Origin of the sequence: Mesorhizobium sp. M1D.F.Ca.ET.043.01.1.1 (assembly GCF_003952385.1) — a bacterium.
GTDB lineage: Bacteria > Pseudomonadota > Alphaproteobacteria > Rhizobiales > Rhizobiaceae > Mesorhizobium.
In genome coordinates, this window is the sequence record NZ_CP034444.1 from 1,451,929 (window position 1) to 1,566,031 (window position 114,103).

Annotated in this window: 102 protein-coding genes, 3 pseudogenes and 1 riboswitch (2 of these 106 running past the window's edge); of the genes and pseudogenes, 53 read left to right on the plus strand and 52 right to left on the minus strand. The window is 65.1% G+C overall.

Annotation, left to right across the window (positions count from 1 at the left end):
- From EJ067_RS07345 to EJ067_RS07355, 3 genes are all read left to right on the plus strand, one after another.
- Positions 1–1,269, plus strand: partial view of a bifunctional aldolase/short-chain dehydrogenase gene (locus EJ067_RS07345; protein ID WP_126085360.1) — the 3' portion only. 786 nt of this gene lie to the left of the window's left edge; the window shows 1,269 of its 2,055 coding nt (coding positions 787–2,055); its start codon lies off the left edge, out of view; the stop codon is at positions 1,267–1,269.
- A gap of 181 nt (positions 1,270–1,450) precedes the next feature.
- Positions 1,451–2,071 carry a hypothetical protein gene (locus EJ067_RS07350; RefSeq protein WP_126085361.1) on the plus strand — a complete coding sequence of 207 codons (621 nt, stop codon included), beginning with the start codon at positions 1,451–1,453 and terminating at the stop codon, positions 2,069–2,071.
- 12 nt (positions 2,072–2,083) lie between these two features.
- Positions 2,084–3,160 carry a D-alanine--D-alanine ligase family protein gene (locus EJ067_RS07355; RefSeq protein WP_126085362.1) on the plus strand — a complete coding sequence of 359 codons (1,077 nt, stop codon included), beginning with the start codon at positions 2,084–2,086 and terminating at the stop codon, positions 3,158–3,160.
- 60 nt (positions 3,161–3,220) lie between these two features.
- On the opposite strand, the gene EJ067_RS07360 is transcribed toward EJ067_RS07355, so the two are convergent.
- The 3 genes from EJ067_RS07360 to EJ067_RS07370 all read right to left on the minus strand — a co-directional run bounded on the left by EJ067_RS07360 (position 3,221) and on the right by EJ067_RS07370 (position 6,892).
- The gene (locus EJ067_RS07360) at positions 3,221–4,273 is read right to left on the minus strand and encodes a substrate-binding domain-containing protein (RefSeq protein ID WP_126085363.1); all 1,053 of its coding nucleotides are present in this window, start codon (positions 4,271–4,273) and stop codon (positions 3,221–3,223) included.
- Positions 4,274–4,306: 33 nt separating this feature from the next.
- A complete protein-coding gene (locus EJ067_RS07365; RefSeq protein ID WP_126085364.1) occupies positions 4,307–5,302 on the minus strand; it encodes an ABC transporter permease in 996 nt (331 codons plus the stop codon).
- 78 nt (positions 5,303–5,380) lie between these two features.
- Positions 5,381–6,892, minus strand: a complete 1,512-nt coding sequence (locus EJ067_RS07370) for a sugar ABC transporter ATP-binding protein (protein WP_126085365.1) — start codon at positions 6,890–6,892, stop codon at positions 5,381–5,383.
- Between the two features lie 138 nt (positions 6,893–7,030).
- On the opposite strand from EJ067_RS07370, the gene mtnK reads away from it, so the two are divergent.
- The 5 genes from mtnK (at position 7,031) to EJ067_RS07395 (ending at position 11,747) form a co-directional block, all read left to right on the plus strand.
- Positions 7,031–8,293, plus strand: a complete 1,263-nt coding sequence (gene mtnK / locus EJ067_RS07375; RefSeq protein WP_126085366.1) for an S-methyl-5-thioribose kinase — start codon at positions 7,031–7,033, stop codon at positions 8,291–8,293.
- A gap of 2 nt (positions 8,294–8,295) precedes the next feature.
- Positions 8,296–9,393, plus strand: coding sequence for an S-methyl-5-thioribose-1-phosphate isomerase (gene mtnA, locus EJ067_RS07380; RefSeq protein WP_126085367.1), 1,098 nt, complete (start codon positions 8,296–8,298; stop codon positions 9,391–9,393).
- A 96-nt stretch (positions 9,394–9,489) separates the two neighbouring features.
- Positions 9,490–9,639, plus strand: a riboswitch (FMN riboswitch).
- A 76-nt stretch (positions 9,640–9,715) separates the two neighbouring features.
- Positions 9,716–10,183: a 6,7-dimethyl-8-ribityllumazine synthase gene (locus EJ067_RS07385; RefSeq protein WP_126085368.1), complete on the plus strand. Its 468-nt coding sequence runs from the start codon at positions 9,716–9,718 to the stop codon at positions 10,181–10,183.
- Between the two features lie 150 nt (positions 10,184–10,333).
- The gene (gene fba, locus EJ067_RS07390) at positions 10,334–11,398 is read left to right on the plus strand and encodes a class II fructose-bisphosphate aldolase (protein WP_059185845.1); all 1,065 of its coding nucleotides are present in this window, start codon (positions 10,334–10,336) and stop codon (positions 11,396–11,398) included.
- Between the two features lie 190 nt (positions 11,399–11,588).
- On the plus strand, positions 11,589–11,747 hold the full coding sequence (locus tag EJ067_RS07395) for a peptide ABC transporter permease (protein ID WP_126085369.1): 159 nt from the start codon (positions 11,589–11,591) through the stop codon (positions 11,745–11,747).
- Positions 11,748–11,780: 33 nt separating this feature from the next.
- Here EJ067_RS07395 and EJ067_RS34485 read toward each other — a convergent pair whose 3' ends face one another.
- A complete protein-coding gene (locus EJ067_RS34485; RefSeq protein ID WP_189510874.1) occupies positions 11,781–11,963 on the minus strand; it encodes a hypothetical protein in 183 nt (60 codons plus the stop codon).
- Here EJ067_RS34485 and EJ067_RS07400 point away from each other — a divergent pair.
- Positions 11,962–12,663 carry an MgtC/SapB family protein gene (locus tag EJ067_RS07400; RefSeq protein WP_245468192.1) on the plus strand — a complete coding sequence of 234 codons (702 nt, stop codon included), beginning with the start codon at positions 11,962–11,964 and terminating at the stop codon, positions 12,661–12,663. The genes EJ067_RS34485 and EJ067_RS07400 overlap by 2 nt on opposite strands.
- Positions 12,664–12,679: 16 nt before the next feature.
- Here the strand turns inward: EJ067_RS07400 and EJ067_RS07405 are convergent, their stop codons facing one another.
- The 14 genes from EJ067_RS07405 to EJ067_RS07470 form a co-directional block, all read right to left on the minus strand.
- A complete protein-coding gene (locus EJ067_RS07405; protein ID WP_126085371.1) occupies positions 12,680–13,915 on the minus strand; it encodes a VWA domain-containing protein in 1,236 nt (411 codons plus the stop codon).
- Positions 13,908–16,196, minus strand: a complete 2,289-nt coding sequence (locus EJ067_RS07410; RefSeq protein ID WP_126085372.1) for a DUF5682 family protein — start codon at positions 16,194–16,196, stop codon at positions 13,908–13,910. The genes EJ067_RS07405 and EJ067_RS07410 overlap by 8 nt, the downstream gene beginning before the upstream one ends.
- 3 nt (positions 16,197–16,199) lie before the next feature.
- Complete coding sequence (locus EJ067_RS07415; RefSeq protein WP_126085373.1) at positions 16,200–17,279, minus strand: AAA family ATPase; 1,080 nt, start codon at positions 17,277–17,279, stop codon at positions 16,200–16,202.
- 19 nt (positions 17,280–17,298) lie between these two features.
- A complete protein-coding gene (locus EJ067_RS07420; protein ID WP_245468193.1) occupies positions 17,299–18,525 on the minus strand; it encodes a DUF5691 domain-containing protein in 1,227 nt (408 codons plus the stop codon).
- 215 nt (positions 18,526–18,740) lie between these two features.
- On the minus strand, positions 18,741–20,138 hold the full coding sequence (locus tag EJ067_RS07425; protein ID WP_126085375.1) for an SWIM zinc finger family protein: 1,398 nt from the start codon (positions 20,136–20,138) through the stop codon (positions 18,741–18,743).
- 112 nt (positions 20,139–20,250) lie between these two features.
- Positions 20,251–21,528 carry a trehalase family glycosidase gene (locus tag EJ067_RS07430; protein WP_126085376.1) on the minus strand — a complete coding sequence of 426 codons (1,278 nt, stop codon included), beginning with the start codon at positions 21,526–21,528 and terminating at the stop codon, positions 20,251–20,253.
- Positions 21,529–21,544: 16 nt separating this feature from the next.
- Positions 21,545–22,585 (minus strand): ABC transporter ATP-binding protein, encoded by a 1,041-nt coding sequence (locus EJ067_RS07435; RefSeq protein ID WP_126085377.1) that lies wholly within the window; start codon positions 22,583–22,585, stop codon positions 21,545–21,547.
- A 21-nt stretch (positions 22,586–22,606) separates the two neighbouring features.
- Positions 22,607–23,452 carry a carbohydrate ABC transporter permease gene (locus tag EJ067_RS07440; RefSeq protein WP_126085378.1) on the minus strand — a complete coding sequence of 282 codons (846 nt, stop codon included), beginning with the start codon at positions 23,450–23,452 and terminating at the stop codon, positions 22,607–22,609.
- Between the two features lie 30 nt (positions 23,453–23,482).
- Positions 23,483–24,328, minus strand: a complete 846-nt coding sequence (locus tag EJ067_RS07445) for a sugar ABC transporter permease (RefSeq protein ID WP_126085379.1) — start codon at positions 24,326–24,328, stop codon at positions 23,483–23,485.
- Between the two features lie 72 nt (positions 24,329–24,400).
- Complete coding sequence (locus EJ067_RS07450; RefSeq protein ID WP_126085380.1) at positions 24,401–25,672, minus strand: ABC transporter substrate-binding protein; 1,272 nt, start codon at positions 25,670–25,672, stop codon at positions 24,401–24,403.
- A 37-nt stretch (positions 25,673–25,709) separates the two neighbouring features.
- Positions 25,710–26,753: a substrate-binding domain-containing protein gene (locus EJ067_RS07455; RefSeq protein WP_126085381.1), complete on the minus strand. Its 1,044-nt coding sequence runs from the start codon at positions 26,751–26,753 to the stop codon at positions 25,710–25,712.
- Positions 26,754–27,031: 278 nt separating this feature from the next.
- Positions 27,032–28,273 carry a transaminase gene (locus EJ067_RS07460; RefSeq protein WP_245468194.1) on the minus strand — a complete coding sequence of 414 codons (1,242 nt, stop codon included), beginning with the start codon at positions 28,271–28,273 and terminating at the stop codon, positions 27,032–27,034.
- A gap of 425 nt (positions 28,274–28,698) precedes the next feature.
- Entirely contained in the window at positions 28,699–29,352 is a 654-nt protein-coding gene (locus EJ067_RS07465; RefSeq protein WP_126085382.1) for a glutathione S-transferase family protein, read from the minus strand.
- Between the two features lie 88 nt (positions 29,353–29,440).
- Positions 29,441–30,427 (minus strand): zinc-dependent alcohol dehydrogenase family protein, encoded by a 987-nt coding sequence (locus EJ067_RS07470; RefSeq protein ID WP_126085383.1) that lies wholly within the window; start codon positions 30,425–30,427, stop codon positions 29,441–29,443.
- 101 nt (positions 30,428–30,528) lie between these two features.
- On the opposite strand from EJ067_RS07470, the gene EJ067_RS07475 reads away from it, so the two are divergent.
- A complete protein-coding gene (locus tag EJ067_RS07475) occupies positions 30,529–31,431 on the plus strand; it encodes a LysR family transcriptional regulator (RefSeq protein ID WP_126085384.1) in 903 nt (300 codons plus the stop codon).
- A 29-nt stretch (positions 31,432–31,460) separates the two neighbouring features.
- On the opposite strand, the gene EJ067_RS07480 is transcribed toward EJ067_RS07475, so the two are convergent.
- The 3 genes from EJ067_RS07480 to EJ067_RS07490 are packed head-to-tail and all read right to left on the minus strand — an operon-like array spanning position 31,461 to position 35,655.
- A complete protein-coding gene (locus EJ067_RS07480) occupies positions 31,461–32,951 on the minus strand; it encodes an aldehyde dehydrogenase (RefSeq protein WP_126085385.1) in 1,491 nt (496 codons plus the stop codon).
- Positions 32,952–32,953: 2 nt separating this feature from the next.
- Positions 32,954–34,141, minus strand: a complete 1,188-nt coding sequence (locus EJ067_RS07485; RefSeq protein WP_126085386.1) for a cytochrome P450 — start codon at positions 34,139–34,141, stop codon at positions 32,954–32,956.
- 56 nt (positions 34,142–34,197) lie between these two features.
- On the minus strand, positions 34,198–35,655 hold the full coding sequence (locus tag EJ067_RS07490; RefSeq protein ID WP_189510457.1) for an APC family permease: 1,458 nt from the start codon (positions 35,653–35,655) through the stop codon (positions 34,198–34,200).
- A gap of 167 nt (positions 35,656–35,822) precedes the next feature.
- Between EJ067_RS07490 and EJ067_RS07495 the strand changes: the two genes are divergently transcribed.
- Genes EJ067_RS07495 through EJ067_RS07510 form a run of 4 tightly spaced genes read left to right on the plus strand, consistent with a single transcriptional unit; the run spans position 35,823 to position 39,912 of the window.
- A complete protein-coding gene (locus EJ067_RS07495; RefSeq protein WP_126085388.1) occupies positions 35,823–36,590 on the plus strand; it encodes an IclR family transcriptional regulator in 768 nt (255 codons plus the stop codon).
- Positions 36,591–36,618: 28 nt separating this feature from the next.
- Positions 36,619–37,869: a Tm-1-like ATP-binding domain-containing protein gene (locus EJ067_RS07500; protein ID WP_126085389.1), complete on the plus strand. Its 1,251-nt coding sequence runs from the start codon at positions 36,619–36,621 to the stop codon at positions 37,867–37,869.
- Complete coding sequence (locus EJ067_RS07505; RefSeq protein WP_126085390.1) at positions 37,866–38,561, plus strand: HAD-IA family hydrolase; 696 nt, start codon at positions 37,866–37,868, stop codon at positions 38,559–38,561. The genes EJ067_RS07500 and EJ067_RS07505 overlap by 4 nt, the downstream gene beginning before the upstream one ends.
- Positions 38,554–39,912 (plus strand): aminotransferase class III-fold pyridoxal phosphate-dependent enzyme, encoded by a 1,359-nt coding sequence (locus EJ067_RS07510; RefSeq protein WP_126085391.1) that lies wholly within the window; start codon positions 38,554–38,556, stop codon positions 39,910–39,912. Before EJ067_RS07505 ends, EJ067_RS07510 begins: the two co-directional genes overlap by 8 nt.
- A 40-nt stretch (positions 39,913–39,952) precedes the next feature.
- Here EJ067_RS07510 and EJ067_RS07515 read toward each other — a convergent pair whose 3' ends face one another.
- Positions 39,953–40,825 carry a helix-turn-helix domain-containing protein gene (locus EJ067_RS07515; protein ID WP_126085392.1) on the minus strand — a complete coding sequence of 291 codons (873 nt, stop codon included), beginning with the start codon at positions 40,823–40,825 and terminating at the stop codon, positions 39,953–39,955.
- A 94-nt stretch (positions 40,826–40,919) separates the two neighbouring features.
- Here EJ067_RS07515 and EJ067_RS07520 point away from each other — a divergent pair, with 94 nt between their 5' ends.
- Together EJ067_RS07520 and EJ067_RS07525 are read left to right on the plus strand one after the other, a co-directional pair.
- On the plus strand, positions 40,920–42,464 hold the full coding sequence (locus EJ067_RS07520) for a 4-hydroxyphenylacetate 3-hydroxylase N-terminal domain-containing protein (RefSeq protein ID WP_126089527.1): 1,545 nt from the start codon (positions 40,920–40,922) through the stop codon (positions 42,462–42,464).
- 24 nt (positions 42,465–42,488) lie between these two features.
- Positions 42,489–42,998, plus strand: a complete 510-nt coding sequence (locus EJ067_RS07525) for a flavin reductase (protein WP_126085393.1) — start codon at positions 42,489–42,491, stop codon at positions 42,996–42,998.
- Positions 42,999–43,160: 162 nt separating this feature from the next.
- On the opposite strand, the gene hpaR is transcribed toward EJ067_RS07525, so the two are convergent.
- Positions 43,161–43,565, minus strand: coding sequence for a homoprotocatechuate degradation operon regulator HpaR (gene hpaR, locus EJ067_RS07535; protein WP_245468195.1), 405 nt, complete (start codon positions 43,563–43,565; stop codon positions 43,161–43,163).
- A 221-nt stretch (positions 43,566–43,786) separates the two neighbouring features.
- Between hpaR and EJ067_RS07540 the strand changes: the two genes are divergently transcribed.
- Genes EJ067_RS07540 through hpaH form a run of 5 tightly spaced genes read left to right on the plus strand, consistent with a single transcriptional unit; the run spans position 43,787 to position 48,399 of the window.
- The gene (locus EJ067_RS07540) at positions 43,787–44,173 is read left to right on the plus strand and encodes a 5-carboxymethyl-2-hydroxymuconate Delta-isomerase (protein WP_126085395.1); all 387 of its coding nucleotides are present in this window, start codon (positions 43,787–43,789) and stop codon (positions 44,171–44,173) included.
- Between the two features lie 20 nt (positions 44,174–44,193).
- Positions 44,194–45,711, plus strand: coding sequence for a 5-carboxymethyl-2-hydroxymuconate semialdehyde dehydrogenase (hpaE, locus tag EJ067_RS07545; RefSeq protein ID WP_126085396.1), 1,518 nt, complete (start codon positions 44,194–44,196; stop codon positions 45,709–45,711).
- Positions 45,712–45,725: 14 nt separating this feature from the next.
- Positions 45,726–46,706, plus strand: coding sequence for a 3,4-dihydroxyphenylacetate 2,3-dioxygenase (gene hpaD, locus EJ067_RS07550; protein ID WP_126085397.1), 981 nt, complete (start codon positions 45,726–45,728; stop codon positions 46,704–46,706).
- Between the two features lie 17 nt (positions 46,707–46,723).
- The gene (locus tag EJ067_RS07555; RefSeq protein ID WP_126085398.1) at positions 46,724–47,599 is read left to right on the plus strand and encodes a fumarylacetoacetate hydrolase family protein; all 876 of its coding nucleotides are present in this window, start codon (positions 46,724–46,726) and stop codon (positions 47,597–47,599) included.
- A complete protein-coding gene (gene hpaH / locus EJ067_RS07560; RefSeq protein ID WP_189510459.1) occupies positions 47,596–48,399 on the plus strand; it encodes a 2-oxo-hept-4-ene-1,7-dioate hydratase in 804 nt (267 codons plus the stop codon). The genes EJ067_RS07555 and hpaH overlap by 4 nt, the downstream gene beginning before the upstream one ends.
- A gap of 264 nt (positions 48,400–48,663) precedes the next feature.
- On the opposite strand, the gene EJ067_RS07565 is transcribed toward hpaH, so the two are convergent.
- The 6 genes from EJ067_RS07565 to EJ067_RS35115 form a co-directional block, all read right to left on the minus strand.
- Positions 48,664–49,683 carry an isopenicillin N synthase family oxygenase gene (locus tag EJ067_RS07565; protein WP_126085399.1) on the minus strand — a complete coding sequence of 340 codons (1,020 nt, stop codon included), beginning with the start codon at positions 49,681–49,683 and terminating at the stop codon, positions 48,664–48,666.
- A gap of 154 nt (positions 49,684–49,837) precedes the next feature.
- The gene (locus tag EJ067_RS07570; protein ID WP_126085400.1) at positions 49,838–50,494 is read right to left on the minus strand and encodes a methionine ABC transporter permease; all 657 of its coding nucleotides are present in this window, start codon (positions 50,492–50,494) and stop codon (positions 49,838–49,840) included.
- On the minus strand, positions 50,475–51,776 hold the full coding sequence (locus tag EJ067_RS35110; RefSeq protein ID WP_126085401.1) for a MetQ/NlpA family ABC transporter substrate-binding protein: 1,302 nt from the start codon (positions 51,774–51,776) through the stop codon (positions 50,475–50,477). Before EJ067_RS35110 ends, EJ067_RS07570 begins: the two co-directional genes overlap by 20 nt.
- 207 nt (positions 51,777–51,983) lie before the next feature.
- Entirely contained in the window at positions 51,984–52,781 is a 798-nt protein-coding gene (locus EJ067_RS07580) for an amino acid racemase (protein ID WP_126085402.1), read from the minus strand.
- Entirely contained in the window at positions 52,778–54,142 is a 1,365-nt protein-coding gene (locus EJ067_RS07585; protein ID WP_126085403.1) for a cation:dicarboxylase symporter family transporter, read from the minus strand. The genes EJ067_RS07580 and EJ067_RS07585 overlap by 4 nt, the downstream gene beginning before the upstream one ends.
- A 2-nt stretch (positions 54,143–54,144) precedes the next feature.
- The gene (locus EJ067_RS35115; protein ID WP_245468196.1) at positions 54,145–54,669 is read right to left on the minus strand and encodes a transporter substrate-binding domain-containing protein; all 525 of its coding nucleotides are present in this window, start codon (positions 54,667–54,669) and stop codon (positions 54,145–54,147) included.
- A gap of 17 nt (positions 54,670–54,686) precedes the next feature.
- On the opposite strand from EJ067_RS35115, the gene EJ067_RS35120 reads away from it, so the two are divergent.
- Complete coding sequence (locus EJ067_RS35120) at positions 54,687–55,070, plus strand: hypothetical protein (protein ID WP_245468197.1); 384 nt, start codon at positions 54,687–54,689, stop codon at positions 55,068–55,070.
- Between the two features lie 118 nt (positions 55,071–55,188).
- Here the strand turns inward: EJ067_RS35120 and EJ067_RS07595 are convergent, their stop codons facing one another.
- Positions 55,189–55,878: an SDR family NAD(P)-dependent oxidoreductase gene (locus EJ067_RS07595; RefSeq protein WP_126085404.1), complete on the minus strand. Its 690-nt coding sequence runs from the start codon at positions 55,876–55,878 to the stop codon at positions 55,189–55,191.
- A 218-nt stretch (positions 55,879–56,096) separates the two neighbouring features.
- Here EJ067_RS07595 and EJ067_RS07600 point away from each other — a divergent pair, with 218 nt between their 5' ends.
- Positions 56,097–57,212: an anhydro-N-acetylmuramic acid kinase gene (locus EJ067_RS07600; protein WP_126085405.1), complete on the plus strand. Its 1,116-nt coding sequence runs from the start codon at positions 56,097–56,099 to the stop codon at positions 57,210–57,212.
- Here EJ067_RS07600 and EJ067_RS07605 read toward each other — a convergent pair.
- Positions 57,209–57,631 (minus strand): GNAT family N-acetyltransferase, encoded by a 423-nt coding sequence (locus EJ067_RS07605; RefSeq protein ID WP_126085406.1) that lies wholly within the window; start codon positions 57,629–57,631, stop codon positions 57,209–57,211. The two genes, EJ067_RS07600 and EJ067_RS07605, sit on opposite strands and share 4 nt — an antisense overlap.
- Positions 57,632–57,788: 157 nt before the next feature.
- On the opposite strand from EJ067_RS07605, the gene EJ067_RS07610 reads away from it, so the two are divergent.
- The 3 genes from EJ067_RS07610 (at position 57,789) to EJ067_RS07620 (ending at position 59,856) form a co-directional block, all read left to right on the plus strand.
- The gene (locus EJ067_RS07610) at positions 57,789–58,328 is read left to right on the plus strand and encodes a dihydrofolate reductase family protein (RefSeq protein ID WP_126085407.1); all 540 of its coding nucleotides are present in this window, start codon (positions 57,789–57,791) and stop codon (positions 58,326–58,328) included.
- A gap of 139 nt (positions 58,329–58,467) precedes the next feature.
- On the plus strand, positions 58,468–58,887 hold the full coding sequence (locus EJ067_RS07615) for a GFA family protein (RefSeq protein ID WP_126085408.1): 420 nt from the start codon (positions 58,468–58,470) through the stop codon (positions 58,885–58,887).
- A gap of 51 nt (positions 58,888–58,938) precedes the next feature.
- Positions 58,939–59,856 carry a sigma-70 family RNA polymerase sigma factor gene (locus EJ067_RS07620; protein ID WP_126085409.1) on the plus strand — a complete coding sequence of 306 codons (918 nt, stop codon included), beginning with the start codon at positions 58,939–58,941 and terminating at the stop codon, positions 59,854–59,856.
- A gap of 68 nt (positions 59,857–59,924) precedes the next feature.
- Here EJ067_RS07620 and EJ067_RS07625 read toward each other — a convergent pair.
- Positions 59,925–61,015, minus strand: a pseudogene (locus EJ067_RS07625) (MFS transporter); the annotation flags it as partial.
- A 48-nt stretch (positions 61,016–61,063) separates the two neighbouring features.
- Here EJ067_RS07625 and EJ067_RS07630 point away from each other — a divergent pair.
- Complete coding sequence (locus EJ067_RS07630; protein WP_126085410.1) at positions 61,064–61,603, plus strand: Lrp/AsnC family transcriptional regulator; 540 nt, start codon at positions 61,064–61,066, stop codon at positions 61,601–61,603.
- A 58-nt stretch (positions 61,604–61,661) separates the two neighbouring features.
- Here EJ067_RS07630 and EJ067_RS07635 read toward each other — a convergent pair whose 3' ends face one another.
- The 4 genes from EJ067_RS07635 to EJ067_RS35130 form a co-directional block, all read right to left on the minus strand.
- Positions 61,662–61,976, minus strand: a complete 315-nt coding sequence (locus EJ067_RS07635; protein WP_126085411.1) for an EthD family reductase — start codon at positions 61,974–61,976, stop codon at positions 61,662–61,664.
- Positions 61,977–62,061: 85 nt separating this feature from the next.
- A complete protein-coding gene (locus EJ067_RS07640) occupies positions 62,062–62,619 on the minus strand; it encodes a hypothetical protein (RefSeq protein WP_126085412.1) in 558 nt (185 codons plus the stop codon).
- 13 nt (positions 62,620–62,632) lie between these two features.
- Entirely contained in the window at positions 62,633–62,989 is a 357-nt protein-coding gene (locus EJ067_RS35125) for a hypothetical protein (RefSeq protein ID WP_245468198.1), read from the minus strand.
- Positions 62,983–63,456, minus strand: coding sequence for a methyltransferase domain-containing protein (locus tag EJ067_RS35130; RefSeq protein WP_245468199.1), 474 nt, complete (start codon positions 63,454–63,456; stop codon positions 62,983–62,985). The genes EJ067_RS35125 and EJ067_RS35130 overlap by 7 nt, the downstream gene beginning before the upstream one ends.
- Positions 63,457–63,540: 84 nt before the next feature.
- On the opposite strand from EJ067_RS35130, the gene EJ067_RS07650 reads away from it, so the two are divergent.
- Positions 63,541–64,467 (plus strand): LysR family transcriptional regulator, encoded by a 927-nt coding sequence (locus EJ067_RS07650; RefSeq protein ID WP_126085413.1) that lies wholly within the window; start codon positions 63,541–63,543, stop codon positions 64,465–64,467.
- Positions 64,468–64,507: 40 nt separating this feature from the next.
- Here EJ067_RS07650 and EJ067_RS07655 read toward each other — a convergent pair whose 3' ends face one another.
- A complete protein-coding gene (locus tag EJ067_RS07655; protein WP_126085414.1) occupies positions 64,508–65,653 on the minus strand; it encodes a DJ-1/PfpI family protein in 1,146 nt (381 codons plus the stop codon).
- 97 nt (positions 65,654–65,750) lie between these two features.
- Here EJ067_RS07655 and EJ067_RS07660 point away from each other — a divergent pair, with 97 nt between their 5' ends.
- Positions 65,751–66,698, plus strand: a complete 948-nt coding sequence (locus EJ067_RS07660) for a GlxA family transcriptional regulator (RefSeq protein WP_210211705.1) — start codon at positions 65,751–65,753, stop codon at positions 66,696–66,698.
- On the opposite strand, the pseudogene EJ067_RS07665 reads toward EJ067_RS07660, so the two are convergent.
- A pseudogene (locus tag EJ067_RS07665) lies at positions 66,695–67,528 on the minus strand (helix-turn-helix transcriptional regulator). The gene EJ067_RS07660 and the pseudogene EJ067_RS07665 overlap by 4 nt on opposite strands.
- Positions 67,529–67,625: 97 nt before the next feature.
- On the opposite strand from EJ067_RS07665, the gene EJ067_RS07670 reads away from it, so the two are divergent.
- Entirely contained in the window at positions 67,626–68,528 is a 903-nt protein-coding gene (locus EJ067_RS07670) for an SDR family oxidoreductase (protein WP_126085416.1), read from the plus strand.
- A gap of 55 nt (positions 68,529–68,583) precedes the next feature.
- Here EJ067_RS07670 and EJ067_RS07675 read toward each other — a convergent pair whose 3' ends face one another.
- The 11 genes and pseudogenes from EJ067_RS07675 to EJ067_RS07725 all read right to left on the minus strand — a co-directional run bounded on the left by EJ067_RS07675 (position 68,584) and on the right by EJ067_RS07725 (position 79,923).
- Positions 68,584–69,291 carry a GntR family transcriptional regulator gene (locus tag EJ067_RS07675; protein WP_126085417.1) on the minus strand — a complete coding sequence of 236 codons (708 nt, stop codon included), beginning with the start codon at positions 69,289–69,291 and terminating at the stop codon, positions 68,584–68,586.
- 107 nt (positions 69,292–69,398) lie between these two features.
- Positions 69,399–70,145, minus strand: coding sequence for an aspartate/glutamate racemase family protein (locus tag EJ067_RS07680; RefSeq protein ID WP_126085418.1), 747 nt, complete (start codon positions 70,143–70,145; stop codon positions 69,399–69,401).
- A gap of 7 nt (positions 70,146–70,152) precedes the next feature.
- A complete protein-coding gene (locus EJ067_RS07685) occupies positions 70,153–70,875 on the minus strand; it encodes an ABC transporter ATP-binding protein (protein ID WP_126085419.1) in 723 nt (240 codons plus the stop codon).
- Entirely contained in the window at positions 70,872–71,651 is a 780-nt protein-coding gene (locus tag EJ067_RS07690) for an ABC transporter ATP-binding protein (RefSeq protein ID WP_126085420.1), read from the minus strand. Before EJ067_RS07690 ends, EJ067_RS07685 begins: the two co-directional genes overlap by 4 nt.
- 3 nt (positions 71,652–71,654) lie before the next feature.
- Entirely contained in the window at positions 71,655–72,635 is a 981-nt protein-coding gene (locus tag EJ067_RS07695) for a branched-chain amino acid ABC transporter permease (RefSeq protein ID WP_126085421.1), read from the minus strand.
- A 7-nt stretch (positions 72,636–72,642) separates the two neighbouring features.
- Positions 72,643–73,509, minus strand: a complete 867-nt coding sequence (locus EJ067_RS07700) for a branched-chain amino acid ABC transporter permease (RefSeq protein WP_126085422.1) — start codon at positions 73,507–73,509, stop codon at positions 72,643–72,645.
- 180 nt (positions 73,510–73,689) lie between these two features.
- Positions 73,690–74,892, minus strand: coding sequence for an ABC transporter substrate-binding protein (locus EJ067_RS07705; protein ID WP_126085423.1), 1,203 nt, complete (start codon positions 74,890–74,892; stop codon positions 73,690–73,692).
- Positions 74,893–75,177: 285 nt separating this feature from the next.
- The gene (locus tag EJ067_RS07710) at positions 75,178–75,453 is read right to left on the minus strand and encodes a hypothetical protein (RefSeq protein ID WP_126085424.1); all 276 of its coding nucleotides are present in this window, start codon (positions 75,451–75,453) and stop codon (positions 75,178–75,180) included.
- A 90-nt stretch (positions 75,454–75,543) separates the two neighbouring features.
- Positions 75,544–76,406, minus strand: a pseudogene (locus tag EJ067_RS07715) (sigma-70 family RNA polymerase sigma factor).
- On the minus strand, positions 76,406–76,894 hold the full coding sequence (locus EJ067_RS07720; protein ID WP_126085425.1) for a carboxymuconolactone decarboxylase family protein: 489 nt from the start codon (positions 76,892–76,894) through the stop codon (positions 76,406–76,408). Before EJ067_RS07720 ends, EJ067_RS07715 begins: the two are co-directional and overlap by 1 nt.
- Positions 76,895–77,082: 188 nt before the next feature.
- Positions 77,083–79,923 carry an ATP-dependent Clp protease ATP-binding subunit gene (locus EJ067_RS07725; protein WP_126085426.1) on the minus strand — a complete coding sequence of 947 codons (2,841 nt, stop codon included), beginning with the start codon at positions 79,921–79,923 and terminating at the stop codon, positions 77,083–77,085.
- Between the two features lie 346 nt (positions 79,924–80,269).
- Here EJ067_RS07725 and tssA point away from each other — a divergent pair, with 346 nt between their 5' ends.
- The 18 genes from tssA (at position 80,270) to EJ067_RS07815 (ending at position 101,273) form a co-directional block, all read left to right on the plus strand.
- On the plus strand, positions 80,270–81,466 hold the full coding sequence (gene tssA / locus EJ067_RS07730) for a type VI secretion system protein TssA (RefSeq protein WP_126085427.1): 1,197 nt from the start codon (positions 80,270–80,272) through the stop codon (positions 81,464–81,466).
- Positions 81,467–81,471: 5 nt separating this feature from the next.
- On the plus strand, positions 81,472–82,008 hold the full coding sequence (gene tssB / locus EJ067_RS07735; protein ID WP_126085428.1) for a type VI secretion system contractile sheath small subunit: 537 nt from the start codon (positions 81,472–81,474) through the stop codon (positions 82,006–82,008).
- 3 nt (positions 82,009–82,011) lie between these two features.
- On the plus strand, positions 82,012–83,517 hold the full coding sequence (tssC, locus tag EJ067_RS07740; protein WP_126085429.1) for a type VI secretion system contractile sheath large subunit: 1,506 nt from the start codon (positions 82,012–82,014) through the stop codon (positions 83,515–83,517).
- A 50-nt stretch (positions 83,518–83,567) separates the two neighbouring features.
- Positions 83,568–84,044, plus strand: coding sequence for an Hcp family type VI secretion system effector (locus EJ067_RS07745; RefSeq protein ID WP_126085430.1), 477 nt, complete (start codon positions 83,568–83,570; stop codon positions 84,042–84,044).
- Complete coding sequence (gene tssE / locus EJ067_RS07750) at positions 84,031–84,783, plus strand: type VI secretion system baseplate subunit TssE (RefSeq protein WP_126089529.1); 753 nt, start codon at positions 84,031–84,033, stop codon at positions 84,781–84,783. Before EJ067_RS07745 ends, tssE begins: the two co-directional genes overlap by 14 nt.
- Position 84,784: 1 nt before the next feature.
- A complete protein-coding gene (gene tssF / locus EJ067_RS07755) occupies positions 84,785–86,659 on the plus strand; it encodes a type VI secretion system baseplate subunit TssF (protein ID WP_126085431.1) in 1,875 nt (624 codons plus the stop codon).
- Complete coding sequence (gene tssG, locus EJ067_RS07760) at positions 86,623–87,702, plus strand: type VI secretion system baseplate subunit TssG (protein ID WP_126085432.1); 1,080 nt, start codon at positions 86,623–86,625, stop codon at positions 87,700–87,702. The genes tssF and tssG overlap by 37 nt, the downstream gene beginning before the upstream one ends.
- Positions 87,702–89,153 (plus strand): type VI secretion system-associated FHA domain protein TagH, encoded by a 1,452-nt coding sequence (tagH, locus tag EJ067_RS07765; protein WP_126085433.1) that lies wholly within the window; start codon positions 87,702–87,704, stop codon positions 89,151–89,153. The genes tssG and tagH (EJ067_RS07765) overlap by 1 nt, the downstream gene beginning before the upstream one ends.
- Before the next feature lie 3 nt (positions 89,154–89,156).
- Entirely contained in the window at positions 89,157–89,609 is a 453-nt protein-coding gene (gene tssJ, locus EJ067_RS07770; RefSeq protein ID WP_126085434.1) for a type VI secretion system lipoprotein TssJ, read from the plus strand.
- Positions 89,610–89,646: 37 nt separating this feature from the next.
- Positions 89,647–90,981, plus strand: a complete 1,335-nt coding sequence (gene tssK / locus EJ067_RS07775) for a type VI secretion system baseplate subunit TssK (RefSeq protein ID WP_126085435.1) — start codon at positions 89,647–89,649, stop codon at positions 90,979–90,981.
- Between the two features lie 4 nt (positions 90,982–90,985).
- Entirely contained in the window at positions 90,986–92,314 is a 1,329-nt protein-coding gene (tssL, locus tag EJ067_RS07780) for a type VI secretion system protein TssL, long form (protein ID WP_126085436.1), read from the plus strand.
- Positions 92,314–95,853, plus strand: coding sequence for a type VI secretion system membrane subunit TssM (tssM, locus tag EJ067_RS07785; RefSeq protein ID WP_126085437.1), 3,540 nt, complete (start codon positions 92,314–92,316; stop codon positions 95,851–95,853). Before tssL (EJ067_RS07780) ends, tssM (EJ067_RS07785) begins: the two co-directional genes overlap by 1 nt.
- A gap of 2 nt (positions 95,854–95,855) precedes the next feature.
- Positions 95,856–96,377, plus strand: a complete 522-nt coding sequence (tagF, locus tag EJ067_RS07790) for a type VI secretion system-associated protein TagF (protein WP_245468200.1) — start codon at positions 95,856–95,858, stop codon at positions 96,375–96,377.
- A 114-nt stretch (positions 96,378–96,491) separates the two neighbouring features.
- Entirely contained in the window at positions 96,492–97,550 is a 1,059-nt protein-coding gene (locus EJ067_RS07795) for a DUF2169 domain-containing protein (RefSeq protein WP_126085439.1), read from the plus strand.
- Entirely contained in the window at positions 97,547–98,602 is a 1,056-nt protein-coding gene (locus EJ067_RS07800) for a beta-ketoacyl synthase N-terminal-like domain-containing protein (RefSeq protein WP_245468201.1), read from the plus strand. Before EJ067_RS07795 ends, EJ067_RS07800 begins: the two co-directional genes overlap by 4 nt.
- Positions 98,602–99,591, plus strand: a complete 990-nt coding sequence (locus tag EJ067_RS35135; RefSeq protein ID WP_245468202.1) for a DUF4150 domain-containing protein — start codon at positions 98,602–98,604, stop codon at positions 99,589–99,591. The genes EJ067_RS07800 and EJ067_RS35135 overlap by 1 nt, the downstream gene beginning before the upstream one ends.
- Before the next feature lie 9 nt (positions 99,592–99,600).
- Positions 99,601–100,521 (plus strand): type VI immunity family protein, encoded by a 921-nt coding sequence (locus EJ067_RS07810; RefSeq protein WP_126085440.1) that lies wholly within the window; start codon positions 99,601–99,603, stop codon positions 100,519–100,521.
- Between the two features lie 11 nt (positions 100,522–100,532).
- The gene (locus tag EJ067_RS07815) at positions 100,533–101,273 is read left to right on the plus strand and encodes a hypothetical protein (RefSeq protein WP_126085441.1); all 741 of its coding nucleotides are present in this window, start codon (positions 100,533–100,535) and stop codon (positions 101,271–101,273) included.
- Between the two features lie 17 nt (positions 101,274–101,290).
- On the opposite strand, the gene EJ067_RS07820 is transcribed toward EJ067_RS07815, so the two are convergent.
- The 3 genes from EJ067_RS07820 to tssI are packed head-to-tail and all read right to left on the minus strand — an operon-like array spanning position 101,291 to position 105,141.
- Positions 101,291–102,376 (minus strand): hypothetical protein, encoded by a 1,086-nt coding sequence (locus EJ067_RS07820; protein ID WP_126085442.1) that lies wholly within the window; start codon positions 102,374–102,376, stop codon positions 101,291–101,293.
- Positions 102,376–102,804: a DUF6484 domain-containing protein gene (locus tag EJ067_RS07825; protein ID WP_126085443.1), complete on the minus strand. Its 429-nt coding sequence runs from the start codon at positions 102,802–102,804 to the stop codon at positions 102,376–102,378. Before EJ067_RS07825 ends, EJ067_RS07820 begins: the two co-directional genes overlap by 1 nt.
- 9 nt (positions 102,805–102,813) lie before the next feature.
- Positions 102,814–105,141, minus strand: coding sequence for a type VI secretion system tip protein TssI/VgrG (tssI, locus tag EJ067_RS07830; RefSeq protein ID WP_126085444.1), 2,328 nt, complete (start codon positions 105,139–105,141; stop codon positions 102,814–102,816).
- A 308-nt stretch (positions 105,142–105,449) separates the two neighbouring features.
- Here tssI and tagH (EJ067_RS07835) point away from each other — a divergent pair, with 308 nt between their 5' ends.
- From tagH (EJ067_RS07835) to EJ067_RS07855, 5 genes are all read left to right on the plus strand, one after another.
- Positions 105,450–106,532, plus strand: a complete 1,083-nt coding sequence (gene tagH, locus EJ067_RS07835; protein ID WP_126085445.1) for a type VI secretion system-associated FHA domain protein TagH — start codon at positions 105,450–105,452, stop codon at positions 106,530–106,532.
- A gap of 286 nt (positions 106,533–106,818) precedes the next feature.
- Positions 106,819–108,321, plus strand: coding sequence for a type VI secretion system protein TssL, long form (gene tssL, locus EJ067_RS07840; protein ID WP_126085446.1), 1,503 nt, complete (start codon positions 106,819–106,821; stop codon positions 108,319–108,321).
- A gap of 25 nt (positions 108,322–108,346) precedes the next feature.
- Complete coding sequence (tssM, locus tag EJ067_RS07845) at positions 108,347–111,877, plus strand: type VI secretion system membrane subunit TssM (protein ID WP_189510461.1); 3,531 nt, start codon at positions 108,347–108,349, stop codon at positions 111,875–111,877.
- 135 nt (positions 111,878–112,012) lie between these two features.
- Positions 112,013–112,786 carry a protein phosphatase 2C domain-containing protein gene (locus tag EJ067_RS07850; RefSeq protein ID WP_126085448.1) on the plus strand — a complete coding sequence of 258 codons (774 nt, stop codon included), beginning with the start codon at positions 112,013–112,015 and terminating at the stop codon, positions 112,784–112,786.
- A gap of 1 nt (position 112,787) precedes the next feature.
- Positions 112,788–114,103, plus strand: the 5' portion of a protein-coding gene (locus tag EJ067_RS07855; protein ID WP_126085449.1) for a serine/threonine-protein kinase. The gene runs 1,267 nt beyond the window's last position; 1,316 of the gene's 2,583 nt are visible here — the first part of the coding sequence; the start codon lies at positions 112,788–112,790; its stop codon lies off the right edge, out of view.

A 114,103-nucleotide genomic window follows, 5' to 3' on the forward strand; every position in this document is an offset into this window, starting at 1 on the left:
GGCGAAGGCCGCTTCGACCGCATGATCAGCGACTTCCGCACCTCGGACGCCATCGTCGATTTCATCAATTCGGCAAAGATCGCCGACCTGGCCGGCCAAGGCGTCTCGACGCCGGACCTGTCGATCCGCATCAAGACCGGGCCGATGGCGGTGCCGGCGCCAGACGCCGACAAGCTCGGCGACTACAAGGCGGTCATCCGCGGCCATGTCGAGGCGTTCTCGAAAGACTACCGCGCCTATTTCGAGACCAATGACGCGCTGGACGACGTCAAGCGCATCATGCTCGACCCGATGCCGCGGCTGACCCTGGTGCCGGGCCTCGGCATGTTCGGCCATGGCCGCACGCTGAAGGACGCCAAGATCGCCTCCGACGTCGGCGAGATGTGGATCGAGGCGGTGCGCGGCGCCGAAGCCATCGGCAACTTCCAGCCGCTTTCCAAGGCGGATCTGTTCCCGCTCGAATACTGGTCGCTGGAACAGGCCAAGCTCGCCTCCAACAAGCCGAAGCCGCTGACCGGCCAGGTGGTGCTCGTCACCGGCGGCGCCGGCGCGATCGGGGCAGCGACGGCAAGGCTGTTCGCCGCCAACGGCGCGCATGCCGTCATCGTCGACCTCGACCCGGCCAAGGCCGCGGAAGCGGCAAAGGCTGCCGGCAACAATTCGATCGGCGTCGGCGCCGACATCACCAATCCGGCCGAGATGCGCGCCGCCTTCGACAAGGCGGTCGCCGTCTATGGCGGCGTCGATATCCTGGTCTCGAATGCCGGGGCCGCCTGGGAAGGACGGATCGGCGAGATCGACGATGCGCTGCTGCGCAGGAGCTTCGAGCTCAACTTCTTCGCCCACCAATCGGCGGCGCAGAACGCGGTGCGCATCATGCTGGAACAGGGCACGGGCGGCGTACTGCTCTTCAACACCTCCAAGCAGGCGGTCAATCCCGGGCCGAAATTCGGCGCCTACGGTCTGCCCAAGGCGGCGACGCTGTTTTTGTCGAGGCAGTATGCGCTGGATTACGGCGCGCACGGCATCCGCTCCAACGCGGTGAACGCCGACCGCATCCGCTCTGGCCTTCTGACCGACGCCATGATCGCCAGCCGCTCCGGCGCGCGCGGCGTGTCGGAGAAGGAATACATGTCCGGCAATCTGCTTGGACAGGAAGTGACGGCCGACGATGTGGCGCAGGCTTTCCTGCACCAGGCGCTCGCCGAGCGCACCACCGCCGATGTGACGACTGTGGACGGCGGCAACATCGCCGCGGCACTGCGCTGACGACGTAAGGCCATCCCGGAGCGGTTCATCGTTTGACGAAAACGACGAACCGCTCGTTTCCCCACTTCTGCTGGAAAACTGCTCCAGCCGGTCAAAATCCGCTCAAATCCTTCGCTTATTGCTCGAACAGCTTTAAGGGGGTGCCTTGCCCTCCAATGCGAGATGTTGGGCTGGAGCCGGTATGCAATCCAGGGAAGTGCCTTATTTCAGCCAGTGGGAATCGCCCGGCATGACTTTGCCGCTCCTGGCGCAGGGACCATCGGTCCTGCATCGCGATCCGTTGTGGCGCAACTCCGGCGCCGAGACCGTCGAGGACTATGCGCGCTGGGCGGTCAATGTCTGCGGCATGGCCTGCCTGAAGATGATCCTTGCCGCGCGCGGTGAAATCCATCCGACGCTCGAGCTCGCCCGCGCCTGCACGGCCTATGGCGGCTATATCGTCAATGAAGTGGACGGTTCGATCAAGGGGCTGATCTACGAGCCCTTCGTCAGATTCGTCCGCGATCATTTCGGCCTCCCCGCCGAGACGATGACAAATGTCGATATGGCGATGGTGCCCGGGCTTTTTTCAAGGTGGCGCTACTTCATCGCCTCGGTGCATCCCGGAATCCGCTGGCCCGGGCGCGAGCCGCCGTCGAAGGGCGGGCACCTGGTGCTGGTGACGGCGGCCTCACCAGGCGAAATCCGCTTCCACAACCCGTCCGGCCACGACCGGCGGAGCCAGGCGAACGTCACGCTGCCGCTGGCCAGCTTCGACCGCTTTTTTGCCCGGCGCGGCATCGCGGTCGGTTTCCAACCCTGATCTTCGGTGGAGATGTCGATGGCCACGAAACGACTGCGCATCGGTGTGCTCTTCGGCGGACGTTCCGCCGAGCATGAGGTTTCGCTGCTTTCGGCGACTAATGTCATGCGCGCGCTCGACCCCAAGAAATACGATACCATCCCCATCTTCGTCACCCGCCAGGGGCAATGGCTGCTGAGCAGCTTCCAGCACGGCGCATTGGCGACACCTTCAGCCGGCATGGAGATCTGCCTGGTGCCGGGTGGGCATGGACGAATGCTGGCAGTCCCGGCCGATCGACCGCCGCACGAACTGCCGGCCATCGACATCCTGTTTCCCGTCCTGCACGGCCTGCATGGCGAGGACGGCGCCGTGCAGGGCCTGACCGAGGTGGCTCAAGTGCCGCTTGCCGGCTGCGGCATTCTTGGTTCCGCCACGGCGCTGGACAAGGATATCGCCAAGCGGCTGCTAAAGGCGGCGGGGCTGCCGGTGGCGCGCTCGGTGACGATCGACGAGGGCGCGGTGCCTTCCCTCGCCGTTCTGGAAGATCAGCTTGGCCTGCCGCTGTTCATCAAGCCGGCGCGGCAAGGCTCGTCGGTCGGCGTCGCAAAGGTCAACGCCAGCCAGGAATACGATCGGGCGCTTGCGGAGGCCTTCCGGTACGACCGCAAGCTGCTGGCGGAGGAGTTCGTTCGTGGCCGCGAGATCGAATACAGCGTGCTGGAGGATCCCACGGGCGAACTCTTCGTCTCGCGACCGGGCGAGATCGTGCCCGCGGAAAGTCACGGCTTCTACGACTACAATGCCAAGTACATCGACGAGAACGGCGCAGCACTAATCGTGCCGGCCGAACTGCCGCCGGAGGTCGAGCAGGGCATGCGCGACACGGCCGCAAAGGCCTTCAGAGCCATCGGTTGCGACGGAATGGCGCGTGTCGACTTCTTCCTGATGCCGGATATGACGTTCCTCATCAACGAGCTCAACACCATCCCCGGCTTCACCGACATCAGCATGTACGCCAAGGCGATGGCGGCGAGCGGCGTCAGCTATCCAGAGGTCATCGACCGGCTGGTGGCGCACGGGCTGGCGCGAGCGGCGCGCTCCGTCTGAAAGGCGCAACAAAAAGAGCGGCCCGAGAGCCGCTCTTTTCCTTGGCCATGACGCCCGAGCTTACTTGGCGTTCGGGTTCGGCATCCAGGCCGGCATCGCGACATCGGCATGGGCGAACTGCGGCAGCTTGGCCGACAGGTCCTCCATGTTCTTGATGTCCTTGTCGACGAGCTCTTTCTGGGTGATCAGCGTCGGCGGCACGATGACGTTGTGGCCGGGATCCTCGCCGGCAAGCAGCTGCGCCAGCGCGCGCACCGAGACCTGGCCGACGACGGCCGGGTTGGTGGCGGCGGTGGCGGCCCAGGCGCTGTCCGGCTCGCGCATCGCGGCGATGTCCGAGGTCGAGATATCGGCCGAGTAGATCTTGATGCCCTTGTTCAGCCCGGCCTCGTCGACGGCGATCTTCACGCCCTTGGCGAATTCGTCATAGGGCGCGAACATCACCTTGATGTCGGGATGCGCCTGCAGCACCGAGCGCGCCTGGTTGGCGACGGAGTTGGCGATTGGGTTGTCGAGCGTGCCGAACATGGCGACCTCGCTGATGCCCGAATATTTCTTCTTCACGTCGACCCACGTCTCGTTGCGGCGGTCGAGCGGCGCGATACCGGCGACATAGACGTAGCCGGCGTTCCAGGCCTCGCCATTGTCCTTCACCGCCTGCTCGAGCGCGAGCTTTGCGAGGTCGCGGTCGGATTGCTCGATCTGCGGGATCTTCGGGTTCTCGACATTGACGTCGAAGGCGACGACCTTGATGCCGGCATCGACCGCGCGCTGGGCCGCGTCCTTCATCGATTCCGTCAGGCCGTGCTGGATGATGATGCCCTGCACGCCGAGCGCGATCGCCTGGTCGACCATATCGGCCTGGAGTGCTGCGTCCTGGCGGCTGTCGAGCACGCGCAGGTCGACGCCGAGCGCCTTGGCCTGCGCCTCGACGCCGGAGAGATAGGCCTGAAAGAAGTCGCCGGTCGAAAGGTACCGAACCAGCGCGATCTTGACGCCCGGCTTGTCGAACGGCGCCGGCCGGTCCGCCGCCAATGCCGTGCCCTGCATCAGCAGCGCCGCGCCCGCGAGGCCGAGTGTGGCCTTCCCCAAAAGTCTTCTTGTGATGCTCACGTCGTTTTCCTCCGTTGTTTGCCCCGGTCGAAACTATCTCTTGCCCCTGCCGGAAAGGGCGAAGGTGAAGACAAGGGCGACGACGAGCACCGCGCCCTTGACGAAATCCTGCGTGTAGTAAGGGGCGTTCATCATCGTCAGGCCTTGCAACAGGACGCCGACGAACACCGCGCCGACGGCGGTGCCGAAGGCGTTGGGCTTGGCGGCGCCGAGCACCGCGTAACCGATGAGCGCCGCAGCTACCGCGTCGAGCAAGAGATTATTACCCGAGGCGATGTCGCCGCGTCCAAGCCGGGCGGCGAGCAAAATCCCGCCGATCGAGGCAAATACTCCCGAAATGACATAGGCCCAGATCTTGTATGCCTTGACAGGCGCGCCGGCGAGTTCGGCGGCGCGCTCGTTGCTGCCGACCGCATACATCATGCGGCCGAAGCGGGTGTATTCGAGGAAGAACCAGATCAGCACCGCAAGCACGACCAGCACCACCACCGAGACCGGGATCAGGCTCGGGATGAAGAAGTCGATGCGGTGGCGGCCGAGCGCCAGGAAGGTTTCTGAGAACTTGCCGTTGGCGACGGAACCGTCGGGCATGGTCATGCCGGTGGCGATCGAGCGGCCCTCGGTCGGAATGCGCTGCAGGCCGAGCAGCAGGAACATCATGCCGAGCGTCGCCAGAAGATCCGGCACGCGCATGTAGACGATCAGCCAGCCGTTGATCAGGCCGACGACCACGCCGATCGCCAGGCAGGCGATGACGGCGACGATGGCGTTCTGCTCCAGCACCACCATGGCATAGGAGGCCGCCATCATGGCGCTGGTGGCGACCGAACCGATCGAGAGATCAAAACCGCCGACGACCAGCGTCGCGGTGACGCCGAGCGCCAGCACGCCGGTGATCGCAACCGACTGAAAGATGAAGACGGCACTTTGCGGCGAGACGAACCCGTCGGCGGCGACCGCGAAATAGGCGATCAGCCCGACCAGAAGGACGATGAAGCCATAGCGGATGGCAAGGTCACGCAATGTCATCGAACGCTCCCGCGCTGTCGCCCTCTCCGTCAAACTGGAACTCATGCCTGCACTCCAAGTCTCGTCATCGGTACGATCTCACACCGTGCCATGCAGCGGCCCGCCGGCCACTTGCGCCAGCAGCCGATCGAGATCGATGCCATCGTTCCGGTGCTCGCCGACGATCGCCTGCTCCGACATCACCAGGATGCGGTCGGCGGTCTCCAGCGCCTCGTCTAGCTCGGTGACGAAGACGAGTGTGGCGCGGCCGTCGGCGCTTGCCCTCAGCTTGGCGGCGATGTCGCGCCTGGCCGAGATGTCGACGCCCTGGAACGGCTCGTCGAGGATGAACAGGCGCGAGGCCTGCGACATCCAGCGCGCCACCATCACCTTCTGCTGGTTGCCGCCCGAGAGCGCGTACAGCTCGTCCTTCTCGGAGCGGCAGACGATGCCGAGCTCGTCGATCTGGCGGCGCGCGGCAGCGCGTTCCGCGCGCTTCTTCATGACGCCGAAGCCGGACATGCGCTTGAGGAAAGGCAGGCTGATGTTGCGCTCGATGTTGAAGCCGCCGACGATGCCGCTCATCGCGCGGTCCTTGGCAACGAGGAAGACGCCGGCGGCGATCGCCTCGCGCGCCGATCCCGGCGCATAAGGTTTGCCGTCCATATGCATGGTGCCGGCCAGCGGCCTGCGCACGCCGAACAGCGTCTCGGCCAGCGCCGTCTTGCCGACGCCGACGAGGCCTGTGATCGCCACCACCTCGCCGGCGCCGAGCGCCATCGAGATCGGCTTGGCGCCATGCGCCAGCTGCAGGCCTTCGGCGGTGAAGACCACGCGCGCCGAGTTTCTGGCGACGACCCGGTCGAGCTGGATCTTGCGCCCGAGCATGGCGTTGACGGCGCCCTCATAGTCGAGCGGCTTCCGGTCGAAGGTGCCGGAGATGACGCCGTCGCGCATCGAGACGATGCGGTCGGCGAGCCGCCTGATGTCCGACATGCGGTGCGAGATGTAGAGGATGGCGACGCCCTGCCCGCGCAGCCGGTCGATCAGCGAAAACAGTCGGTCGGCCTCGGCGCTCGACAGCGATGAGGTCGGCTCGTCGAGGATCAGCACCTTCGGCCGGTGCGCCATGGCCCGCGCGATCGCCACCATCTGCCGGTCGGCGAGCGAGAGGTCGGCGACACGCGCCCTGAGGTCGATGATAAGCCCCATGCGATCGGCGACGGCCCTGGCTTCGGCGCGGACATTGGCAGGCTTGAACAGCAGCGATGCGCCCTTGCCGCTCAGCCGGTCCAGCGTCAGGTTGGTGGCGACGTCGAGATCGGCCACCACGCCGTCATTGATGTTCTGGTGCACGGTGACGACCCCGGCGCGGATGGCTTCTGCGGGTGTCTGCGGGTCGAAGGCCTGGCCGGCAAGCCGCATGGATCCACTGCCGCCCGAATAGACCCCGCTGACGATCTTGACCAGGGTGGACTTGCCGGCACCGTTGGCGCCCATCAGCACGGTCACCTCGCCGGCAAACAAGTCGACCGAGATGCCGCCAAGCACCTCGTTCTGGCCAAAGGATTTCCTCAGGCCTTCCACACGGAACACGGCATCTGCGCCCATTCGTTCCTCCCTGATCCGTGACGCTATGGGCTCACTCGGCAATTGTCAACACGATTGACAATTGCTAGAGCGCTCCCTAGCTTGGCCTCGCCGCCGTGGCTCCGCTATCGTCGGAGACCACGCGCAGGAGGGGAGAGGATGACCGAGACGTTCGAAGCATTGTCGGTGGAAACGCTGCCGAAGCGCCTTGGCGCCAACGAGGCGCTGACAGAGCGCATCGGCAAGGACGCCAGCCAGTGGAAAGTACGCGAGGTCGGCGACGGCAATTTGAACCTCGTCTTCATCGTCGAGGGTGATCACGGGGCCGCGGTGGTCAAGCAGGCGCTGCCCTATGTGCGGCTGGTCGGCGACAGCTGGCCGCTACCGCTCAAGCGCTCGTTCTTCGAATTTCATGCGCTGACCAGGCAGGAGCGCCGGGCGCCCGGCTCGGTGCCGGCGATCTACCATTTCGACGAGACCCAGGCGCTCATCGTCATGGAGTATCTGGCGCCGCCGCACATCATCCTGCGGCGCGCGCTGATCGACGGCCGCGAGCTGCCGAAGATCGCGCGCGACATCGGCCTGTTCATGGCCCGGACGCTGTTCCGCGGCTCCGACCTGTCGATGGTGACCAGAGAGCGCAAGGCCGATCTCGCGCTGTTCGCCGACAATGTCGAGCTCTGCGACATCACCGAGAACCTGGTGTTTTCAGATCCCTATTTCGACGCCGAGATGAACCGGCACACCAGCCCGCAGCTCGACGGCCTGGTGGCCGAACTGCGCGCCGACCGCGACCTCAAGGTCGAGGCGCAGCGGCTGAAGCATCTCTTCGCCGCCAATGCCGAGACGCTGCTGCATGGCGACCTGCATTCGGGCTCGATCATGGTGACCGACAGCGAGACCCGGATGATCGATCCGGAATTCGCCTTCTACGGCCCGATCGCCTTCGACGTCGGCATGCTGCTCGCCAATTTCTGGATGGCTTTCTTCTCGCAACGCGGCCATGAGGAGAAGGGCCGCCGGGACTCGATGCGTGCGTACCTGCTCAAGGTCACGGCCGAAACCTGGGCCGTCTTTCGCGCCGAGTTCTCGCATCTGTGGCGGACCGAGCGCACCGGCATGCTCTACCAGAAGAGCCTGTTCGAGGACCAAGGCGACAGGCTGGGCGCCGAGCAGGCGCTCGACCACACGCTCTCCGGCATCTGGACTGACCTGCTTGGCTTCGCCGGCATCGAGGTGCACAGGCGCATCCTCGGCCTCGCCCACAATGCCGATTTCGAGACCATTGCCGATGCCGACCTGCGCGCCAGATGTGAGGCCAAGGCGCTGCGCTTCGGCCGGCACATCGCCGTCAACCGGCGCCAGATCCACAGCATCGACGAGGTCAACACCCTGGCCGCGCTGATCGAACAGGAGAATTGAATTTGAACGTCGGCGAACGCCACTACCGCACCATCTGGCTCAGCGACGACAAGCGTTCGGTCGAGATCATCGACCAGCGCTGGCTGCCGCACGAGTTCCGCGTCGAGAGGATCGGAACCGTCGCCGGCATCGCCACCGCGATCCGCGACATGTGGGTGCGCGGCGCGCCGCTGATCGGCGTCACCGCAGCCTATGGCGTCGCCATCCAGATGACCGACGATGCCTCGGACGAAGCACTCGACGCGGTTTGGGAGACGCTCAACAAGACGCGGCCGACGGCGATCAACCTGCGCTGGGCGCTGGACGGGATGCGCCGCTTCCTGAAGCCGCTCGCGCCGCAACAGCGAGCCGAGGCGGCTTACAAGCGGGCCGTGGAGATCGCCGACGAGGATGTCGGGCTGAACCGTGCCATCGGCGAGAACGGGCTTGCCATCATCAGGGAGATCGCGGCGCGCAAGAAGCCTGGCGAGACCGTCAACATCCTGACCCACTGCAACGCCGGCTGGCTGGCGACGGTCGACTACGGCACCGCCACCGCGCCGATCTACCTGGCGACCGAGGCCGGCATTCCGGTCCATGTCTATGTCGACGAGACCAGGCCGCGCAACCAGGGCGCCCAGCTGACGGCCTGGGAGATGGCCGGCCATGGCGTGCCGCACACGCTGATCGTCGACAATGCCGGCGGCCACCTGATGCAGCATGGCGACATCGACATGGTGATCGTCGGCACCGACCGCACCACCGCCAATGGCGACGTCTGCAACAAGATCGGCACCTATCTCAAGGCGCTTGCCGCCGCCGACAATGACGTGCCCTTCTATGTCGCGCTCCCCTCGCCCACCATCGACTGGACGGTCGCCGACGGACTTGCCGAGATCCCGATCGAGGAACGCTCCGGCGACGAGGTCTCGCTGGTCTGGGGCAAGACGGCCGACGGCAAGGTCGCGCAGGTGCGCGTCTCGCCCGACGCCACGCCGGCGGCGAACCCGGCCTTCGACGTGACGCCGGCGCGGCTGGTGACAGGGCTGATCACGGAGCGCGGTGTGGCAAAAGCCTCGCGCGAGGGATTGAGGGCGATGTTTCCGGAGCGGGGTGACTGAGTGATCCCCCCTCATGGGTCCCTCGTGGGTGAGATTGGCAGCACCGGCGATGGCGACAATTGACAGCGCCGCCCTCCTCTCCCATACAGACCGCGTTAATGTTCTCAGGGCGGGGTGAAAGTCCCCTCCGGCGGTAAGAGCACTTTGGTGCCTCAAGCCCGCGAGCGCCTCCTGGCAACGGGAGGGTCAGCAGATCCGGTGCGATTCCGGAGCCGACGGTTACAGTCCGGATGGAAGAGAACGTACGCAGGACGGCCCGCTCGCGCGGGCCGGATTTTGCGTCGTGCGTCCTGATTCTGGTTCGAAACGGAAGGAAGGACCCATGAATCAGCATTTCCCCAAAGACAAAGAAACCCGCCGCGTCGCCGTCATCCGGGCGCGCTGGCATGCCGACATCGTCGACCAGTGCGTGACGGCCTTCGAGGCGGAGCTTGCCGCGCTCGGCGGCTTTGCCGTCGATATCTTCGATGTGCCTGGCGCTTACGAGATCCCGCTGCACGCCAAGACACTCGCCGAGACCGGCCGCTATGCCGCCATCCTCGGCACCGCCTTCGTCGTCAATGGCGGCATCTACCGGCACGATTTCGTGGCGAGCGCCGTCATCGACGGCATGATGAACGTGCAGCTCGCGACCGGCGTGCCGGTGCTGTCGGCCGTGCTGACGCCGCACAACTACCATGAGAGCGCCGAGCACCGCCGCTTCTTCCACGAGCATTTTCTGGTGAAGGGCAAGGAAGCGGCAAAAGCCTGCGTCGAGATCCTTGCCGCGCGCGCACGCATCGCCGCCTGAGCAGCAGGTGCACCAGACCTAAACCGATTTGGATTTCAGGACCGCAACGAGAGTGGTTGCGGTCCATCGGAAATCCGGCCAGAAGCAACTGGCCGCCCGCCTGGGCGGCCTTTTCAAACACGGCTCGAACCAGATACGGGAGACTATTCGTTGGCTCGCATCACACTGAGACAATTGCTCGACCATGCCGCCGAACACGGCTATGGCGTGCCTGCCTTCAACATGAACAATATGGAACAGGGGCTCGCCATCATGGAGGCGGCGGAGGAGACCAAGTCGCCGGTCATCCTGCAGGCGAGCCGCGGCGCTCGCGCCTATGCCAATGACGTGGTGCTGGCCAAGCTGATCGACGCGTTGGTCGAGATCCACCCCGACATCCCGGTCTGCATGCATCTCGACCACGGCAACAACGAAGCGACCTGCGTCACCGCGATCCAGTACGGCTTCACCTCGGTGATGATGGACGGCTCGCTGAAGGAGGACGGCAAGTCGCCGGCCGACTACGCCTACAATTCCGGCATCACGCGCCGCGTCGTCGACATGGCGCATTGGGGCGGCGTCTCGGTCGAAGGCGAGATCGGCGTGCTCGGCTCGCTGGAGAGCGGCGGCGGCGAGCAGGAAGACGGCCACGGCGTCGAAGGCGCGATCAGCCACGACCAGTTGCTCACCGACCCGGTGCAGGCCGAGCAGTTCGTGCGCGACACCCATGTCGACGCGCTGGCGGTGGCCATGGGCACCAGCCACGGCGCCTACAAATTCTCGCGCAAGCCTGACGGCGCGGTGCTGGCGATGAACGTGATCGAGGAGATCCACCGCCGCCTGCCCAACATGCATCTGGTCATGCACGGCTCGTCCTCGGTGCCGGAGGAGCTGCAGGAGATCATCAACAAATATGGCGGCCAGATGAAACCGACCTGGGGCGTGCCGGTGGAAGAAATCCAGCGCGGCATCAAGCACGGCGTGCGCAAGATCAACATCGACACCGACAACCGCATGGCGCTGACCGGCGCGATCCGCAAGGTGCTGACCGAGAATCCATCCGAGTTCGATCCGCGCAAATATCTGACGCCGGCGATGGCAGCGATGAAGAAGCTCTGCAAAGAGCGCTTCGAGCAGTTCGGCACCGCCGGCAACGCGCCCAAGATCAAGCCGATCCCCTTGTCGGACATGGCCAAACGCTACAAGTCGGGCAGCCTCGACCCGAAGTTCGGCTAGTTGTTTTGACGCAATTCCGGACGGAAAGCCGTTTCGCGTTTTCCCGGAATTGCCTCAACCCGCCCTGTCCCGCGACCGGCTGAATACCCGGTCGCGGGAGCTTGCTTGTCCGTCCGCGAAATCGGCGGAACCTTCACGCCGGCAAATCGGTTCCTGTCCTGACACCTCCCGTGCAGGGAAGGAGCAGATCATGAGCGAGGATCGAGACAAGGAACGACCGGTCTTTTCCGGCCGGGACGCCAGGCAGGGCGAAATCATCCTGCACACGCGCGCCCAGCGCATTATCTTCATCGCCGGGCTGGCCGGCGCTGTCGTGCTGGCGCTGGTGCTCAGTCTCGCCATCCACTGAAACGGATGCAGCGGCGACGTCGGCTAGAGCGGTTCACCGTTTCATGGAAATGCCGAACCGCTCTGCGAAGTCGCCGGGCCTGACCGTTTCACGCTTTTCCTGGAATTGCTCCGAGGAACCATCCGCGGCCGAGTTTAGTTGAACGTCCAACGCAATCGAGGACAAGGCACCGATCCTGCCCTGATCGAGGATGTTTGAGCCGCTTTGCTGCGACATGCCGCTTCATCCGACCTGGCCGGATCTCGTCCTGCGGCTGTTATTGACGCTGCTCGCAGGCTTCCTCATCGGCTTGAATCGCGAGGCGCGCGGCCACTCCGCCGGGCTGCGCACGACGATACTGGTCGGCCTGGCGGCCTGCGTCGCCATGGTTCAGGCCAACATGCTGCTCGACGTGTCCGGCAAGGGACCCGACTCCTTCGTGCGCATGGATGTGATGCGCTTCGCGCTCGGCGTGCTCACCGGCGTCGGCTTCATCGGCGGCGGCACTATCCTGAGGCGCGGCGATCTCGTCACCGGCGTCACCACCGCCGCCACGATGTGGATCATGACGATGATCGGGCTGGCCTTCGGCGGCGGCCAGTTCGGCCTCGGCGCGATCGCGACGGTGCTGACGCTGGGGACGCTGCAGGCGCTGAAATGGGTCGACCTCAAGATTGCTCGCGACCACAAGGCGATCCTGTCGGTGTCATGGCCGAAGAGTTCGCCGCCCGACATTGCGGACATGATACGCCCGCTCGGCTACGGCGCGCGCTTCGTCGGCATGGAGCACGATGCCGAGCGCGACCGCTTCGTGTTTTCCTTCAATGTCCAATGGAAGCAGCCCGACGCGGTCGAGCCCTCGACGGACGTGCTGGCGGTGGTCGCCGCGCACTGCGCGGTCGAGCGCTTCGAAGTGATCAGCGAGAAGACGTTCTGAGCTCGAGCGGCAACGCTTACTCGGCGGCGTTTGGCGTTTCGGCGTCGGCGCGAATGAGCTTGATGTCCGCTCCGGCGGCCCAGGCGCCGATGTCCTCGCGACGCAGTGCCGCCGCCATCATGTCGGGAAAATGATCCGGCGTGCAGGCAAAGACCGGAATGCCCAGCGCTGCAACGGAGCCGGCCATGGACGGGTCGTAGCCGGGACGGCCCTGGTCGGTCAGCGCCAGGAGCACGACGACGTTGACGCCTGACCGGACAAGCGCTGCCAGCCTTTGGAGAAGCTCCTTGCCGTTGCCACCTTCGTAAAGGTCGGTGATCAACACGAAATGCGCCTTGGTCGGCCGCTCGATGCGCTCGGCGCAGTAGGCGACCGCCTGGTTGATGTCGGTGCCGCCGCCAAGCTGGACGCCGAACAGCACCTCGACCGGATCGCTGAGCTCTTCCGTCAGGTCGACGATCGCGGTGTCGAAGCAGACGAGCTTGGTGCGCACGACCGGCAGCGACGCCATCACCGCCGCGAAGATCGAGGCATAGATCACCGAGCTCGCCATCGAGCCGGACTGGTCGACGCAGAGCGTCACCTCGTCGAGGTCGACCAGGCGACGCTGGCGGCGCATGAAACCGACCAGCTTTTCCGGCACCACGGTCTTGTGTTCCGGCTGATAATGGCGAAGGTTCGCCGCGATCGTGCGCGGCCAGTCGATATCGCGCTGCCTTGGCCGGTTGGTGCGCCGCGACTTGTCGAGTGCGCCTCGGATCGCCTCGGCGGTCTTCTGCTCGAGACGCTGCATCAGCTTGGCGACGATGTCGGAAATGATCGAGCGCGCGATGTCCTTGGTCTTGTCCGGCATCGCCGAGCGCAGCGAGACCAGATCGGCGACGAGATTGACGTCTGCCTCTATCGCCTTGAGGAATTCCGGCTCCATCAGCATCTGCTTCAGGTTCAGCCGCTCGAAGGCGTCCTTCTGCACGATTTGGACGACCTGTTCGGGGAAGAACGAGCGGATCTCGCCCATCCATTGCGCGACGCGCGGCGCCGAGCGGCCGAGCCCGCCGCGCCGCTTGCGCTGGTCGGTGCCGGGATCACCGCTGCCATCGCCATAGAGTGCGTCGAGCGCCGCCGAAAGCCGGCGATCTTCCGCCGAGAGCGCCGAGGAGACCTCGTCGTCGGCGCCGATCGCCAGGCGCCAGCGGCGCTCTCGCGCTCCTTCCTTCGGATCGAGGTCCGGCCCAATGGTTTCATCATCCATGGCTGGACTCCCCTGCAAGCAGCTTGCCGAGGACACCAAAATGCCTGCGCCAGGCCGCACCGCCATCCGGCGCCGGCGTCAGCCCGGCGGGCAGGCTTGCCCGGCGGCCGAGCACCGCCTCGATCAGGCGCCGGCGCTCCATGCTGTCGAGATTGGAAAAGACGCGGCGCAGCAGCGGCAGATGCGCAACGAAGGCCTCCTCGTCGAGCGATGCCAGCCAGGCATCGACGGCGCCACGCAGCCCTTCGTCGTAGATCAGCCGCTGGCCGGCGCCGCTGAAGAAGCCTTCGAAGAAGGCGGCGGCATCGGCGACCGGCGTTCCCGGCGACAGGCGTCTCGCCAAGAGGTCGGCCGTGGCTTCGGCGGACAGGTGCCCGGCCTCATAGAGAAGATGCGCGGCGCAGCCGGCAACCAGCGCGGTCGAGCGCGAGGAATCGAGCACTGCCGCGAGGCCACCCCGCCAGGCCTCCAGAACATGCTCGTCCGACTCCACCAGCTTGATCGCCTCGTCGGCCTTGCGCAGCGCGCCCATCAGTGCGGCCGCAGCCTGGGCGTCGAGGTCGCGCGCGGCGTAGGGCAGCGCGATCGCGCCTTCGATGGTCAGCCGTTCCAAGAGGCCGGCAAGGCGCACCGTCTCGGTCTTGCGCGCTTCGCCGTAGCGGATGATGTCGGCAAGCGGCGGCACCGAAGCGAGAAGTTCCAGGCACTCGCTGCTGTGCGCCGCCTTCTCTTCAAGTGCGGCCAGGCCGGCTGCTGATGCCTCGTTCAGTGCCGCCGTGATGGCGCTCTGGACCAGCGTGGCCAGAGCGTCGAGCGTCGTGGCGGCGCCGATCATCTGGACGAGGCTGCCATTGGCGGCCTTCTCGATGGTTGGTCCGTAGATCAGGTTCTCGACCAGGCGAACGGCATATTCCGGCTGCCAGGCCAGCAACCAGCGCTCGCGAAACGTGCCGCGGCTGCGGCCGACATCCGTCAGCCTGCCCCAGCTCACGCCGAGCACGTTCAGCCGATGCAGCAGCGTCGACCGGAAGAGCCCGCTCTCGCTGCGCAGATCAATGGAAAGCTCCCGCTCCAGAGCTTCGGGCTTCAGGCGGGCGGCTTTCTGGTTGCGCTGCAGGTCGTCGATCAGCGGCGCGAGCGGCGTGTCGGGCGGGATCTCGCCGACATCGGCGCCGAGCAGCAGCTCGGCTTCGACCATCTTCCACAGCAGGGCCTCGCCGTTGAAGAGCGCCGCGATCGAGGCATCGCGCAATTCCTCGAAGCCGGGCTTCGGCCGCTCGCGGATCGCGGCGAGCGCCCGCGCCAGGCGTTCCGCCTCGATCAGCGAGGCGGTGGAAATCATGTGGCCCTTCGCCCGGAGCACTGCGGCGATCCTGGCGAGCCACAGGACCGAGGCGTCATGCTGTCCGCGCGTTTGCCACAGATGCTTGCACCAGCCTGGCGCGACGACGCCGGCGCCGTAGCCATAGCCCAGCGCCAGGCGCGGCGCCGTCCATGGCGCAAACGTCATCGTGGTCTTGCGCCCGCCGATGCCCTTCAGCAGCGCCTGGTCGCTCTTTTGCGTATGCGCTGCCTGTAATGCCGGAACATGCCAGGCGCCGCAGACGACGGCCAGCGGCCCATCGAATTCTTTCCGCGCGGCGGCGATCTCGAGGCGCATATGCGCCTCGCGCATGGCCTCGAACTTGACGATCGCGCCCTCGCCGTCGCGCAGCGTCGTCATGGCGTCGGCTATGGCCGCGAAGATCGGCCCGGGCTCGGGATTCTGCTCGATGATGTCCGACCACCAGCTTTCGCCGTCCTCGTAACCGGCGGCGCGCGCCAAGGTGCCGATCGGATCGCGGATACGGGTGGCGTCTTCGCCCTGACCTTCGGAGGTCTCCGCTTCGGTGGCCCCTGCTTCGGTGGCCCCTGCTTCGGTGGCATCGGCGTCGGTCGAACCTTCAGCCGCCGTCCCGGCAAGTCGCGCCGCGGACGGCAGGTCGATGAAGCGCAGCGCCGCCTTGTTGGCGACGGCCCACAGCGCCGCCTGATATTCCGGAGAGAATTCGGCGAAGGGCCAGAAGCTCGTCGCTGCCGGATCGTCCTCCGGATAGCAAAGCAGCGCCACCGGCGGCTTCATGTCGGGGCTGGCGAGCAGCGGCAGCAGCGGCGAGGCATCCGTCGGCCCCTCGATAAGCACGGCCACCGGCTGCACTTCCTGCAACGCCTTGACCAGGCTCGCGGCGGAACCAGGCCCGTGATGGCGAATGCCGAAATAGCTGATGCCGGGCTGCGTCATGGTTCAGATGGCCGCATTGAGCGCCGCGCAATAGCCGGCATAGTCCGGCCGTTTCTTCAGCACCGTCTCCAGATATTCCTCCAGCACGACCTTGTCCTGGACCGGATCCTTGACGATGGCCCCGACCAGGCTGGGCGCCAGACCTTCGGCATGCAGCTTGCCGTCGTCGAACCACGCCGCCTGGCTGAGGCCGCTGACCATGGTGGCGATCGCCTCGGCGGTCGACAGCGAGCCCGACGGCGTCTTCAGCGTTACCTTGCCGTCGGCCGTGGCGCCGGAGCGCAGCTCGCGGAAGATGGTGAGCACGCGGGCGATCTCCTCGCCGACATTTTTCGGCACCGGCAGGTCCAGCCCGCCGGCCATCTCGCCGACGCGCCGGGAGACGATCGAGACCTCTTCCGCCATATCTTCCGGCAGCGGCAGCACTACGACATTGAAGCGCCGCTTCAATGCCGAGGAGAGCTCGTTGACGCCCTTGTCGCGATTGTTGGCGGTGGCGATGATATTGAAGCCGCGCTGGGCGTAGATCGAGGTGTTCAGCTCCGGCACCGGCATCATCTTTTCCGACAGCACGGTGATCAGCGTGTCCTGCACGTCCGAGCCCATGCGTGTCAGCTCTTCCAGGCGGCAGAGCTTGCCTTCCTGCATGGCGCGGTAGAGCGGCGTCGGCACCAGCGCCTCCTGGCTCGGGCCTTTCGCCAGCAGCTGGGCATAGTTCCAGCCATAGCGGATCTGGTTCTCGTCGGTGCCGGCGGTGCATTGCACGATCAGCGTCGAGTTTCCCATGATGGCGCCGGCGAGATGCTCCGAAACCCAGGATTTCGCCGTTCCGGGAACACCCAGCAGAAGCAGCGCCCGGTCGGTCGCGAGCGTCGCCACCGCCGTTTCCATCAATTGCCGGCGGCCGACATATTTCGGCGAAATCACCGTGCCGTCGCTCGCCTTGCCGCCCATCAGATAGGTGAGCACGGCCTTCGGCGACAAGCTCCAGCCGACCGGCTTCTGGCGGTCGTCGCCGCGTGCCAGCGCCTGCAGTTCGGTGGCATAGACCTGTTCGGCCGGAAGGCGGATGGCTGCGTTCATGCGATCTTCTCCGGATTGATCATCTGTCGGATTGGGAAGGATTTCCGGCCAGCGCCGCGTTGAGGCGCAGCAGGCCGAGCGATGGGGAAGCGGGCGGCAGGCCGGCGGCGACGACCTCGCCGATCAATTTTTCCGCCGTCACAGGATTGGCCAGAAAGCCTATGGCTTCGAGATATTGCTCGGCGTTTCGTTTCATGACGTCGTTGTCACCACAGACGGCGGAACGCAGCGCCGAAAGCGTTCTGCCGTTTGCAAGGTCGGCCCATTCCAGCCAGCCTGCTTCCGCGCCTTCGACCAGGTTGAGCGCGGCCAGATTTTGCGCGTCATTCAGGATCTGCCTGATCAGGACACGCTTCCTGCCGCTGTCCAAACGCAACATGAGCTGGAGGACGAGAAGCGCCAGCTTGCCGCCAGCGGCGACAAGCAAATCCGCCGAACAGGCCACCGCAGCATCGCCGCCGGACACCGAGACCATTCGAACGAGAAAGAGATCGGCACCGTCATCGATGCCGAACTGCCATGCGCCGATGAAATCGGACTCCGTCTTGCCGAAGCGGGCGACGAGATCGCCGAAGTAACAGGATGCAAACAAGTCGGCGCGACGTGCTTGTTGCGCAGGCGATTTGAGTTTTATCGGCGCGTAGGTAGCGCGGCGGCGAATGAAGCCGGATTTGCCTTCCTCGATGAAGGCGGCGAGCTCAGCAGTCGGATCATCCGACCCGCCATCCGTCGAATCGGCACGCTCCCCTAATCTCGCCAGCAGCCGGCCGGCCATTTCGCGCACCTTGCCTGAGCGATCGGCGGACAGGCTCTTCAGGAACGGCACGTCATCGGCCCCTAAGCCGAAGCGCAAGAGTTCGATGAGCGCCAGCCTGACCTCCGCAGGCTCGCTTGCCCCTTTTGTCTCGATAAGGGTCCGCGCCAAGGCAGGCATGGTGCGCCGTAAATCGACCAGCGCGGTACGACGCGCGGCGGGATAGAAATCATCCCAGCTTTCCGCCGTCAGATGCTCGCGTCGGGACCGTTTTTCGCTGTCCGCGCCTGCCTGCCAGTCGACCCAGGGAGCATAGACGTCCGGACTTTCCTGATATGACGTTGCGGGCATCCAATCCATCGGATGCAGCACGAAGCCGCGGCTGGCGACGAGCGTGGCCACACGGGTCTTGAGCCTCGCATCGGTTGCATATTTCAACGCTGCCCGCAGCAACGGCCGCAGCCGGTCGGGAAGCATCGGCAGCGCAAGCACCGGCAGCGGCGGGCGCCGCTTCAGGGTTTTCGGCGCCGCCGGCCGCAGCGCGACGTCCAGCGCCTGCGCGGCGATCGCGAGCAGCCGCCGCTCCTGCTCATCCGGGCTTGAAGCAGTCGCAACTTCCTTCCATTCGATAGGGGCAAGATCGAAAACGGCGCCGCCGGAAATCCAGCCGTCGCGCAGTCTCGCCAGCCCTGACTGCTCGAGCTCGTTCATGAGAGATCGACCCTCCCGATGCTGCTCTGCGATGCCAGAAGCTCGAGCCTGGCGCCATTCCAGAGCGCCGCCGTCGCCGCGAGGTCGAGGCCGAGCAAAGTCTGGCTGACCGAGCCCGCGACAGGCAGCGCGATGGCATGCGGATCATTCGCCGCCTGCCACCAGGCGCCGTCCCTGTCGTCCAGCGCGATCGCGCCGGCTGGCAGGAGGACCGGGCAATCGGCCAGCCATGGCGCGCCATCCTGGAACGTGGCGTAAGCGGCCAGCGGATCGGCCGCATCCGGGGCGAAATCTGGCCAGCTGCCCGGCGCCGCCTCGCCCAGACGTTCCGCGACCAGCGCCCGCAGCGGATTGCGCGACGGATAGAACACCAGCCTCGCCTTGAAGCGGTCTCCCGGCGCGAAGGCGCCGGATCGCCGCCCGGCCGAGGCCGGGAAGAAATCGAGCAGGAGGGCAAAGCGCGGGATTGAGCTCCTCAGGTCGAGCAGCCATGTGGCGTGACTGACGAGGCCGTCGCGGCGGGTCTCGATCTTCTCTCCGAGCACCTCCCAATCGCTCTCGACCTGGACGGCGTCCGGATTGGCGAGGATCTGGTCGCGTGTTTCCGACGTCGAAACCAGGCGCTTCAGCTCGGCATCCTCGGGCGCCGCGCGCCAGGCCTTGGCGAGAAGCACCAGCTTGCCGAGCTCGCGGATCGCCGCGTCCGGCCGTTCTTCGCTGCGCAGTGCCATCAGCCGCGCCGGCAGCTCGTCGATGCGGCCGGCAAGCGCGGTGGCCTTGAGGTCGACAAGCCTGGCTGCGATGCGGCGGCAGCGCTCGCTGCACGCATCGACAAAGCCGGCAAGGCCGAGCCGAAGCTGATCCGCGATCCATTGATCGAGTTCATCGAGCGCCGCCGAGACGGCGCTTCGGGTATCCTCGGCGCGCTTTCGTTGCGCCGCCTCGCGGCGCTCGACGGTTACCGCATCTTCGACCGGGGCGACCTGCTCCGACCGCGTTGCCTCGTCGATGCTTTTGCCTTCCGACCGGGTTGCGGTCGGCGCAGATGGTTGACCCGGCTTGCGGCGCCGGCCGAGCCAGTCGTTCACCCAGTCGGGCGTCTGGTCGACGCGCGCGAAACTGGTCGGCGCCGTGGCGCAGATCCACGCCAATGCCAGGATGTGTTTGCATGGAAACTTGCGCGATGGGCAGGTGCATTTGTAGCCATGGTCGCCGGTATCGAACATGACCCGGTAGGGATTCGACCCGGAGCCCTGGCATTCGCCCCAAATGAGCCCCAGCTGATCATTCGTCTCGAGGCGAGGCCAGTTCGAGCGCTTGGTCAGCTTGGCGGCGGCGCCAAGCGAGGCCTGGTCGGGGGCTAAAGCCTCGATTGTCTTCAAATCCAGCTGCAAGCCGCCCGCCCCTCATGACCCGAAGCACGATGTCGCGACGATTGATAGCCGTTTGCGGCGCGCTGGTGTAGCTCCAGCCGCCGCAAAGTTTATGCGCTCGATGAACGCACTCTTACATTCCGCGCAAAAACTCGATGACCATCGCCGCTGTCCAGGTGAAGCGGCCGCCGCCGAGCGGTTCACCGATGAGCGGGTCGTAATATTCGGCGAATCCGCTTTCGGTGATCAGGTCGAGGCTGGAGCGGGTGATACGCCCGGCGACCTCGGTGTGGCCGGCGGCGAGAAGGCCGTCGGCGATCATGTAGTTGACCACCAGCCAGACCGGGCCGCGCCAGTAGCGCTTGGCATCGAAGCGCGGATCGCCGGGATCGTGCGATGGCACGATGTGGCGCGCCTTGCCGGCGAGCCGCTCGACGCTTGCGGCGATCGCGGCGGCGCGCGCCTCAGGAACGGCGGCGAAGGCCGGCAGGATGCCGCCAACGGAGGCACTGTCGAGGAGCTTGCCGGTGACGCGGTCGAGGCAGAGATACTGGCCATGCGCCTCGCTCCACAGGCGCTCCATCGCAGCGATGCCCTTTTCGGCGCGGGCGCGGTTGGCGGCGGCGATCCCGGTCTCGCCCAGCGCCTCGGCAAGATCGGCAAGATCGGCTGCGGCACGGATCAGGATTGCATTGAAGCCCGGATCGACGACCTGGAACGGCGAGGCGTCGTGCAGCCTGGCATTGTCCCAGCCGAGCCCGCGAAAATGCTGCACCAGCCAGAGATAGCGGTCGTACTGCGCTTGGGTCGGACGATGCGCCGGGTCGGCGTGCAGGATGTCGCGGCGGGTGTAGGGTTCGACACCTTCGGTCGGCACGCGCTCGAGCGCTTCGTCCCAATCGATGGAATTGTCGCGGCCGGATTCCCAGGGGTGGATGATCGCGACCAGCCCCTCGCCTTTCGGGTCACGGTTTTCGTAGAACCAGCGGTGCCAGGCGTCGATCTTGGGCAGTAGGCCGCGAGCCCGCTCTGCCGCCAGCTTCCTGTCGCTCGCGCGGTCGAACAGGCGGCGCACGGCAAAGCCGGCGACGGCCGGCTGGGTGATGCCGGAGGTCGCGGTCGGACGGCCGGTGCGCCAGATTTCCGGTCCAGGAAAATAGCCGTCGTTCCAGACATGGAAGACGATGTGCGGCACCATGCCGTCGGGCCATTGATGCGCGAATAGCGTCTCGATCTCGGTCCAGGCGCGCGCCTCGTCATAGTGGGCGAGACCGAGCGCCGTCAGGCAGGAATCCCAATTCCACTGGAACGGGTAGAGCCCCTTCGTCGGGATGGTGTAGTCGCCGTGGTCGTTTTCCTTCAGCACCTCGACGGCGCGGGCGATGATGTCTTGGGCGGCAGAGGCGGTCATGGCGGATCGAGGTCTTTCAGAGGGCATTGGTGGTTTCGGGATCGAACCAGCGGATGCGGTCAGGCTTGGGGGCTAGCCGCAGGCTGTCGCCGACGGCAACAGTGGCGGCGGAGTCCAGCACGGCGCGGAACAAGCCGCCTTCGACATCGCAGGTGACCAGCGTGTGCGGCCCGAGCGGCTCGATGACGCGAACTGTGGCCTGCAATCCATTGTCGCCGGCGTCGACGTCCTCGGGGCGGATGGCGAATTCGATTTTTTGCCTGTCCGATTTCGGGCCGGGCAGCGTCAGGCCGGCCACGCTCCAGCTGCCGTTCGCGGCTTTGGACGCCGGCAGGAAATTCATCGGCGGGTTGCCGATGAAGGAGCCGACGAAGCGCGCGGCCGGATTGCGGTAGACCTCGACCGGCGAGGCCGCCTGGACAATGCGGCCCTGATGCATGACGGCGATACGGTCGGCGAGGCTCATCGCCTCGACCTGGTCATGGGTGACATAGATAGTCGTCGTCTTCGACGCCGCGAGCACGCCTTTGAGCTCGGCCCGCATCTCCAGCCTGAGCAGCGCGTCGAGGTTGGACAGCGGCTCGTCCATCAGGATGACGTCCGGCTCCATGGCGAGCGCGCGGGCGACGGCGACGCGCTGGCGCTGGCCACCGGATAGCTGGCCGGAATAGCGCTTCAAAAGCTGCTCGATATGCATCAGCTCGGCGGTGCGGTTGACGCGCCGCTCGACGTCGGCGTGCGGCAGCTTCTTCATGCGCAGGCCGAAGGCGATGTTCTCGAACACGGTCAGATGCGGGAAGACGGCGTAGTTCTGGAACACCATGGCGATACCGCGGTCGCGCGGCGGCAGATGGTCGACGCGGCGGCCGCCGATCCAGACCTCGCCCTGGCTCGGCGTCTCCAGCCCGGCGACGATCCTGAGCAGCGTGGTCTTGCCGCAGCCGGAGGCGCCGAGCAGCACCATGAATTCCTGGTCGGCGATGCTGAGGTCGACCTGATGCAGCGCGGTGAAGCCGCCGAAGCGCTTGGCCACGCCCTTGATCGCGATTTCAGCCATAAGCATTCTCCGTCGCGCAGGTCATCGGTTGGCGATCCCCCACATGGCGAACAGATATTTCCTGACTGCGAAGATGAAGATCAGCGCCGGCACGACCAGCGCCGCGCCGCCGGCGAATTTGAGGTAGAGCGGCGACTCGCCGAGGCTCTGCAGCAGGAAGGCCGTCAGCGTGCGGTTCTCTATGGTAAGCACGGCGGCCGCGAACACTTCGTTCCAGGAAATGGTGAAGGCGAACACCGCCGAGGCAGCGATGCCAGGCAAGGCCAGCGGGAGGATCACCTTGCGAAAGGCCTGCCAGCGGGTGCAGCCAAGCGTCCAGGCCGCCTCCTCCAGCTCGACCGGAATGCCCGAGAACAGCGAGAAGGTGATCAGCACGGCAAAGGGCAGCGCCAGTGTGGTGTGCACCAGCGCCAGGCCAATCGCGGTGTCGTCGAGGCCGGTACGGATGAACATCACCGCCAGCGGCAGCGCCAAGAGCGGCAACGGGAAGGCGCGGGTCATCAGCACCAGGAAGCGGAACGTGCCCTTGCCGGCGAAATCGAAGCGCGACAGCGCGTAGCCAGCCGGCGCGCCAAAGCCAATGGACAGGATCATCGTCAGGGTAGCGACGAGCACCGAGTTCCACAGCGCCCTGGCGACGCCGGCGAAGTTGATGAAGAAAGACAGGCTGCCAAGATCGAAGGACGGGAAGAAGCGCTTGGGAAAGCCGGTCACGTCCTGCGGCGACGAAAGCGCGTTGACGATCAGGAGATAGATCGGCAGCAGCACCCAGACGCAGAGCAGGATAGCGGTGGCAACGAGCAGCCAGTCTCCGGCCTTGCGGGCATCGGCGGTCGCGGCGACCGGCGCCTCGGCGACGGCGCTCATATGCGCACCTCCTTCATATCCGTGCCTCCTTCATATCCGCGCCTCTTTGGGCACGCGCAGCACTCTCAGGAAGAACAGCGTGAAGCCGATCGAGATGGCGAGGATGAGCAGCGCCGAGGCGGCGGCGACGTTGCGATCCTGCAGCGTGAATTGCCAGTTGTAGGTTTCGCCCATCAGCACCGGCAGATTGGTTCCGCCAAGGGCCGCGACGACGGCGAACACCTCGAAGGCAAGAATGACGCGCAGGATGATCGCCGTCTGCAGCGAGGGGCGGAGCAGCGGCAGGGTGATGCGCACGAAGCGCTTCCACGGGCCGGCGCCGAAGACCTCAGCGGCCTCGTGATACTCCCTGGGGATCAGCCCCATGCCGGCGACGAGAATGACCATCATGATCGCCGTGGCACGCCAGATCTCGGCCAGGACGACGGCGATGAAGATGGTGAGCTTGCTCTGGTAGCCGAGGAACATGACCGGCCGGTCGACGATGCCAAGGCTGGAGAGCAGCGTGTTGAGGAAGCCGGACTGGTCGAAGATGGCGAGCCAGATAAGGCCGGCGGCAAGGTCTGAAATGCCGAGCGGAATGGCGAAGATGTAGAGCGCGGCACTACGCCCGGCTTCCAGCCGCGAGACGATGCTTGCCATCAGCAGCGCCATGGCGAGCTGGATCGGCACGACGATGGCAGCAAGCAGCAGCGTGTTGCGGACGGTGGCCGGAAACTTCCAGCTGCCGGCCATGGCGCGGAAATTGTCGAGGGTGAAGGCGCCGTCGCGGGTCACCGCTTCGAAAGCGACAAGCACAAAAGGATAGAGGAAGAAGACGCACAGGAACAGCGTCGCCGGCATCAGCAGCAGATAGGGCAGAGCCTTGCCGTTCATCTTAGCGTCCTTGTTTGCTGCGGTCTGGGCGCCCGGAGCGCAACAAACTCCGGGCGCCCCCTCGGGAGGATCCTATTCGACCGGGCAGGCGCCCTTAGACGGCTTGTCGGGCGCCCAGCACGGCGCCTTGGCCTGGTCGATGATCGCCTTGAGCGCCGCCGCCTGCTGTTCGAGGACGCCATGCACGTCCTCACCGCCGAGCACGATGCGCTCGAAGCTGTCGGTGTAGACCTGGTTGAACTTGCCGCCGAGATCGCCGAGCCCCATCGGCGGCAGCGCCGGCAGCGCATCGGGCGCGCTTGTCATGGCGGCGATCACCGGGCCAAACTTCTTCACGGAGGCCGGCACGTCGTCGGGCAGCTTGACGTCGACGACGGGGAAGAAATTGGTCGCCTTCAGCGTCGCGATCTGCGTTTCCGGCTTCAGCATATAGGCGACAAGCGCCTTGGCCTTGTCGACATCGGGCGAAGTCTTGGGGATGGCGACGCCGGCCACCACCGGCATGAAGCCGCGGCCGGCGGGACCGGCCGGCGCCGGGAAGGCGACAAAGTCGTCGGGCTTCTGGTTGAAGGCGTCGGCGAGGCGCGCGACATGGTCGAACGCCACCCACACCTCGCCCGACAGCAGCGGCTCCTGCATGAAGGCGTAATTGGTCGAGTTCGGATTGGTGTACTGCCACAGCTCCTTGAACTTGTTCCAGGCGGTCTCGGCCTCCGGTGAACGGAACTTGGTCACCATCGAGCCGGTGTAGGACGGATAGAGAAAACCTTCGAAGAAGCGGTGCTTCAGTCCCTTCGGGCCGGCCGGAAAGCCGAATTTCGGCGAGCCGGTCTTTTCGGCGATGTTTTTCGACCATTCGATGAGCTGGTCGTAGGTGATGGTGTTGAGATCGACACCCGGCGGCAGATATTGCAGCGCCTGCTTGTTGGCCGCCATCAGATAGGTGGCCTGCATCCATGGCATGTATTTCTGTTCGCCGGTGCCGAGCATGCCGAGCTTCTTGTAGGCCTCGTTGACCTTGACCCCTCCGACATCGACGGCGGAGAGATCGACAAGGCTGGCGCCGACCGTGGAGAAGTCGCCATGCAGGCCGCCAAGCAGGCCGATGGCGCCGGAGCCGGCCTGCAATTCGGCCTGCAGGCGGGTGAGCCAGGGGCCGTCCTCGGCGACCTGATAATCGACCGGGCCGTCGAAGCCCTTCAGGACCTGGTCGCGCATCTTCTGCGTCTCCTCGACCGGGCGCGCCTGCGTCGACCAGAACAGCACCTGCTCGGCGTGGGCGCCCGCAGTGGCCAGCGACAGCGCCAGCGCCGCGCCCGCCAGTTTCCTCAATGCGTTGATCATGCTCTTTCCTCCCTGGATATGCGCCGTCACGCCGGCGTCAGTTTCTTGCCTGCGGCGCGGGTCCATGGCTCGCCCTCGGCACCAGCGTCGGCCGGATCAGCCGGGTCAGCGGCTCCGCCCGCTTGTCGGCGATGACGGTGAGCAGCATGTCGGCGATCTCGCGCGCGCATTGGCGGATCGAGGCATCGAAGGTGGTGAGGCCCGGCGGCGCATAGGCCGATGCGACGACATTGTCGAAGCCGATGATAGAAAGGTCGCGCGGCACCGTGAGCCCGGCGCGTGACGCCTCCTCCATGACCGTCAGCGCCAGTTCGTCGAACAGGGCGATGATCGCGGTCGGCCGATCGGGCGCCTGCAGCATGCGGTTGACGGCCTGGATGCGGGCGCCGCGATCGAAGCGGGGCGCGGTTGCCACGTCGAGCCGCACCGAAGGATCGCCGCGGCGGGCGATCGCCGCGGCGAGACCGTCCTGCCTGAGATGTCGAAACGTCATCGGCTCGGAAATCGTCAGCAGGCCGAAATGGCGGTGGCCGAGATCGTAGAGCATGTCGAAGGCTTCGCCGAAGGCATGGGCGCCGTCGGTGTCGAGCCAGTTGTAGGCAAAATCGCTGTCGAGCAGCCGGCCATGCGCGACGAACGGAAAACCGCGGTTGCGTAGATAGGCGAGGCGTTCGTCCACTTCGGCGATACGGGTGACGACGACGCCGTCGGCCCGGCCGGATTCGACGACATGGCGCAATACCGCCAGTTCGGCCTGGTCCTGCGCCGCCGTGGCGAGGATGAGGTCGGCGCCATGCGCCACCAGCCCCTCGCCGAGCCCGGTGACGAACTCGCCGAGGAAGGAATCGACCAGATTGGGGCCGCGGATCGGCAGCACCAGGCCGACGAAGCCGCTGCGGCCGGAAACCAGCGTGCGCGCCGCGGTGTTGGGCACATAGCCGGCCTGGCGCGCCGCCTGGGTGACACGCTCGCGCGTCTTCAGCGCGATCTGCTGATGGCCGGCAAGCGCCCGCGACACCGTCGTGATCGACAGGCCCAGGCTGGCGGCAAGCTCTTTCAGCGTGGTGACACGGGCCGGCAATCGTTCCTCCCGAACGCGATGTTGAAACGTTTGTAATCGCCTTTCGCAGAATTGCAAACGTTTTAAATTTTGTGGGAGATGAGACGTCAAATGGCACAGGACTGCTTCGGGTTGCTTTTCCGAAATGTCCGGAGACCAGGCGCCGATGGATTCAGCGCGCGGTTGGCCATGAGAGCGGAAGCGCCCGACCGGGAGAAGCGCGTGAGGATGCCATGCCGATGCCGCGCCCGCGGCGGGTCACCACCCTGCCCGTGCGGGCGAACGGGTTCGCCATTGCTTCAGACGATGCCCGCGTCGCGAACCAGATCGACGAAGCGAGCGAAGACTTCGGTGTGGCGATCGACAACGGCCGCCGAAGTTGCCGGGCACATCAGGAACATGGTGTGGAACGGCGTCACCAGTATGCCTTCGTTCATGTAGAAGGCATGCAGCAGCGTCTCGAGGTCGCCGCGCCGGCCGGCAATGACGTCGGCGCCGTCGCGCGGCGGCTTGGGCATGAACATGATCTCGGCGCGGGCGCCGACCTGCGTCACATGCCAGGGCAGTTTGCTGCCGCCGATGACGCCGCGCGCGGCCTCGGCCAGCCGCGTGGCGTTGGCGATCATGAGTTCGAAATTGGCCGGCGTCAGCACCTCCTCCAGCACCGCGCGCATGGTGGCGACGGTAAGCGCGTTGCCGGCGAGCGTGCCGCCGATGCCGAGATGCGCGGACTGGCGCACGCGCGGATTGACCATCGGCACGATTTTCCAGAGCCGTTCGGCGATTTCCCGCGAGACGCCGAAGACACCGGCCGGAATGCCGCCGGCGATCGCCTTGCCGGCCACCAGCATGTCCGGCTCCAGCCCGTGCAGCGCGGTATAGCCGCCGGGACCGCTGGAGATGGTGTGGGTCTCGTCGATGATCAGCACCGTGCCGGTGCGGCGTGTGATTTCGCGCAGGGCCGCGTGAAAGCCTTCGGCGACCGGGATCATGCCAAAATTGGTCATCAGCGGCTCGGTCAGCACGCAGGCGACGTCGCGATGCGACAGCGCGTCCTCCAATGCCGCCACGTCGTTGAACTCGACCACCCTGGAGACGGCGGAATGATCGACGCCGTTCGGATGGATCATGTTGCGCATGCCGACGCGGCCGTCGCGGATCTCGACATGCGCTTCCTCGACGCCGCCGTCATAGCAGCCGGAAAAGACCAGCACCTTGTCGCGTCCCGTGATCATGCGCGCGATGCGGATGGCGCCGCGATTGGCGTCGGTGGCCGAGGTGGTCAGCGTCCAGTAAGGCAGGCCGAAGCGGCGCGTGAGTTCTTCGCCGACCCGGAGGCTGTCCTCGGTGGGCAGCATCATGGTGCTGCCGTTCTGCAACTGGTGGAGCGCAGCGCGCGTCACCGCTTCGGGCGCGTGGCCGCACATGCCGCCGGTGTCGCCGAGCGCGAAGTCGACATAGTCATGGCCGTCGATGTCCTGGATATGCGCGCCGCGCGCCGAGGCGGCGTAGACCGGGAAGCCGCCGGCCCAGCGCCGCATCCAGTGCGACGGCCCGCCATAGAGGAAGTGCTCTTGCCCTCTTCCCAGGCCGCCGCCGAGCGCGGATGCGCGTCGAGGAACCGCGCCTGCTGGCGGTCGAGCAGGTGTTCAATCGTCGCGGGTTGCAAATCGTTTCTGCTGGCAGCCATCACGGCGCTGAGTTCTCCCTGGCGCGCAAAATTTTGCGGCGCATTGCCGTTCCGACGTCGGTCCGAACCGCTGTTTGCATGTCACGGATACACTGCAAGCTGGGCGGGCAGCTGTCAAGATAGTTCACATGCGAAGTATCTCGGAGACAACAGCATAAGCACGATGGCAGGCAGCGCGCGGCTGGTCAGCGCGGCAGATTTGCCTTCGGCCGTGAACAACAGCAGACCCCGTCGGATGATGCTTTGGTAGACCAGGAAGACCCACCCCCGACAGCCTCATCCGCCCGTCGATGCGGCGGCGGCAACCGCCAACTGGGCATCGAAAGCGCGCTTGAACGCAGGCCGCGCTTCGCCGCGGGCGACGTAGGCGGCGAGGTTCGGGAATTCGTCCAGCAGTCCCGACAGGTTCAATCTGCGCAGCACCGTCACCATCATAAGATCCCCGGCGCTGAAGGCGCCGTCGAGCCAGTCGGCATCACCCAGGCAGCGGGAGAGCTCGGTCAGCCGCTTGCGGATCCGGTCGTTCACCAAGGGCAGGCGCTCAGCGCGCCACGGCGCGTCGCGTTCTAGGATCACGACGGTTACGAGTTCCAGGATCGGAGGCTCCGCCGTGCTGAGGGCGGCGAACATCCAGGTGATGGCGCGCGCCCGGGCATTGGCGTCGTCCGGCAGCAGGCCTGCATGGCGTTCCGCGATGTGGAGCACGATCGATCCGGACTCGAACAGGCAGAGATCGCCTTCCTCATAGGTCGGAATCTGGCCGAAAGGATTGACCGCAAGATGCGCGGATTGCTTCATCGCGCTGAACGAGAGCAGGCGAACGTCGTAAGGCTGGCCGACTTCCTCGAGCGCCCAGCGCACGCGCATGTCGCGTGCCTGCCCCCTGCCGCCATCGGGCGACCGTTCGAAGGCGGTGATGGTAGGGGTCATTGGCAGGCTCCTCTTGATCGCGCTTTGCAGCCAGAGGACGAACGACCGACGCGGGCACCCGACAATCTGCCTCGTTTTCTTTGGGGCCTCAAACCGTGACGACGACCTTGCCGAACTGTTCGCCCGATTCGAGGAAGCGGTGCGCCTCGACGATCCTGTCGAACGGAAAGGTCCTGGCGATCACCGGCTTCAGCGCGCCCGACGCGAGGCCGTCGAGAATGAAGGCCTTGGCGGCTTCCAGTCGCACCGGATCGCCGGTGATTTCGTGGACAAGGTAGCCGCGCAGCGTCAGCGTCTTCGCCAGCACCGCGAGCAGCGGGAACGGCGTCGGCTCGGGGCTCAGGCCGCCATATTCGAGGAGGATGCCGCCGCGCGACATCGCGGCCGTCAGCGGCGCGAAGATCGGACCGCCGACCGCGTCGAGGACGACGCGCACGCCCCGCGGCGCGATTTCCTTCAGCCGCGCTTCGAGATCCTCTTCCTGCGAGGTCACGACATAAGCGGCGCCGGCATCGAGAAGAGCACTCTTCTTGGCCGATGTCCGTGTCACTGCGATCGGAACGGCGCCGATCATCCCGGCGATCTGGATCGCGGCCAGACCGACGCTGCTCGAGGCGGCGGTGATGACGACGGGCTCGCCGCGGCCGAGACGGGCGATATCGACCAGCGCGCCATAGGCGGTGAGATATTGCATCCATGTCGCGGCGGCGGCTTCGAAGCCGAGCGACGGCGGATGCTTCACGACAAGCTCGGCCGGAAAGGTGACGAGCTCGCCATACGCCGGCCAGCGCCCCATCGAATGCGGCGGGATGATGCTGACGACATCGCCTGGCGCAAAATCATCGACGCCCTCGCCGACCGCCTCGACGATGCCTGCCGCCTCGAGGCCAAGACCTGACGGCAGCGCCGGCGTCTCGATATAGCTGCCCTTGCGCAGCGAGGCTTCGGCGCGGTTCAAGCCCAGCGCCTTGACGCGGATCCGCACCTCGCCCGGACCGGGCGGCGGGACCTCGACGTCCTCGATGCGCAGCACCTCCGGACCGCCGCGAGCGTGAAAGCGAACAACCCTTGCCATCATGCGACTCCAAATCCAATTGACGGAATGGACTATGCAGGCGCGCAGCGGAGGGATAAATCCGACCTCACGCAGAACAGTCGAAACCAGTGGTTTGTAATATGGACCGCCTCGAAAGCATGGAAGTGTTCGTCAAAGCTGTCGACCTCGGCTCGTTCGCGGCCGCCGCGGCGGCACTCGACCTGTCAGGCCCGATGGTCGGCAAGCATGTCCGCTTGCTCGAGGAGCGGCTGGGCGTGCGCCTCATCAACCGCACGACGCGCCGGCAGAGCCTGACCGATTTCGGGCGCGCCTATTACGAGCGCTGCCGGATCGTGCTGGCGGAAGCGGAAGCCGCGGATGCGCTGGCTGCCGACCAATTGCACGAGCCGCGCGGAAAATTGCGCGTGACGATGCCGGCGCATTTCGGCCGCCACTGCGTCACGCCGGTCCTGCTCGAGCTTGCCCGGCGTTATCCGACGCTGGAGCTCGACCTGTCGCTCAGCGACCGCTTCGCCGATCTCGTCGAGGACGGTTTTGACCTCGCGATCCGCACCGGAACGCTGGATGACAGGGCCGGCATAATCGCGCGCCGCGTCGCGCGCCAGCGCATGATCGTCTGCGCTTCGCCCATCCACGTCGAAAGGTTCGGCCGGCCGCGTCGGCTCGAAGATATCGCCGGCCATCAGGCGATCATCTACCGGCGGCTCGGCCAGGCGCTGCAGCCGTGGCTGTTCCCGCGCGACGACGGTTCGGTCACGGAGATCGCGCCGACCGGGCGGCTGCGGCTCGACGATCTCGACGCCATCGCGGATGCCGCAACCGACGGCATGGGTCTCGCCTGGCTGCCCTACTGGCTGGTGCGCGGGCGCGTCGAAGCCGGCACGCTGCTCCGTCTGCTGCCCGACCAGCCGGACTATCTCTACGACTGCCACGCGCTCTGGCTGCAGACGCCGCACCTGCCGCTGAAAGTGCGGCTGGCCGTCGATGCGCTGGCGGCAGGGCTGCCGAAGATGATGTCCTAGTCCGCATCGGGCCGACCCGCTGCGAAGGGTCAAGCGAGACTGATCCACGCTGTCTTCAGGTCGGTGTATTTCTCGATCGCGTGCAGCGACTTGTCGCGGCCGAAGCCGGACTGCTTGAAGCCGCCGAGCGGCACGGTGATGTCGGCGCCGCCATAGGTGTTGACGTGGACGACGCCGGCATTGATGGCACGCACCATGCGATGCGCGGTCGACAAGTTCGCCGTCCACACGGCCGAGGCCAGACCGTAGACGGTGGAATTGGCAAGCCTCACAGCCTCTTCCTCGGTCTCGAAGCGCATGACGCCGAGCACAGGTCCGAACACTTCCTCGCGGGCAAGCTGCATCTGTTCGGTCACATTCTCGAAGATGGTCGGCGCCATGTAGCTGCCGCCTGTCTCGGCCAGGATGCGCTCGCCGCCGGTGACGAGGCGGGCGCCCTCCTCCGCGGCTTTGGCGACGAAGCCGAGATTCTTGGTCAGCTGCTCGGCGCTCGACACCGCGCCGATGTCGTTACCGAGGTCGAGCGGATCGCCCACCTTCAGCTTCGTGGTCGCCTTGAGGAGCTCGTCCATGAAACGGTCGTAGATCGAGGCCTGGACCAGAAGGCGCGAGCCGGCGACGCAGACTTGGCCGGAATTGCGGAAGATACCGTTGGCCGAGACGACCGCCGCCTGCTTCAGGTCCGGCGCATCGGCAAAGACGATGTTGGGCGACTTGCCGCCAAGCTCGAGGAAGACGCGTTTCAAATTGGAGCGCGCGGAATAGTCGAGCAGGCGGCGACCGACCGGCCCGGAGCCGGTGAAGGCGATCGCATCGACATCCATATGCAGGCCGAGGGCCTCGCCGGCGACCGAGCCGCGGCCGGTGACGACGTTGAAGACGCCCCCCGGCAGCCCGGCCTCGGCGGCGAGTTCCGCCAGACGCAGCAGCGTGAGCGAAGCGATCTCCGGCGGCTTGACGACGATCGCGTTGCCGGCGGCCAGAGCCGGCGCGATCTTCCAGGCGCCGATCATCAGCGGGAAATTCCACGGCACGATGATGCCGACGACGCCGAGCGGCTCCTTGTGGATGAGGCCCAGCACATTGTCGGCCGTCGGCGCGATCTCGCCATAGACCTTGTCGATGGCCTCGGCGTAGTAGCGGATGGTGCCGGCGGCCGAGAGCGGCTCGGCCTTGTAGGCCATGTTGATCTCGGTGCCGTTGTCGCGCACGCCAAGCACGGCGAGCTCGTCGACATTTTTCTCGATCAGTTCTGCAAGCTTCGTCAGCACCTTCTTGCGAAAGGCGGGCGCCGCGCGCGACCAGGAGCCTTTTTCGAACGCCTTGCGCGCTGACTTGACCGCACGGTCGATATCGGCGGCGCCGCCATCGGCGATGCTGGCGAAGGGGCGGCCGTCGATCGGCGAAATCACCGGCAGGCCGGCGCCGCTCTCCGCATCCACCTGGGCGCCATCGATGAACAGACGCCTCGCGCCGACCTCCACCTTGCGCAGCATGTCGATGGTGTCCTGGCTGATCATCGTCAATTGGCTCCAAGAGCTACATGAAGTGTCGCCGGCGCGCGGAACTCCCAGCCGCGGAAGACCGGCTCCTTGCCCGGCACCAGCCGCAGATCCGGAAAGCGCTCCAGCAACAGGCGTACCGCCATGCACATCTGCTCACGCGCGAAGAAGCGGCCCGAGCAGAAATGATGGCCGAAGCCGAAGGCGGCGTGGTTGCCTTCGTCGCGGTTGATGTCGAAACGATCGGGATCGGAAAAGCGGCTTTCGTCGCGGCTGGCGGATGAGACAAGTGCTGCGACCGGCGCGCCGGCGGGGATCGTGGCGCCGCCGAGTTCGATGGGCCGTGTCGTCTGGCGCGTCTGCGTGCCGATCGGCGCCACCCAGCGCAGCCCCTCGTCGACGGCCTTCGGCACGAAGGTGTCGGGATCGTCGAGCACCTGCCGAAGCTGTTCGGTGTTGGTGAGCAGGCCGACAAGGATGGAGCCGGCGCCGTGGCCGGGCTCCTGCATGCCGCCGAGCAGGATGACCTTGATGGTCGGCATCAGGAAATCGATGGGCCGCGTCGAGCGCTCCGGCATGCCGTCATGCAACATGTGCGACAAGCCTGAGTCGTCGGGCTCGCGGGCGAGCCTCTCCAGCGTCGGCCGGACGGCGGCGCCAACCTCGGCGCTGATCGCGTCGGCGATCTCCTGCCGCTTCGGATCGTTTTCGAAATTGATGGCGCCTTGGGCGAGGCCGTAGAACCAGCGCCGCAAGGTCGGCATGTCGACGTCGGCAAGGCCGAGCGAGCGCGCCAGGCTCAGCGTCGACACCGGCTCGAAATAGTCGGCCATCAGCTCGGCCGAACCCTGCGCCGCGATCTTGTCGAGATAGGGTTCGGCGATCGAGCGCACGAGATCGCCTGCGTAGGAGGCCACGGTGCGCGGCCGGTATTTCGGATCGACGCCCAGGCGAAGCTCTCTGTGGACGTCGCCGTCGGTGGTCAGGATGGTCGGCTTGCCGAAGGAGCGCTCGACGGGCGAGGTGCCGACGACCGCGGAAAAAATCTCGGGCGATTTCGCCACGCTCTCGACATCCTTCCAGCGGGTGACGAACCAGAGATTGACCGCCGGTACGAAGGCGACCGGGGCGCCGCGCCTCAGTTGCGCATAGATCGGATAGGGATCGGCTTCCAGCGCCTCGACCGTGATGCTCTCGGCAAAGCTCATGCCGCTGCTCCCGTAGCGTTGAGAAGGGGCGGCGCGGGCGCCGCCCCTTTTGTCGATCAATCGTTCAGCGGCCTGCCAAGGTTTTCGAAGGCGGCCGGATCGCGGCGCCTCAAGGCGCTTGCCAGCAGCAGGCCGACCACTGCCGCGATCAGAACCAGCGCCGGCAGGAAGACGCCCAGGAAGCCGGCGGCCCCCGACAGGCTGCCGAAATTGATGACGATCAGATAGATGATGACGACGAAGGCGATGAAGGTCAGCCCCGGCAGGATCGCGGTCTTCAGCGCGTTTTCCTGGCTCGACGGATTGGCGCGGAAGTACATCACGACGGCGAGCGAAGCCACCGCCATCATCACGATGACGCCGAGCGTGGCGACGTTGGTGAGCCACGAAAACAGCGCCAGCACAGGATCGAGGCCGAGCATCGCGAAGAGCCCGACGACGACCGCCGCAAGCACGGTCTGGATGACCGAGGCGACATGCGGGCTCTGATGCTCCGAATGCGTGACGCCGATCGTCTGCGGCAACAGCTTCTCGCGGCCGGCGACGTAGATGTAGCGGGCGACCGCATTGTGGAAGGCCAGCACGCCGGCAAACAGGCTGGAGACGAAGAGGATGCTCATGGCGTGGGTAAGCAGCGTCCCTGAATAGCGGTCGGACAGGCCGAACAGAAACGTGGTCGGATCCTGCAGGCCCTGCAGCGACGGCAACAGCTTGTCGACGCCGGCGCCGACCGCCATCAGCCAGGCGGTGACCATGTAGAAGAGACCGATCAGGATGACCGAGAAATAGGTGGCGCGCGGAATGGTGACTTTCGGATCGCGCGCCTCCTCGGCGTAGATCGTCGTCGCTTCGAAGCCGATGAAGGCGGCGAAGCAGAACAGGATGGCGATGGCTGGCGCGCCGCTGGTGATCTGGCTCCAGCTGAAGGGCGCGACCGACAGGCCGCTGTCGCCGCCGGTCTTGAGGATGGCGAGGTCGAGGATCAGCACCACGACATATTCGGCGAGCACCAGCACCGTCAGGATCTTGGCCGACAGATCGACCTGGCGGTAGCCGAGCACGGCGACGATGGCAATGGCGACGAAGCTCCACGCCCACCAGGGCAGCGTGATGCCCCAGCCGGCGAAAAGCCCGGCGGTGGCGGCGCCAAGCAGGCCCATGACGCCGATCTGCATGGCATTGTAGGACAGGATCGCGATCAGCGCGGTGGCGCCGCCGGCGAGACCGCCGAGGCCACGCGCGGCATAGGCGTAGAAGGCGCCGGCATTGCCGATGTGGCGCGACATGGCGACGTAGCCAACCGCGAACAGCAGCAGCAAAAGCGTCACGATGAGATAGGTGCCGGCAAAGCCGGCGCCGTTGCCCATCAGCATGCCGAGCGGCGTGCCGCCGGCGACAGCCGTGAGCGGCGCGGCGGCCGAGATCACCATGAAGGTGATGGCGCCGACGCCAAGGCTGTTCTTCCTCAGCCGGTTCACTTCGCCGGCTTCAAGTGTCGTCATTTTTCCCTCCATTCCGCGCCGCGGAAACCAAGTGTCCCTGAGATGCCGAGGGCCTTCTGACGGGGCCTATGTGCATTTCACTATTTGCAACGGCATTTCGATATTAGACTTGCAAAGGAATCGACTTGCTGTCAAGTTAATTCGCACGTTAAGTATTTGATGGAGGATCGGAGACGGCAATGAGCACGGTGGCCAAAGCCATTTCGCTGCTGGAAATGCTGGGCAGCGGCGCGCCCGAGACGGCGCTTGCCGACCTCGCCAAACGCGCCAATTTCGACAAGGCGACGACCCGCCGGCTGCTGGTTTCCCTCATTGCGCAAGGGCTCGTCGAGCAGGACGAGACCACGCGCCTCTACCGGCTGGGCGCCGGCATCGCCCGGCTGGCGCTGATGCGCGAGGCGCAGTTTCCGTTCCTGCGCATGGCGGCGCCGGTGATAGAGGCGCTGGCGGCGGAGACGGGTGAGACCGTGCATCTCTCGGAATATTCGAAGCGCGGCCTGATCACTGTCCAGGTCATCGAGTCCGACAAGGCCAACCGTGTCAGCGTGCAGCTCGGCGAGGTGCTGCCGATGCATGCGACGGCCTCCGGCATCGCCTTCCTGGCCTTCACCGAAGAGCGCATCCGCGAAGGCATTCTCGGCGGGCCGCTGCCGGCCTTCACGCCCTATACGATCGGCGACGTGGATACACTCGCCGAGCATGTTGCGGCTGCCCGCGCCCGCGGCCATTCGACCGGCTCGCAGGGCTATGAGGAAGGCGTGCTCAGCGTCGCAGCCCCCATACTCGGCGCAGACGGTTTCGCCATCGGCACCATCGCCATCGCCGCGCCCAGGGTGCGCATCCACAAAGGCGACATCGAGCGCCACGGCGCGAGCGTCGCGGCGGCGGCGCGCGAGATCGGCGAGCGGCTGTTCGGGCGGCAGCCCGGCCAGAAGCGGGCATCATAACCAACAAGAGACTGCAGGGAGACTGATTGTGGAGGAGACACGCCGAATCCTGGTTATCGGTACCGGCGACACCAAGGCCGACGAGCTGCTGTTCATGCGCGAGCGCATCGAGGCGGTCGGCGGCCTCGCCGTGATGATGGACGTCAGCGTGCTCGGCGATCCGCCTTACAAGCCGGAGCATGACAGGCATGCCGTGGCCCGGGCCGCCGACACGACGATCGAAGCGATCATCGCCAGCGGCGATGAGAATACCGCGATGACGCTGATGGCGCTCGGAGCCTCGCGGCTTGCCCGCTCGCTCCATGACAAGGGCGCGATCGACGGCGTCATCGCGCTCGGCGGCTCTATGGGCACCGACCTCGCGCTCGACGTTGCGCTTGCGCTGCCGCTCAGCGTGCCGAAATTCGTCGTCTCGACGATCGCCTATTCGCATCTGGTGCCGCCGGAACGGATCGCCACCGACCTGATGATGATCCTGTGGGCCGGCGGTCTCTACGGTCTCAACAGCGCCTGCAAGGCGGTACTGTCGCAGGCCTGCGGCGCGGTGGTCGGCGCCGCGCGCGCCGTCGTCAAACCGGACGAGGCAAAACCTCGGATCGGCATGAGCTCGCTCGGCAAAAGCTGCCTGCAATATATGGTGACGCTGAAGCCGGAGCTGGAAAAGCGCGGCTATGAGGTCATCGTCTTCCACACCACCGGCATGGGCGGACGCGCGCTTGAGGCGATCGCCGCGCAGAAAGGTTTCGTCGCCGTGCTCGATTTCAGCCTGCAGGAGCTCGCCAACCAGTTCACCGGCTCGGTGGTGAATTCGGGCGCCGACCGGCTGGAAAATGCCGGGCGGCAAGGCATCCCGCAGATCGTCGCACCCGGCGCCGTCGACATGGTCGATTTTCCGACCTGGCAAGCGGTGCCGGCCCGTTTCTTCGAAAGGCCGTACCATGCGCACAACCGCCTGCTCGCCTCGGTGACCTCGGACGGCGCGACGCGCGAGGAGATCGCCCGCGCCATCGGCGAGAAGCTAAGCACGGCGACCGGCCCGACCGCCTTCATCCTGCCGGCCGGTGGCATCCAGCAATGGGACCGGGAGGGCGAGCCGCTCCACGAGCCGGAGGCGCTCGTGGCCTTTGTCGAGGCGATGCGCGCGTCCGTGCCGGATAACGCCGAGCTGCATGAAATCGCGGGCCACATCAACGACGCCGCATTCTGCGCCAAGGCGCTGGAGATCTTCGACCGCTGGGTGGCCGAAGGCATCGTTCCGCCCGGCAGGCAAGCCGCATGAGCGGAATGTCGCCACAGGCGCTGGTGCTCGATTTCGGCGGCGTCGTCACGCGCACGCTGTTCGAGACGCATGCGCTGACCGAGCAGGCGCTTGGGCTCAAGCCCGGCACGCTTGGCTGGCGCGGGCCGTTCGACCCAGCTTCCGATGCGCTATGGCGCTCGATGCAGGCCGACGAGATCAGCGAGCGCGACTATTGGAAAACGCGCACGCGCGAGGTCGGCCGGCTGGTCGGCGAAGACTGGCAGGACATGTCGACCTTCGTGCAGCGGGCGCGCGGCGCCGATCCGCAAGCCGTGGTGCGGCCCGAGGCCGAGCAGGCGATCCGGATTGCACATGGGGCCGGCGTTCGGCTTGCCATCCTCTCCAACGAGCTCGACCTGTTCTACGGCAAATCCTTCCGCGAGCGGCTGCCGCTCCTGTCGCTGTTCGAGACGATTGTCGACGCGACCTATACCAAGGTCCTTAAGCCCGACCGCCGCGCCTATGCGATGGTCAGCGAGGCGCTGAAACTGCCGCTCTCGGCTTGCGTCTTCGTCGACGACCAGAAGCGCAATGTCGACGGCGCGGTTGCCGCCGGCATGCTCACCGTGCATTTCGACGTCGCACAGCCTGCGCGAAGCTATGCCGAGGCGCTCGGCCATTTCGGCCTTGCCGTCTCCCAATCGGAAACCGGAGTCTCCACCGATGCGTGACATCAATTTTCTCACCGAGAACAACGCCAAGCCGATCTGGCATCCGATGGCGCATCCGGCCGAAATGCGGGCGACGCCGCCGAAGATCATCATGAAGGGCGAAGGCGTCTCGGTGACCGACGCCGAAGGCCGCACGGTGCTCGATGCCGTCGGCGGCCTGTGGAACGTCAACCTTGGCTACAGCTGCGATCCGGTCAAGAAGGCGATGGCTGCCCAGCTCGACGCCCTGCCCTATTATTCCGGCTTTCGCGGCACCTCGACCGGGCCGTCGATCGAGCTTGCCTACGAGCTCACCGAATGGTTCGCGCCGGAGGGCATGGTGCGCGCCTTCTTCACCTCGGGCGGATCGGATTCGGTCGAGACGGCGCTGCGGCTGGCTCGGCAGTACTGGAAGATCCGCGGCCAGGGCGACCGGACGAAATTCCTGGCGCTGAAGAAGGGTTATCACGGCACGCATTTCGGCGGCGCCTCGGTCAACGGCAACGCCAATTTCCGCCGCAACTACGAGCCGCTCTTGCCCGGCGTCTTCCACACGCCAGCGCCGTGGACCTACCGCAATCCGTTCGACGAGACCGACCCGGCGAAGCTGGCCAAACTCTGCGCGCGGGCGATCGAGGACGAGATCGCCTTCCAGGGCGCCGACACGATCGCCGCCTTCATCATGGAGCCGGTGCTCGGCGCCGGCGGCGTCATCGTCCCGCATGAGACATTCATGCCGCTGGTGCGGGCGATCTGCGACCGCCACGACATCCTGCTGATCGCGGACGAGGTGGTGACAGGGTTCGGCCGCACAGGCGCCTGGGCGGGCTCGCGGCTCACCGGCGTGAAGCCGGATTTCATGGCCATCGCCAAGGCGATCACCTCCGGCTATTTCCCGCTCGGTGCGACGCTGATCGGCGCCAAGGTCGCCGACGTTTTCGAGGCCGACAAGACGAGCTTCGGCTCAATCGGCCACGGCTACACCTATTCCGGCCACCCCGTCGGCTGCGCGGCGGGACTCGCGGCGCTCGCCGAAACCAGGCGGCTTGCCGTCAACGAGAACGCCGCCGCGCGCGGCATCGAGCTCGGCAGGGCGCTGGAAGCACTGAAAACCAAGCACCAGTTGGTTGGCGACGTCCGTTACCAGGGCCTGATGGCGGCGCTGGAGCTGGTCTCCGACCGAGGCGCCAAGAAACCGGTCGACAAGAAGACGATGGCCGCTGTTGCCGACGCCGCCTACAGCGCGGGCGTCATGCTGCGCGTCTCCGGCAACAACATCATCCTGTCGCCGCCGCTGATCATCACCGCCGCAGATGTGGCGAAGATTGCCGAGGGGCTGGATGCGGGTTTGGCGGCCGCCGCGGCAGCCTAGCGAATTGGGAATAGCGAGTAGCGAATAGGGATCGAACTTGCTATTCGCTACTCACTACTCGCTTTTTCCGCCACGCAACCGGCGCCATTCCAACGGCCTGGCGGAAGAAGCGCGAAAAATAGGCCGGGTCGTTGAAGCCGCTCTCGTAGGCGATGTCCTCGACCGTGCGGATGGTGAAGAGCAGCAGGCGCTTGGCCTCGACCAGGCGCCTTTCGCCGATCGCCCGGCGCACGCCCGAGCCCAGCACCTGATGCGAGGCCTTGTCGAGCAGATGGCGCGTGGTGCCGAGTTCCTCGACATAGCGCTCGACCGGCCAGTCGTCGCGAAAATGCCGGTCGATCAGCCGCCTGAGCCGCCCGCCGAGCGCCACCGCGGCCGGCACCGTCACCGCATGCGATTGCGCGTCGAGCCGGGCAATGCCCGACAGCGCGACGGCGACAAGCGGCGGCAGGATTTTTTCCACGCCAGGTAGCGCCTCGGCATATTCGGCCTGGATCATCGTAATCGCGGCATTGAGCCTTTCCCAAAGCGCCGCTTCGCCCCGCGCGGTGACGAAGACGGGCTGGTCGAGCGACAGTGCGGAATGTTCCGCGATCGCCGCCAGCGCCGCATCGGCGACCGAGACGACGATGGCGTCGGTGCCCGGCTCGATCTCGAACCCATGCACGACGCCGCTCGGCATGAAGCTCACCGTCGGAGCCGAAAAACTCCAGGTCCTGTCCTCGATCCGGTAGACGCCGCTGCCGCTCGTCCAGAAGGTGATCTGCGCCATCTGCGGGTGCTTGTGCGCCAGAACCCGGCCGCGATGCACGGAAGCGCGGGCCTGAACAGTCTCGACATGCAGGAATCCTACATCGAGCGCACGCGCGGGCTCGCCGTAGACGAAGAATTCCGGAATGGCGGTCTGGCTCATGGGCTGCCGCAAAAAGTCCAAGCGATATCGCGCTTTCGTCTATAAACCTTTGTCACGAGCCGCGCTATCGTTAACGCGTTAAGGGAGGATCATGATGCGATCGGAAGATTTCCGGACCGACAGCAAACGGCCGTTCACGGGCGCCGAATATCTGGCAAGCCTGCGCGACGGGCGCGAGGTCTATATCAACGGCGAGCGGGTAGCCGACGTCACCAGCCATCCGGCGATGCGCAATTCGGTTCGCTCGCTGGCGCGCCTCTACGACGCGCTGCACGATCCGGCCCAGCAAGCGATGCTCACCTCTCCCACCGACACCGGCTCGGGCGGCTACACGCACAAATATTTCCGCGTCGCACATTCCCCCGCCGACCTTGCCGCGCAGCAGGGCGCGATCGCGCATTGGGCGCGCATGACCTATGGCTGGATGGGGCGCACCGCCGACTATAAAGCGGCACTGATGAACACGCTCGGCGCCAACGCCGAATGGTACGGGCCGTTCAAGGACAATGCGCGCGCCTGGCACAAACGCGCGCAGGAAGCCGTCCTGTTCATGAACCATGCCATCGTCAATCCGCCGATCGACCGCCACAAGCCGGCCGAGCAGGTGAAGGACGTGTTCGTGCACATCACCAAGGAGAACGACGCCGGCATCTGGGTGTCGGGCGCCAAGGTGGTGGCGACATCGTCGGCGCTCACCCATTACAATTTCCTGGCGCAGAGCTCGGCGACCGTCACCGAAGACCCGTCGCTGTCGGTGATGTTCATCGTGCCGATGAACGCGCCGGGGATAAAGATGTTCTGCCGGGTCTCCTACGAGCAGACGGCGAACAGCGTCGGCCATCCCTTCGACTATCCGCTGTCTTCGCGTTTCGACGAGAACGACGCGATCCTGGTGCTCGACAATGTGTTCGTCCCCTGGGAGGACGTACTGGTGCTGCGCGACGCCCAGAAGATCCTGTCCTTCCATCCGGCGTCGGGCTTCATGCATGGCTACTGCTTCCAGGGCTGCACGCGCTTTGCGGTGAAACTCGACTTCCTCGCCGGTCTGCTCGCCAAGGCGCTGCGCGCCACCGGCGGCGACGCCTTCCGCGGCAACCAGGCGGCGCTCGGCGAGGTGATTGCGCTGCGCCACATGTTCTGGAGCTTTTCCAACGCGATGGCGCACAACCCCATCCCGTGGGCGAACGGCGCGGTGCTGCCCAATCTCGAAGCGGCGCTCGCCTACCGCACCTTCATGTCGGAGGCCTATCCGCGCGTCATCGATACGGTGCGCCGGGTGATCGCTTCGGGACTGATCTACCTCCCCTCCTCGGCGCGCGACTTCGACAATCCGGAGATCGACCGCTACCTCGCGCAATATGTGCGCGGTTCGAACGACATGGGCCATGTCGAGCGCATCAAGATCATGAAGCTGTTGTGGGACGCGACCGGCACCGAATTCGGCGGCCGCCATGCGCTCTACGAGCTCAACTATGCCGGCGCGCCGGAAGAAGTGCGGCTGCAGGTGCTGAAGGGCGCCGAGCGCGGCGGCCGGCTGAAGCAGATGGAGGAGCTCGTCGACCAGTGCATGGCCGACTACGACGAAAAGGGCTGGACAGGCGATACTTGGCTGCCGCCGCTTGCGGCCCAGCCCAACTGACGGAGGCTTGCGATGGAAGCGGCCATGACAGCACAAGTCGCGAGGCTGGAATTCCGCGAGGCCATGGCGCGGGTCTGCGCGCCGGTCAACATCGTCACCACGGACGGCCCGGCGGGGCGAGGCGGCTTCACCGCGACCGCCATGTGCAGCGTCTCCGACGATCCGCCGACGCTGCTCGTGTGCATGAACGACCGCTCGGCGCAGACGGGCCTGTTCCTCGCCAACCAGCGCTTCTGCGTCAACGTGCTCACGCAGTCGCACATGCATCTGGCGGCAAAATTCGCCGGCGCGATCCGCGACATGGCCGAGCGCTACAACGCCGCGCGCTGGCAGACCATGCCGTCCGGCATGCCGGCGCTGCTCGACGCCATCGTCAGCTTCGATTGCGAGATCGGCGCGGTGAACAAGGTCGGCACGCACAATGTGATGTTCGGCCGCGTCGTCGACATCCGCCACGGCAGCGAGGAGGCGGCGCTGCTCTATGTCGGCCGCAACTACATGCAGCCGAGCGCGCTGGGGAGTTTTGGGGGGTAGGCGCCTGTACCTTCCCCCCTTGTGGGAGAAGGTGTCGCCGAAGGCGACGGATGAGGGGTGCTCCAGCGGAGTGATACGCTGGCGTTCCCTGGAACACCCCTCATCCGTCTCGGCGCTGCGCGCCGATCCACCTTCTCCCACAAGGGGAGAAGGGGACAGCGCTTACTCCTCCGCCGACTCCGACTGGATCAGGCTCTCCAGCATGTCGAGCAGGCGCTCGTGCTCCTCGGCGCCGTAGCGCTTTTCGATCGCTTCGTAGATGGCGACGCGCTCCGGCGAAAGCTCCTCGATCAGCGCCAGGCCGGCCGGGCTGATGGCGAGCAGCGCGCGGCGGCCGTCGTCCTTGACCTTGTTGCGGGTGATGAAGCCCCGCTCCTCCATCGCCTTGATGATGCGGGTGAGGCTTGGCGGCAGGATCGAGGCGCGATTGGCGAGCTCGGTCGCTTCCAGCGGACCGGTTTCGGCAAGGACGCGAAGCACGCGCCATTGCTGCTCAGTGATATCGTGACGGGCAAGCATCGGCCGGAAATGCGCCATGATCACTTCGCGGGCGCGAAGCAGAGCCATGGGCAAGGAGCGGCGGGTGCTGGGCGGTAGCAAAATCAGGTCTCCGGAAATTCAGTCCGATACGACTCGCGACAAATATTGAGGCTTGGATCGAAGCTATATCCGCGATTTTGCCGGGAGCGGCAATCCCACTGCAAGCGGCTGCGGCGATACAGCGAACGACGCTTGACATTCGGTCGTCAAGATGTAATTCACATGTTAACTACAGGTGGGAGGGAACCTTGCCCCACATGGCGATCGAATATTCGGCGAATCTCGACGCGAAGGTCGACATGGGCAAACTCTGCGCGCTGGTCTCACGCACCATCCTCGATACCGGCCTGTTCGAGCCGGGCGCGGTGCGCGTGCGCGCCTTCCGCGCCGAGGCCTACGCGATTGGCGACGGGCTGCCTGAGAACGGCTTCATCGACATGAATTTCCGCATCGGCAAAGGCCGCAGCGCCGAGGAGAAGATGCGCGCCGGCGAGGCGATCTTCGCGGCGGTCACGGATCATCTCGCACCGCTGTTTGCCACACCGCATTTCGCGCTGTCGCTGGAGATCCGCGAGATCGATGCCGAGCTCAGCTGGAAGAAGAACGCCATCCATCCGCGTCTGCGCGGCAAGTGATCTAGAACGGGAAAGAAATCATGGCGGCTTTGGACGACAATCTGAGGAAGGCCGAAGCCTATCTCGAACGCTTCCGAAAAGATGGCGTGCTCAACCAGATCGGCGGCGAGGCCGTGCCCGCCGCCGACGGTTCGGCATACGAGACCATCTCGCCGATCGATCTGAAGCCGATCGCGACGGTGGCGCGCGGCAAGGCGGCCGATATCGACCGCGCCGCCAAGGCGGCGAAGGCCGCCTTCAAGGATTGGGCGGCGATCTCCGGCGATGCGCGCAAGAAGGTGCTGCACAAAATCGCCGACGCCATCGTCGCGCGGGCCGAGGAGATCGCCTTCGTCGAGTGCATGGACACCGGCCAGTCGCTGAAGTTCATGGCCAAGGCGGCGCTGCGCGGCGCCGAGAATTTCCGCTTCTACGCCGACCGCGCGCCGGAAGCGCGCGACGGCCGCTCGCTCAGGGCCCCGAACCAAGTCAACATGACGACACGCGTGCCGATTGGCCCGGTCGGCGTGATCACGCCGTGGAACACGCCGTTCATGCTGTCGACCTGGAAGATCGCGCCGGCTCTAGCCGCCGGCTGCACGATCGTTCACAAGCCGGCGGAGTTGTCGCCGCTGAGCGCGCGACTACTGGTCGAGATCGCCGAGGAAGCGGGGCTGCCTAAGGGCGTGTGGAATCTCGTCAACGGTTTCGGCGAGGACGCCGGCCGCGCGCTGACCGAGCATCCCGACATCAAGGCCATTGGCTTCGTCGGCGAAAGTCGCACCGGCTCGATGATCATGCGCCAAGGCGCTGAAACGCTGAAGCGCGTGCATTTCGAGCTCGGCGGCAAGAACCCGGTCATCGTCTTCGCCGACGCCGACCTCGAGCGCGCCGCGGACGCCGCCGTTTTCATGATCTATTCGCTGAATGGCGAGCGCTGCACCTCGTCTTCACGCTTGCTGGTCGAGGCCTCCGTCCATGACAAGTTCACCGACCTTGTGGCGGGGAAGGCCAGGCGCATCAAGATCGGCCATCCGCTCGATCCCGAAACCGTGGTCGGGCCGCTGATTCATCCGGTGCATGAGGACAAGGTGCTCTCCTATATCGAGATCGGCAAATCGGAAGGCGCGGTGGTTGTTGCCGGCGGCGGCAAGTTCGCGGGTCCGGGCGGCGGCTGTTATGTCAGCCCGACACTGTTCGTCGGCGCCACCAACAAGATGCGCATCGCCCAGGAGGAGATTTTCGGGCCGGTGCTGACCGCGATCCCGTTCAAGGACGAGGCCGAGGCGCTGGCCTTGGCCAACGACACGCAATACGGCCTCACCGGCTATCTGTGGACCTCGGACGTCACCCGCGCCCTGCGCTTCACCGATGCGCTCGACGCCGGCATGATCTGGGTGAACTCAGAGAACGTGCGGCATTTGCCGACGCCGTTCGGCGGCGTCAAGAACTCAGGCATCGGCCGCGATGGCGGCGACTGGTCGTTCGACTTCTACATGGAAACCAAGAACATCGCGTTCGCCACGGCGCCGCATTCGATCCAGAAGCTCGGCGGCTGACCGGAGATACATAAATGGCCCTACCCCAACCCAACCTCTACCCCGCCTTCAACATCGTACGGCTTTCCCATGTCGAGCTTGCCGTCACCGATCTTGTCAAGTCCCGCGCCTTCTATGTCGACACGCTCGGCCTGCAGGTGACCGATGAGACGAGCGGAGCCATCTACCTGCGCGCCATGGAGGAGCGCGGCCATCACTGCATCGTGCTGCGCAAGGCAACGACGCCGGAAGCGCGCGACCTCGGCTTCAAGGTTTTTTCCGACGAGGATCTCGACAAGGCTGAGCATTTTTTCAAGGCCAAGGACCTGCCGGTGGAATGGGTCGAGCGGCCCTACCAGTCGCGCACCTTCCGCACCCGCGATCCGCACGGCATTCCGCTTGAGTTCTATTCCAGGATGGAGCGGCTGCCGCCGATCCACCAGAAATACGCCCTCTACAAAGGCGTGAAGCCGCTGCGCATCGACCACTTCAACTGCTTCTCGCCGAATGTCGATGAATCGGTGGCCTTCTACAACGAGCTCGGCTTCCGCGTGACCGAGTACACCGAGGATGAGAACAGCGGGAAGCTGTGGGCGGCCTGGACGCACCGCAAGGGCGGCGTCCACGACATTGCCTTCACCAACGGCTTCGGCCCGCGGCTGCACCATGTCGCCTTCTGGGTACCGACGCCGCTCAATATCATCGACCTGCTCGACCTGATGGCGACCACCGGCTATGTCGGCAACATCGAGCGCGGCCCCGGACGGCACGGCATCTCCAATGCCTTCTTCCTCTACATCCGCGATCCCGACAACCACCGCATCGAGATCTATTGCTCGGACTACCAGACGGTCGATCCGGACCTGGAGCCGATCAAGTGGGACCTGAAGGACCCGCAGCGGCAGACGCTGTGGGGCGCGCCGGCGCCGCGAAGCTGGTTCGAGGAAGGCAGCCTGTTTGCCGGGGTGGAGCCGCGCAAGTCCGACTTGGCGGCCTCGCCGATCATCGCACCTTAAGACCGCGGAGCATCAGCATGAGCACCGGACGCCTCGCCACCTTCACCGTCGGCGGCAAGACGCGCTACGGCGCGATCACCGGAAAAGGCGTGGTCGACCTCTCGGCGCGACACGGCCAATGGCCGACGCTGCGCGAGGTGATCGAGGCCGGCGCCCTGCGACGCCTTGCCGAGGAAGCAGACGCCTTCGCTGCCGATTTCCGGGTCGAGGACATCGCCTACGAGATTCCCATCCCGTCCGCGGAAAAGATCATCTGCGTCGGCGTCAACTATCCGGATCGCAACGAGGAATACAAGGACGGGCAGGCCGCACCTTCGAATCCATCGCTGTTCATCCGCTTCCCGCGCTCCTTCGTCGGCCACGGCGCGCCGCTGGTGCGGCCGCCGGAATCGCCGCAGCTCGACTATGAAGGCGAGATCGTCATCGTCATCGGCAAGGGCGGGCGGCGGATCGCCGAGGCCGATGCGCTCGATCATATCGCGGCGCTCTCGCTATGCAACGAAGGCACGATCCGCGACTGGGTGCGCCACGCCAAGTTCAACGTCACGCAAGGCAAGAATTTCGACCGTTCCGGCTCGATCGGGCCCTGGCTGGTGCCGTTCACCGACGAGGCACAGATCGCCGACATCTCGCTCATCACGCGCGTCAATGGCGAGCTGCGCCAGCAGGACCGCACCGGCCGCATGATCTTTTCCTTCGCCAAGATCATCAACTACATCTCGACCTTCACCACGCTGGTGCCGGGCGACGTCATCGTCACCGGCACGCCGACCGGCGCCGGCGCGCGCTTCGAGCCGCCGATCTGGCTGAAGCCGGGCGACGTGATCGAGGTCGAGGCCGAAGGCATTGGCTTGCTGCGCAACGGCGTCGTCGACGAAGGGACCGGCCGATGATGACGGAAGAGCAAGTCGAGGACGCTGCCCGCAGGCTGTTCGAGGCCGAGCGCGACCGCAGCCAGATCAGGCTGCTCAGCCTCGACTTTCCGCAAGCGACGATGGACGACGCCTACCGGGTGCAGGCGACGCTGGTGAAGCGGAAGGCGGCATCGGGCCTCACCATCAAGGGCTGGAAGATCGGCCTGACCTCGAAGGCGATGCAGTCGGCGCTCAGCATCGACATTCCGGATTCCGGGATCCTGTTCGACGACATGTTCTTCGAGGACGGCGGCACGGTGCCGGCCGACCGCTTCATCCAGCCGCGCATCGAGGCCGAGATCGCCTTCGTCATGAAGGCGCCGCTCGCCGGGCCGGACGTGTCGATTGACGACGTGCTGGACGCCACCGATTACATTACGCCCGCCCTGGAGATCCTAGACACCCGCATCGAGCGGATGAACAAGGAGACCGGCAAGATCAGGACCTTTTTCGACACGATCTCGGATAATGCCGCCAATGCCGGCATTGTCGTCGGCGGCCGCGCGGCCGGACCGCGCGAGGCGGACCTGCGCTGGATCGGGGCGATCGTGTCGCGCAATAGCGAGGTGGAGGAGACAGGCTTAGGCGCCGGCGTGCTCGATCATCCGGCCAAGGGCATCGTCTGGCTCGCCAACCGGCTGCATCAATACGGCATGCAGATCGAGGCCGGACAGATCGTGCTTTCAGGCTCCTTCATCCGGCCGGTCGAATGCCGGCATGGCGACCGGATCGTCTCGGATTTCGGACCGTTTGGTGCGATCCGCATCGCCTTCGCCTGAGCGGCAATCCCGCTTTCGTTTGCACAATTCGTGGCGGCAAACGGCTGCGCAACGTCCCTGTCCCCGAAAGAAAAAGGCCGGGCGCGAAAGCGGCCCGGCCAAAAATGAAGGTCATAACCTTCAGAGGGGAACATCGCCCGGCGCAATGGGAGGAAAACACCGGACGACACCCGTTATTTGGGCCTTGGCCGGCCGGTTTGCGACGAACTGAATTCCAAAAACTGAGCGAAACGCGAAAAAATATCGCTCGGACAGCACAAAATTTCAGCCTGTGGCCGCTGCCTTTTCCAGGAGATCGGCGTAATGCCGACGCGCCACGTCGGGATGCGATCTCAGCCGGCTCTTCAGCACGTTGGTTCCGACGTTGCGGAACAGCGGATTGTCGGGATCGCTGGCCGGGCCCCGCGCCTCGGCCGCCAGTTCCTCCGGCAGGTCGAGCAGCGGAATCGTCGCATCGAGCCGGGCGCTGAAGAAGAAGGGAACCGAAATCCGCTCGATGCCGGCCGGCGGCGTGACGACGCGGTGCACGGTTGCCCTGAGATAGCCGTTCGAGGCCAGTTCCAGCAGCTCGCCTATATTGACCACCAGCGTTCGCGGAATCGGGTCCACATCCACCCAGCTGCCGTCATATTCGACCTGCAGCCCCTTGTTCTCGTCCTGCAGCAAAAGGGTGAGGAAGCCGCCATCCTTGTGCGCGCCGACGCCCTGGTCATCGCCGGTGGCATCGCGGCCGGGATAGCGCACGATCTTCATGCGGTGGTTGGACTCGCCGCGATAGATCGGATCGAAGGCGTCTTCCGGCTGGTCGAGCGACAGCGCGAAAGCCTTGAGCAGGCGGATCGCAACCTCGGTAGCCTTGCCCTGCCAGGCAAGCAGCGCCGGCTTCAGCTCGGGCAGCGCGGCCGGCCACTGGTTCGGGCCCTGCAGCCGCGTCCAGGCAGGCACGCCCGGCCCTTGCGAAATGGTCGCGCGCTCGACGCCGACGTCGAGCTGCTCGCGCCAGTCGGCCTTGCCCCTGGTGAGCTCCCCACCGGCGCGCGTATAGCCGCGGAACTGCGGCGACTTCACCATCTCGATGCCGAGCTTGTCGGCTTCCGGCAACGCGAAGAACCGCCGCGCGGCATCGAGCACGGCGTCGATGTCCGGCTGTGTTATGCCGTGGCCGCTGAGATAGAAGAAGCCGACATCGCGGGCGGCGGTGCGCAGATCAAACAGGAAAGTCCGCAGTTCCGACTCGCCCTGCTCAAGGCGATCGAGATCGAGCACCGGAATTATTCTGGCCATGGACAGGCTCCTCTCACGGCAACGATGACATGCGCGTCATTGCAGGTGAAGAAACGCGCCGACCAATCTCACTGCAAACGGAGCAAGCCGCCGCTCAATTCCGACCTTTTGCGGCAAATTGCGTTCATTGCGACCATCGCCTGCCGCGCGTCGTTCATGCGCGATGATCCAGCCGCGCGACCAGCCGGTCGCCGAACCACTGGATGCCGCAGACCAGCACGATCAGGACGACGACCACGGCGATCATGACGCTGGTCTCGAACCGCTGGTAGCCATAGCGGATGGCAAGATCGCCGAGACCGCCGGCGCCGATGGCGCCGGCCATGGCCGAGGCGCCGACCAGCGTCACCAGCGTCACCGTGAAGCCGGCGACGATGCCCGGCAGCGCTTCCGGCACCAGCACCTCGCGGATGATCGTCCAGCGGTTGCCGCCCATGGCGCGCGCCGCCTCGATCAGGCCGTGGTCCACCTCGCGCAGCGAGACTTCGGCGATGCGGGCATAGTAGGGCGTGGCCGCGATCGACAGCGGAACGATCGCCGCCCAGGTGCCGATCGAGGTGCCGACGATCAGCCGCGTCACCGGGATCAGCGCCACCAAAAGGATGATGAAGGGCACCGAGCGGAAGCCGTTGATCAAAGCGCCTAGGATACGGTTCACCCAGAGGCTTTCGGCAATGCCGCCGCGATCGGTGGCGACCAGCGCCAGTCCAAGCGGCAGGCCGAAGACCAGCGAGATGAGGCCGGAAGCGCCGGTCATCAGCACGGTCTCCCAGATCGAGCGGAGCAGGAGTTCAAACAGCACCGGCGACATGGCCAAGCACCTCCACCCGCGCGCCGCGGTCTTTCAGGAATGTCGTTGTTCGCGCGAGATGCGCATTGTCGGCTCCGGAAACGGCCAGGAACAGCGTGCCGACAGGCTGCCGCTGGACATGGTCGACGCCGCCATGCACGAGGCGGAACGGGCCGGGCACCGTCGCGGCGAGATCCGACAGCAATGCGCCGCGGGCGGCCTCGCCCGCCACATCGATCCTGAGGATCGTTTCGGTGCCCTCGCCCGCCGCGAGCCGGCTGGCGATCTCGGGCGGCAGTTGCGGCCGTATGCCGCCGAGCAGGCTTCTGGTGATCTCGGATTTTGGATCGGCGAAGACCTGCCAGACGGCGCGTTCCTCGACGATCCGCCCGGCATCAATCACCGCGACGCGGTCGGCGATCGAACGGATCACCTCCATTTCGTGGGTAATGAGCAGGATGGTGAGGCCGAGCCTGGAATTGATGACCTTGTCGAACTCGGCCTTCACCGTCTCGTTCTGGTAGGAGGCGACCAGCGTCTTCACCCAGGGCTCGTTCTCAGCTCCGGCCTTGACCGCGATGAAGTTGCGGTAGGGATTGTCGGCCACCGGCTCCTGCGCGATGCGGTTTTCCGGCGTCAGGCCGCTCTTCAGCGCCCAGTCGGTGTTGACGACGGCGGCGTCGAGATCGTCGACCGAGCGGCCGACAATGCCGGCATCGAGCTCCTTGATCTCGAGCTTCTTCGGGTTCTCGGCAATGTCGGCGGTGGTCGCCAGGATGCCGGTGCCGTCCTTCAGCTTGATCAGGCCTTCATGCTCCAGCACATGCAGCGCGCGGCCTTCGTTGGAGGGATCGTTGGGCAGGCCGATGACGGCGCCTTCCGGCAGGTCGGCGACCTTGGCGTGCTTCTTCGAATAGAGGCCGATCGGCCAGACGCCGGTATAGCCCACGGGCACGATGTGATAGCCTTGCGTCTTGATCTGGTTGTCGAGATAGGGCTTGTGCTGGAAGGCGTTGGCGTCGATCTCGTCGCGCTCCAGCGCTTCGTTGGGCTGGGTATAGTCGTTGAAGACGACGGTCTCGATCGTCAGCCCTTTCTTGGCCGCCTCGGCGACAACGACGCGCCAGACATCCTCGTCCTCGCCGCTGATGATGCCGACCTTGATCGCCTTCTTGTCCTCGGCGAAGGACGGCGAGGGCGCCGTGAGGCCGATGACGGCGAATGTCGCGGCAAGCGCGGCAAGTCCGGCGCGCCTGGTGATTGACGTGACGAGAGGTTTTGAAGCGTTGCTGAGGTCGGACATGATGCGTTCCTTGCGATCCTGAATTCATTTCGGCCTGGCGGAGCGCGAAGCCTTGATGTCAGCATCACCAATGCTGCCCGGCTGGGCAAAGAAGCGCTTTTCCTATCGAACGGAAGGTGGAAAATATTCTCTCAAAGATTTTATGACTTGGAGAACGCTGGCCGCCGTCGGGCAGACGTTCGGCGCGGCGAAAGGTCGAAGCGGCGCCTATGAAGCCCGTTGCGCCGCGGACCAGGGCAATCGATCGTGTTCCCGCAGCCGCGACATGGTCGGCAGTCCTCTGGCTTCCTGCGTGGCAAAGCCCAATCGCGTCAGACAAGCCCGCGCCAAGGCCGCATTGCTGTCGATGACGTTCAATTCGTCCGTGTCGTTGAGGCTGGCGGCCACCACCGAGAGTTCGGTGCAGCCGAGCAGGGCGGCATCGGCGCCGGCCAGTTGCGCGAGATGAAGCGCGCGCTCGGTCTCGGTCGCCGCATCGGCGATGGAGCCGGCCTTGACGAGGGCGATCGCGCTATCGACCCGCTCCTGAAACTCCGTGCTTTCGGGAATGCAGTGCTCGAATCCGGCCGCCGAAATCCGCTCCTGATAGAAGCCGGAGACCAGCGTGCCCCGGGTTGCGAGGTTCGCGACCCGGCCCCTGTCCAGGCTGCGGCTGATTTCCGCCACCGCCGCGTCGCCGATGTGGATGATCTCGGCGCGCGATTCCGCGGCCAGCTGGTCGAACCAATGATGGGCGGTGTTGCACGGCATCGCGATGCAGGCGACACCGAGCGCATTGAGGGTCGAGACCGCGGCCCGCAGCGGCGCCAGCGGCCCGTCATGGTTGCCTAGGATCGCCTCGGTCCGGTCCGGCAGCTGCGGCACGCTAAGGATGACGGCCGGCACATGTTCATTGTCGCGAAGCGCATCAGTCATCCGGGTGAGCTTGAAGTAGAAGTCGGCCGATGCAAGCGGCCCGAGACCGCCTACGATGCCGAGCTGGGGACGGATGCTGTGGTCTATCATCGGACCGGCTCGGCTTCGGGCACTTCCGAGAAGGTTTCGACGGGCTGCGCCGCCTCCCTGTGGCTGGGCGCGATCATCGCCGTGCTCGCCGCGACGGTGCTGACGCTCGCCAGCGTCATAAATGTATCCACCGCCGCATCGACCGCGACGAACAGGGCGAACGCCGCTTCGAAGGGAAGCTTCAGGTAGCCGCAAACGATGGACATCTGCGACAGGATGAGCAGGCTGCCCATGCCGCCGGTCGTGAGCGCCAGAAGCGCCGAGACGATGCCGACGAGCAGGAGGTCGGGCACGCCAAGCGGATGGCCGTAGAGCTGGGCGATGAACAGGGTGCCGGAAGTGTACAGAAGTGCCGGGCCCGTCCGCAGCAAGGCCGCTTGCAGCGGCACGAGCAGCTCGACGACCACGAGGCTGAACCTCAGCCGTTCGCTCAACAGGTTGATGACCCAGGGAAGCGAGGCGACCGTGGAGCGCGTGGTGATCGCCACCATGAGCAGCGGCTGAAGGGTCTTGATCGTGGTCCAGTAGCTGCGTCGCGACCGGACGGCGATAATCGCAAATGCGACGGCGAGGAATGTGAAGCAGGAAAGGCCCATCACCAGCAAGTAACCGCCCATCAGCGTGAGCGGCCTGGTTCCTGTCGAGGCGGTCTGGTCGGCGATCAGGATGAAGGTTGCGAAGGGCAATCCCCAGACGAACCAGTTGGTCAGCACTGTGCAGGCCCGGTAGACCGCATTGAGCGCCTGCGACAGGCTCATCGACGAGGGCTGGGGGACCTTGCCCATCGCCAGCCCGAACAGCAGGCAGAACAGAAGCACCTGGATGGTCTGGCCCGAGGCCAGCGCGTTGAAGACGTTGTTCGGCACCAGGTCGAGCAGGATCGAATGCTCGCCGGTAGCGCCTCCATTGGACGGCGGCGGCTGGAACGGGAATGCGAGATCGGTGGATACGCTGCCTTGCGAATTGATGAATTCGCCGAGCTCGATGCGCGACTGCGGGTTCTCGATCTGGCCCGGCTGCAAGACCAGCGAATATGTGCCGCTCACCAGCACGGCCAGAAACGACACGACCAGCACCGCGACGCCCACCTTGCCGAGGTAACGGACCGATTTAGGGTCCTGCACCATCGCCGTGATGGAGAAGATGACCGACGACACCAGATAGGGCAGGACGACCATCTTGAGGAAATTCAAATAGACCTGCGCGACAGGGCTGATCGCGTGCGCAAACCCTGGATGGTAGAGACCGCACAGGATGCCTGCCGCGATCATCGCCAGTGTCGTGGCAGGCGAGCGCAATATGCGTTTCGCCGCCAGGCGCCAATCGAAAGGCAAGGGTGCGGCTAGTTCGGAGACGGCCATCGTCAGGCTTTGCTCCCCAGGCGATAGCGCGCGATGATCTCGTCGGTGTTGAGAACCTGCTGGCCGCGGGCGAGATCGAGATAAAGGTCGACGAAGGCCGCGAGATGCGGATTGTCCGGCCGGACACCGACCGCGATGGTGTCGACCTTGTCCGTCAGCGTGATCGAGCGCGCCACGACCGTCATCGACGGATCGTCGACCATCAGCTTCTTGATCTCGAAATCGTCGCGGTAAGCCATGTCGATCGTGCCGTTCCGGATCGCGTCGACAACCGTGTTCCAGCCTGCGAAGCGACGGATCTGCGCGCGCGGGAAGGTCGTGGCCGCGTAGGTGGCGAATGAAGAGCCCTCGATCACGCCGAGATCGCCGGAGAAATCGCGGATGATCTGCTCGGGCGGCTTGCCTTGCGTAATGCGCGCCAGGTTGAGGCGGTTGGCGAGCAGCCCCTGATGCAGCATGGCATAGGGCCTGGAATAGAGGATCGAGCGGCCCCGCTGTAGGGTGCGGCTGAGCTTGCCGATCGCCATGTCCGGCCGGACATCAGTTGCTGCACAATGCCGTCGAACGTTACGGCGGATCGGTCGAACACCGGCTCGACGCCAAGCTCCGCGGCTATACCGCGGGCCAGTTCCATGTCTATGCCCTTGTCCCCCGCCCCATCGGCCGGGAAGAACGGATCGGACGCGAAGGCCGGCATGGCGATGCGCAGTCTGTTGTCGCTCACGACTGGCTGTGGGGTGTTTTCCGCCTGCTGTGCCGGCTGGGTCGCCGCCTGGGCTTGCGCGATCAGCAACCCGCCGCTTCCGGCCGTAAGCAGCGTGCGACGTGTAAGCGACATGCGCATTCTCAATTCGAGCAGGAAAGCCGGACAAACAGATCTGAACAACTCGCAGTATGCACGGCGAGGTTAAACAAGTGTGTCTTTTAAACCTTTAAATATTACTAGTCATAGTATGACGTTACCTTGTTAAACATTCAATCTGTCTAATATATCGAGAGCCGCGCAAGGAACGATTAACTATCCGCTGCGGAATCGGCGCGGATGGTCAGAACGTTTCGACCCATGGCCTGAGTTCGACTTCGAAGCTCCAGGCGCTGCGATGCTGGCGATGGACCGCGAGATAGGTCTCGGCGATCGCGTCGGGCGACAGGCGGCGATCCGGCCGGTCCGGCTCGGCCGCCTGTCCGGGCGGCTCGATCTGGCCGTCGATGATGAAATGCGCAACATGGATGTTCTTCGGGCTGAGCTCGCGCGCCATCGATTGCGCCAGTCCACGCAGCCCGAATTTCGGCATGGCGAAACCGGCCGACCCTGAGAAGCCCTTGAGGCTTGCGGTGGCGCCGGTGAACAGGATCGAGCCGGAGCCGCGCGCAACAAGCCGGCGCGCAGCCTGCTGGCCGACAAGGAAGCCGCCATAAGCGGCGACGAGCAGGGCCTGCTTGACCGCCTCGGGATCGAGCTCGGCGATCGGGCCGCGCGTGCGGCCGCTGGCGTTGAAGACGGCAATTTCGAGCGGGCCCGCCTTGTCGGCCACCTCGAACAGCCGTGCGACGGAAGCGGCATCCGAGACGTCCGTCTCAACCGCCCGCGCGCCGGTCTCCTGAACCAGCGCGGCGAGCTTGTCGACGTTGCGGGCGGCAAGGACGACGCGAAAACCCTCCTTGCCGAGGAGCCGCGCCAGCGAGCCGCTGAGGCCCTGCCCTGCACCTGCAATCACTGCGACATTGGCCGCCATCTCATTCCTCCTTGCGATGTCCTTCGATGTTCGGCCGACGCCGACGTGTCGCACAAGCTTGCGCCTTCGGCCGCAAGAGGCAAGAACGGTATTGCTCCATTTTCGCAGCCTGACGCAAAAAGCCGTGAAGGGATGCGAGACTTCGCTGACTACGCGAAGGACTTGCCTGCCGGCCCGATCCGTCCGACACGTGGTCAACGGCGATTCGAGGAGCGACCATGGAACCAATCTGGGCCGTCGGCCTGATGACCGGCACGGTGCTCGACGGCAACATCGACGTGGCGCTGATCAGGACCGACGGCGAGCGCATCGCCGACTTCGGCACCTATACTCTGGCTCCCTACCCGCAATCGATCCGGGCGCTTCTCGAAGAGACGCTGCGCCAGGCGCGCGCCTGGAATTTCGAAGGGCCGGAGCCGGCGATCTTCCGCGAGGCCGAGGAAGCGCTGACGCGCGCGCAGGCGGCCGCGGTCAGGGATCTCGTCGAAAGCCAGGGCATGACCATGGCCGATATCGGCGTCGTCGGCTTCCACGGCCAGACCGTGCTGCATCGCGCGCCGCAGCCCGGGCGGATCGGGAGGACGCGTCAGCTCGGCGACGGCGAATTGACGGCGGCGCTGCTCGGCACCAAGGTGGCCTACGACTTCCGCTCGGCCGATGTCGCCGCAGGCGGACAAGGCGCACCTTTGGCCGCCGCCTACCATGCGGCGCTGCTCAAGGAGGCGGACGCCAGCGGCGACACCGCCGTGCTCAATCTCGGTGGCGTCGGCAACATCACCTGGTGGGACGGCAAGGACGCAATCGTCGCCTTCGACACCGGACCGGCCAATGCGCCGGTCAACGATTTCGTCAAGGCGAAGGGTCTCGGCGAGATGGACCGCGACGGCAGACTGGCGGCCGCGGGCACGGTCGACGAGGCGCGGCTCGAGCGGCTGCTGCAGCATCCCTATCTGACGAAACCTTATCCGAAGTCGCTCGACCGCTTCGACTTCACCGCGGCGATGGCCGACGGGCTCGGCGTCGAGGATGGCGCGGCGACGCTGACGGCGTTCACCGTCTCCGCCGTCGGCAAGGCGCTCGACCTGTTGCCGCGCCGGCCGAAACGATTGGCGGTCAGCGGGGGCGGCCGCCGCAACCCGACGATGATGGCGATGCTCGAGAGCCGCGCTCGCGTCGAAGTGGTGCAGGCCGAGGCGCTCGGCTGGAAGGGCGACGCGGTGGAAGCGGAGTGCTTCGCCTTCTTGGCCGTGCGCGTGCTGCGCGGCCTGCCGATCAGCTTTCCGAGCACCACCGGGGTGCCGCAGCCGATGCGCGGCGGAAGGCTGGCGGGTTAAGACAACTTCTTCTGCAGGAAGATGCGGTTGCGGCCGAGCGGGAAGTCGGCAAGCGTGCCGAACGGCTGGTAGCCCTGGCGCTGATAGACCTTGGCGGCGGTTGGATTGAAGGTGTCGATCCAGGCGGCCTGGCAGCCGCGCGCCAGCGCTTCCCGTTCGGCGGCCTCCAGCATACCGGCGGCGATGCGCCGGCCGCGCAACTTTTCGTCGACCCAGAGCCATTGCACGTAGAGCCAGCCCCAGGCGGTGTACCCCGATATGCCGGCGACGATCGCGCCGGCGTCGTCGCGGACGAAGACGGCCAGCGTCTTGCGGCCCGACGCGCCGACATCGCCGTCATTGAAAGCGGTAAGGCTCTCGCCAACAAAGGCAAGGTCCCGCGGCAAGGGCTCGGCCGTGACTTCAAGGGTCGTCTTCATCGCGCTTCCGATCCGGCCGTTTCACTTCCAGGGCATATCGAAGGACCCGAGGCATCGGCAAGCCAACCCTGGTCTTCAAAAAAATTGCCGCGCCACGTATCCCGGAGCGCATCCCGAACGTCCTAGCAGCACCGGCCCTTCAACAGGGGAATTTGTGATGAGGAAATTGATAATCGGCAGCTTCGTCTCGCTCGACGGCGTGATCGAGGCGCCGATGAACTGGGCATCGCCCTTCTTTGTCGGAGATGCGCTGGAACATTCCTATGCCAAGGCCGGCGAGGCGGAGTATTTCCTGCTCGGGCGTGTGACCTACGAGCTGTTTTCCAGCCGATGGCCGCAGATCCAGGGCAAGTATATGGACCGCATGAACGGGCTGAAGAAGCTGGTCGCGTCACGAACCCTGAAAGATGTCGGCTGGAACGCTTCCCTGATCGAAGGCGACGTTGTCGCGGGCCTCGCTGCGATCAAGGCTGAGGGCGGCGGCGACATATTGAAATACGGGATCAGCCAGCTCGATCAGACCCTGCTCGCCGGCAAGCTGGTCGATGAATATCAGCTGTCGATCCTGCCGACGCGGGTCGGCTCCGGAAAGCGCGCTTTCCAGGATGTCGATCCTTCGCTGGTCAGGCTGGAGCTAACGGACACCCGCCGGTTCGAAAGCGGCGTCGTGACGCTGACCTATCGCGTGCTGAAATGACGGCGGCGCGCAATGAACTCGACCATGCCAGATGCCTGCCGCGAGAACCCGTCTCACGCCACGTATCCTTTTATCGCCGGCATACGTCTTGGAGGCAGGCCGGCGCGTGCCGGTCGGCGAGCGCTGAGATTATCGGGATATGCTGAAGACCTACGCAGGAAGCTGCCATTGCGGCAAAGTTCGATTCGAGGCCGATATCGACCTCAGCCGGGGAACCGTCAAATGCAATTGCTCGACATGCACCAAGACTCGCTCCTGGGTGGGGTTCGTCGGTCCTCAGCACTTTCGCCTCACGTCTGGGGCCGAAGCGCAGGCCGAATATCAGTGGATCCCGCCCGGCAGGGAAGCGCCCAGCATCCAGTATCACTTCTGCGCGACCTGCGGCGTGCGCATGCCGGCGCGCGGCGACATCCCGATGCTTGGCGGTATCGTCTTCGCCATTCCGATTGCGGCTCTCGACGGGATCGATCCGGATGAACTGGCGGCCGCGCCGGTGATGCATGTCGATGGCAGGCACGATCGCTTCGATCGGACTCCCGATGACATCAGGACGATGTAAGGTGGGCGGGCCTTGCACCGGTAAGACATGCAGAACGGTATTCGTGTTGTCATGACGATTCAGCCAAGATTTGAGCCCACCGGGCTCTTCGACATTCGTTACGCCGCATTCCTGGAAACGGTCGCGCATTTGCGGCAACGGCTGCACCGCTATTGCTCGCGTATGACCGGCTCGGCGCTCGACGGCGAGGACGTGATGCAGGAAACGCTGTTCGAGATCTATCGCAAGATCGAGATGATCGACGATCCGGGCGCTCTTCGTTCATGGCTGTTTCGCACCGCGCACAACCGCTGCATCGATTTCCTGCGCAACCAGCAAACACGCCGACGCGCCGAAGCCAATTTCGCGGTCGACGAGATCGTTCTGCCGGTCGAACCCGCCGGCCAGGGCGCCGATCGTGCCATCGAACGGCTGGTGATCCACCTGCCTCCGAAAGAACGGGCCTGCATTCTGCTGAAAGACGTCTTCGATCATTCGCTGGAAGAGATTGCCGATCTCGTCGGATCGACGATCGGTGGCGTCAAGGCCGCATTGAGCCGTGGCCGCGCCAAGCTGGCCGCGCTGCCGGAGCAGCCGGCCGTGCGCCATGAGCCTTCGCCAGACCCTGGGCTGTCGAAACTGCTCAACCGCTATATCGAACTCTTCAACCGCCGTGATTGGGACGGTGTGCGGGCATTGACCAGCGCCGACGCGCAACTGCGGGTCTCGGACTGCTTCAGGGGACACTTGTCGGAATCGATCTACTTCGTCGAATATGAAAGGGGCAAGGCGAACTGGCAGATGACGATTGGCGCGGTCGATGACGAGATCGTGCTGCTCGTGCTCCACCGGGACGAAGCCGGCTGGAAACCGGCCTATCCGGTTCGGATCGAAGCCACCAACGGGATCATCAATCGGATCAGCGACTATTATGCATGCCCATGGCTGCTAAGGGCGGCGCGCACGGTCGTTGTTGCGAGCCCGAACTGACTGCGTGGACAGTCAGCCCCGACCGCCACGCCGCGGCCTGCCGCCCAGCATCAATCCGGCGGCGATCAGGCGCAGTTGGCGAAGCCGAGACCTGTGTAGAGCGGGCCGAAGCCGGCGGTGCGATGGTGACCGCAAGATAGGTGACCGCGCTGTTCAGGCCATGATGGGCGCGGCGCGCGGGATCGAGCGCGGTCAGCCGCATCACCAGCACGTTGAGCCCGAATGATTGGCCAGGCCAGGCAGCTGTCGTGCATAAGCAGGCCGAAGACGCCGCTAGCCAAGGCCATAGCGACATAGACCGCGGCGACCAGGAGATAGGCGAAAGGCATGACGCGGCGGGCGCCGAGGCGATCGATGACGCCGTCGAGAAGCGCGGCAGCACCGAAGCCGAGGCCATAGGCGATCGCCGCAAGGCCGTTGGCGCTGACGGGTTCGCCGAGATCCTTATGCAGATGATCGCCGAGATAGCCGTAGACGCGTAGAAGGCGGCATGAAGGCGCCGCAAGCGATCAGCAGCGGCAGGATGCGGCACCGCCAGCGCGCCGGGCGAGGCGCCGGACCGCTTTTCTGGCGTCACGCAGCGAGTTCATCGTCAGGCCGGCGACGGCGGTGCCGGCCAGAAGCGCCACGGCAAAGAAGACGGCGCGCCAATGGATGAGATCGCAAGCACGGCCGACATCGACACGCCGGCGACCATGGACAGCGTCCAGCCGGTCAGCACGACGCCGATGGTGCCGCTTTCGCGGCGGGGCGCGATCGCCGCCGCGCTGGCATAGATCGCCGCATGGCGACGCCGGCGGCGATGCCGGCGACGAACTGGCAGCGACCAGCGCCGCCCCGTCGGCGCCAGGGCGCTGGCGATCAGCGCCAGCGCGAGCAGCAGCAAAGCGCCCTGCAGCATGCGGCGCGCGCCGATCCTGTCGATGTAGCGGGCGAGGAAGAGCGCGCTGGCCGAGGTGCCGAGGCCGAAAGCGGCGGCAGCCGTCATCACCGCCGGCACGCTCGCCCCGAACGATGCCGCGACGGCGGGCGCGATCGGCCCGAGAACCAGCGAGTTGGAGCCGATGACGGCGATGCAGCCGGTGAGCAGGTAGGCCGCCGCCGGAATCGGCATGCGGGGCGCGGCGGTCAGAATTGCTGATTGATCACTGTTCGACATATCTCCATAATGGCCGAATTAAATTCAGCATCAATGGAGAATTTCCATATGGACGCAGAAACAGATGACATTCAGCGGAACAGGCAACCTGCCCGCGAGGTCGACCCGATCGACCGAAAAATATTAGGCGTGCTCGTCGACGATGCGACCATCAGCTATGCCGAGCTTGGCGAGCGTGTTGGCCTCTCGCCGCCGGCCGCGCATGAGCGGGTGAAGCGGCTGCGCCGCAGCGGCGCCATCCGCGCCACTTCGGCGATCATCGATCCGAAGGCGGTGAAGAAGCCGCTGCTCGCCTTCGTGCATATCGACACAAGAGGCTGGGGCAAGACGCCGGAGCTGATGGCGATCTCCGAATGTCCGGAAGTGGAGGAGATCCATTCCGTCGCCGGCGACACCTGCATGCTGCTCAAAGTGCGCACCGAGGACACGCGGGCGCTGGAAGGCCTGCTGTCGCGGATCTACGAGACGCCGGGCGTGGTCTCGACTCGCAGCTATGTCGTGTTGTCGACCTATCTCGAACGGCCGGTGCAGCCGGACATCACGGCCGAATGGCCGACGCCGCGGCACATGGCGACGCCGGTGTACTAGGCTGCATCGAGGCCGATCGGCCATCATTTCATCCGTTCGCCCGCCGAACAGGGCGGGCTCAGACCTCCTTATTGTCGAAAAGGAACATCTGAACACCCGAGTCGTCAGGTGCGTAAATCCGGCGATCCGCCCCGGCCGCTCGTCCCTCCGGGCTTGCGAACGCCTTTTCAAGCGTCGCAAGGTCGTCGAAATACAGCGCTCCGATCCGATGAATGCCGGAGGCTCCCACGGGCGTCGCGATCGGGCCGTCGCTGACCTCGTATTTCCTGAGACCCGGAAGCTTCTTGGCGAGAGGCACGTGGATATCGAAGTAGTGTCGATCAAACGCCTGAACGTCCTTCGGCGTCGGGTAAATAACGACCATAAGGGCCATTGCGGTGCTCCTTTGTTTCGGACACAGCAAGGACGATCCGAAGGATGCGAACGGAACGCGAGGCAGGAAACGCTGATGACCGAGATCATCGAGCGGATGAAGGAGAGCGGAGGGAGTTGAGGCCGCCTGTTTCCTGGTCGCCGGTGGCCGTCGCGGGCTTGGGCTGTGGGCGAGCCAGCAGATAGAAGGCGGCGACATGCGTGACCATCAGCAGGGGCACATAGATGATCGGGATCGCGTAGGTCGCACCCAACTGCCCGGCCTGGGATGGAAGGTCGAGCACGGTGCCGTGATAGTAGTCGACGACAATGTCGACGATTCCGACGACATTGAAGGCGACGACGAGCGGCCAGAAGATCGAAGGCCTCCTCGCCGCCAGCAGCGCCAGCATGGCCAGAAGTCCGGTCGCGAAGTCACCATAGGCGGCAAAGACGGCGAAGCCTGCGGGCAGGTTCGGACCGACGACGCCCGGAAGCAGGAAGACCAGCCCGAAGAAGCGGAAGCTGTGCAGCGTGGCGATGGCGCGCTGCGCCTCGACATGGTCCATGAGCTTGAGCTTTGGCCATATGTAAGTGCCGAAGCAAAGCAGCCAGGGCACATAGCCCAGGACGAGATGGATGTTGAAGATCGTCGCTGGCGACATTTTTCGTCTCCTCTCAGCTCTTGATCGGAACGGCTTCGAACACGGCACTCATGACACCCAGCCGGCCTTCCATCAGATTGCGCCCGAGATTGGCTGCGAAATCCGCGAAACCCGGCCCCATGACGACGCCGAGATTAAGCGAAGGCGGCGGCCCGGACGCCCGCAGCGCCGCGAACCAGGTCTTGGCTTCCGCGGTATCGTCCTGATGGACAAGCGTGCGGAACCCCGCGGCCTCGATCGCCTCGCAGGTCGCGGCGGCGGAGAGCAGGAAGCTTTCCGCCGGCGTCTTCGCCCAGGGCACCGGGTAGTGCGGGTCGCCGCCGTTCAGCACGACGTCGAAGGTGGCGAATTTTCCGCCCGGCTTCAGCATGCGCCGGATCTCGCCATAAAGCAGCGGGCGGTGTTCATCGCCACATGCTGCAGCAACACGACGTCGAAGCCACCGTCGTCGAAGGGAAGCGCCAGAGCGCTGCCGGCCTTGAACGAAACGGTTCCACCCTGCCCCGTCCGTGCAGTCAGATATTGCGCGGCTTCGACGAACGCCTCGCTGAGGTCGATGCCGGTCACCTCGCAGTCGTAGGTCGTGGCGAGAAACCGGGCCGGCCCGCCCACCCCCGATCCGACGTCGAGCACCGACATGCCGGCCGTTATGCCGGCCAATTTGGCGAGCTCGGCCGTCGCGGCGAGCCCGCGGGTGTGGAACTGGTCGAGGGTGGCAAGTTGCTCAGGCTTGAGCCGCTGTCCGTCCGGGCCCAATACGGCCAGCGCCATCTTCAGGCGCTCGGCCAGGCCGGTCGCGCGGTAGTGATCGCGCACGCGATCGAAATCGTCTGTCATTTGCCACTTCCTTCAGGCTTCCAATCCACAACAGAGATACGACCGCTTTGTGCCGGCAACTATCCGCGATAATATCGATGGGTCATGAAGCAGAACTTCACAGTCAGGCATGGCGCGCTTGACGGCGTCGAGGCGTTCCTGAGCGTCGCCAGGTATCGCAATTTCCGCAAGGCGGCGGCGGAGCTTGGCGTCACCCCGTCGGCGATCAGCCAGGCCATACGGACGCTCGAGGCGCGCATCGGCGCCGCGCTCTTCGTCCGCACGACCCGCAGCGTCGGACTGACCGAGGCGGGCGAGCGCTTCTTCGCGCGCGCCCGGCCCGCGTTCGAGGAATTGATCGCCGCCAGCGAGATCGCGCGCGGGATAGGGCAGCGGCCGGCGGGCCTTTTGCGCCTCTCGGTACCGCCCGCGGTGGTGCCGACACTGCTGGAGCCGATGATAGCGTCCTTCTGCCAGGCCTATCCCGAGATCGAGCTGGAGATCGTCGCAAGCGGCGAACTGACCGACCTTGCAGCCGAGGGGTTCGACGCCGGCATCCGCATGGGCGATTTGATCGCGCCCGATATGGTTGCCGTCCGACTGTCGCCGTCCTTCCCGATGATGGTGGTCGGCAGTCCCGATTACCTTCGTTCCCGAACGGTGCCGGAGCGCATCGAGGATCTGCGCCACCACGCCTGCCTGCGCCTGCGTCGATCGAACGGCATAGTCGCGCCGTGGCGCTTTGCCCAAGGCAACAAGGCGATCGAGGCAATCGTCAGCGGACCACTCATCGCGCACGACTACCCCACGCTTCTCGGAGCCGCGATCCAGGGCGCCGGACTTGCCCAGGTGCCCGGCCCGATTGCCAGTTCGCCAATCGCGGACGGACGCCTGAAGACGCTGCTGACGGCATTTGCCGTCAGCTCGCCGGGTGTCTTTCTGTACTACCCGGAAAGGCATCAGGTCCTGCCGAAGCTGCGCGCATTCATCGATCATATCCGCTCGCAAGGCGGCACCGGCGTGCGATCATAAGCCTCTCAAACCCGCGCGCGAGGCGTGGCTCCGTTCGCCCTCATTGCGGCGTCCGCGGATATTCGAGCTGCATGGCGACGAAGTCGGTCGTGCGCGCGCCGTAGCGGGCCGAGATGTCCCGAAGCGCCTGGTCGAGCGCCTTTGCCGGACGCATGTCGGCCGTCGCCGGGACGAGCTGCTCCACCGGCCAGTCTGCCGCGACCTGGTCGGGCAGGATGCGGATGCCGTCGCGGCTGACGATGGCGCCGTCCCTGGCGGCAAAGGTGACCGCGCCCGAGCGATAGGTCCGCGACCACGCGTCGGCGACCAGCGCCAGCGAAACTTCGTCCAGGCCGGGCTCAAGCCGAATACCCAGCTGCTCGTGATTGTAGAAGGCCAGGGTATTGCCGATCGCGGTCGGCGCGAACGGCCGCGTGAATTTGAAGGCGCCGCTGTCGTGCCGCGCATCCCAATGGTCGAGGCCGAGATCGCGGGCGACGGCTTCGGCCTTGTCGCGGCCGGCGATCGCCTCGATCAAGATCAACATCATCGGCATCGACGCCGTAATGCCGGTCGTGGTCGCGACACTGCGGTCGACGACGTAGCGCCGGTCGGGAACGTAGCGAACCGTCGGATGCTTTTTGCGCAGCTCGCTCAGCGAATACCAGTGCGTGGTCGCATGCCTGCCGTCGAGCAGCCCGCTCGCGCCAACCACCTTGGCGCCGGCGCAGACGCCGACCACCATCGCGCCCTTGGCGGATTGGCTTCTCAGCCATTCCATCACCTCGGGGTCGTCATCCCGCATCATGGCGGGGACGATGACATAGTCGGCGCCTTCCGGATGCTCCCCGTCGAACGCCGCTGTCGTCGCGTCGGGCTCCACCTGCAAGGCCGGATGCAGCTTCATAGGCCCCGGCTGCGTCGCCAACGCGACGACATCTGCGACACCGGCGCGGCGCAGGATGCCATAGGGCATCAGGTAATCGGTGGTCTCGGTGCCGTCGTTGATGCCGACGATGGCGATCAGCGGGCGCTCGCGCCTTTGCGGCTTCAATGCCGCGAGCGTGGCTTCGGCCTCCTTGGCGTCGATCGCCGGCTGCATGGCGGCCAGCGACGCCGAGGGCAGCGACAGCAGCCAAGCGGCGCCGGTCGCGGCGAGGATCAGGATGACGCCGAGGGCGCTCCACAGCACGACACGCAGGCTCATGGCTTGCTCCTTCTGATCTAAATGCTTGACGATCAGCCTAGCTCCGATAGGTCTTGTCCGAAATGACATATATCGGGCAAAAACTGCTATGCGCCGAATGATAGGCATCATCATCCATCCAGGCTTCCAGCTGCTGGATGCCGCAGGGCCGGCGGCGGCCTTCGAGCTGGCTGAGCATTTTTGTCCGGGCAGCTACGACCTGAAGATGCTGGCGCCTGGCGGCGGCGAGATCGAGAGCTCGTCCGGGATGCGGCTTGCGGCGCGGCCCCTGTCCGTCGACGTGGCACTCGACACCGCCATCATCTCCGGCGGCGAGATCATCCGCTCGATAACGGCAGCGCAGGAAATCGTTGCGTGGTTGCGGCAGGCCGGCATGCGCAGGACGGCGAGCGTGTGCACCGGCGCCTACCTGCTCGCGGAGGCAGGTCTTCTCGACGGCCGGTCCGCCACCACGCATTGGTGGAGCACGGACGACTTCGCCCGCCGCTATCCGAAGGTGAAGCTCGATGCCGAGCGCATTTTCATCCAGGACGGCGGCGTGTGGACCTCGGCCGGCATTTCGGCGGGCATCGACCTGGCGCTGGCGCTGATCGAGGACGACCTTGGGCCGGCCATCGCGCGGCGCACCGCCCAGCAGCTCGTCGTCCATCAGCGCCGACCCGGCGGCCAGTCGCAATTCTCAGGCCTCATCGAGCTCGGCGGACGCTCAGGCCGCTTCGTGGAATTGATCGAATGGATGCGGACCAATCTCGACCAGCCGCTGACCGTCGAGCGCCTTGCCGACCGCGCGGCCATGAGCCCCAGAAATTTCGCCCGCGTCTTCGCGGCGGAAACCGGCGCCACGCCGGCCAAGGCCGTCGAACGCCTGCGCCTCGAAGCCGCGCGGATGGCGGTGGAAAGCAGCAACGCGGCGCTCGACCGCATCGCCGAGCAGAGCGGCTTCGGCGACGCCGGACGCATGCGCCGCGCCTTCATGAGAAGCTTCGGCCAACCGCCGCAGGCGATCCGGCGCGCGGCGGTCCGAAGCCGACGGATGCGCCGTTAGGTGGAGCGCGACGCGATCAGCGATTGGATGCGTTCGGCGTCCGAGGCGTTTACGGGGTTGTAGACCACCATGCCGAGCTCAGGACGGCCGTCGACCGCGAAAACCGAGAATTCCAGCTCGATCAGGCCGATCTCGGGGTGCCGGAGACGCTTCACCCCTTCGCCGTGAGCGGCAACGAGGTCGTTGTCCCGCCACAGCGCCTCGAATTCCGGACTGGTCCGCGAAAGTTCGTCGACCAGTTCGGCGATTTCCGCGCCGGCGCCGGCGCGCGCGGCATCGGCCCGGAATGACCCGACCACGAAGCGGGCGACACTGAGCCAATCATCCTGCGCGGCGCGCACGCGCGGGTTGCCGAACATCAGGCGCAGGATGTTGCGCTGCTCGCGGGGAATCTTGGAATAGTCGGTCAGCAGCGCGGCGGCGGCGCGGTTCCATGCAACGACGTCCCACGTCGCAGTCTTGATGATTGCCGGACTGGTCTCGAGGGCGTCCAGCACGCGTTGCAGGCGTGGCGTCACGCTGTCCACGTTTCTGTAGCGGACCTCCGGCGGACGCCCGAGGCCCAGCATGAACAGGTGCTCGCGTTCGGACTCGGTCAGCATCAGGCCGGTGGCGATGCGGTTGAGCACGTCCGCCGACGGCGCGCCGCCCCTGCCCTGCTCCAGCCAGGTATACCAGGTCGGGCTGATGTTGGCGCGCTACGCCACCTCTTCGCGGCGTAATCCTTGCGTGCGCCGGCGCCCGGTGGCGAAGCCGAAGGCGACCGGATCGAGGCGCATGCGTCGATCCCGCAGGAAATTGCCGAGCTTGTTGACGGTCTCCGCAGGCATGGCGATCCTGTTGATGATTATACCATGATAAAGTCACTACTTTAACAGGATGATTTATAACGCGAAAAGGACCTCCGAACAACCTAGGAGATCTCCCATGCGTGTATTCCTTACCGGCGCGACCGGCTTCATTGGTTCCAGAATCGTGCCCGAACTTCTTGCCGCCGGGCATCAGGTGCTTGGCCTGACCCGCTCCGATGCCGGTGCGCGGTCGCTTGCGGCCGCCGGCGCCGAGGCGCATCGCGGCGACCTCGAAGACCTCGATAGCCTTCGCGATGGCGCCGCAAAATCGGACGCGGTGATCCACACCGCCTTCGACCACATTTTTTCGAATTTCGTCGCGAATTGCGAGAAGGACAAGCGCGTGATCGAGGCGCTCGGCGCCGCGCTCGCCGGCTCGGACCGGCTGCTCATCATCACGTCAGGTGTGGGCATGGGCTCTGCCGAACACGGGCAGCCGGCGAAGGAAGACGTGTTCAACACCGACCATCCCAATCCGCGCATCCTGTCGGAGCTTGCCGGCACGGCGATGGCTGAGAAGGGTGTCAAAGTATCGGTGGTGCGCCTGCCGCAGGTGCATGACACGGTGAAGCAGGGCCTGATCACGCCGCTCATCGACCTGACGCGCGCCAAGGGCGTCTCGGCCTTTGTCGGCGAAGGCCGCAACCGGTGGTCGGCGGGGCATGTGCTCGATGTCGCGAAGCTCTACCGTCTGGCGCTGGACAAGCAGGAAGCCGGCGTGCGCTACAACGCCGTCGCCGAGGAAGGCATTTCCGTGCGCGAGATCGCGCAAGTGATCGGCGCCGGCCTCAACGTGCCGGTGGTCTCGCTCTCACAGGAAGAAGCGGCGAATCATTTCGGATGGCTTTCGATATTCGCGGGCCTCGATATGCCAGCTTCGAGCGAATGGACGCGTGCGCATCTCGGCTGGCAGCCAACCGGCCCCGGCCTTATCGCCGACCTCGAGCGGATGGATTATTCGCACGCGGCGGCGGCCTAGCCGGCTTGCCGGGCGGTTCGGCGCTCAAGCCGAACCGCTTCAGGTGTCTGCTGCTTCAGAAGCGCAGCAGATCCGAGAGGCTGTCCGACTTCTCCACCTTGTCGGTGAGGTCGAGCCCCGACAGCAGATCGACCAGGTGGCTGTTCATCAGGGCGGCGGCATTGGCGCTGTCGCCGGCTTCGATCGCGTCGACCAGCGCGTGATGGGCGTGCTTCTCGCAGGTCGCGTCGCGGCGCTTCCAATAGAGCGCGATGATCAGCGAGGAATGCGAGACGAGGTCGCGCACGAAGTTGGTGAACACCGAGTGCGCGGCGATCTCGGCGATGCCGACATGAAAGCGCGCCGACAGCATGATGGCGTCACTGTCACGGCCGTCATGCAGCGCCTGATGCTCCTTCTCCAGATGCGCGCGCAGCTGCGCGATATCCGATGGCACCGCCGCCTTGGCGGCAAGTGCCGCCACCTTGGGCTCGATCAGCGCCCTCGCCTCGAACACCTCGCGCGCCTCGATCTTCGAGGGCTGCGCGACGAAGGCGCCGCGATTGGGCTCCAGCCGCGCCAGCCGGTCATGCGCCAGGGCCTGCAGGGCGGCGCGGACGACGGTGCGGCTCACCGAATAGATCGATGCCAGCTCGTCTTCCGGCAGCTTGGTGCCCGGTGCGAGACGATGGCTGACGATGGCGTCCCTCAGCCCATAGTAGATCGGCGACCAGCGCGCTGCCGGCCTGTCATCGCGATCGTCTTCCTTAAGTACCGTCAACATGCTTTCAATGCGCAGACCCGATCCGGCCTGATCTGCCCCCAAATCGCCAGCAGCCGATTCAATCTAATATCGCTCGCGCCCCGGTCAATCCCGCCGAATTCGTCGTGCTAACCTTGCGAACCGGCGCCTGCCGGCGACGCCGAGGCAAAGATACCGGCGAAACGCTTGCTGCGCGGCGCGGCATAGCCGCCGACCTTCGATGTCTTCAGACCGACCTTGAGCAAGCTCTCGGCCAGCGTCACCGCGCAGACGACGCCGTCGAGGACGGGAACGCCATGCTGCTGCGAAAGCTCGTGGGCGAGGTCGGCCATGCCGGCGCAGCCAAGCACGATCGCCTCGGCGTGATCCTCGCGGACGGCGCGCGCGATCTCGTCCGATATCTTGTGCCTGGCATTGGAGCCGGGCTGTTCGAGGTCGAGCACTGCCACTTCGGAGGAGCGCACCTTGGCGCAGCGCGAGGCAAGCCCGTATTTCGCCAGATTGTGCTCGATGGCGGGGACCGAGCGGGCAAGCGTGGTGACGACGCTGAACTTGCCGGCGACGAGGCTGGCGAGATGGAAGGCCGCCTCGCCGATGCCGATGACCGGAGCTTCCGTCGCGCAGCGCGCGGCATCGAGCCCGGTGTCGTCGAAGCAGGCGATCACATAGGCGTCGGCCGCAGGTGCCTTGCCCATCTCGGCGATGATGCCCGGCACGGCGAAGACCTCGTCGAAATAGCCCTCGATGCTCGGCGGACCGTCGGCCGGATTGACGGCGACGATCTCGGTTCCCGTGGAGGCAACGCTTGCCGCCGCCTTGCCGATCTTGGCGGTCATCGACGCGGTCGTGTTGGGGTTGATAACGAGTATGCGCATGCGAACCTCAGATCTCGCCGCCGAGATAAAGACGCTTGACCCGGTCGTCGGTCAGCAATTCGGCGGAGTTGCCGCTCAGCGCGACGCTTCCGGTGGTCAGCGCATAGGCGCGCTGCGAGATGCGAAGCGCCATGCGAGAATTCTGTTCGACCAGCAAAACGCTGACCTTCTCGTCGCGGTTGATGGCGACGATCGAGCGGGCGATGTCCTGGACGAGCTTCGGCGCGACGCCGAGCGACGGCTCGTCGAGCAGCAAAAGCTTCGGTTTCGCCATCAGCGCGCGGCCGATGACCAGCATCTGCTGCTCGCCGCCGCTCATCGTGCCGGCGGCCTGCGAGAAGCGCTCCTTGAGCCGGGGAAAACGGCCCAGCACCATCTCCATCGACGCGGCGATCTCGGCTTTGCTCGAGCGCGTGAAGGCGCCCATCAGGAGGTTGTCCCTGACCGTCATATAGGGGAAGACCCGCCTGCCCTCCGGCACCATGGCGATGCCCATCTTGACGATCTCGTCGGGGGCGGCGCCGTCGATGCGCCGGCCGTTGTAGTGGATCTCGCCGGACCTGATCCTGTTGAGGCCGGTGATGGCGCGAAGGATCGACGACTTGCCGGCGCCGTTGGCGCCGATCAGGGCGACGGTCTCACCCTCGTTGACCTCGAGCGAGACGCCCTTCAGCGCGTAGACGTGATCGTAATAGAGCTTGACGCCGGCGAAGTTCAGGATCTGGTTCATAGGCCGATCGCCTCGTCTTCGCTGCCGAGATAGGCCTCTATCACCTTCTCGTCGGCCTGGATTTCGGACGGCGTTCCCTCGGCGATCTTCTGCCCGAAATTGAGGACCACGATGCGGTCCGAGATCTTCATCACGGCCGGCATGTCGTGCTCGACGAGCAGGATGGTGAGGCCGAGATCACGCAAGCGCCGCACCATCGCCACCATGCGCATCGTCTCTTCGTGGTTCATGCCGGCGAAGGGCTCGTCGAGCAGCAGGATGGAAGGGTTGGTGGCAAGGCCGACGGCAATGCCCAGCGCCCGCAGATGGCCATGCGGCAGGTTGCGGGCGGTCTCATCGGCAAGCGAAGCCAGGCCGAGCAGCGCCAGGATCTCGTCGGCCGATGCGCCGAAAGCTGCCTCGTCGGCGCGCGCGGTGCCGGTGCCGAGGAAGAAGCCGAAGAGGTTCGCCTTCGAGCGCAGATGGTGCGCGATGATCACGTTGTCGCGCACGCTCATGTTCTTGAAGATCGTTGTCTCCTGGAACGTGCGGACGACGCCCTTGCGGGCGGCGATATGCGGCGCCATGCCGGAGATGCGCTCGCCTCTCAGGCGCACCTCGCCCGATGTCGGCCTGAGGAACGACGAGATCAGCTTGAACAGCGTCGACTTGCCGGCGCCGTTCGGGCCGATGACCGACAGGATCTCCTTCTCGCGCACCGAGAAGGAGACGTTGTTGACCGCGACCAGGCCGCCGAAGCGTTTGCTGAGACCGGAGACTTCGAGCATTTCGGCCATGGCTCAAGCCTTCTTGCCGGTTGAAGTCGTGAGGCTGAGCAGGCCGTTGGGCAGCACCAGCATCAGGACGATCATCAGGCCGGAATAGATCAGGAGCTGGAACTCGCCGGTCTGGAACAACAGGTCCCAGCCGAAATAGAGCACCAGCGTGCCCAGCATCGGCCCGAACACGTAGCCAAGGCCGCCAAGGAAGCAGTTCAGCATGAAGTTGACGGAATCGGTGACCGTGAAGCTCGACGGATAGATCGATTGCGAAATGGCGGCAAAGATGGCGCCGGCGACACCGCCGAAGAAGGAGGAGACGGCATAGGCGATGACGCGCAGATAGGCGATGTTGACGCCGATCGAGGAGGCAAGCTCCTCGTTCTGCTGCAGCGACTGACAAAGCTTGCCGATGCGCGAATGGACCAGCCGATACATCACGCCGAAGCACACCACCATCAGCGTGACCGCCAGCAAATAGAAGGCGAGCCGCGAATTCTGCAGCGTGGCGAAATCAGGGATGATCGTCAGGCCGAACACCGACAGCGCGCCGGGCAGCGGGATGCTGACGATGCCCTTGGCGCCGTTGGTGATCGGCAGCGCCAGCGCGAGCAGGCGCGCGACCTCGGTCAGCGTCAGCGTCACCATTGCGAAATAGACGCCGCGCAGGCGCAGGATCGGCAGGCCGATCAGCACGCTCGCGGCGGCGCAGAAGAGACCGGCGACGGGCAGCGTCAGCCAGAACGACCAGCCGTGGTTCGTCACCAGTATGGCCGAGACATAGCCGCCCATCAGCGCATAGGCGCCCTGGCCGATGTTGATGCGGCCGATGTAGAAGGTGAGCCAGACGCCGGCGCTGGCGATGCTGAGCAATGCCACGGAGGTCAGGGTGTAATAGAGGTCGGTGCGGCCGCTTGCCGAGATCGCGACCGGCACGGCGACGAAGACGATCGCCAGGAAGGCTGCGACCGAAGCGATCTTCATGTTGCGATTGCGGGTCATGGCGCGGTCAACCCCACGGCTTGCCCATCAGCCCGTTGGGGCGGATCGACAGGAACACCATCAGGGCGGCGAAGATGACGAGATAGGTGACGTCGCCATATTCGCGCAACGCGGTCAGGCCGACCGACTCCATCATGCCGAGGATGAAGCCGCCGGCGATCGCCCCGCCGACAACGCCGGCTCCGCCGATCATCACCATCAGGAAGGCCTTGATCGAAATCGGTCCGCCGATACCTGAATTGACGCCGGTGATGGTGACAAGCAGGCCGCCGACAACGCCGGCGAGCATCGCCCCCATGGCGAAGCCGATCATCGAATAGCGGTCGACCCGCACCCCCATCAGCTGGGCGGCGACACGGTCCTGGGCGAGCGCGCGCATGGCGCGGCCGACGCGGCTGTATTGCATGTAAAGCACGAAGGCAGCGATGAAGACGATGGCCAGAGCGCCGACGACCAGCCGGTCGTAAGGCAGGATGATACCGGCCTCGTTGAAGACGCCCTTGACTATCTTGGGGACGCCGCGCTGCTTCTCGCCGAAGATGAGCAGGATGATGGCGTCGAAGAAGAAGGCCGTCGCGGCGGCAAGCAGCATCGTGCTCTCCTCGCGATGGCTGCGCCGGATGACGGTTCGGAAGAGGAACTTCTCCATCAGCGCGCCGATGACGGCGAGCGTGATGCCGGACGCTAGCAGCGCCACCACGAAGGGCAGGCCGAGCTGGCCGTAGACGGTATAGGTGATGAACCCGCCCAGAACATACATCTGCCCATGGGCAAAGTTCAGCACGTTCATCAGGGCGAAGATCAGGGTGAGACCCAGCGCGATCAGCGCATACTGGGCACCGAGATATAATCCGTTGGCGATGACCTGTTCCATGGACACCTTCGATCTTCCACGGGGCCCGGAACACCGTCCGGACCCCGGCATGCGGGAGGAAGCAACCTAGGAACCCGTCTCTAGATCAGGATGATGTTTCATTGAATCGCCATCCTGATCCAACCCTTGCTGGAGCATGATCTTCTCCGAAAACCGGTTCCCACTTTTCGGGATCATGCTCTAGTCGACGGAGCCGACGAACAGGGTCTGGAATGCGCCGTCCTTGTATTCGTTGACCACCATTGGCACGGCGAGCTGGCGCTTCTGGCCGAACGAGGTTGCGCCGACATAGCTCAGCTTGGCGTCGCCCTTCAGGAAGGGGTTGGGCGCAGAGAAAGTGTCCATGGTCTTCTTGAATTCGGCGACGTCGTTGATGGCTACCGGATTGGCCTTGAGCGTGTCGAGGATATACTCCAGCGCGTAGACCTTGGTGTTGGACTCGTCGTTATACTCGCCGAACATCTTGGTGTAGCGGGTGACGAACTCCTTCATCTCATCCGAAGCAATCTCCGGCGTGGAGGCGCCGCCGACGGAGATGAAGCCATTGGCATACTCGCCGGCGCCCTCCTCCAGAACCTTGGCGTCCTGCGCCGTCTCGGTCGAGATCAGGCCCTCATAGCCGAGCTCGCGGGCGGCGCGGATGAGGAGCGGCGCGTTGGCCGGCGCCACACCCGACAGCACCAGCAGATCGGGCTTCAGCGCCACGATCGGCGTCAGCACCGGCGTGAAGTCACGAGTGTCGTTCTGGTAGGTGTCGTTCTGCGCGACGACATCGAGCCCGAGCGCCTTGGCCGCCTCGACACCGCTGTCACGCTGGCTGAGCGGGTCGGATTCGTTCGCGGCGACAAAGGCGATCGTCTTCACGCCCTTGTTTTCCTTGAGATATTTGTAGATCGCCGGACCCGATTGGTAGTTGGCGATCATGCCAAGCACGGCGTTCGAGGCCGGCTTCTGGTAGAGCGCCTTGGGGAAGGCGTAGGGGAAATAGATGATGCCGTTTGCCTCGGCGACGGGGCGCACCGCGGCGGCGCCGTCATCGACATTCGGTCCGACCACATAATGGATGCCCTCCTGCGCCATCTTTTCCATGCCGGCGATGGCGCGCTTGGGGTCCTTCTGGTCGTCGAAGGTGACGATGTTGATGTTGTAGGTGTCCTCGCCGATCTTGACGCCGCCTTTTTCGTTGAGCCAGGCGGCGCGCGTCTGCATCGAGCGCACATTGGAGGTGCCCCAGGCGGCGGCAGGGCCGCTGGTGACGCCAACGAAGCCGATTTTCAGTTCCTTGTTTTCGGCCTGCGCGGAAGGAATGCCAACGGCGGCAATCGCCAGGGCCGAGACGGCGCCAAGCACCATCGATTTCAGAGTCGAGCGTCGGTTCATCATTTTGCAGTTCCCCTTGGTTATCGCGCTTTGTGTTTTGCTCGTAGGCTACGCGGATACCTAAAGGGAAACTCACTGCGAAAGATTGTCAACATCTTTCTTGGTTATTGTATACAATTTTTGGAAAGAATGTGTGCGATGCGCGATCGCCCACGGCGAGGCAGTGCTCAAGGGGATGACCGCCGAACGGCAGCCATCCTCGGTGAACCCGATCAGCGTTCGCGGAAGAGGAACAGAAAGGCTTGTCGACGACTGGCGCGCGCGATGAACGCGCGTCGCGGGCGGCAGCTATTTTCCGCAGTGATGGTCGTTGATCTTGTTCAACGCATTCGCGTCCGGCCCCGTCCGGTGATAGGAGCAGGCACCCGCCGCCGTGGTGACCAGCATGGCGTCATAATAGCGTGGCCCGCCGAACAGGACGTCGATGAGGTCGCCTTCGGCCGGAACATAGCGTTCTTGCTCGACAGAACGCTTGTGGTGCCGGTCGCCGGCGAACGCCGGGCCGGACACGCCAATGGCCGCAGCCAGAACGAGAGCGGAGATCGCAAGGCTTTTCGTCGTCATCGTCAGCAACCCTTCTGGCCGTCCGTACCCAAACATATAGCCAAAATCGCCAGCGCAACAAAGGTTCCGTCAGCGGCCTTGCAGGTGGAGCTAATGCAGGTGCTTCAGCTTGTCGGGGTTGCGCATCACATAGATCGCCGTGATCTTGCCGTCCTCGATGTCCAGCGCGGTCGTCTGCAGCTCGCCATCGGCCTCGAGCGTGACGAAGCCGGGCAACCCGTTGATGAAGCCAAAGCGGACAAGCTGCGAGCGATTGTCCTGAAGCCAGGCGACGACGGTCTCGTATTGCTTCATGACGGCGGCATGGCCGAAGACCGGCGCGACAGCCGCCGGGCGCTTGCCGCCGCCATCGGCATGGGCGCTGACATCGGCGCTCAGCATCGTGCCGAGCGCCTTCATGTCGCCGCTGCGCGAGGCGTTGAAGAAGGCTTCCGCAAGCTCAAGGCCGCGCTCTCCTTCTCGACCTTGAAGCGCGGCCGCGCCTCGCGGACATGGCTGCGGGCGCGGGCGGCGAGTTGGCGGCAGGCGGCCGGATCGCGCTCGATCTCCTCGGCGACCTCCTCGAACTGCAGCCCGAACACGTCGTGCAGCAGGAAGGCCGCCCGCTCGAGCGGCGACAGGCGCTCCAGCGCCAGCATCAGCGGCAGGCTGACGTCATCGACCTCGTCGTCCTCGACGACCGGCTCGGGAAGCCAGGAGCCGACATAGGTCTCGCGCTGGTGGCGGGCGGATTTGAGCTGGTCCAGGCAGAGGCGCGTGACGGTGCGGCGCAGGAAGGCCTCGGGCTCGCGCACGTCGGCGCGGTCGGCCCTCATCCAGCGGATGAAGGCCTCCTGCACCATGTCCTCGGCGTCGGCCACGGAGCCCAGCATGCGGTAGGCGACCCGCATGAGCTTCGGGCGCAGCGGTTCGAACACCGCCGCCGCGTCTGCGGATGACGCCGGTTCCGCCATCAAGCGGCGGCCGCCTTGCTGGCAGCCTTCGCATTGGCGGCCTTCACGGCCGCCGGGTCGACGAAGCCGCCGAAGCCGACCGCGATGCGGTTCCAGCCGTTGATGATGTTGATCATCAAGGTGATCTTCACCCGCTCCTCCTCGGTGAAATGGTCCTTCAGCGCTTCATACGCAGCCTCATGCGTATGGCCTTCGCTGATCCGCGTCAGAGCCTCGGTCCAGCCAAGCGCGGCGCGCTCGCGGTCGGTATAGCACGGCGCCTCGCGCCAGGCCGCCAGCAGATAGACGCGCTGCTCGGTCTCCCCGCGTTCACGGGCATAGGTCGTGTGCATGTTGATGCAGTTGGCGCAGCCATTGATCTGGGAGGAGCGTATCTCGATGAGCTCTGCGAGCGCCGGATCGAGGCTGGAAGCGATGGCCAAAGAGGCGCGATGCCACTCCTTCATCAGCGACGGAGCGGCGGCGAGAGGGTCAAGTCTGGCAGGCATGGTCGGTTCCTTTCGTTGGTTCCGACCTCAAGACGAGTGAGGACCCGCCCAATGTGACACGGCGCGGATTTTTTTGCGCCCCAAGCCCACTACTCGCCCGAGCCCCTACTCGCCCAAGCCCTACTCGCCCCAAGCCCCTACTCGCCCCAAGCCCTTACTCGCCCCAAGCCCTTACTCGCCCCAAGCCCCTACTCGAAGGAGTAGGTGAAGCCCTCCTTGGACGCGCCGACGGTGACCTTCGTCATCTTGGCGCCCTCCAGCGCGCGGTTGAGCACGCCGCGGCTGAGCTCCGGCAGTAGCGTGTTGGTGAGGATGGCATCGATCATGCGGCCGCCGGATTCGATCTCGGTGCAGCGCGCCTTGACCAGGTCCATGACGCCGTCGCCGATCACCAGTTCGGCATCGTTGGTTGCCTTGAGGCGCTTGGCGATCTTGCCGAACTGGTGCCGGGCGATCGCCTCGATCATCGAATCCGAGAGCGGATAATAGGGTATTGTGACGACCCGGCCGAGGAAAGCCGCCGGAAACACTTTCAGCAGCGGCGCGCGCAGGGCCGCGTCGAGATCGTCGATGCCGGTCCGCACGGTGCCGTTCTTGGTGCGGCCCATGATGACGTCCGAGCCGACATTCGAGGTGAGCAGGATCAGCGTGTTCTTGAAGTCGATCCGCCGGCCTTCGCTGTCATCCATCATGCCCTTGTCGAAGACCTGGAAGAAAATCTCGTGCACGTCCGGATGCGCCTTCTCGACCTCGTCGAGCAGGATCACCGAATAGGGCTTTCTGCGCACCGCCTCCGTCAGGATGCCGCCCTTGCCGTAACCGACATAGCCGGGCGGCGCGCCCTTCAGCGTCGAGACGGTGTGCGCCTCCTGGAATTCGGACATGTTGATGGAAATCAGGTTCTGCTCGCCGCCATAGAGCGTCTCGGCGAGCGCCAGCGCGGTTTCGGTCTTGCCGACCCCGGACGGGCCGCAAAGCAGGAACACGCCGACCGGCTTTTCCGGAGCGCCGAGGCCGGCGCGGCTGGTCTGCACGCGTTTGGCGATCATCTCCATCGCGTGGTCCTGGCCGACCACGCGCTCGGACAGGGTCGCGGCAAGCCTCAGCGCCTTTTCGGTCTGACTGGACAGCATCCGTCCGGTCGGGATGCCGGTCCAGTCCTGCACCACGGCGGCGACCGCATTGCGGTCGACCGAGGGCAGGATCAGCGGCGTCTCGCCTTGCGCCGCGGCAAGTTCCGCCATCAATTCACGCAGCCGCGCGAGGTCGGGGGCCGGAGCCGCCGGTTCCTCGGCAATTGTCTGGGCAACGGCCGCCTCGGCCTTGGCCGCTTTGCCCTTGGCTGCCTTGCCTTTCGAACCCTTGGATTTGACGGGGTTGGCTTCAGCCGCCCTGTTTTCAGGCGCCTTCGCCTCGGACGCTTCGGACGCAGCCGGCTCAGCCGCAGCGCTTTCCCCGCCGGCCTCCTCGGCCGCCGCATCGAGCGGCACGCCCTCGCCGCGCAATTTGGCGCGCAGGTCGAGGATCTCGCTCACCAGCGCTTTTTCCCGATCCCAGCGCGCCTGGGCGGCGGCCAACGTCGTCTCGGTTTCCGCCAGCCCGGCGTCGACCCTGGCCTGCCGGCCGGCGACATCGATGCCGATCGCCGCCTCGCGGCCGATGATGCCGCTCTCGACCTCCAGCGCCTGGCGGCGGCGAAGAATGTCCTCGACCTCGGCCGGCGTCGCGTGCTGCGAGATAGCGACACGTGCGCAGGCGGTATCGAGCAGGCTGACGGCCTTGTCCGGCAGCTGCCTGGCCGGGATGTAGCGGTGCGAAAGCGCGACCGCCGCCTCGATCGCCTCGTCCAGGATCTGGACCTTGTGGTGCTGCTCCAGAACGCCGGCGACACCGCGCAGCATCAGCACGGCCACCGCTTCCGACGGCTCGTCGATCTTGACCACCTGGAAACGGCGCGTCAGCGCCGGGTCCTTCTCGATGTGCTGCTTGTATTCGGCCCAGGTCGTGGCGGCGATGGTGCGCAGCTCGCCGCGCGCCAGCGCCGGTTTCAAGAGATTGGCGGCGTCGCCTGTGCCCGCCGCACCACCGGCGCCGATCAGCGTGTGCGCCTCGTCGATGAACAGGATGATCGGCACCTCGGAGGCCTGGACCTCGTCGATGACGGCCTTGAGCCGCTTCTCGAACTCGCCCTTGACGCTGGCGCCCGCCTGCATCAGCCCGACATCGAGCATGCGCAGGCTGACGTTCTCAAGCGTCGGCGGCACGTCGCCCTGGGCGATGCGCAGCGCAAAACCCTCGACCACCGCCGTCTTGCCGACGCCGGCTTCGCCCGTCAGGATGGGGTTGTTTTGCCGGCGTCGCATCAGGATGTCGACGATCTGCCGGATCTCCGGATCGCGGCCGATCACCGGATCGATCTTGCCGTCGCGGGCGCGCTGGGTGAGGTCGGTGGCATATTTCGCCAGCGCCGAATCCCCGCCGGGTCCGCGCTTCATCGGCGTCTCGGCGGCGGCAGCAGCAGGTGGTGAGCCGGCTTCGAGCGAGCCTTCGGTAACATCGGCGAAGCGGGAGATGACGCCGTCGGCGTCGATCTTGTCGAACTCGGCGCTGATCTTCGACACCAAGCCTTCCAGCACCGGCGTCTTCAGGCAGGCAAGCAGGATGTGGGCGCTGCGCACCTCCTCCACGCCGAATTCCAGCGTCGCCAGATTCCAGCCTTCCTGGATGGCGTGGAAGATGTGGTCAGAGAACTCCTCGATCGAAGTAGCGCCGTAGGGCAGCTTGTCGATCGCGCGGGTCATGTCTGCCGAGAGTCGACTTAAATCCACTCCGGCGTCGGCGAGGATCAGCAGGACGTCCGAGCGATCGGAGAGCACCAGCTGTTCTATGAAGTGGACGAGCTCGACATAGGGATTGCCGCGCAGCTTGGCCGTGTCGGCCGCAGCCTTGAAGGCGCGCACCCCCGTGGCATTGAGCTTGGCGACCAGTTCCTTACGCTTGAAGCTCTGCGATGACCGGCGCTGTTCCATCGAACCTGCTCCCGCAATCTGCCGACCGTACCCTGCCATATAAGAGGCAGCTTGACAAAGCCGTGTGACGGGCCGTGTGACGGACAAGGCGTTTGGACCCGTCCGGGCGGCACCGCCCGGTTACACAAGCTCTGCAATCTTGTGCAACAAACACCGGATCGCGGCCCGGGCTATGCGAGCCATTTCACATACCCGGCCCGACAATCGCGCAATGGGTTTCGCCGAAAGAGAACGGTCGCGTTTAGCTTCCGTTAGTTTTTGAGCGGCTGCTCAATTGTGGTAGAGTGAGACCGTGTGATAACGTCGCGTCACATAGGGGTCTCAGGGCCGCTGGCTGGGGGTTAGTGTGATTGATCTCGCACTCTGGCTGAATCCTCTGGACGGTGAGAACCCGTCGGGAGAGGACTTGCGCAACGACCCGGCCTTTCATGAGCTGGAGCGTCTGACCGAGCCTCAAGTCAAGGTCGTCCACGACGGCAGCAACAAGCCCACTTCGCAATCCAGCCCGGTCGACTGGGCGGGTGTCCTCGACAAGGCAGAGGAGCTTCGGTCCCGCGGCCGGGATCTGCGCCTTCTGGTCATCGTCGCGCGCGCTCTAGCCAACGAGGAAGGGCTGGCCGGCCTCGCCCAGGGCCTGACGCTGATCGCGAGGACCTTCGACCAGTACTGGGACACGATGCATCCGGCATTGCGGCCGAACGCGACGCCGCGCGACGCCGCCTTGCGCCGCATCAACGCGCTGCTGGATCTCCAGAACGGCCAGGAAGGCCTGCTGGCGAACCTGCGCGAAACGATCTTCCTTTCGCCGCGCCAGGTCGGATCGATCAGCGGACGCGACCTGGAACAGGGCGCGCTCGACGAGCGCGTCATGCTGCAGGAAGCGGCTTCGGGGCTGGGCGCTTCCGAAAAAGCGGCGCTGGCGACCGCTCACAGCCAGCTCTTGAACCGGGTGCGCAGCGGTTGCGCGGCACAGATCGACCAGGCCGGCGACGCGATGACCTCGCTGCTTGCCGACGCCCGCGCGGTGATCGCAGCCCTCGACGAGGTCGACGCCGCTCTCAACAAGCGCATCGATGGCAACGGCCCGACCATCCCGGAATTGAAACGGTTCCTGCAGCGTTTGCTGACGACGCTGGAGCGGAATTCGGCTGCCGGCACTGCTGGGAACGGGGCCGCGAAGCCCGCCCAGCAGCAGGCGGAAGCGGCAACGCCGGTCCGAAACGGTCATCGACCGGAAGGGACGGGCACCGAAGCGATGGGAGCCGAAACGATGGCAAGCGGCTATGCGGAACCGAGCGTCGGGCTGCCCGACCGGATCACCTCGCGCGACGACGTCGTCAAATGCCTCGACCTGGTCGTCGCCTTCTATGACCGCACCGAGCCGTCGAGCCCGATCCCGCATCTCGCCCGCCGCGTGCGCCGCATGGTGCACATGGATTTCGTGGAACTGATGGAAGATCTCGCCCCGTCGGGGCTGAAGGAATTCCGGCTGCTTGCCGGTGTCCCCGATCCCAAGAAGCCGGCCCAGAAGGATGAAAGGTAACAGGCATGCCAGCAGAGAGCAAAGCGAAGGTCATCGAAAGAAACCGCGCGCCGCGCGTGCAGATCGCCTACGACGTTGAAACCTACGGCAGCCCGACGACGATCGAACTGCCGTTCGTCATGGCCGTGATGGCCGATCTTTCCGGCGCTTCACAGACCAAGGAAGCGGTGAAGTCGGTGCTCGACCGCAACTTCGTCGAAACCGACGCCAACCGCTTCCCGAAATTCATGGAGGCCATGGGGCCGAGGGTAAAGGCGCGGGTGAAGAACACGCTGCCGCAAGCCGAGGGCGCCGAACGCGACGAGGAGCTCGCGGTCGATCTCACCTTCTCGAAGATTGGCGACTTCGCGCCGGACAAGGTCGCCGAGCAGGTGCCGCAACTGGCCGAGATCCTCAAGATGCGCCGTCAGCTCGAAGAGCTGCTCGGCTTCATGGACGGCCGCGTCGACGCCGAAAAGCGCATCGCGCAGCTTCTCAACAACGAGCCGCTGCTGAGCAAGATCGCCAGCCAGGCGCTGTCTGACGGCAAGGGCGAGGAGTAAGTCATGGCTGAACAGCAAAAGACCGCAGCCGCCACCGCCGAGGCGGAAGCGATAGACCTCGGTGAATTCAGCGGACTCCTGGAAAAGGATTTCAAGGTCAAGAAGGACGACAGCGAGAAGCTGCAGCAGCTGGTGCGCAACCTGGCTTTGGCCGCACAGTCGCGCTCCGAGACAACCACCATCTCTTCCAACGCGATCAAGTCGATCAAGTCGCTGATCGCCGGCATCGACAAGATGCTGACGACGCAGGTCAACGAGATCCTGCATGCTCCGGAAGTGCGGGAGATGGAAGGCACCTGGCGCGGCCTCTGGTATCTCGTCAACAACACCGAGACGGATACCAAGCTCAAGATCCGGGTGATGAACATCTCCAAGGAGCAGCTGGCCGACACGCTCGAAGACTACGAAGGCCAGATGTGGGACCAGAGCCCGATCTTCAAGAAGGTCTACACGGACGAGTATTCGATGCTGGGCGGCGAGCCGATCGGCTGCATCATCGGCGCCTACGAATTCTCGAACCACCCGCGCGACGTCGGCCTGCTGCGCAACATTTCGGGCGTCTGCGCCTCGGCGCACACGCCCTTCATCGCCGCCGCCTCGCCGCGCCTGTTCCGCATGGACAGCTGGCAGGAACTGCCCAATCCGCAGGACCTGCAGATGATCGTCAACAACCCGGCCTACGCCTCGTGGCAGTCGCTGCGCGAGAGCGAGGACGCCCGCTATATCGGCCTCACCATGCCGCGCGTGCTGGCACGGCTGCCGTACGGCTCGGAGACCGTTCCGGTGAAGGGCTTCACCTTCGAGGAGGAGGTGGGCGGCGACCACAACAAATATGTCTGGATGAACGCCGCCTTCCCGATGGGCGTGAACATCAACCGCAGCCACAAGCTCTTTGGCTGGGGCACGCAGATCCGCGGCGTCGAGAACGGCGGCACTGTGCTCAACCTGCCGGTGCACGCCTTCCCGACCGACGACGGATCGATCGCGATGAAATGCCCGACCGAGGTCGCCATCGACGACCGGCGCGAGGCGGAACTGGCCAAGCTCGGCCTGATGCCGATCCTGCATCGCAAGAACACCGACCTCGCGGCCTTCATCGGCGCCCATTCGCTGCAGGACGACGAAACCCGCGCCGGCCGCCTGGTCGATCCCGACGCGCAGTCGAACGAGCGGCTCAGCGCCAACCTGCCCTATCTTTTCCCGGTCTCGCGCTTCGCACACTACCTGAAGGCGATCGCGCGCGACAAGATCGGCTCGTTCAAGGAACGCACCGACATGGAGATCTGGTTGACCGAGTGGATCAACCGGTACGTGCTGGCCAATCCAGCCTTTGCCGACGACAAGGCGCGCGCCAAGCGCCCGCTTGCCGCGGCCGAGGTCCAAGTCGACAGCGTCGAAGGCCGGCCCGGTTACTACAATGCCCGTTTCTACCTGCGTCCGCACTACCAGCTGGAAGGCATCAACGCCTCCCTCCGGCTGGTGTCGGAACTGCCGTCAGTGAAGGGCTGAAATCGCAAGCAGAGTCATCTTGTTTCGTTTGAAAGCGGTGGAGAAAGACAATGCCGACAAGAACCGATGGGCCTTCGACGAAGATCGATGGTTTTTTGAAAGTCCCGGACATCAAGGGCCCGAGCAAGCGCGACGGCCATGAAGACGAGATCGAGATCCATGGCGTCGACTACAAGATGGTCGCGCCCTACGACCCCAATTCGCTGTCGCGCCGCGGTCGTGTGTCGATGGGAATGATCAAATTCATCAAGCACTACGACAAGTCGTCTCCCTACCTGAAGAAGGCGCTTTTCGAGAACAAGGCGCTCGACGAGGTGGTGTTTTCGGCACGCCGCACCATCGACGGCGAGACCAGCGACTATCTGGTGGTGACGCTCACCGACGCCTCGATCATGGAGTACGACATGCGACAGGCCGCCGACGAGGCCGACCTGATCGAGGAAGAAGTCAGCTTCGCCTACAAGAAGATCAAGTTCGTCTATGACAAGGACGACGAGATCGAAATGGATGTCTATGTCGGCAAGTGAGGCCAAGCGGCCCGGCGCGAAGGCGCAGCTTGCCGGCAGTTCCCGGGCAAAGCGCGAGGCGGTCCAACCCTCCCTCTGGGACCGCCTCATCAACGACTTGCCCGGCCTGACCTCGGAGATCGAGGGGCTGCGCCGGCTGCTGGAAGAAGAACTCGGCGCCGAGCGCGTCGAGGCCCTTCTTGCCGGCAGCGCGCGAGCCATCGATGCCGACGCGGAATTGACGCCCGACCAGAAGCGGCGTCTGCACCGTCTGGTCTTCCAGACCGAACATCGCGCCGAGATCGAAAGCCGCGGCGTGGTGGTGTCGGCGCGGGTGCTCAAGGAAGCCGTCCGGCGCGACATCGAAGCCCTCTTCAACACCGAGCGTTTTGAATCCGTTCCGATGCTTTCCGATGCCGAGCACGAGCAGCCATTGGACGAACTGCCGTCGCTCGCCGATTTCCCGGAAGTGCGGCGCAGCGTCGTCAACTATGGCGTGCCGTCCTTCTCCGGCCGCTCCTCACGGGACTTCGACCGCGATACGCTGGCGCGCGAGATCCGCGCGGTGCTCGCCACGTTCGAGCCGCGCCTCAAGGAGAGCGCCACGACGGTCAATGTCACTCTGGGCGACAAGAGCGTCGGCCTGAAGATCGAGATCGACGCCGTGCTGATCATGACGCCGACGCCGGAACGCATGCGGCTGCGCACGACGATCAATCTCGACAACGGCCTGGCGCGAACCGAATTCCGGGAGACCTGAGATGGATCGGGTCTTCGTGGAGTATTACGAAGAGGAACTGACCCATATCCGGGCGCTGGCCGCGGAATTCGCCGACATGCATCCGGCGGTCGCCCGCAATCTTTCCCTCGATACCGTCCCCTGCCCCGACCCCTATGTCGAACGGCTGCTCGACGGCGTGGCCTTTCTTGCCGCGCGCACGCGGCTGAAGGTCGACGCGGAGCGCTCGCGCTTCTCGCGCGCCGTGCTCGATGTGCTCTATCCCGACCTGGTCACGCCGGCGCCGGCAACGGCGATGGCGGTGCTGAAGCCTGGCCAGCAGGTGCAGTCGATGATCGGCGGCCATGCCGTCGCGCGCGGCACGCGACTGGTCTCCAGCCTGCATCCGGGGCTGTCGACGCGCTCGACCTTCACCACCGCGCAGGAGATCACGCTGTGGCCGATCGCGATCACCTCGGTCAGCTATTTCCAGGACCGCAGCGGGCTTGCCGCCGCGGGCATCGGCCCGATCGGCGGCGTGCGCGGCGAGGCAGGGCTGCGCATCGCGCTTGCGCGGACCGGAAAGGGCAAGCTCAGCGAACTGTCGCTCGACCGGCTCGACCTCTATTTCGCCGGTCGCAACAAGGCGCCGCTCATTTTCGACGCCATCTTCGGCGCCTGCTCGGCCCTCGGCTCGCGGACGGAAGGCAAGACCAATCCGCTCACGGCCCTGCCCGAGCCCGAAATGGTCGGCATCCGCGACGACGAGGCCCTGATGCCGCGGACCCGCCCGACCTTCGAGGGCTACCGGCTGCTGCGCGAATATTTCATGATCCCGGAGCGCTTCCACTATGTGCGGGTCTCAGGCCTGCAGCCGGTTGTGCGCAAGTGCGAGGCGGGAATAGAGATCATCTTCCTGTTCCGGCGCCCTGTGCCCGAGCTTGCCGACGTGACGCCGTCCGATTTCGAGCTCTTCGTGACGCCGCTCATCAATCTCTTCGAGCGCGAATGCAACGTCATCGAAATCGATCCGCGCAGGACGCGGCAGGTGCTGCATGCCGACCGCACCCGAGCGCGGGACTTCGAGATTTTTCGCGTCACCCGGGTGGAAGACGCCGATGCGGAAGGCAGCGAGGCCGAGATCCCCGAGCTTTTCAGCCTGGGGCAGAACCGCGGCAGCGGCTGGGTCTATTCGACCGAGCGGCGCCCGCGCCGGGCCACCGAAGACGAGCGCCGCGACGGCCTGACCCGCACCTCCTATACGGGCGACGACGTGTTCCTGGCGATCTCGCGCCCGGCGGGGAGCCCGGCGAACCGGCCGCTCAAGCGTCTCGACATCATGGCGCTCTGCACCAACCGCGACCTGCCGATCCTGGACGACACGCCGACACTGACGCTGGAGACGGCCGATCCGGTCGAAATGGTCCGGCTGCTTGGCGCGCTGCGGCCGCCGCAGCCGGCGATCCCTGCCTCGCTGCCGGCCGGCGCCGAAGGCGAATCCCGCGCCGACAATCTCGCCTGGCGGCTGGTGGCGCAGCTCTCGCTCAACTTCCTGAGCCTGGCGAAGGAAGGCCGCGGCGTCGATCCGCTGCATGCGTTGCTCGACCTCTATGCCGATCGCGGCGATCCGAGCCTTGCCCGCAACGTGCATTCGATCACCCGCATCGACTCGCGCCCGGTGATCGAGCGGCTCAAGATCGACGGTCCGATGTGCTTCGGACGGGGTACGGAAGTGACGCTGCATGTCGACCAGTCGGTGCTGGCGGGGCAAAGCACGCTTTTGCTTTCGGCCCTGCTTTCGCGGCTGTTTGCCCGCCACGCCGGAATAAACGGCTTCGTGCGGACGCGCACGCGGCTGCTGCAGAAGCAGGAGGATGTGCCATGGCCGATGACGCCCGGCAATCGCTACCTGATCTAGCGCGGCCCGCCCCCAGCGAGACCATTCCAGCAGGAATCGGGGCGCTGTCGGAGGGCTTCGACTTCTTCGAGCTGCTGCGCCGGCTGGAGCAGAGAGGCGGGCTGTTCGGCTATTCCGGCCAGGCCAATCGCGAACCGGCGCGGCTCGGCCAGCAGGTGCGGCTGAGCTTTTCGGCCAGGGACGTGGTCAAGTTCCAGGAGGCGGGCGAAAAGGCGCCGGCGCGGGTTACCGTCGCCAATCTGGGGCTGCTGGGACCCGAGGGACCGATGCCGCTGCATCTGACGCGCTGGGTGCTCGACCGGCTGTCGCAGCGCTGGTTCACCGGCGCAGACGCGGAGCAGACCAGCGACACGACCTTCGTCGACTTCGTCAACATCCTGCAGCACCGGATGATAGCCCTCTATTACCGCGCCTGGGCCGACGCGCATCCGGCGGTGCAGATCGAGCGCTCGGTCGGCGGGCGTGTGCGCGCCATGCTGGAAGCGATGTCCGGGATCGGTCTTCCCGGCACCCAGGACCCCGAGCTCGACGCGGTGCGGCTGCGCCAGGCCGGATCGCTGGCCAACCAGGTCGATGGCGCCGAGCGCCTGACGCTGTTGCTTGCCACGGCTTTCAAGGTACCGGTCGAGATCAAGGAGTTCGTCGCGTCCTGGATCACCATACCGGCGGCGCTGCAGAGTCGCATCGGCAAGGCCTATGCGGCGCTCGGGCGCGGGGCCACGATCGGGCCACGCGTCTTCAGCCGCCAGAGCCGGATCGAATTGCGCATCGGCCCGCTCGGCCTCGACGACTTCAAGTCGTTCCTGCCCGGCGAAAGGCGCCTCGCCCTTTTCAAGAAAGCAGTGCGCGACATGATCGGCGAAACGCTCGATGTCGATCTGCGCATCGTGCTTGCGCGCGAGGCCGTGCCGCCGCCGAAGATCGGAACCGTCCAGCTCGGCCGGACCTCCTGGCTTGCGCGCCCCGCCGAGAAGGGAGACGCCGACGATCTCAAGCTGCGCACGATCGTCGGCTGGCGGCCTGAAATGGCGGAGGCTGCCTGATGAGCCTGCTGCTGACGCTCGAACAAGGTCCGCGCTCCCAGGTGGTCAGGCAGACCCGGCTGGACGAGGGCGAGCTGGTGATCGGGCGCAGCGCCGATGCCGGCTGGCAGATCGACGATCCGGATATGTTCGTGTCGCGCGCGCATTGCAAGATCAACGGCGGCCGCGACGGCTACTTCGTCACCGACACCTCGAGCAGCGGGCTGTTCATCGACGATTCCGACAGCCCACTCGGCGCCGGCAGGTCGACACGGCTGCAAAGCGGCATGCGGCTGAGGTTGGGCGACTACGTTCTCTATGTCGAGGTCCAGCCAAGCGCGAGCCAGACATCGGTTGGCCAGGCGGCCAACCATTCCGCCCCTGCATGGTCGCAGCCGCAGCCGCGGTCTTCGCCCAGCATCGGGGGCGACGACTTCTTTTCGGCCAGGGTCGAGGAAGAGCCGCGGCGGCCACGGCCGGCCGATCTGCCGGACCCGTTCGAGCAGCCCGTGCCCGGCGCCTATGACCGCGCCTCCAACCAGCGCAGCTCGCCAGCCTTCGACGACCCATTCAGCCTCGACCCGGTCGCGACGCCTCAATCGAACGACGATGCCGCAATCGGCCGCTCGGATCCGTTCGGCTTCGGCGACATGCCGTCGCGCGGCGATACGGCGGAGCCGGCGCCGAAAGCCGCCGGCTTCGATGACGATTTCAGCTTTGGACCGGCTGCGGTGCCTGCCTCTGCCAAAAGCGCCCAACCGGCCGGTCATGGCGAACAGGCGGCGGCCGAAAAGCCGCAGGCCGCTCATCCGTGGGATGTGCCGGCACGCGCGGCCGAGCCCCCTCCTCCGCGCCCCACTTCCGCGTCCAAGCCGTCGCGCGCCGCTCAACCCGCGCCGGACGACATGGCGCTGCGCACCGCCTTCCTGCGCGGCATGGGTGTCGAGGAGGCCGATTTTCCCGGGCGCGATCCGATCGCGGAAATGGAGAAATTCGGGCGCGAATACAGGCTGATGCTGGACGGCCTGATGCAGCTCCTGCGAAAGCGCGCCGAGGAAAAGGGCAGCGCGCGCGTCGCCCAGACGATGGTCGGCGCATCGGAGGTCAACCCGCTCAAATTCCTGCCGACGGTCGAGGACGTCATCGTCACCATCATCTCTGAACGCAGCCCGGGGTTTCTCTCGGGCGACGCTGCGATCTCCGATGCGGTGAAGGATCTCGCGCAGCACCACGTGCGCGCCTGGCGCGGCGTTCAGGCGGCGCTGCGGCGCATGATCGACCGCTTCGATCCGGCGGCGATCGAGGAAGAGCTCAAATCCAATTCCGCGCTCGGCAACCTGCTTTCGGGCGGGCGCAACGCCAAGCTGTGGGAGCTTTACCAGAAACGCCATCGCGACATCGCCCAAAGCGCGGAATCGAGCTTCCTGGGCGAGATCGGCGCGGACTTCAGGGATGCTTACGAAGAGGAGTAGGACATGATCGATCGACGCGAATTCATCGTTGCCCTCGGCGCGACGGGGCTGCTTGCGGCTTGTCAGAGCGGCCCGCCGAAACCATCGGTCATCTCGGTCAACGTGACCGGTGGCGCCGGCATGAATCCTGGACCGGGCGGCGGTGACAGGCCGGTGACCGTGCTGGTGATGCGGCTTGCCAGCACGGGCAAGTTCAATTCGGCCGACTATTTCGCGCTGCAGGGCGATGCGGGCTCGGCGCTCGGCGCCGACCTCATCGGATCCGACGCGATCTCCGTCGCGCCAGGCAAGACGGCGGCCAAGACTATCACGGTCGAGCCTAACGCGACGGCGCTCGGCTTCGTCGCCCTGATCCGCGAACCTGGCGGCAGGAACTGGCGCACGACCAAGTCTGTGTCGCCGGGATCGAAATTCACCATCAACGTCAGCCTCGGCAGCGGCGGTATTTCCGCCTGACGAAGCGGCAACATTTGGCAGTGCAGAGAGCAGCGGCATGAGCGACGCAAACAGGGTGCTGTGGTCCGAGGGTCTCTTCTTGAGGACCCAGCACTTTCAGCAGCAGGACCGTTTCTTCGAGGCGATGGTGCGCGGCGCGTTGCAGGCGGGCCAGCTCCACACGTTCGGTTTCCAGCAGCTGACGCTCGACCAATCGCTGCTCGATGTCGGCCAGGTCTCAATCGTGTCGGCGCGGGGCATCTTCCCGGACGGCACGCCCTTTGCCATTCCGGAGACCATGGATGCGCCGAAGCCGTTGCCGGTCACGGCCGACACAGGCGCCGGCCCGGTGCTGGTCGCCCTGCCGCTCGAGCCGCCCGGCGGCGTCGGTTTCGACCCGGCGCATGCCGCCTCGACCGGCGCGCGCTATCACGGCAAGATCGTCCCGGTGCGCGATGCCGTGCAGGGCGGCGCCGATCCGGAAGAGATCGAGATCGCCCGGCCGCAGGCGGTGCTGCTTGCGCCCGGCAAATCGGTCGGCGGCTACACGGCGCTGCCGATCGCCGACATCAAGGGCATTCGCGCCGACGGCGGCGTCTCGCTCGACGAGACCTTCCTGCCGCCGACGCTGATCACCGGCGCCGTCGCCTGGTACCGGCAATTGCTGCAGGAGGTCGTCACCGGTCTCGACCAGATCGCCGAGGCGCACGGCAAGATGGTGATGGGCGGCCCTGGCCGCAGCGTCGAGGACCTGTTGACGCTTCATCTCGCCAACGCGGCGCGGCCGCGGCTTGCGCATATGCTGGCGCAGGACGTCTTCCATCCGGCCGAGCTTTATCTCGAGCTTGCCGGTCTTGCCGGCGAAATGGCGACCTATGGCTCCAGCTCGCGCCGGCTCGGCGAGCTGCCGGCCTATGACCACATGGCGCCCGGCCCGGCCTATATGGCGCTTGCCGACGCCTTGCGCTCGCTGATCCTCAGCCTGCGCTACATCGAGCCGAAATCGCGCGCGCTGCCGGTCATGCGGCACGCGACCAATGTCTGGAAGGTGCGCATCGACAATCCGAAGCTTCTGGTCGCCAGCCGCATCGTCATCCGCGTCGGCTCCGAGCTGTCGGAAGACGCGCTGCGCAAGATCTTCGTCAACCAGGCGACGGTCGGCTCGGCGGACCAGTTCGAAGGCCTGTGGAAATCGCGCCTGCCCGGCATCCCCCTGAAGCCGCTCCATTCGCAACCGCGCGAGATTCCCTACGACGGCGACCGGCTGTGCCTGGAGCTGGACCAGAAGAGCGAGCATTGGGCCTCGCTGCTCGACGCCCCCGGTTTCGTCATCGGCGTTTCCGGTGTGCTACCGAGCGAGCCGCAGGTCGACTGCTATTCGGTGAACAGGTGAGGCCATGAGCCGGGATGATCCTTTCGGACTGTCGGAGGATCGCGAACGCACGCGCATCAGGCTGACGGGCGCCGCGCCCCGGCCGATGGCGCCGCTGGCGCCGGGCGCACCGGTGAAGCGGGCGCGCGCCCATCCCAACACGCTGATCAACACCTTCGCGCCGCTGCTCGAATTCGCGCCGGAGCTCGAAAGCGCGCTTGCGCCAGAGAATCCGGAAGCGATGCGCACGCGCCTGCTCGACGAGCTGGTGCGGGCGCGCGACGCCGCTGTTGGCGCTGGCTCCTCGCTGGAGCGCGCCGACCAGGCGGCCTGGGCGGTGGCGGCCTTGCTCGACGACCTCGCGCTCAACACGCCCTGGGGCGGCGCCAGCGCCTGGCCGCGCCAGCCGCTGGTGGTCATGCTGCGCGGCGACGTCGATGCCGGCACGCAGTTCTTCTCGCGTCTCGACGAGCTGGAGCGGCACCCGAACCGCGACCGCGAAATGCTCGAGCTGCAATATTACTGCCTGGCGCTCGGCTTCCGCGGCAAGTATCGCGTGCCCGGCCGCGCCGGCGACCGCTCGCTCAATGCGGTTCGGGTGGCTGCGGCCCGCTTCCTGCGCAATGCCGACGCCGAAGACGCGCCGCTGTCGCCGAACTGGAAAGGCGTGATCGCCTCCGACGAGCCGCAGCGCTTCATCGTGCCGATCTGGGTGATGGCGCTGGCGGCCGTGGTGATCGCCGCCGCCGCTTATGCCGGTCTGTCGATGGGGTTGAGCAGCCAGGCGGTCGAGCTCTCCGCGCTGGTCCGCACCCTGCCGCCGCCCGCGCGCGGCGACGTTACGCGCGCCGCACCCAAACCGGATGCTCCCGAACCCGAACCGCCGCAGCCGGTCGATTTCGCGCTGCTGCCGGAATTCAAGGCGGAGGCGCCGGACAACCTCAAGGGCGCGCTGAGCGGCACCGAGAGCGTGTCGCTGGCCAAGCTCGTCGTCCAGTCTTCCAACCCCGAACTGTTCCAGTCGTCGCGCGCGACGCTTACCCCGGGCTACGAGCCGCTGGTCGAGTCGATCGCCAAGGTGATCCTCGCCAATCAGGAGCTGATCGGAAACATCACCGTCGTCGGCCATACCGACAATGTGCGCCTGCAAAAATCCAATCCGCTGTCGAGCAACCAGCGGCTTTCGGAAGCGCGCGCCGAAACCATAGCCGACCTTCTGGTGAAAGCCGGCGTGCCGCAGGAGCGCATCCATTCCGAAGGCCGCGCCGAGACCGATCCGGCGGCCGACAACTCCACGCGCGAGGGCCGCGCGCTCAACCGCCGCGTCGAGGTCCTGGTCGAGAAGAGGCTCTGATGTTCATCCTGCGCTTCCTCTGGGCGGTTCTCACCTCGCGCTTCCTGTGGACGCTGATCGGCATCGCGCTGCTTTCGCTGCTGATCTGGGTGTTTGGCCCGATCGTCCAGGTCGGGCCCTATGCGCCGTTCGATTCCGACAATGTGCGCATCGCCATCATCGCCGGGCTGATCATCCTGTGGCTGATCTGGCTGATCATTGCGCAGCGCCGCGCGATCCGCGCCAACCGCATGTTCGTGGCCGAGATCGCCGCGCCTGTCCAGGAAAAGCAGCTCACGCCCGGCGAGGAAAGCGTCGCGGCGGTCGGCGCCAAGTTCGGCGAGGTGATGGCCGAGCTCAAGCGGCGCAAGCTCGGCGGCAGAAAATTCCTGCGCGAGATGCCGTGGTATGTGATCGTCGGCCCGCCGGCCACCGGCAAGACGACGGCGCTGCGGCAATCCGGTCTCAACTTCCCGATCGACCTCACCGACGACCTGCAGGGGGTCGGGGGCACGCGCAACTGCGACTGGTTCTTTTCGGAGAACGCGGTGCTGATCGACACCGCCGGCCGCTACGTCCAGCAGGAGAGCCAGCCGGATGTCGATGCAACGGAATGGCTTGGCTTCCTCGATCTTTTGAAGAAGCACCGGGGCCGGCGAGCACTCAACGGCGTGATCGTTGCGCTGTCGATCGACGCGCTGTCGGAGGGCGACGAGGCGATCAAGGCGCACGGCCGAAAAATCCGCCGCCGGCTGGCCGAGCTGAACGACCGCCTCGAAATCCGCCTTCCCGTCTACCTGATGCTGACCAAGGCCGACCTGATCAAGGGGTTCGAAGCCTTCTTCGGCGGCCTGTCGACCACAGCGCGCGAGCAGGTGTGGGGAACGACCTTTCCGCTCGACGCCCGCGTCGATGCCAAGACCATCGAGAAGGAAATCGCCACGCTCGCCGCTGAACTGGAACGGCGGCTGGTGCCGCGGCTGGAGGACGAGGACAAGCTTGGTTCGCGCGCGGAAATCTTCCGCTTCCCGGCCCAACTCGCCAGCCTTTCCGAGCCGATCCAGGTGCTGATCGAGGCGATGTTCGGCGAGAGCCGCTATGAAGAGGCGGCCTGGCTGCGCGGCCTCTATCTGACGTCGGCGACGCAGGAAGGCGCGCCCATCGACCGGCTGACGGCGGCGCTGTCTTCCTCCTTCGGACTGCCGCCGCGCCGCGCGATGCTGGCGCCGCGCGTCGAGAAGCGCAGCTTCTTCCTCAGGAATCTCCTGACCGAGGTCATCTTCAAGGAAGCGGGCCTCGGCACGTTCGACCCGCTGGCGCAGCGCCGCCGCGCCTGGATCTGGCGCGGCGCGGCCGCAGCTTGCACTCTGGCCGCCCTGCTCGCCGGTGGGCTGTTCACCTGGTCCTATCTCGACAACCGCAATGCGATCACCGAGCAGGCCGGCCAGTTCGAGGCGCTGCAGGCGCCGCTGACCGATGTTGCCGCCATGCCGGCCGCGGTCGAGCAACCGACCATGGATGGCGCGCTGGCGGCGATGGACGCGGTGGCGACGGCGCGCACGCCGCCGCCGGATGCCGTCCACAATTTGCTCGGCCCGACGGCCTCGGCGGAACTCGTGCGGGCGCAGACCGACACCTACGACCACGCGCTGCGCAACGTGCTCGAGCCGCATATGGTGGCGCTGCTCGAAGCGACGATGTGGCGGCAGATCCGCGATCCGGATTTCATGCTCGGTGCGCTGAAGACCTATCGCATGATGACCGGCCTGTCGCAGATGGACACCGACTTCGCGCAGAACTGGTGGGTGAACAGCCTGCCGGAATTCGCCCCCGCCCCGCCCTTCCCGACCGCCGATGCCGAAGAGCACCAGCTTGCCGCGATCCGCCGCATGGCGGTCGACGACAGCTACATCGCCCCGGACAAGGAGCTGGTCGCAGAGGCGCTGAAGACAGTGTGCACGATCTCGCTACCGGAGCGCGCCTACAAGCAGTTGCTCGCCGACCCGGAAGTCGCGGCAGTCAAGGAATGGGTGCCCGCCAATTTCGCCGGCCCGAACGGCGCCAAGGTGTTCGCGCGCCGCTCCGACAAGACGCTGCGCGTCGGCGTTTCCGGCGCCTTCACCTATGCCGGTTTCCATGACGCGGTTCTCGACCGGGTCGAGGATGTGGCGGCGCAGGCTGCGCTCGACCGGGCGGTGTTCGCCGGCGGCTGCTCGGAGAACTCGGAGACCTCGGTGTCGGCGCTGTCCGAAGACATTCTGAAGCTCTACTACGACGACTACATCGCGCAGTGGGACAGCTTCCTGCGCGACATGCGGCTGGCGCCGCTGAGCGACCTCAATGTCGCCAGCGAAAACCTCAAGGACCTTTCGAGCGCCGATTCCGCGCTGAAGCGGTTGCTGAAGGCGGTGGTGCAGGAGACGGACCTGACCCGGTCCGACGAGGCGCCGGCCGACGACAAGGGCGGCGCCGCGAAGACCGGCTCGAAGCTGCTCTCCAAGCTCGGCAAATTGGGCAAGGTGGTGAAGACCGGGGCAAAGCTCCTGCCGCGCGCGGGCTCGGCCGATCAGGTCGACATGACCGGCAGCCTGGTGGCCGAGCATTTCAAGCCGCTGAAGGGCACGATCGCCGAGGTCGACGGCCAGCCGCCGGCGCTCGACGCCGCCGTGGTGGCGCTGACGGCGCTGTCCAACGTCTTGCAGACGGTGACGGCCAATCCCGACCCGCAGGACGCCATCAAGAAGCAGGGCGGCCTCGCCGAGCTGACGGGCGCGGTGGCCCGCCAGGCGCAGATCCTGCCCTCGCCGATCAACGACTGGCTTGGCGGCATCGCCGGCGACACCAGCGGCCTGTCGCAGAAGGCCGTCACCAACGAGCTCAACGCCATCTGGCGCGCCGACATCCTGCCCTTCTGCCAGGCGGCGCTCAACAACCGCTATCCGTTCAGCCCAGAGAGCGCGGTGGACGTCAACGTGCGCGACTTCCAGCGCCTGTTCGGGCCCGCCGGGCTGATCGACGCCTTCATCAACGACCATCTGATCAACTATGTCGACACTGCCAGCCAGCCGTGGAAATGGCGCGCCGACTTCGGCCTCGATGCCGCAGCGCTGGCGGCGTTCGAGCAGGCAAGGCACATCCGCGACGACCTCTTTCCCGGCGGCACCGGCCCGGTGATGAACTTCACGCTGGAGCCCAAGGACCTGTCGCCCAACGTGGCGCGCGTGACGCTCAACCTCGATGGCCAGAATCTCGTCTACTACAACAACGCGACCCGGCCGCAGCCGATGACATGGCCGGGCAAGGACGGGACAGGCGTCATCTCGCTCGCCTTCCAGCCGGTCGACGGCTCGCCCGAGGTGATGCTCAACGAAACCGGCAGCTGGGCGTGGCTGAGGATGCTGCGCGGCGGCAAGTTCAACGGAACCAAGCTTTCCGACGTCTACAGCCTGCGGCTCGGCACGAAAGGCATGTATGCCGACTTCGAGCTCAAGGCAGCCAGCGTCGAGAACCCCTACACGCTCGAGATGTTCAAGAAGTTCACATGTCCACCGCAGATCTGAACGTGCCCGGCTTCTACGGAAAGATGCCCGCCGCCGGCGATTTCGTGACGCGGCGTCTGGCAGGAGATTTCGTGCGCGTCTGGGACCGCTGGCTGGCGCAGCATATCGTGCCGCTGTTCGGGCTCGAAGCCTGGCCAACGGATACCGCCTTGCGCTTCGTGGCCGGCCCGGCCTCCTTCGGCGCCTCTGCGGGTATCGTCGTGCAGAGCGCCGACCGGGTGGGGCGGCAGTTCCCGCTGAGCATCGTGGCGCGGCTTGCCGAAGCGCCCCTGAAGCTTGCTTATGCCGATGTCTGGTTCGAAGGCATCGAAAACGCCGCCTTCGGCGCGCAGCGGGGTGAGCTGACCCCCGACGAACTGGATGCCGCCCTGACGGCCCTGCCCTTGCCGGCCGCCAAACAGGACAGCGACATCATCGACGACCTCGTCATGTGGACCGCGCGCACGGATATTTTCGACGTCGATCCGCAGGCGCCGCAAAAAACGGTCGAGCAAATCTTCGTGGCAAGCTGGGAGACCAGCTGATGCAGAGATCATTTGACGACGCTCAATCTGCCACGCGGACGGAGGGCTCACGACCAGAAGCTCTTATCGTTGCGCCCCCTTACTTGGCCATCGCCTAGGGAGGCAAAGGTACGAATGTGGATTCTGTCCAACGACACGCCGTTCGCCGCCCAGGAAAGCTGGACGCGTGACGAGCACGGGCATGAGGTCTGGCTAGTCGCGATCAAGGCATCCTTCGAGATCGATCCCAATGGGAAACAGCGGCTTTTGAAGGAGCAGTCGCCGGTGAACCTCGCGCCCGTATATGGCGCGGATCCAAACGAGCTTCTCGACGAGACAGATCTCAATCTTGAGAAAAGGCATACCGACATTCTGGTCGAAGGACATGTCTATGCGCCTGGTGGCCGCCCGAATGTCGAGAGCGCCGCGCGCATAAAGGTCGGCGATCTGGACAAGACCCTCAACGTGGTGGGTGATCGCGTGTTCATGCCTGGGCCTGTGTCGGTGCGGATGAGCCGGGCAGAGCCATTCACCAAAATACCGATCAGTTGGCGCCGAACGTATGGTGGCACGGATGCAGACGCATCCAAGCCGGACTGGGACCAGCGTAATCCTGTCGGCACCGGATTTGCCGTCGATCCGCACCGGTTGATTGGCAGGACCGGGCCCAATTTCGAGTATCCTGATGCTCCCTATCGCGATCACAGAAGCGGCAAGCCCGCCGGCTTCGGCCCGGTAGCACGGCATTGGCTGCCGCGCATGAAATATGCAGGCACATACGGCGAGGAGTGGGAGAAAACCCGCGATCCCCTTCTGCCTCTCGATTTCAGCCGTAGATACTTCCAATGTGCCCCGGAGGATCAGCAAACCAAAACTCCGCTGATTGGTTACGAGGCCGTCCGACTGGGCAACTTCACGGAGGACGGTTTCTGGCAATTCCTGCTGCCGCGCATCACCTTTGACATGAACACGGAGTTCTACAACCGCCCGGATCGCAAGAACGGCGAAGCCGTCATTCACACGCTTCGCATCAAGCCCGATCTCAGGCAGTTCTCGATCACATGGATGTCGGCACTGCCGGTGCCGTTCGACGAGGAGCGCCTGAAGCAGACGACACTCAGCATTCGCGAGCGCACCGGGATTTCTCCAACTGTTGCAGCGACTGGCGTGTGGCTGGCAGACGAAGACGAATGATGGCCAAAGGAAACACGATTGTCGTTGTCGGCGTGGGAGCGCGTACCCCGCTTGGCTTTGACGCAGCCTCAAGTGCCGCCGCGGTCCGTGCCGGTATCTCTGCCATACAGGACCATCCCTATATGATCGACCGGTTTGGCGAGCGAATGAAGGTGACGCGTGATACCGGTATCGCGGTGACCGTTACTGGCCCTGCCCGCGCGGTGGAAATCGCGGTCTCACCTGCCTTCGACGCGTTGCGGCCCTTGCTAGCTGTGCGGCAGGCAGCATCGGTTTCGCTGATCCTCTCGACCGGTGAGGCTCGGCCAGGACAGCCGGAGGGTTTCGCTGCGCAGGTTAACGCCAAGTTACGCAGTCAATTGGCGCAGCACGCTATCCTCGAAGGTGGTGGGTCGACCGCGCGCGGCCACGCGGGAGGACTTCTGGCAATTTACCACGCCTGCAAAACACTGCGAGATGACAAAGTCGAGTTTTGTTTGGCAGGCGGGGTCGATACCTATCTGGAGCCGGAAACGTTGGAGTGGCTTGACGAAAACGAGCAGCTCCATTCCGAGGGCAATATCTACGGCTTCTGCCCCGGGGAGGCGGCAGGATTCTGTTTGCTGACGACGTTGACCACAGCACAGAGGTATGGGCTGCGGCCTCTCCTTGAGGTCGTCGGGGCCTCTACAGCAAACGAAGAAAACAGGATCAAGACCGAGACAGTCGTGCTCGGCGAAGGACTAGGCGCGGCTTTCCGCTTTCTATTCGAAAATGCACCTATCGATCCGGTTGGTCGAATCATTTGCGACATGAACGGCGAACGCTATCGCGGCAATGAATACGGCTTCGCTGTGATCCGCAATCCGGGTCGCTTCGAGAATGCGGCGGACTTCGAAACGCCAGCCGATTGTTGGGGCGATGTCGGCGCAGCATCCGGCCCTTTGTTTGTCAGTCTGGTTACCGAGGCGGAAGCGCGCAACTATCAGAACGCGTCTCTTTCCCTGATCTGGGCAGGGTCGGAAAATGGCTCCCGTGCGGCTGTGTTGCTGGGCGGACCGAGGAGAGCCTGATGCCCACGCACATTGTCGTCAACAGCCTCGGTCTGACCTACAAGGGAACGATAGGCATTTCGATCGCGACGATACCCGACGTCTGCAAGACGCCAACCCCTGGCGGTCCGGTGCCGATGCCGTATCCCAATTTCGCAAACCAAGGGACCCTGCAGGACGGAACGACGACCGTTTTTGCCAAGGGCGGCAAGATGATCGCCATCAAGGGCTCGCAGTACGGCATGAGCACCGGCGACGAACCCGGCACCGTCGGCGGCGTGAAGTCTAACGTCTTCAAAAAGGCAACGGACTGGATCACCTATTCGTTCGATGTGAAGATGGATGGCAAGAATGCCTGCCGCCATACCGACAAGAAGTTCCACAACGACAAGAATACAGTGAATTTGGCGGGAGACCTCGACCCGGCTGTCGCTGCGCGCGGAATCCAAAAACTGAAAGACATCCTTTGTGAATGCAACCGTCAGGTGGACGCCAAACAGGCACAGCTCAAGGCGTCAAACCAGAAGATGATGAATTGCAAGGCACTCGGAGATGCCAAACACAAATGCTGTGACGACGCCGTAAAAAAGGTAGGTGGAGAACCGAAGTTTGACCCGGAGAAGGGGTATGATGAGAAGACCGGGAAGCATGACCCAAGCGCGTCTCGCGAATGGCCGCCTGGGATGGAAGCGAAGGACTATTTCGCGGGCATCTCGGGGAAGATTTTTCCTGATGCCGCCATGCTTAATCCCGACGGGTCGACCAACAGGTTTATAGAATACAAGTTCAGGTGCCCCGCAGGAACGCCCACTGGAAAGACCAAGGGTGGAAAGAGGAAGAAACCATCGCAGGGGACAGCCGACACTAGCTGGACGCCTGCGAAAAAGAATAAGAAAGGCAAGATTATCAAACAAGATCAAAGGACTCGGACGATCAAACTTGGAGCAAAGCAGAATCCGAAGGTAAAGAATCCTCCAGAACTTTTGACAAACAAGCGCTGTAAGAAGTAGGCTGAACCAATGAAGAATAGCGACCTCACATTTACCATAGATACGGCAGATGGTGATTACACGATCGTACGTCCTGGTTTGTCAATTTGCCTGATATACGCTGATACCGCTGACGTGATCGGTCCTGATGTGGCCAAAATTCTTGAGGAGTATATCAAATTTATCCCCGATGGCGCCTTGCAAACTTACCTGGCTGACAGCGGCATCTGGAAGAAAGCGACTCAACGTACTTTCAACTCTGTATTTTCCAACTTGCTGGACGTTGGGGAAGGAAATTATTCAGAGTTTCATTTTGGCCAGGAGCCCGCAGGCAATGTCGGCGACTATGGCGCACACTTTAAAGCGGGCCCCCTAGACGATGATTTTTTCGACAGGGAAGCGAATATCCTTCATCTGGAGTTTCCGATGGAGTTTGCGGAGCCACCAGCTGCAGAGCGGCTTGCCGATTTCTTTGCACGACTTGTCAGCATCCGGGCCCCGGATTCCGGCTATTGCGGTTATGCATTCAAGCACCTGTTCATGACATTTACGAACGAGGCACTGGAATTCATCGCACGCAGAGCAATGAGATATACCGGGTTTGACGTCCCTGAGGATGCGATAAGGATCTGGGCTCGAGGTCGCGTCTACAATGTTTCGTGGTTGACTGTCCTGGGCCCAGACATCCTCGCAGAGTTGGGTGGAAAGGATCAGGTACGGCAACAGAGAACTAGTGAACTCGCGGTGTTCGATGTAGGGGAGGCTCTGGTCATACGTGCCGCGGACCTGCCGATTGTCGGCGACGTCAACCGCGGCGCCACCGACGTGGAGGGCCTGAAAAAGCTAGCCGAAATCACCAAACCTGTGCGGATCGAACTGGAGATGCTCGGACCAGGCGAACTCGATTTGGCAACACGCTGGCCAAATCGCTTTGATAGGCCAGGGCATTGAACGGAATGCCGATGAAAAGGCCTTTTGCGTTATCGGCTATGCCGAACAGTCACCGAAGCGAGTTGGTGGTCAATCTGGTACTGGCGCGCTCGCCTGACAATCAGGCGCTCACGGGAATTGCGGATATCTGGAGGGCATTTCAGGGCTTGGCGGAATGTGGAGGATTGTCAGGGGCTATGCACGATCCAGGCTTGGCTCGGGCGCTTGTATGTACGACTGATCTGAAGGAGACAACGGTACGCGCAAGCTTTCGGGACTTAGTCGTTGATCCGGCCGGCTTGTTCGTGCTGGCAAATATGCTGCATTGGCTTCACGAAAAGATAATCCCGTTGCAGCGTGCAACCATTCTGTGGCCCGCCAATGAAAGGGTGGTCCGCACCGACGAACCGCAATTTCCCGATCCATGGCCACACTATTCCTTCGAACTTGAGATTGGTGATCTGATCGACGACATAGATCTGGAAATTGAACTGATGGCACCACAGCCCAAAGCGATAACGGACCGGGTTGTGGACACGCTTTCTGACTGGCTGCTCGCGACCCATCGGGGAGGATTCGCCAATGAGATGTTCAAGCCCGCAGAATCCATTGTCTTTCTTGGGCCAGACCTCATGAATATAGAGGCCGATTACGTGGCCTGGTTCATCGAAGCAATTCGCGCCGACGAGAGCGCGCTCGACAGCCTCTTGAATGTGTTGGAATGGATCCATCAAAATGTGGCGCCAATTCGATCCGTCAGCCTTGGGCCGTAGCGGCTCTATCAACCAGCCTAGTCAGACAACAACTTTGAAACAGCGCCCCAATCCTTCACTTTGTCCGCGAATGGTACTTTCGCAACATCGTCGCCAAAGTGATCCTGGAAGGCTCTGCCAACCTGACTTGGTTCGCTGGTAAACAAATCTGCTCCGCGTGCCTCCGGGAAGAGTTCCAGAAATGCCGCACCGGCCGCAGGCGCCAGCGCCGGATTGCGCATCTGGTGGATCAGCCAGTGAAGGAGGGTCCGATCGCCCAGCATGCCGGCACCGCGCACCGCCAAAGGTGCGGTTTTAGGTGATTTTAGCAATCGACCCATCCATGAGCGCACGTCCTCGCCAGGCGCGGCCTTGACCGCCGCGCGCAGCGCTGTCATGGCATCGGGGCCGCCCCCGACCGCCACCTTTCGCAATTCGGGGCTGGCAAGGTCGCCCGAACCGAGTTCAACCAACGCCCACGCGGCCCACAATCGCGGCTGCTCTTCGGCATCCTCCAGAGCAGTCTGCAATTCCTTGCCAAGGTCGGCTCGTTTCATTTTGCCGGCAAGGTGCAAGCTGATGGCGCGCACGCGCGCATCCTGATCGCGGACAAGTCGCGCCAGCAGTTGCTTCGGGTCGACGCCGTGTCTGAGGCAGGCCGACACGCCGAGGAACCGCTTGAACGCGTCTTGCGCACCAATCCAGCCCCGCACCAGCGGGGCGATCGATTCCGGCTTGTGCCATTCAAGCGCGCCGACCAGCCCACGTGCTTCGTCCTTGCTTTGTCGACCCAGTTCCACCGCCTCGACTACACGATGGCCGTCGCCTTGCTCGATCGCCATCCACGCATAGATGAACAGTTCCCCCTTTTCTGGGAAATCCTCATGTAAAGCGACGACGAACGGCCAGGCGGCCGGACCTGCGATGCGCAAACCATCTAGGTTGGCCTCCAAACGTCGGTCGACGCCGGCAACGACATGAACGTCTGGCGGATCGTCCAGCATTAGCGTATCGCGCTGCGCCCAGAAGAACGCGGCTTGCTCTGCGTGCTGCCTGACGACGTCCGGAACGATTGACCTCCCCAGAGCGCTTCCCGATTTTTGTTTCTGGGTTGCGGCCGACATCAGTTGAGATCGATCGAGCCACCACGGATGCGATTGGCTGCGCTCGCCTGGCTGGTCACATAGGTGCCACGAATGGTAATTCGACCATCCTTTTCCATAAGGATCGTCGCCAGGCCACAACGCAGTTCGATCCGCTCTTCGCCTATGATGCGAACGCGCTCTCCGTCACGAATGATCTCCGGCGCGGTGATCTTGCGAACTGGGTCGACAATGCGTCCGACAATCAGTGGTCTCATGGGATCGCCCTCCTGAAACAACAAAGCTACCTCTGAGCCGACCATATCGGATGTCAATTCGGTCAAGCTGCGTGCCGGCAAAGCGGTCGCTTCCGGATTGCCGGGAAAGACCACAAGCGGCGAAGCGGCGTCATCGAAACCGAGAAAGATGCCAATCACCACACCGTCAATGCGTTCGCGAACGTCGCTCATGGCTGCACCTCAATTCTCGCTGATCTTCGAGCCCTTCATCGTGATGTCGCTGGAAGCCTTAATGTTGATCTTGCCCGATCCATTCACTGAAATGTCCTTGCCCTCAATACCGATCGTGCCATCTTTCTTCATCATGATTTTGGCCGAACCGCACTTAATCAGGATCTCGTCGCCTACATCAATCACCAGTTGCTTGGTTACCGAAATCGCACTGTTCTTGTCGACGTTGATTGAACTGTCTTTGGCAACACTTAGCGAATGAGCACCTCCGACAGTCGTGGAATCGTCCGCCGCGATACTTGCGCTGCGCGCCGCGCCAACGTTGAAACTCTGGGCACTGCCGACCGTCACGCTCTGATCCGCGCCAACATTGACGGTTTGCGCCGCCCCGATGTTCCAGCTATCTGCCGCCCCGATATCATGGCTCTGATTGGTGCCCACGCTGACCGATCGGGTTATACCGATGGTGTTCGTCTGCGAAGCGCCTACCGTTCGCGCTTCAGCCGCCCCCACCGTATCGACGCGCGCGACACCGACCGTAACCGTCTGGTTGAGCCCAACCGTCTGCGAATGGTTGGCGTCGATATTCTCCGTCGAATTCGCCACGACGTGGATGGTCTCGTTGGCCATCACCGTCAGCGAACGGTCCGCGCCCACCGTCTCGGTATCGTTGCTGCCGATATTCGTCGTCTGGTCGACACCCACCTTGACCGTCTTGTTGTTGCCGACGTCCTCGTCGAGGTTGTGGCCCACCGAATGCTTGGCGTCGTGGTCGATGCGGTCGGACTGGTCGTGCTGCACGGTCTTGTTGCGGTCGTGCTTGATCAGCAGGTGGTGGTCCTTCTGGGCCTGGAAATTGACCAGCTCGGAGCCGGCCTTGTCCTCGAACATCAGCTCGTTGTAACCGCCGCCGCCCTTCGAGGAATTTGACTTCCAGCCGGATTGCGTGGCGTTGCCCGGCAGCCCGTAGGGCGGCATCTCGGCGGCGTTGTAAACGCGGCCGGTGATGATCGGCAGGTCGGGGTCGCCCTCGATGAAATCGACGATGACCTCCTGGCCGATGCGCGGGATCTGGATGAAGCCCCAGCCGCTGCCGGCCCAGGTCTGCGACACGCGCACGAAGCAGGAAGAATTCTGGTCCTTCTTGCCCAGGCGGTCCCAATGGAACTGCACCTTCACCCGCGCATATTTGTCGGTGAAGATCTCTTCGCCGGAAGGACCGACCACCGTCGCTGTCTGCGGCCCGCGCATGATCGGCCGCGGCGTCATGCGCGGCGGCCGATAGGGCAATTTGGTGGGTGCCACGCCGAGCACCACCTTGAAGTTCTCGCTGTGGGCCTCGTTCTGGGTCCGGTAGCCGGGGTCGAACAGCCGGTATTCTGCGCTGACCACCAGATAGTCCTGGTTCTGGTCGTCGCGCGGAAAACTTTCCAGCTTGAACTTGCAGCCGGAGAAGAGCCCGCGCACGGTGCCCACCGCGGTGCTGCGCTGATGCACCGCCTGAAGCTCCTCGCGGCGGATCCCGGCAATCGTGTCGCCGCGCCCGACATCGAGATGCGCTCCGGGCTGGCGGTAATTCTCGCCGGAGGCTTCCTTATGGCTAAACGGCTGGGCCGACTTCGCCATCAGGTCGGCGCCGGGCTTCTCGAAATCATAGTCGGTGTGGGCATAGGCGCCCGGCCGCACCGAACTGCCTGGAATCCATTCGGTGATGTATTCGACGTCGCGCCGCGAGCCCTGCCCCTCGAAATTGTAAAGCACCTTCTCGTAGCCAGGTGCTGCCTTCAGCTTGCTCATCGCGTCGCAGAGGACCAGCGTATGCTTGCCCTCGTCATGCTCGAAGAAATAGAAAATGCCCTCGTGCTCCATCAGCCGCTGCACGAAGTCCAGATCGCTCTCGTCATACTGCACGCAATATTCGCGCTGAGGATAAGACCCCTGCAGCCGCTTTTCGAATTTCGCGATGCCGTATTTCGAGAAGATTTTCTCGACGATCTCGACCGCCGTCATGTTCTGGAAGATGCGGCAATCGGTGGTGTTGCCGAGGAACCAGAGCCACGGCCTGACGACGGCCTCGTAAAAGGCCAGCCGGTCCTCGATGCGGGTCAGCTTGAAATCCGACACGAGGCCGCTGAACCAGCGTTTCGGATCGGATTCACCCTCGACCGAGACGACGCCACCCAGCATCTTCAGCGGATCGACGTCATGGCTCTTCGAGACGAAGCCGACGGTATAGGCGAAACAACGGCTGATCTCATCGCGGCCGATGAGATGGGTGAAGGTCAGCACATCGCCGCCAACCGGCGTCTGCACAACCGTGGCACGTTCGTTCGGCATGGGTCGTGCCCCTCCTGGACGCGGCCGCCAGTGTGATGGATCGAAGCCCCCGCTCTGTAAACTGCATCACGTTCGGGACGTTTTCGAATTCACCGCACCGGACGATCCAGCCTAGCACATGTTTGGTGCCCGCCAAACAACAGCGACGGCTAAACCGCGCCCGTGCGCCGGTGTGAAACGCTCCTCTCCCGCCGCTCCCGCAAGCTGCTAGAATGCTGGAGCAATTCCCAGGAAAGGCGCATTGCGGTTCTCTGCCCGGAATTGCGTGAAAACAAGTATCTGTTTACCAAGTTCGGCGACACTTGCGGATGTTCATCTCTCTCCAGGTCAGCAATGTCGACAGGCTGCCCGCCGGCAGCGCGACGAGCTACGCCGCGCGCGACCGCAGCTTCGAGATCGGCCGCGAGAATTGCGACTGGACGCTCGCCGATCCGCAAAAATTCATCTCGGGGCGGCACTGCGAGGTCCGCTACCATGCGGGCGCCTTCTGGCTCTACGACGTCTCGCGCAACGGAACCTTCGTCAACGGCTCCAGCCAGCGCATGGCCGGTCCGCACCGGCTGGCGCAGGGCGACCGCGTGCTGATCGGCCGCTATGTCATTGCGGTGTCGATCGACGAAGAACGACCAGCGACCGGCCATCCGCAAACCCGGGCCGGGTCGACGCAACGCGAGTTGCCGCCGTCGACCGGCAGGCCTCTCGAATTGGGCAACGAGCCGTTTTTCAGTCCGACGGAGCAGCGTGCCGGACAGGGGCCGCCGGTCTCGACGTCCTCGGCGCTGCAGCAGCCGGCCGCGGCCGCGTCGGCCGGCCGAGCCGCGGACGCCGACACGCTGTTGCGGGATCTCGCGAAGGCGGCCGGCATGTCGCCTGAGCTGCTTCAATCGCGCGATCCGCATGACGTGGCCGCCGAGATCGGCATTGTGCTCAGAACCACGATCGAGCAATTGTCACTGCTGCTCAAGGCGCGCGCCGCGGCCAAGGTGCTGGCCAAAAGCGCGAACCGCACGATGATCGGCGCCGAAAACAACAACCCGTTGAAATTCGTTCCGGGCACCGACGACATACTGGAGATCATGTTCGCGAAACGCCGAGCCGGCTATCTCGACGCCGCACATAGCGTCGAGGACGCTTTCCGGGATCTCAAGACGCACGAACTGGCCACTTACGCGGCCATGCAGACCGCGCTCTCCAGGCTGCTCGACGACCTGTCGCCCGAGGCCGTCGCCAGGAAACTGCCGCCGGCCTCCTTCTCATCCAAGAAGAGCCAGGCGTGGGATGCCCTCGTCGCCACCTGGCGGACGATGGAGGAGAAGCACGAAAACGGCATGCTCGACGTCTTCCTGGCCTATTTCAGCGAAGCCTACGCCAAGGCCAGCAAGCAGAAATAGCCAACCAGGCCAGCCGAGCACGGCGCTATGTGACGGGTCTCACAGAAGAACCCGACGCTTTGATCATCCTTCTTCCGTTTTCAATCAGCTGCCGATTTTATTTATGTGCTTGGCCGATTAGGATGCGCATGGAAGCTTGCCTGGCGGGCAAAGCGGCGTGGCTTGGGGCGTGTGCAGCAATGTCATGTTTCGGCAAGATGAGCCTTTCCATCCGGCCCGCCGCCCGATCCTGGCATGAAAAGCGCGAACCCGCTCCCCGCCGCTGCGTCTCGACGGTGGGCCGCCGATGAGCTCGAAGGACGATTCCTCCCGACCGGCGGACAAGACCGTCATCCGGGCGCCACGGCCAAGACAACGCTCGCCCGCGACTCCCGAGACCCCGAGCGGCGTTGCGCCCGCTCCGCCGGCCGCCCGGGAATCGACGGTGTTCGACGCCGGCATCGGCCGGCAGATGCCGACCGGCTGGTCGACCGGGACCGTGGTCGTTCAAGGCGTGGCTCCCGCTGCGCCGGCCGCCGCTTCGACGCCCGCGCTGCAGCAGGAAATCCTGCTCCATGCCACGGATGGCGTGAGATACGCCGCGGCAAATCCAATTCTCGCAGCTGCAGCACCCCTGCTGATGCTGTTCGGCCAGTTGCGGCTGATGCCGGTCGAACGGCAAGCTGTGCCTTTGGCGGAGCATGTCGCAGAAGCGATCGAGACATTCGACCGGGAGATGGCGAAAGCCGGCATCGCCGAAGAGGACGGCAGAATCGCGAAATTCGCGCTTTGCGAGACCGCCGACGATCTCGTCGGCAACCTGCCCTGGCCGAAGGACGACGGCTGGAGCGGGCACAGCCTGGTGGCGAGGTTCTTCCACGCCAGGCCCACCGGCGCCGGTTTCTACGAGGCGCTGAACAAGATCCTCGGCCGCCCGGAGGGTCATCACGACCTGCTCGAGTTGATGCATGCCTGCCTGTCGCTCGGGTTCGAGGGCCAGTATCGCGGGCGGGCCGGCGAACGGGACAATCTCGAACGCGTCCGGCGCGACGTCTACGACACGATCCGCTATTTCAGGCCGCGCCCCGAGGACGACATCTCGCCCCACTGGCAAGGCATGGCGGCGACGCTGTCGAAGCCCAGCGCGCGGCTGCCGCTATGGGCGGTCGCCGCCGCCGCGGCGACGCTGGTGACGGCAACCTTCTTCGGGCTGCGGGTCCTCATCACCGACGAGGGCGACGCGACCGCCAGCGAATTGCTGGCGCTCAACCCGTCGACGCCGGTCAGCATCGAGCGCGCCAGCGTTGCGGCGCCCGCAGAACCCGCGGAAGCCGCTCCGCCGCCCCCTGCCGTCCCCACCACCACCCAGATCGACCGCATCAGCGCAGCTTTGGCCAAGGAGATCGCCGGCGGCGGACTGACGGTCGGCACGAAGGGCAACTTCATCGTGGTGGAAGTCAACAACCAGCTGCTCTTCGCCCCCGGGCAGGCGGAGCTGAAACCGGAATTCCAGCCCGTGGCGGCAGACATCGCCACGGCTCTGGATACCGAGCCCGGACCGATCCGGATCGTCGGCCACACCGACAATGTGAAGCCGAAGAAGTCGAGCCAGTTCAAATCCAACTTCGATCTTTCCGTCGCCCGCGCCAAAGCCGTCCAGGCAATGATGGCCGCGCAATTGAAGGACCCGTTGCGGATGACGGTCGACGGCAAGGGCGAGGACGAGCCGATCGCCGACAATGCGACGGCGGACGGCCGCGCCAAGAACCGCCGCGTCGACGTGATGATTCCGAAGGAGGAGACGCTGTGAGCGAGGCCGGCGGGGAGCGGCACTGATGCGCTGGGTGCTCAGGATATTCAGCCTGCTGGCGCTCGCCGGTTTCTCGGCGGCGGTCTGGTATGCCGGACCGCTGATCCGCTTTGCCGATACAAGGCCCCTCGGGCCTGCCTGGCTCAGGGCGACGATCATCGGCGTCGCGGTCGCGCTGCTCGCGCTCGTTTACGGCATCCGCCTCTGGCAGGCGCGCAAGGCGCAGAAGGCGCTCGAGAAAGCGATCGCACGCGGCGATGAGCGCAACGACGATTCGCAGGTGCTCGAGGCGCGCATGAGCGAGGCCATCGCGACGCTGAAGCAGTCGAGCGGCAGGCGCAACTTCCTCTATGAGATACCCTGGTACGTCATCATCGGACCGCCTGGAGCCGGCAAGACGACGGCGCTGGTCAATTCGGGGCTGAAGTTTCCGCTTGCGGGTTCCGGCAACGCCCAGCCGGTGGCAGGCGTCGGCGGGACGCGGTCCTGCGACTGGTGGTTCACCGACGATGCGGTGCTGATCGACACGGCCGGCCGCTACACGACGCAGGAGTCGGACCGCGAGCGCGACAAGGCGAGCTGGCTCGCCTTCCTCGGACTGTTGAAGAAGTACCGCACCAGGCAGCCGATCAACGGCGTGATCCTGGCGATCAGCCTTGCCGATCTCATCGGCCTCGACGACCAGCAGCTCGACGCGCATGTCACCGAGATAAGGAGCCGCCTGCGGGAATTGCACGAGACACTGAAGATCCAGTTCCCGGTCTACCTGCTCTTCACCAAGGCCGACCTCGTCTCAGGCTTCATGGACTATTTCGGCGATCTCGACGAGGCCCGGCGGCGCAAGGTGTGGGGGACGACCTTCCAGACCACCGACCGCAACAGGAACATGATCGGCGAGGCTCCCGCCGAATTCGACGCGCTGGCCAGGCAGCTGGCAGAGGAGCTCGCCGACCGCCTTCAGGACGAGGCCGACCCGGTGGCGCGCATCGCGATCTTCGGCTTCCCGATCCAGTTCGGCGCGCTGCGCACCCGCGTCGTGCGTTTCGTCACCAGCCTGTTCGACCCGTCCCGCAGCCAGGTCAAGGTCAGCCTGCGCGGGTTCTATTTCTCCTCGGGCACGCAGGAAGGAACGCCCATCGACCAGGTTCTGGGGGCGATCGGCCGCAGTTTCGGCGGCGCTTCCCAGGCGCATCTTTCCGGCACCGGCAAGAGCTTCTTCCTGCATGATCTTCTGGCGAAGGTGATCTTCCCGGAGGCAGGCTGGGTCTCGTTCGACAGGGCCGCGGAGCGGCGCGACAGGCTTGCCAGATTTGGCGGCCTCGCCGCGATCGCGCTGGCGGCCTTGGCGGCGCTCGGCGTTCTCGGCCTCAGCTTCTTCGCCAACAAGTCGCTGATCGCCTCGACGAGGCAGGCGATGGCGCAGTATCGCGACAGCGCGGATTCGCTGCTCAAGAGCACGACGGTGACCGATGTCGATCTCGAGAACGTCATCGGCTCGGTCGACCAGCTGCGCAACCTGCCGGCGGGATATGAAACCGCCGCCCAAACGAAGCCGGTCGAGGAGAGTTTCGGGCTCAGTCAACGGGAGAGACTTCTGTCGGCCTCCAAGACGGCCTACCGGCAGGCGCTGGAGCGGAGCTTCCGCTCCCGTCTCCTCGTTCAGGCGGAGCGGACGATCCAGGCCAAGATGGGCGATCCGATCGCGCTTTACGAGCCGTTGAAGATCTATCTGATGCTGGGCGGCAAGGCGCCGAAGGTCGACGACGAGTTGATCGTCTCCTGGATGAAGCAGGACTGGGAAGAAAACCGCTATCCAGGCGAGAACAACCGCGAAGGCCGCGCGCAGCTCGAAAAGCATCTGCGCGCCATGCTGGCGCTCGACGATGCCTACGACCCGGTCTTCGAGCTCAACCAGCCGCTGGTCGAGGCGGCGCAACGCTCGCTCGGACGCATGAGCCTGGCCGACCGTGCGTCGGCGCTGATCAGGTCGGCGGTCTACGCTGCAAGGCTCCAGGACTTTTCCGTTGCCGCGAAAGCCGGTCCGGAAGCGCAGCTCCTGTTCGAACGCATGGACGGCAGCGAGCTCTCCGAGCTTGACGTTCCCGGCCTCTACACCCGGGCTGGCTTCAACGGTTTCTATCTGCCGCAGCTCTCGCGCATCGCGCAGATGCTGGTCGACGACCAGTGGGTCCTCGGCGGCGGCGGCGAGCAGGGCGGCATCGACCAGGACCTGCCCAGGCTCGGCCCCGAGCTCATCGACCGCTACGGCAAGGAATTCGCTTCCGCCTGGAGCGGCGCGCTCGACCAGTTGAAATTCAAGGCGATGCTGAAGGACAAGCCGCAATATATCGCGCTCTCAGCCGCCGCGTCGCCGGACTCGCCGCTCGACCGACTGTTCACCGCGATCGCCGATGAAACTGCGTTGACGAAGGACAACACCGTGTCCGATGGCGGGGCCAGCGCGGCGCAGCAGGATCCGGCTGTTATGGCCAAGGGCCTGGCCCGGATCGGTCTGCAGATCGCCGGCGGCAAGTCGCAAAGCCGCGCCGGGGCAAGCTCGTCCACCGCGCAGAACGCCGGCGCCACAGTGGAAGCGCAGTTTAGGCCGTTCCAGGCGCTGGTGAGCGGCTCCGCCGGACGCCGCCCGCTCGATGCGCTGACGCAGAACTTCCACGACCTCTACCAGAGTATGAAGCTGGCAGCGGATGTCCCCGCGCAGACGGAGCGCGTCAACGCGAACCTGAAGCTGCAGATTTCGACTATGCGCGCCAATGCCTCGCGCCTGCCGAAGCAGCTGGCGCGCATGGTCGACGCGGCAGCGGACGAGTTCGAGGGCAATGTCGCCGCGACCTCCGTGGCCAACCTCAACCAGACGCTCGACGAGACGGTCACGCGCCCCTGCGAGGAAGCCGTCAACGGCCACTATCCCTTCGCCAGCGACAGCAGCGAGGAAATCTCTTTTGCCGATTTCGCCAGGCTGTTCGCCCCGGGCGGCCTGATGGACCGGTTCTTCGCGCAGAATCTTGCACCGCTGATCGACATGACGGGCCAGGACTGGACGTGGAAACAGAATGCCCGTTCCGGCCGCGATCTCGCCAAGTCGACCTTGAAGGCGTTCCAGTCGGCGGCGGAAATCCGGAGCGCCTTCTTCCCGTCCGGCGGTTCGGCGCCATCGGTCGCGATCACCTTCACGCCCACCTCGCTGAACAGCGAGGCCGACAGCGCGGTGCTCAATGTCGACGGGCAGACGGTGCAGAGCGCTCAGGCCGGCAACGCGCCCAGCACCGTGACCTGGCCGAGCGGCGCCGCGTCCGGATCCGCGAGCCTCAGCCTGACGCCGGAAATGCCGGGCCGCGAGTCCGCCCTCAAATTCGAAGGGCCATGGGCCTTGAAGCGCCTGCTGGACAAGGCGACGGTCACCGGCGATGCCGGCAACACCGAGGCGCGCTTCGTGATCGGCGGACGCGATGTCGCCTACAAGATGGAGACCGGCTCGGCCGCAAATCCCCTGGTCCTCCCGGCGCTGTCCGCCTTCAGCTGTCCGAAGGCGTTTTGACATGCCAGCGCTCCTGAGCGTCGCCGGCGCCAGCCTTCATTTCGGTACTCTAACGTATGCGCTTGTGGCAAACTGGCCTGGGCACGCGGCCCATGGTTCGTCACAGAGGACGCTCGCGAAGCGCTTGGTGGCAAATTGAGCACTGTCGCCCTTCCCATCGAGAGCTTCGGCGTGAGCCACAAGGGCTGTGTGCGCGACCATAACGAGGACAACTACCTCGTCGAGCCGCGCACCGGCCTTTGGGTGGTGGCGGACGGGATGGGCGGCCATGAGGCCGGTGAAGTCGCTTCGGCCAGCATCGTCGACCACCTGGCTACGATCGGCATCGCCAGCTCGGCGCCGGACCTTCGCGCGCGCTTCGAGGATCGGCTGAGCCGCGCCAATGCCGAGATCCGCAACATATCGCGATCGCGCGGCATCACCATCGGCTCCACCTTCGCTGCCTTGCTGGCGATGGACGGGCGGTTCGCGGGCCTATGGGCCGGCGACAGCCGCATCTATCTGGTGCGAGGCGGCGCGATCTCGCAGATTTCGAGGGACCATACCGAAGTCCAGGAGCTTCTCGACCGCGGCATGATCAGCGCGGAGGAAGCGCTCACCTGGCCGCGCCGCAACGTGATCACCCATGCCGTCGGGGTCAGCGACGAACTCGAGATCGATTTCCAGCAAGGCGAGCTTATGCCGGGCGATGTCTTCGTGCTCAGCACCGACGGGCTCACCGCCCATGTCAGCGACGCCGAGATCGAAGCCGCGGTCAAATCAGGGCCGCCGCAGGTGGCGTGCGAGAAGCTCTTGGAGACCGTGCTGGCGCGCGGCGGAACGGACAATGTCACCATCGTGATGGTGAGCGTCGGCGACCGTCGCAACGGGCCGCTGCAATCGGCTCAGTCCGGAACGGGGGCTGCGTGAGATGAGCGACGACGACAAGACGCGGATCTCGCCGAGCCTCGCCTATACCGGTGTCGGCACGCAGCTCAGCGGCATCTACGAACTCGACGAGCGCATCGCGTCCGGCGGCATGGGCGAGGTCTATCGCGGCCATAACATCCAGACCGGCGATCATGTGGCGATCAAGATCGTGCTGCCCGAATTCGCGCGCGACCAGACGATCCTGTCGCTGTTCCGGAAGGAGGCGTCGATCCTCAACCATCTGTCGCATGACGCCGTCGTGCGATACCACGTCTTCACCATCGATCCGGGCATCGGCCGTCCCTATCTGGCCATGGAGTTCGTGGACGGACAGTCGCTCTTCGACGTCATGCGGCAGGGCCCGATGTCGCCGCCGGATGTGCGCAGGCTCTGCCATCGCCTCACCTCCGGCTTGAGCGCCGTGCATCAGGCCGGCGCGGTCCATCGCGATCTCTCGCCCGACAACATCATCCTGCCGGGAGGCCGGGTCGAGCGCGCCAAGATCATCGACTTCGGCATCGCCCGCTCTGCCAATGTCGGCGGCGAGACGCTGATCGGCGGAAAGTTTGCCGGCAAATACAACTACGTCTCTCCCGAGCAGCTGGGCCTCTATGGCGGCGAGGTCAGCGAGCAATCCGACATCTACAGCCTCGGACTGGTGCTGGCCGCAGCCCTGCGCGGCAAGCCGCTCGATATGAGCGGCTCGCAATATGAGGTGATCGAGAAGCGCCGCACCGTGCCGGACCTGTCGGACATCGACCCCGATTTCCGGTCTCTCATCGAGGCGATGCTGCAGCCGGATCCGCAAGACCGCCCGGCAAGCATGGCCGAGATCGCCAGGGCAACACGAGACGACGATTACGACGCGACCTTGCCGCCGCCGGCGTCTTTCGCCCCGCGCGAACGCTCAGGGCTGCCGCGCGCCGCATGGACGGCGCCGCCGGACGCCGGGTCCCCGCCGTCGACCGTCCCCGGCGAGCCACGCTTCGTTCCGCATGTGCGGCCGGCGCATCTGTCGGAGCCGCGGCCTTCCTCGGCAGCAGCTGCGCCACGAGCCGCGGCGCCTGCGCCTTCCGCGCGGCCAAAGCGCTCGCGATTCCCGGCAATCGCAGGTGGCGTGGTGGCGCTGGCCGTGGTGGCGGGCGCCGGCCTCTATTTCGCCGGCGTCATGTCGCCTCGGCCGCCGGCGGTCGAGAAGCCGATGCCTCTCGCGCCCAAGCCTGCCCAGGAGCCGGTGACGGAGACGCCCAAGCCGCAGCCGGAGACGTCGAGGCCCCTGCCCTCGAACAACGCCGCCGGCAATGAGCCGGCAAAACC

Excerpts from the sequence above, each read along its gene's own strand:
- EJ067_RS07350 (WP_126085361.1), top strand. The coding sequence starts at position 1,451 with ATGCAATCCAGGGAAGTGCCTTATTTCAGCCAGTGGGAATCGCCCGGC.
- EJ067_RS07355 (WP_126085362.1), top strand. The coding sequence starts at position 2,084 with ATGTCGATGGCCACGAAACGACTGCGCATCGGTGTGCTCTTCGGCGGA.
- EJ067_RS07365 (WP_126085364.1), bottom strand. The coding sequence starts at position 5,302 with ATGACATTGCGTGACCTTGCCATCCGCTATGGCTTCATCGTCCTTCTG.
- EJ067_RS07370 (WP_126085365.1), bottom strand. The coding sequence starts at position 6,892 with ATGGGCGCAGATGCCGTGTTCCGTGTGGAAGGCCTGAGGAAATCCTTT.
- mtnK (WP_126085366.1), top strand. The coding sequence starts at position 7,031 with ATGACCGAGACGTTCGAAGCATTGTCGGTGGAAACGCTGCCGAAGCGC.
- EJ067_RS07385 (WP_126085368.1), top strand. The coding sequence starts at position 9,716 with ATGAATCAGCATTTCCCCAAAGACAAAGAAACCCGCCGCGTCGCCGTC.
- EJ067_RS07395 (WP_126085369.1), top strand. The coding sequence starts at position 11,589 with ATGAGCGAGGATCGAGACAAGGAACGACCGGTCTTTTCCGGCCGGGAC.
- EJ067_RS07400 (WP_245468192.1), top strand. The coding sequence starts at position 11,962 with ATGCCGCTTCATCCGACCTGGCCGGATCTCGTCCTGCGGCTGTTATTG.
- EJ067_RS34485 (WP_189510874.1), bottom strand. The coding sequence starts at position 11,963 with ATGTCGCAGCAAAGCGGCTCAAACATCCTCGATCAGGGCAGGATCGGT.
- EJ067_RS07405 (WP_126085371.1), bottom strand. The coding sequence starts at position 13,915 with ATGGATGATGAAACCATTGGGCCGGACCTCGATCCGAAGGAAGGAGCG.
- EJ067_RS07410 (WP_126085372.1), bottom strand. The coding sequence starts at position 16,196 with ATGACGCAGCCCGGCATCAGCTATTTCGGCATTCGCCATCACGGGCCT.
- EJ067_RS07415 (WP_126085373.1), bottom strand. The coding sequence starts at position 17,279 with ATGAACGCAGCCATCCGCCTTCCGGCCGAACAGGTCTATGCCACCGAA.
- EJ067_RS07430 (WP_126085376.1), bottom strand. The coding sequence starts at position 21,528 with ATGACCGCCTCTGCCGCCCAAGACATCATCGCCCGCGCCGTCGAGGTG.
- EJ067_RS07435 (WP_126085377.1), bottom strand. The coding sequence starts at position 22,585 with ATGGCTGAAATCGCGATCAAGGGCGTGGCCAAGCGCTTCGGCGGCTTC.
- EJ067_RS07440 (WP_126085378.1), bottom strand. The coding sequence starts at position 23,452 with ATGAGCGCCGTCGCCGAGGCGCCGGTCGCCGCGACCGCCGATGCCCGC.
- EJ067_RS07445 (WP_126085379.1), bottom strand. The coding sequence starts at position 24,328 with ATGAACGGCAAGGCTCTGCCCTATCTGCTGCTGATGCCGGCGACGCTG.
- EJ067_RS07450 (WP_126085380.1), bottom strand. The coding sequence starts at position 25,672 with ATGATCAACGCATTGAGGAAACTGGCGGGCGCGGCGCTGGCGCTGTCG.
- EJ067_RS07460 (WP_245468194.1), bottom strand. The coding sequence starts at position 28,273 with ATGCGGCGCTGGGCCGGCGGCTTCCCGGTCTACGCCGCCTCGGCGCGC.
- EJ067_RS07465 (WP_126085382.1), bottom strand. The coding sequence starts at position 29,352 with ATGACCCCTACCATCACCGCCTTCGAACGGTCGCCCGATGGCGGCAGG.
- EJ067_RS07470 (WP_126085383.1), bottom strand. The coding sequence starts at position 30,427 with ATGGCAAGGGTTGTTCGCTTTCACGCTCGCGGCGGTCCGGAGGTGCTG.
- EJ067_RS07475 (WP_126085384.1), top strand. The coding sequence starts at position 30,529 with ATGGACCGCCTCGAAAGCATGGAAGTGTTCGTCAAAGCTGTCGACCTC.
- EJ067_RS07480 (WP_126085385.1), bottom strand. The coding sequence starts at position 32,951 with ATGATCAGCCAGGACACCATCGACATGCTGCGCAAGGTGGAGGTCGGC.
- EJ067_RS07485 (WP_126085386.1), bottom strand. The coding sequence starts at position 34,141 with ATGAGCTTTGCCGAGAGCATCACGGTCGAGGCGCTGGAAGCCGATCCC.
- EJ067_RS07490 (WP_189510457.1), bottom strand. The coding sequence starts at position 35,655 with ATGGAGGGAAAAATGACGACACTTGAAGCCGGCGAAGTGAACCGGCTG.
- EJ067_RS07495 (WP_126085388.1), top strand. The coding sequence starts at position 35,823 with ATGAGCACGGTGGCCAAAGCCATTTCGCTGCTGGAAATGCTGGGCAGC.
- EJ067_RS07505 (WP_126085390.1), top strand. The coding sequence starts at position 37,866 with ATGAGCGGAATGTCGCCACAGGCGCTGGTGCTCGATTTCGGCGGCGTC.
- EJ067_RS07510 (WP_126085391.1), top strand. The coding sequence starts at position 38,554 with ATGCGTGACATCAATTTTCTCACCGAGAACAACGCCAAGCCGATCTGG.
- EJ067_RS07515 (WP_126085392.1), bottom strand. The coding sequence starts at position 40,825 with ATGAGCCAGACCGCCATTCCGGAATTCTTCGTCTACGGCGAGCCCGCG.
- EJ067_RS07520 (WP_126089527.1), top strand. The coding sequence starts at position 40,920 with ATGCGATCGGAAGATTTCCGGACCGACAGCAAACGGCCGTTCACGGGC.
- EJ067_RS07525 (WP_126085393.1), top strand. The coding sequence starts at position 42,489 with ATGACAGCACAAGTCGCGAGGCTGGAATTCCGCGAGGCCATGGCGCGG.
- hpaR (WP_245468195.1), bottom strand. The coding sequence starts at position 43,565 with ATGGCTCTGCTTCGCGCCCGCGAAGTGATCATGGCGCATTTCCGGCCG.
- hpaE (WP_126085396.1), top strand. The coding sequence starts at position 44,194 with ATGGCGGCTTTGGACGACAATCTGAGGAAGGCCGAAGCCTATCTCGAA.
- hpaD (WP_126085397.1), top strand. The coding sequence starts at position 45,726 with ATGGCCCTACCCCAACCCAACCTCTACCCCGCCTTCAACATCGTACGG.
- EJ067_RS07555 (WP_126085398.1), top strand. The coding sequence starts at position 46,724 with ATGAGCACCGGACGCCTCGCCACCTTCACCGTCGGCGGCAAGACGCGC.
- hpaH (WP_189510459.1), top strand. The coding sequence starts at position 47,596 with ATGATGACGGAAGAGCAAGTCGAGGACGCTGCCCGCAGGCTGTTCGAG.
- EJ067_RS07565 (WP_126085399.1), bottom strand. The coding sequence starts at position 49,683 with ATGGCCAGAATAATTCCGGTGCTCGATCTCGATCGCCTTGAGCAGGGC.
- EJ067_RS07570 (WP_126085400.1), bottom strand. The coding sequence starts at position 50,494 with ATGTCGCCGGTGCTGTTTGAACTCCTGCTCCGCTCGATCTGGGAGACC.
- EJ067_RS35110 (WP_126085401.1), bottom strand. The coding sequence starts at position 51,776 with ATGTCCGACCTCAGCAACGCTTCAAAACCTCTCGTCACGTCAATCACC.
- EJ067_RS07580 (WP_126085402.1), bottom strand. The coding sequence starts at position 52,781 with ATGATAGACCACAGCATCCGTCCCCAGCTCGGCATCGTAGGCGGTCTC.
- EJ067_RS07585 (WP_126085403.1), bottom strand. The coding sequence starts at position 54,142 with ATGGCCGTCTCCGAACTAGCCGCACCCTTGCCTTTCGATTGGCGCCTG.
- EJ067_RS35115 (WP_245468196.1), bottom strand. The coding sequence starts at position 54,669 with ATGGCGATCGGCAAGCTCAGCCGCACCCTACAGCGGGGCCGCTCGATC.
- EJ067_RS07595 (WP_126085404.1), bottom strand. The coding sequence starts at position 55,878 with ATGGCGGCCAATGTCGCAGTGATTGCAGGTGCAGGGCAGGGCCTCAGC.
- EJ067_RS07600 (WP_126085405.1), top strand. The coding sequence starts at position 56,097 with ATGGAACCAATCTGGGCCGTCGGCCTGATGACCGGCACGGTGCTCGAC.
- EJ067_RS07605 (WP_126085406.1), bottom strand. The coding sequence starts at position 57,631 with ATGAAGACGACCCTTGAAGTCACGGCCGAGCCCTTGCCGCGGGACCTT.
- EJ067_RS07610 (WP_126085407.1), top strand. The coding sequence starts at position 57,789 with ATGAGGAAATTGATAATCGGCAGCTTCGTCTCGCTCGACGGCGTGATC.
- EJ067_RS07615 (WP_126085408.1), top strand. The coding sequence starts at position 58,468 with ATGCTGAAGACCTACGCAGGAAGCTGCCATTGCGGCAAAGTTCGATTC.
- EJ067_RS07620 (WP_126085409.1), top strand. The coding sequence starts at position 58,939 with ATGACGATTCAGCCAAGATTTGAGCCCACCGGGCTCTTCGACATTCGT.
- EJ067_RS07630 (WP_126085410.1), top strand. The coding sequence starts at position 61,064 with ATGGACGCAGAAACAGATGACATTCAGCGGAACAGGCAACCTGCCCGC.
- EJ067_RS07635 (WP_126085411.1), bottom strand. The coding sequence starts at position 61,976 with ATGGCCCTTATGGTCGTTATTTACCCGACGCCGAAGGACGTTCAGGCG.
- EJ067_RS07640 (WP_126085412.1), bottom strand. The coding sequence starts at position 62,619 with ATGTCGCCAGCGACGATCTTCAACATCCATCTCGTCCTGGGCTATGTG.
- EJ067_RS35125 (WP_245468198.1), bottom strand. The coding sequence starts at position 62,989 with ATGCTGAAGCCGGGCGGAAAATTCGCCACCTTCGACGTCGTGCTGAAC.
- EJ067_RS35130 (WP_245468199.1), bottom strand. The coding sequence starts at position 63,456 with ATGACAGACGATTTCGATCGCGTGCGCGATCACTACCGCGCGACCGGC.
- EJ067_RS07650 (WP_126085413.1), top strand. The coding sequence starts at position 63,541 with ATGAAGCAGAACTTCACAGTCAGGCATGGCGCGCTTGACGGCGTCGAG.
- EJ067_RS07655 (WP_126085414.1), bottom strand. The coding sequence starts at position 65,653 with ATGAGCCTGCGTGTCGTGCTGTGGAGCGCCCTCGGCGTCATCCTGATC.
- EJ067_RS07660 (WP_210211705.1), top strand. The coding sequence starts at position 65,751 with ATGATAGGCATCATCATCCATCCAGGCTTCCAGCTGCTGGATGCCGCA.
- EJ067_RS07670 (WP_126085416.1), top strand. The coding sequence starts at position 67,626 with ATGCGTGTATTCCTTACCGGCGCGACCGGCTTCATTGGTTCCAGAATC.
- EJ067_RS07675 (WP_126085417.1), bottom strand. The coding sequence starts at position 69,291 with ATGTTGACGGTACTTAAGGAAGACGATCGCGATGACAGGCCGGCAGCG.
- EJ067_RS07680 (WP_126085418.1), bottom strand. The coding sequence starts at position 70,145 with ATGCGCATACTCGTTATCAACCCCAACACGACCGCGTCGATGACCGCC.
- EJ067_RS07685 (WP_126085419.1), bottom strand. The coding sequence starts at position 70,875 with ATGAACCAGATCCTGAACTTCGCCGGCGTCAAGCTCTATTACGATCAC.
- EJ067_RS07690 (WP_126085420.1), bottom strand. The coding sequence starts at position 71,651 with ATGGCCGAAATGCTCGAAGTCTCCGGTCTCAGCAAACGCTTCGGCGGC.
- EJ067_RS07695 (WP_126085421.1), bottom strand. The coding sequence starts at position 72,635 with ATGACCCGCAATCGCAACATGAAGATCGCTTCGGTCGCAGCCTTCCTG.
- EJ067_RS07700 (WP_126085422.1), bottom strand. The coding sequence starts at position 73,509 with ATGGAACAGGTCATCGCCAACGGATTATATCTCGGTGCCCAGTATGCG.
- EJ067_RS07705 (WP_126085423.1), bottom strand. The coding sequence starts at position 74,892 with ATGATGAACCGACGCTCGACTCTGAAATCGATGGTGCTTGGCGCCGTC.
- EJ067_RS07710 (WP_126085424.1), bottom strand. The coding sequence starts at position 75,453 with ATGACGACGAAAAGCCTTGCGATCTCCGCTCTCGTTCTGGCTGCGGCC.
- EJ067_RS07720 (WP_126085425.1), bottom strand. The coding sequence starts at position 76,894 with ATGCCTGCCAGACTTGACCCTCTCGCCGCCGCTCCGTCGCTGATGAAG.
- EJ067_RS07725 (WP_126085426.1), bottom strand. The coding sequence starts at position 79,923 with ATGGAACAGCGCCGGTCATCGCAGAGCTTCAAGCGTAAGGAACTGGTC.
- tssB (WP_126085428.1), top strand. The coding sequence starts at position 81,472 with ATGCCAGCAGAGAGCAAAGCGAAGGTCATCGAAAGAAACCGCGCGCCG.
- tssC (WP_126085429.1), top strand. The coding sequence starts at position 82,012 with ATGGCTGAACAGCAAAAGACCGCAGCCGCCACCGCCGAGGCGGAAGCG.
- EJ067_RS07745 (WP_126085430.1), top strand. The coding sequence starts at position 83,568 with ATGCCGACAAGAACCGATGGGCCTTCGACGAAGATCGATGGTTTTTTG.
- tssE (WP_126089529.1), top strand. The coding sequence starts at position 84,031 with ATGTCGGCAAGTGAGGCCAAGCGGCCCGGCGCGAAGGCGCAGCTTGCC.
- tssF (WP_126085431.1), top strand. The coding sequence starts at position 84,785 with ATGGATCGGGTCTTCGTGGAGTATTACGAAGAGGAACTGACCCATATC.
- tssG (WP_126085432.1), top strand. The coding sequence starts at position 86,623 with ATGGCCGATGACGCCCGGCAATCGCTACCTGATCTAGCGCGGCCCGCC.
- tagH (WP_126085433.1), top strand. The coding sequence starts at position 87,702 with ATGAGCCTGCTGCTGACGCTCGAACAAGGTCCGCGCTCCCAGGTGGTC.
- tssJ (WP_126085434.1), top strand. The coding sequence starts at position 89,157 with ATGATCGATCGACGCGAATTCATCGTTGCCCTCGGCGCGACGGGGCTG.
- tssK (WP_126085435.1), top strand. The coding sequence starts at position 89,647 with ATGAGCGACGCAAACAGGGTGCTGTGGTCCGAGGGTCTCTTCTTGAGG.
- tssL (WP_126085436.1), top strand. The coding sequence starts at position 90,986 with ATGAGCCGGGATGATCCTTTCGGACTGTCGGAGGATCGCGAACGCACG.
- tssM (WP_126085437.1), top strand. The coding sequence starts at position 92,314 with ATGTTCATCCTGCGCTTCCTCTGGGCGGTTCTCACCTCGCGCTTCCTG.
- EJ067_RS07795 (WP_126085439.1), top strand. The coding sequence starts at position 96,492 with ATGTGGATTCTGTCCAACGACACGCCGTTCGCCGCCCAGGAAAGCTGG.
- EJ067_RS07800 (WP_245468201.1), top strand. The coding sequence starts at position 97,547 with ATGATGGCCAAAGGAAACACGATTGTCGTTGTCGGCGTGGGAGCGCGT.
- EJ067_RS35135 (WP_245468202.1), top strand. The coding sequence starts at position 98,602 with ATGCCCACGCACATTGTCGTCAACAGCCTCGGTCTGACCTACAAGGGA.
- EJ067_RS07810 (WP_126085440.1), top strand. The coding sequence starts at position 99,601 with ATGAAGAATAGCGACCTCACATTTACCATAGATACGGCAGATGGTGAT.
- EJ067_RS07815 (WP_126085441.1), top strand. The coding sequence starts at position 100,533 with ATGAAAAGGCCTTTTGCGTTATCGGCTATGCCGAACAGTCACCGAAGC.
- EJ067_RS07820 (WP_126085442.1), bottom strand. The coding sequence starts at position 102,376 with ATGTCGGCCGCAACCCAGAAACAAAAATCGGGAAGCGCTCTGGGGAGG.
- EJ067_RS07825 (WP_126085443.1), bottom strand. The coding sequence starts at position 102,804 with ATGAGCGACGTTCGCGAACGCATTGACGGTGTGGTGATTGGCATCTTT.
- tssI (WP_126085444.1), bottom strand. The coding sequence starts at position 105,141 with ATGCCGAACGAACGTGCCACGGTTGTGCAGACGCCGGTTGGCGGCGAT.
- tagH (WP_126085445.1), top strand. The coding sequence starts at position 105,450 with ATGTTCATCTCTCTCCAGGTCAGCAATGTCGACAGGCTGCCCGCCGGC.
- tssL (WP_126085446.1), top strand. The coding sequence starts at position 106,819 with ATGAGCTCGAAGGACGATTCCTCCCGACCGGCGGACAAGACCGTCATC.
- tssM (WP_189510461.1), top strand. The coding sequence starts at position 108,347 with ATGCGCTGGGTGCTCAGGATATTCAGCCTGCTGGCGCTCGCCGGTTTC.